The organism is Mycolicibacter senuensis, from assembly GCF_003284925.1.
Taxonomy (GTDB): domain Bacteria; phylum Actinomycetota; class Actinomycetes; order Mycobacteriales; family Mycobacteriaceae; genus Mycobacterium; species Mycobacterium algericum_A.
In genome coordinates this window covers 1-112139 of the sequence record NZ_QMEX01000002.1, presented here as the reverse complement: position 1 = coordinate 112139, position 112139 = coordinate 1, and the positions used below count along the sequence as shown (strand labels likewise).

Annotated in this window: 118 protein-coding genes and 3 pseudogenes (1 of these 121 running past the window's edge); 53 read left to right on the top strand and 68 right to left on the bottom strand. The window is 65.5% G+C overall.

What is annotated here, in order from left to right:
• The 4 genes in view from DQP56_RS01745 to DQP56_RS01730 are tightly spaced (at most 32 nt apart) and all read right to left on the bottom strand, a layout consistent with a single transcriptional unit that may run on beyond the window.
• Positions 1 to 401: the start of an aromatic ring-hydroxylating oxygenase subunit alpha gene (locus DQP56_RS01745; RefSeq protein ID WP_205868771.1), read on the bottom strand. The gene continues 898 nt to the left of window position 1, outside the view; the window shows 401 of its 1299 coding nt (coding positions 1-401); it begins with the start codon at positions 399 to 401; its stop codon lies beyond the left edge, outside the window.
• The gene (locus tag DQP56_RS01740) at positions 398 to 847 is read right to left on the bottom strand and encodes a Zn-ribbon domain-containing OB-fold protein (protein ID WP_112683267.1); all 450 of its coding nucleotides are present in this window, start codon (positions 845 to 847) and stop codon (positions 398 to 400) included. The genes DQP56_RS01745 and DQP56_RS01740 overlap by 4 nt, the downstream gene beginning before the upstream one ends.
• Positions 844 to 1962, bottom strand: coding sequence for a thiolase family protein (locus tag DQP56_RS01735; RefSeq protein ID WP_112683266.1), 1119 nt, complete (start codon positions 1960 to 1962; stop codon positions 844 to 846). Before DQP56_RS01735 ends, DQP56_RS01740 begins: the two co-directional genes overlap by 4 nt.
• A gap of 32 nt (positions 1963 to 1994) precedes the next feature.
• On the bottom strand, positions 1995 to 2249 hold the full coding sequence (locus DQP56_RS01730; RefSeq protein WP_112683265.1) for a hypothetical protein: 255 nt from the start codon (positions 2247 to 2249) through the stop codon (positions 1995 to 1997).
• Positions 2250 to 2459: 210 nt separating this feature from the next.
• Here DQP56_RS01730 and DQP56_RS01725 point away from each other — a divergent pair, with 210 nt between their 5' ends.
• The 7 genes from DQP56_RS01725 to DQP56_RS01695 all read left to right on the top strand — a co-directional run bounded on the left by DQP56_RS01725 (position 2460) and on the right by DQP56_RS01695 (position 9990).
• Positions 2460 to 3371: an alpha/beta fold hydrolase gene (locus DQP56_RS01725; protein ID WP_112683264.1), complete on the top strand. Its 912-nt coding sequence runs from the start codon at positions 2460 to 2462 to the stop codon at positions 3369 to 3371.
• Positions 3372 to 3381: 10 nt separating this feature from the next.
• The gene (gene hpaH, locus DQP56_RS01720; protein ID WP_112683263.1) at positions 3382 to 4206 is read left to right on the top strand and encodes a 2-oxo-hept-4-ene-1,7-dioate hydratase; all 825 of its coding nucleotides are present in this window, start codon (positions 3382 to 3384) and stop codon (positions 4204 to 4206) included.
• Complete coding sequence (locus DQP56_RS01715; protein ID WP_112683262.1) at positions 4203 to 4973, top strand: aldolase/citrate lyase family protein; 771 nt, start codon at positions 4203 to 4205, stop codon at positions 4971 to 4973. The genes hpaH and DQP56_RS01715 overlap by 4 nt, the downstream gene beginning before the upstream one ends.
• A 161-nt stretch (positions 4974 to 5134) precedes the next feature.
• Positions 5135 to 6307 (top strand): acyl-CoA dehydrogenase family protein, encoded by a 1173-nt coding sequence (locus DQP56_RS01710; RefSeq protein ID WP_112683261.1) that lies wholly within the window; start codon positions 5135 to 5137, stop codon positions 6305 to 6307.
• Positions 6308 to 6326: 19 nt separating this feature from the next.
• Positions 6327 to 7349: an acyl-CoA dehydrogenase family protein gene (locus tag DQP56_RS01705; protein WP_112683260.1), complete on the top strand. Its 1023-nt coding sequence runs from the start codon at positions 6327 to 6329 to the stop codon at positions 7347 to 7349.
• Complete coding sequence (locus DQP56_RS01700; RefSeq protein WP_112683259.1) at positions 7346 to 8497, top strand: acetyl-CoA acetyltransferase; 1152 nt, start codon at positions 7346 to 7348, stop codon at positions 8495 to 8497. The genes DQP56_RS01705 and DQP56_RS01700 overlap by 4 nt, the downstream gene beginning before the upstream one ends.
• Complete coding sequence (locus DQP56_RS01695; RefSeq protein WP_112683258.1) at positions 8497 to 9990, top strand: class I adenylate-forming enzyme family protein; 1494 nt, start codon at positions 8497 to 8499, stop codon at positions 9988 to 9990. Before DQP56_RS01700 ends, DQP56_RS01695 begins: the two co-directional genes overlap by 1 nt.
• A 244-nt stretch (positions 9991 to 10234) precedes the next feature.
• On the opposite strand, the gene DQP56_RS01690 is transcribed toward DQP56_RS01695, so the two are convergent.
• On the bottom strand, positions 10235 to 10579 hold the full coding sequence (locus DQP56_RS01690) for a nuclear transport factor 2 family protein (RefSeq protein ID WP_112683257.1): 345 nt from the start codon (positions 10577 to 10579) through the stop codon (positions 10235 to 10237).
• The gene (locus DQP56_RS01685; RefSeq protein WP_112683256.1) at positions 10569 to 11177 is read right to left on the bottom strand and encodes a TetR/AcrR family transcriptional regulator; all 609 of its coding nucleotides are present in this window, start codon (positions 11175 to 11177) and stop codon (positions 10569 to 10571) included. Before DQP56_RS01685 ends, DQP56_RS01690 begins: the two co-directional genes overlap by 11 nt.
• 73 nt (positions 11178 to 11250) lie before the next feature.
• On the opposite strand from DQP56_RS01685, the gene DQP56_RS01680 reads away from it, so the two are divergent.
• Positions 11251 to 12483 (top strand): FAD-dependent oxidoreductase, encoded by a 1233-nt coding sequence (locus DQP56_RS01680; RefSeq protein ID WP_112683255.1) that lies wholly within the window; start codon positions 11251 to 11253, stop codon positions 12481 to 12483.
• A 3-nt stretch (positions 12484 to 12486) separates the two neighbouring features.
• Here the strand turns inward: DQP56_RS01680 and DQP56_RS01675 are convergent, their stop codons facing one another.
• Positions 12487 to 13572, bottom strand: coding sequence for a phosphotransferase family protein (locus DQP56_RS01675; protein ID WP_112683254.1), 1086 nt, complete (start codon positions 13570 to 13572; stop codon positions 12487 to 12489).
• 61 nt (positions 13573 to 13633) lie between these two features.
• Between DQP56_RS01675 and DQP56_RS01670 the strand changes: the two genes are divergently transcribed.
• Entirely contained in the window at positions 13634 to 14662 is a 1029-nt protein-coding gene (locus DQP56_RS01670) for a TIGR03857 family LLM class F420-dependent oxidoreductase (RefSeq protein ID WP_234825449.1), read from the top strand.
• On the opposite strand, the gene DQP56_RS01665 is transcribed toward DQP56_RS01670, so the two are convergent.
• Genes DQP56_RS01665 through DQP56_RS01650 form a run of 4 tightly spaced genes read right to left on the bottom strand, consistent with a single transcriptional unit; the run spans position 14645 to position 18052 of the window.
• Positions 14645 to 15568: an SDR family NAD(P)-dependent oxidoreductase gene (locus DQP56_RS01665; RefSeq protein WP_112683252.1), complete on the bottom strand. Its 924-nt coding sequence runs from the start codon at positions 15566 to 15568 to the stop codon at positions 14645 to 14647. The two genes, DQP56_RS01670 and DQP56_RS01665, sit on opposite strands and share 18 nt — an antisense overlap.
• Positions 15565 to 15990, bottom strand: a complete 426-nt coding sequence (locus tag DQP56_RS01660; protein WP_205868769.1) for a Zn-ribbon domain-containing OB-fold protein — start codon at positions 15988 to 15990, stop codon at positions 15565 to 15567. Before DQP56_RS01660 ends, DQP56_RS01665 begins: the two co-directional genes overlap by 4 nt.
• 2 nt (positions 15991 to 15992) lie before the next feature.
• Complete coding sequence (locus tag DQP56_RS01655; RefSeq protein WP_112683250.1) at positions 15993 to 16796, bottom strand: enoyl-CoA hydratase/isomerase family protein; 804 nt, start codon at positions 16794 to 16796, stop codon at positions 15993 to 15995.
• Positions 16793 to 18052: a cytochrome P450 gene (locus DQP56_RS01650; RefSeq protein WP_112683249.1), complete on the bottom strand. Its 1260-nt coding sequence runs from the start codon at positions 18050 to 18052 to the stop codon at positions 16793 to 16795. The genes DQP56_RS01655 and DQP56_RS01650 overlap by 4 nt, the downstream gene beginning before the upstream one ends.
• Before the next feature lie 174 nt (positions 18053 to 18226).
• Between DQP56_RS01650 and DQP56_RS25715 the strand changes: the two are divergent.
• A pseudogene (locus DQP56_RS25715) lies at positions 18227 to 18705 on the top strand (Gfo/Idh/MocA family protein); the annotation flags it as partial.
• Positions 18706 to 18730: 25 nt separating this feature from the next.
• Here DQP56_RS25715 and DQP56_RS24585 read toward each other — a convergent pair.
• Positions 18731 to 18883 (bottom strand): DUF7156 family protein, encoded by a 153-nt coding sequence (locus DQP56_RS24585; protein WP_165824858.1) that lies wholly within the window; start codon positions 18881 to 18883, stop codon positions 18731 to 18733.
• Positions 18884 to 18900: 17 nt separating this feature from the next.
• The gene (locus tag DQP56_RS01640; protein ID WP_165824857.1) at positions 18901 to 19827 is read right to left on the bottom strand and encodes a spirocyclase AveC family protein; all 927 of its coding nucleotides are present in this window, start codon (positions 19825 to 19827) and stop codon (positions 18901 to 18903) included.
• Positions 19828 to 20093: 266 nt separating this feature from the next.
• On the opposite strand from DQP56_RS01640, the gene DQP56_RS01635 reads away from it, so the two are divergent.
• Positions 20094 to 20888, top strand: coding sequence for an SDR family NAD(P)-dependent oxidoreductase (locus DQP56_RS01635; protein ID WP_234825446.1), 795 nt, complete (start codon positions 20094 to 20096; stop codon positions 20886 to 20888).
• 37 nt (positions 20889 to 20925) lie between these two features.
• The gene (locus DQP56_RS01630; protein WP_205868768.1) at positions 20926 to 21357 is read left to right on the top strand and encodes a nuclear transport factor 2 family protein; all 432 of its coding nucleotides are present in this window, start codon (positions 20926 to 20928) and stop codon (positions 21355 to 21357) included.
• A 12-nt stretch (positions 21358 to 21369) separates the two neighbouring features.
• Here the strand turns inward: DQP56_RS01630 and DQP56_RS01625 are convergent, their stop codons facing one another.
• From DQP56_RS01625 to DQP56_RS01615, 3 genes are read right to left on the bottom strand one after another with little or no spacing between them, the layout of a single operon-like run.
• Positions 21370 to 22002, bottom strand: coding sequence for an NAD(P)-dependent oxidoreductase (locus tag DQP56_RS01625; RefSeq protein ID WP_165824856.1), 633 nt, complete (start codon positions 22000 to 22002; stop codon positions 21370 to 21372).
• 33 nt (positions 22003 to 22035) lie between these two features.
• Complete coding sequence (locus DQP56_RS01620; protein WP_165824855.1) at positions 22036 to 22872, bottom strand: SDR family NAD(P)-dependent oxidoreductase; 837 nt, start codon at positions 22870 to 22872, stop codon at positions 22036 to 22038.
• The gene (locus DQP56_RS01615; protein ID WP_133258876.1) at positions 22869 to 23324 is read right to left on the bottom strand and encodes a nuclear transport factor 2 family protein; all 456 of its coding nucleotides are present in this window, start codon (positions 23322 to 23324) and stop codon (positions 22869 to 22871) included. The genes DQP56_RS01620 and DQP56_RS01615 overlap by 4 nt, the downstream gene beginning before the upstream one ends.
• Positions 23325 to 23472: 148 nt before the next feature.
• Between DQP56_RS01615 and DQP56_RS01610 the strand changes: the two genes are divergently transcribed.
• The gene (locus DQP56_RS01610; RefSeq protein ID WP_165824854.1) at positions 23473 to 24468 is read left to right on the top strand and encodes an LLM class flavin-dependent oxidoreductase; all 996 of its coding nucleotides are present in this window, start codon (positions 23473 to 23475) and stop codon (positions 24466 to 24468) included.
• A gap of 13 nt (positions 24469 to 24481) precedes the next feature.
• On the opposite strand, the gene DQP56_RS25120 is transcribed toward DQP56_RS01610, so the two are convergent.
• Complete coding sequence (locus DQP56_RS25120; RefSeq protein ID WP_234825445.1) at positions 24482 to 25672, bottom strand: thiolase family protein; 1191 nt, start codon at positions 25670 to 25672, stop codon at positions 24482 to 24484.
• Entirely contained in the window at positions 25665 to 26135 is a 471-nt protein-coding gene (locus DQP56_RS25115) for a Zn-ribbon domain-containing OB-fold protein (RefSeq protein ID WP_234825444.1), read from the bottom strand. The genes DQP56_RS25120 and DQP56_RS25115 overlap by 8 nt, the downstream gene beginning before the upstream one ends.
• 120 nt (positions 26136 to 26255) lie before the next feature.
• Here DQP56_RS25115 and DQP56_RS01600 point away from each other — a divergent pair, with 120 nt between their 5' ends.
• A complete protein-coding gene (locus tag DQP56_RS01600; protein WP_234825443.1) occupies positions 26256 to 27548 on the top strand; it encodes a cytochrome P450 in 1293 nt (430 codons plus the stop codon).
• A gap of 6 nt (positions 27549 to 27554) precedes the next feature.
• Here the strand turns inward: DQP56_RS01600 and DQP56_RS01595 are convergent, their stop codons facing one another.
• From DQP56_RS01595 to DQP56_RS01570, 6 genes are all read right to left on the bottom strand, one after another.
• A complete protein-coding gene (locus DQP56_RS01595) occupies positions 27555 to 28772 on the bottom strand; it encodes a CaiB/BaiF CoA transferase family protein (protein WP_112683243.1) in 1218 nt (405 codons plus the stop codon).
• A complete protein-coding gene (locus DQP56_RS01590; RefSeq protein WP_112683242.1) occupies positions 28772 to 29542 on the bottom strand; it encodes a dienelactone hydrolase family protein in 771 nt (256 codons plus the stop codon). Before DQP56_RS01590 ends, DQP56_RS01595 begins: the two co-directional genes overlap by 1 nt.
• Positions 29539 to 30108 carry a carboxymuconolactone decarboxylase family protein gene (locus DQP56_RS01585; RefSeq protein WP_112683241.1) on the bottom strand — a complete coding sequence of 190 codons (570 nt, stop codon included), beginning with the start codon at positions 30106 to 30108 and terminating at the stop codon, positions 29539 to 29541. Before DQP56_RS01585 ends, DQP56_RS01590 begins: the two co-directional genes overlap by 4 nt.
• Positions 30105 to 30533, bottom strand: coding sequence for a VOC family protein (locus DQP56_RS01580; RefSeq protein WP_112683328.1), 429 nt, complete (start codon positions 30531 to 30533; stop codon positions 30105 to 30107). Before DQP56_RS01580 ends, DQP56_RS01585 begins: the two co-directional genes overlap by 4 nt.
• Positions 30534 to 30597: 64 nt before the next feature.
• Positions 30598 to 31062: a VOC family protein gene (locus tag DQP56_RS01575; RefSeq protein ID WP_165824853.1), complete on the bottom strand. Its 465-nt coding sequence runs from the start codon at positions 31060 to 31062 to the stop codon at positions 30598 to 30600.
• 44 nt (positions 31063 to 31106) lie between these two features.
• Positions 31107 to 32588, bottom strand: a complete 1482-nt coding sequence (locus DQP56_RS01570; RefSeq protein WP_112683327.1) for an aldehyde dehydrogenase family protein — start codon at positions 32586 to 32588, stop codon at positions 31107 to 31109.
• A 150-nt stretch (positions 32589 to 32738) separates the two neighbouring features.
• On the opposite strand from DQP56_RS01570, the gene DQP56_RS24980 reads away from it, so the two are divergent.
• Genes DQP56_RS24980 through DQP56_RS01550 form a run of 4 tightly spaced genes read left to right on the top strand, consistent with a single transcriptional unit; the run spans position 32739 to position 37200 of the window.
• Positions 32739 to 33881 carry a Rieske 2Fe-2S domain-containing protein gene (locus DQP56_RS24980; protein ID WP_234825463.1) on the top strand — a complete coding sequence of 381 codons (1143 nt, stop codon included), beginning with the start codon at positions 32739 to 32741 and terminating at the stop codon, positions 33879 to 33881.
• Positions 33878 to 34906 (top strand): oxygenase, encoded by a 1029-nt coding sequence (locus tag DQP56_RS01560; RefSeq protein ID WP_112683239.1) that lies wholly within the window; start codon positions 33878 to 33880, stop codon positions 34904 to 34906. The genes DQP56_RS24980 and DQP56_RS01560 overlap by 4 nt, the downstream gene beginning before the upstream one ends.
• 17 nt (positions 34907 to 34923) lie before the next feature.
• On the top strand, positions 34924 to 36156 hold the full coding sequence (locus tag DQP56_RS01555) for a cytochrome P450 (protein ID WP_112683238.1): 1233 nt from the start codon (positions 34924 to 34926) through the stop codon (positions 36154 to 36156).
• A 24-nt stretch (positions 36157 to 36180) separates the two neighbouring features.
• Positions 36181 to 37200 carry an oxygenase gene (locus DQP56_RS01550; protein WP_133258875.1) on the top strand — a complete coding sequence of 340 codons (1020 nt, stop codon included), beginning with the start codon at positions 36181 to 36183 and terminating at the stop codon, positions 37198 to 37200.
• A gap of 20 nt (positions 37201 to 37220) precedes the next feature.
• Here the strand turns inward: DQP56_RS01550 and DQP56_RS01545 are convergent, their stop codons facing one another.
• The gene (locus DQP56_RS01545; RefSeq protein ID WP_112683236.1) at positions 37221 to 37805 is read right to left on the bottom strand and encodes a TetR family transcriptional regulator; all 585 of its coding nucleotides are present in this window, start codon (positions 37803 to 37805) and stop codon (positions 37221 to 37223) included.
• Between the two features lie 92 nt (positions 37806 to 37897).
• Here DQP56_RS01545 and DQP56_RS01540 point away from each other — a divergent pair, with 92 nt between their 5' ends.
• The 3 genes from DQP56_RS01540 (at position 37898) to DQP56_RS01530 (ending at position 41408) form a co-directional block, all read left to right on the top strand.
• Positions 37898 to 38983 (top strand): DUF1214 domain-containing protein, encoded by a 1086-nt coding sequence (locus DQP56_RS01540; protein WP_112683235.1) that lies wholly within the window; start codon positions 37898 to 37900, stop codon positions 38981 to 38983.
• The gene (locus DQP56_RS01535) at positions 38980 to 40155 is read left to right on the top strand and encodes a sulfotransferase family protein (RefSeq protein WP_112683234.1); all 1176 of its coding nucleotides are present in this window, start codon (positions 38980 to 38982) and stop codon (positions 40153 to 40155) included. The genes DQP56_RS01540 and DQP56_RS01535 overlap by 4 nt, the downstream gene beginning before the upstream one ends.
• A 200-nt stretch (positions 40156 to 40355) precedes the next feature.
• Entirely contained in the window at positions 40356 to 41408 is a 1053-nt protein-coding gene (locus tag DQP56_RS01530) for a spirocyclase AveC family protein (protein ID WP_165824852.1), read from the top strand.
• A 12-nt stretch (positions 41409 to 41420) separates the two neighbouring features.
• Here the strand turns inward: DQP56_RS01530 and DQP56_RS01525 are convergent, their stop codons facing one another.
• Both DQP56_RS01525 and DQP56_RS01520 read right to left on the bottom strand, forming a co-directional pair.
• A complete protein-coding gene (locus DQP56_RS01525) occupies positions 41421 to 42011 on the bottom strand; it encodes a TetR family transcriptional regulator (RefSeq protein ID WP_112683233.1) in 591 nt (196 codons plus the stop codon).
• 99 nt (positions 42012 to 42110) lie between these two features.
• Positions 42111 to 43031 carry a TIGR03619 family F420-dependent LLM class oxidoreductase gene (locus tag DQP56_RS01520; RefSeq protein ID WP_112683232.1) on the bottom strand — a complete coding sequence of 307 codons (921 nt, stop codon included), beginning with the start codon at positions 43029 to 43031 and terminating at the stop codon, positions 42111 to 42113.
• A gap of 207 nt (positions 43032 to 43238) precedes the next feature.
• Between DQP56_RS01520 and DQP56_RS01515 the strand changes: the two genes are divergently transcribed.
• The 4 genes from DQP56_RS01515 to DQP56_RS01500 all read left to right on the top strand — a co-directional run bounded on the left by DQP56_RS01515 (position 43239) and on the right by DQP56_RS01500 (position 47390).
• Positions 43239 to 43604, top strand: a complete 366-nt coding sequence (locus DQP56_RS01515; protein ID WP_112683231.1) for a DUF4286 family protein — start codon at positions 43239 to 43241, stop codon at positions 43602 to 43604.
• Between the two features lie 71 nt (positions 43605 to 43675).
• The gene (locus DQP56_RS01510; RefSeq protein ID WP_112683230.1) at positions 43676 to 45832 is read left to right on the top strand and encodes an acyl-CoA dehydrogenase family protein; all 2157 of its coding nucleotides are present in this window, start codon (positions 43676 to 43678) and stop codon (positions 45830 to 45832) included.
• 11 nt (positions 45833 to 45843) lie between these two features.
• A complete protein-coding gene (locus tag DQP56_RS01505) occupies positions 45844 to 46980 on the top strand; it encodes a thiolase C-terminal domain-containing protein (RefSeq protein WP_112683229.1) in 1137 nt (378 codons plus the stop codon).
• The gene (locus tag DQP56_RS01500) at positions 46977 to 47390 is read left to right on the top strand and encodes a Zn-ribbon domain-containing OB-fold protein (RefSeq protein ID WP_112683228.1); all 414 of its coding nucleotides are present in this window, start codon (positions 46977 to 46979) and stop codon (positions 47388 to 47390) included. The genes DQP56_RS01505 and DQP56_RS01500 overlap by 4 nt, the downstream gene beginning before the upstream one ends.
• A gap of 121 nt (positions 47391 to 47511) precedes the next feature.
• Here DQP56_RS01500 and DQP56_RS01495 read toward each other — a convergent pair whose 3' ends face one another.
• Positions 47512 to 47985 (bottom strand): Zn-ribbon domain-containing OB-fold protein, encoded by a 474-nt coding sequence (locus DQP56_RS01495; RefSeq protein ID WP_112683227.1) that lies wholly within the window; start codon positions 47983 to 47985, stop codon positions 47512 to 47514.
• A gap of 205 nt (positions 47986 to 48190) precedes the next feature.
• Between DQP56_RS01495 and DQP56_RS01490 the strand changes: the two genes are divergently transcribed.
• The 4 genes from DQP56_RS01490 to DQP56_RS01475 all read left to right on the top strand — a co-directional run bounded on the left by DQP56_RS01490 (position 48191) and on the right by DQP56_RS01475 (position 51844).
• Positions 48191 to 48472 (top strand): fibronectin-binding protein, encoded by a 282-nt coding sequence (locus tag DQP56_RS01490; RefSeq protein WP_133258874.1) that lies wholly within the window; start codon positions 48191 to 48193, stop codon positions 48470 to 48472.
• A gap of 122 nt (positions 48473 to 48594) precedes the next feature.
• On the top strand, positions 48595 to 49899 hold the full coding sequence (locus DQP56_RS01485; protein WP_234825442.1) for a cytochrome P450: 1305 nt from the start codon (positions 48595 to 48597) through the stop codon (positions 49897 to 49899).
• Positions 49900 to 51129: a CaiB/BaiF CoA transferase family protein gene (locus DQP56_RS01480; protein WP_112683225.1), complete on the top strand. Its 1230-nt coding sequence runs from the start codon at positions 49900 to 49902 to the stop codon at positions 51127 to 51129.
• A gap of 16 nt (positions 51130 to 51145) precedes the next feature.
• Positions 51146 to 51844, top strand: coding sequence for a TetR/AcrR family transcriptional regulator (locus DQP56_RS01475; RefSeq protein ID WP_112683224.1), 699 nt, complete (start codon positions 51146 to 51148; stop codon positions 51842 to 51844).
• An 8-nt stretch (positions 51845 to 51852) separates the two neighbouring features.
• Here DQP56_RS01475 and DQP56_RS01470 read toward each other — a convergent pair whose 3' ends face one another.
• Positions 51853 to 52668, bottom strand: a complete 816-nt coding sequence (locus DQP56_RS01470) for an SDR family NAD(P)-dependent oxidoreductase (RefSeq protein ID WP_112683223.1) — start codon at positions 52666 to 52668, stop codon at positions 51853 to 51855.
• Between the two features lie 3 nt (positions 52669 to 52671).
• Positions 52672 to 53784, bottom strand: a complete 1113-nt coding sequence (locus tag DQP56_RS01465) for a cytochrome P450 (protein WP_234825441.1) — start codon at positions 53782 to 53784, stop codon at positions 52672 to 52674.
• A 283-nt stretch (positions 53785 to 54067) separates the two neighbouring features.
• On the opposite strand from DQP56_RS01465, the gene DQP56_RS01460 reads away from it, so the two are divergent.
• On the top strand, positions 54068 to 54457 hold the full coding sequence (locus tag DQP56_RS01460) for a PPOX class F420-dependent oxidoreductase (RefSeq protein WP_112683221.1): 390 nt from the start codon (positions 54068 to 54070) through the stop codon (positions 54455 to 54457).
• Positions 54458 to 54468: 11 nt separating this feature from the next.
• On the opposite strand, the gene DQP56_RS01455 is transcribed toward DQP56_RS01460, so the two are convergent.
• Positions 54469 to 54879 carry a nitroreductase family deazaflavin-dependent oxidoreductase gene (locus tag DQP56_RS01455; protein WP_353617085.1) on the bottom strand — a complete coding sequence of 137 codons (411 nt, stop codon included), beginning with the start codon at positions 54877 to 54879 and terminating at the stop codon, positions 54469 to 54471.
• A gap of 225 nt (positions 54880 to 55104) precedes the next feature.
• Between DQP56_RS01455 and DQP56_RS01450 the strand changes: the two genes are divergently transcribed.
• Positions 55105 to 56643 (top strand): carboxylesterase/lipase family protein, encoded by a 1539-nt coding sequence (locus tag DQP56_RS01450; protein WP_112683324.1) that lies wholly within the window; start codon positions 55105 to 55107, stop codon positions 56641 to 56643.
• Positions 56644 to 56736: 93 nt separating this feature from the next.
• Positions 56737 to 57747 (top strand): DUF2889 domain-containing protein, encoded by a 1011-nt coding sequence (locus tag DQP56_RS01445; RefSeq protein ID WP_205868776.1) that lies wholly within the window; start codon positions 56737 to 56739, stop codon positions 57745 to 57747.
• 41 nt (positions 57748 to 57788) lie between these two features.
• Here DQP56_RS01445 and DQP56_RS01440 read toward each other — a convergent pair whose 3' ends face one another.
• The 4 genes from DQP56_RS01440 to DQP56_RS01425 are packed head-to-tail and all read right to left on the bottom strand — an operon-like array spanning position 57789 to position 60825.
• Entirely contained in the window at positions 57789 to 58667 is an 879-nt protein-coding gene (locus DQP56_RS01440) for an SDR family NAD(P)-dependent oxidoreductase (RefSeq protein WP_112683219.1), read from the bottom strand.
• Complete coding sequence (locus DQP56_RS01435; RefSeq protein ID WP_112683218.1) at positions 58664 to 59545, bottom strand: LLM class F420-dependent oxidoreductase; 882 nt, start codon at positions 59543 to 59545, stop codon at positions 58664 to 58666. Before DQP56_RS01435 ends, DQP56_RS01440 begins: the two co-directional genes overlap by 4 nt.
• Before the next feature lie 24 nt (positions 59546 to 59569).
• The gene (locus DQP56_RS01430; RefSeq protein ID WP_112683217.1) at positions 59570 to 60322 is read right to left on the bottom strand and encodes an SDR family NAD(P)-dependent oxidoreductase; all 753 of its coding nucleotides are present in this window, start codon (positions 60320 to 60322) and stop codon (positions 59570 to 59572) included.
• Complete coding sequence (locus DQP56_RS01425) at positions 60319 to 60825, bottom strand: nuclear transport factor 2 family protein (RefSeq protein ID WP_112683216.1); 507 nt, start codon at positions 60823 to 60825, stop codon at positions 60319 to 60321. The genes DQP56_RS01430 and DQP56_RS01425 overlap by 4 nt, the downstream gene beginning before the upstream one ends.
• A 195-nt stretch (positions 60826 to 61020) precedes the next feature.
• Between DQP56_RS01425 and DQP56_RS01420 the strand changes: the two genes are divergently transcribed.
• From DQP56_RS01420 to DQP56_RS01410, 3 genes are read left to right on the top strand one after another with little or no spacing between them, the layout of a single operon-like run.
• Entirely contained in the window at positions 61021 to 61470 is a 450-nt protein-coding gene (locus DQP56_RS01420) for a pyridoxamine 5'-phosphate oxidase family protein (protein ID WP_234825440.1), read from the top strand.
• 22 nt (positions 61471 to 61492) lie between these two features.
• Entirely contained in the window at positions 61493 to 61870 is a 378-nt protein-coding gene (locus DQP56_RS01415; RefSeq protein ID WP_112683214.1) for a hypothetical protein, read from the top strand.
• A complete protein-coding gene (locus DQP56_RS01410; RefSeq protein WP_112683213.1) occupies positions 61867 to 62253 on the top strand; it encodes an acyl-CoA thioesterase in 387 nt (128 codons plus the stop codon). Before DQP56_RS01415 ends, DQP56_RS01410 begins: the two co-directional genes overlap by 4 nt.
• Before the next feature lie 80 nt (positions 62254 to 62333).
• Here the strand turns inward: DQP56_RS01410 and DQP56_RS01405 are convergent, their stop codons facing one another.
• Both DQP56_RS01405 and DQP56_RS01400 read right to left on the bottom strand, forming a co-directional pair.
• On the bottom strand, positions 62334 to 63248 hold the full coding sequence (locus DQP56_RS01405) for a class I SAM-dependent methyltransferase (RefSeq protein WP_162111633.1): 915 nt from the start codon (positions 63246 to 63248) through the stop codon (positions 62334 to 62336).
• Positions 63249 to 63437: 189 nt separating this feature from the next.
• Positions 63438 to 64211: a spirocyclase AveC family protein gene (locus tag DQP56_RS01400; RefSeq protein WP_133258873.1), complete on the bottom strand. Its 774-nt coding sequence runs from the start codon at positions 64209 to 64211 to the stop codon at positions 63438 to 63440.
• Positions 64212 to 64332: 121 nt separating this feature from the next.
• On the opposite strand from DQP56_RS01400, the gene DQP56_RS01395 reads away from it, so the two are divergent.
• The 4 genes from DQP56_RS01395 (at position 64333) to DQP56_RS01380 (ending at position 68095) form a co-directional block, all read left to right on the top strand.
• Positions 64333 to 64812, top strand: a complete 480-nt coding sequence (locus DQP56_RS01395) for a nuclear transport factor 2 family protein (protein ID WP_112683210.1) — start codon at positions 64333 to 64335, stop codon at positions 64810 to 64812.
• Between the two features lie 155 nt (positions 64813 to 64967).
• Complete coding sequence (locus DQP56_RS01390; protein WP_112683209.1) at positions 64968 to 66110, top strand: acyl-CoA dehydrogenase family protein; 1143 nt, start codon at positions 64968 to 64970, stop codon at positions 66108 to 66110.
• Positions 66111 to 66135: 25 nt separating this feature from the next.
• Entirely contained in the window at positions 66136 to 67305 is a 1170-nt protein-coding gene (locus DQP56_RS01385) for a thiolase family protein (protein WP_112683322.1), read from the top strand.
• A gap of 34 nt (positions 67306 to 67339) precedes the next feature.
• Entirely contained in the window at positions 67340 to 68095 is a 756-nt protein-coding gene (locus DQP56_RS01380) for an SDR family NAD(P)-dependent oxidoreductase (RefSeq protein WP_112683321.1), read from the top strand.
• Between the two features lie 117 nt (positions 68096 to 68212).
• On the opposite strand, the gene DQP56_RS01375 is transcribed toward DQP56_RS01380, so the two are convergent.
• On the bottom strand, positions 68213 to 68896 hold the full coding sequence (locus tag DQP56_RS01375) for a TetR/AcrR family transcriptional regulator (protein ID WP_112683208.1): 684 nt from the start codon (positions 68894 to 68896) through the stop codon (positions 68213 to 68215).
• Positions 68897 to 69016: 120 nt separating this feature from the next.
• Here DQP56_RS01375 and DQP56_RS01370 point away from each other — a divergent pair, with 120 nt between their 5' ends.
• The gene (locus DQP56_RS01370) at positions 69017 to 70189 is read left to right on the top strand and encodes an aromatic ring-hydroxylating oxygenase subunit alpha (protein ID WP_234825439.1); all 1173 of its coding nucleotides are present in this window, start codon (positions 69017 to 69019) and stop codon (positions 70187 to 70189) included.
• Positions 70190 to 70443: 254 nt separating this feature from the next.
• Here DQP56_RS01370 and DQP56_RS01365 read toward each other — a convergent pair.
• Positions 70444 to 71250, bottom strand: a pseudogene (locus DQP56_RS01365) (hypothetical protein); the annotation flags it as partial.
• Between the two features lie 127 nt (positions 71251 to 71377).
• On the opposite strand from DQP56_RS01365, the gene DQP56_RS01360 reads away from it, so the two are divergent.
• Positions 71378 to 72316 carry a metal-dependent hydrolase gene (locus DQP56_RS01360; protein ID WP_112683320.1) on the top strand — a complete coding sequence of 313 codons (939 nt, stop codon included), beginning with the start codon at positions 71378 to 71380 and terminating at the stop codon, positions 72314 to 72316.
• A gap of 31 nt (positions 72317 to 72347) precedes the next feature.
• Here DQP56_RS01360 and DQP56_RS01355 read toward each other — a convergent pair whose 3' ends face one another.
• Complete coding sequence (locus tag DQP56_RS01355; protein WP_112683206.1) at positions 72348 to 73484, bottom strand: hypothetical protein; 1137 nt, start codon at positions 73482 to 73484, stop codon at positions 72348 to 72350.
• A gap of 26 nt (positions 73485 to 73510) precedes the next feature.
• Entirely contained in the window at positions 73511 to 74452 is a 942-nt protein-coding gene (locus DQP56_RS01350) for an SRPBCC family protein (protein WP_112683205.1), read from the bottom strand.
• 238 nt (positions 74453 to 74690) lie between these two features.
• Here DQP56_RS01350 and DQP56_RS01345 point away from each other — a divergent pair, with 238 nt between their 5' ends.
• On the top strand, positions 74691 to 76661 hold the full coding sequence (locus DQP56_RS01345; protein ID WP_112683204.1) for a flavin-containing monooxygenase: 1971 nt from the start codon (positions 74691 to 74693) through the stop codon (positions 76659 to 76661).
• Between the two features lie 321 nt (positions 76662 to 76982).
• Here the strand turns inward: DQP56_RS01345 and DQP56_RS01340 are convergent, their stop codons facing one another.
• From DQP56_RS01340 to DQP56_RS01285, 12 genes are all read right to left on the bottom strand, one after another.
• On the bottom strand, positions 76983 to 77600 hold the full coding sequence (locus DQP56_RS01340; protein ID WP_234825438.1) for a TetR/AcrR family transcriptional regulator: 618 nt from the start codon (positions 77598 to 77600) through the stop codon (positions 76983 to 76985).
• 220 nt (positions 77601 to 77820) lie between these two features.
• Entirely contained in the window at positions 77821 to 78657 is an 837-nt protein-coding gene (locus tag DQP56_RS01335; protein ID WP_112683203.1) for a fumarylacetoacetate hydrolase family protein, read from the bottom strand.
• Between the two features lie 21 nt (positions 78658 to 78678).
• Positions 78679 to 79641 carry an amidohydrolase family protein gene (locus DQP56_RS01330; RefSeq protein WP_112683202.1) on the bottom strand — a complete coding sequence of 321 codons (963 nt, stop codon included), beginning with the start codon at positions 79639 to 79641 and terminating at the stop codon, positions 78679 to 78681.
• On the bottom strand, positions 79638 to 80159 hold the full coding sequence (locus DQP56_RS01325) for a carboxymuconolactone decarboxylase family protein (RefSeq protein WP_112683201.1): 522 nt from the start codon (positions 80157 to 80159) through the stop codon (positions 79638 to 79640). Before DQP56_RS01325 ends, DQP56_RS01330 begins: the two co-directional genes overlap by 4 nt.
• A gap of 2 nt (positions 80160 to 80161) precedes the next feature.
• Complete coding sequence (locus tag DQP56_RS01320; RefSeq protein WP_112683200.1) at positions 80162 to 81118, bottom strand: VOC family protein; 957 nt, start codon at positions 81116 to 81118, stop codon at positions 80162 to 80164.
• A 9-nt stretch (positions 81119 to 81127) separates the two neighbouring features.
• Positions 81128 to 82147 carry an amidohydrolase family protein gene (locus DQP56_RS01315; RefSeq protein ID WP_112683199.1) on the bottom strand — a complete coding sequence of 340 codons (1020 nt, stop codon included), beginning with the start codon at positions 82145 to 82147 and terminating at the stop codon, positions 81128 to 81130.
• Between the two features lie 45 nt (positions 82148 to 82192).
• Complete coding sequence (locus DQP56_RS01310; RefSeq protein ID WP_112683198.1) at positions 82193 to 83113, bottom strand: VOC family protein; 921 nt, start codon at positions 83111 to 83113, stop codon at positions 82193 to 82195.
• A 337-nt stretch (positions 83114 to 83450) separates the two neighbouring features.
• Positions 83451 to 84017 (bottom strand): aromatic-ring-hydroxylating dioxygenase subunit beta, encoded by a 567-nt coding sequence (locus DQP56_RS01305; RefSeq protein WP_112683197.1) that lies wholly within the window; start codon positions 84015 to 84017, stop codon positions 83451 to 83453.
• Entirely contained in the window at positions 84017 to 85414 is a 1398-nt protein-coding gene (locus DQP56_RS01300; protein ID WP_205868765.1) for an aromatic ring-hydroxylating oxygenase subunit alpha, read from the bottom strand. Before DQP56_RS01300 ends, DQP56_RS01305 begins: the two co-directional genes overlap by 1 nt.
• A gap of 88 nt (positions 85415 to 85502) precedes the next feature.
• A complete protein-coding gene (locus DQP56_RS01295; RefSeq protein WP_234825437.1) occupies positions 85503 to 86738 on the bottom strand; it encodes a CaiB/BaiF CoA transferase family protein in 1236 nt (411 codons plus the stop codon).
• Positions 86735 to 87514 (bottom strand): SDR family NAD(P)-dependent oxidoreductase, encoded by a 780-nt coding sequence (locus DQP56_RS01290; RefSeq protein ID WP_205868764.1) that lies wholly within the window; start codon positions 87512 to 87514, stop codon positions 86735 to 86737. The genes DQP56_RS01295 and DQP56_RS01290 overlap by 4 nt, the downstream gene beginning before the upstream one ends.
• 112 nt (positions 87515 to 87626) lie before the next feature.
• Positions 87627 to 87866, bottom strand: a complete 240-nt coding sequence (locus tag DQP56_RS01285) for a ferredoxin (RefSeq protein ID WP_112683195.1) — start codon at positions 87864 to 87866, stop codon at positions 87627 to 87629.
• Positions 87867 to 87956: 90 nt separating this feature from the next.
• On the opposite strand from DQP56_RS01285, the gene DQP56_RS01280 reads away from it, so the two are divergent.
• Both DQP56_RS01280 and DQP56_RS01275 read left to right on the top strand, forming a co-directional pair.
• Positions 87957 to 89207, top strand: coding sequence for an NAD(P)/FAD-dependent oxidoreductase (locus DQP56_RS01280; RefSeq protein WP_162111645.1), 1251 nt, complete (start codon positions 87957 to 87959; stop codon positions 89205 to 89207).
• A complete protein-coding gene (locus DQP56_RS01275; RefSeq protein WP_112683193.1) occupies positions 89204 to 90025 on the top strand; it encodes a fumarylacetoacetate hydrolase family protein in 822 nt (273 codons plus the stop codon). Before DQP56_RS01280 ends, DQP56_RS01275 begins: the two co-directional genes overlap by 4 nt.
• A 26-nt stretch (positions 90026 to 90051) precedes the next feature.
• On the opposite strand, the gene DQP56_RS01270 is transcribed toward DQP56_RS01275, so the two are convergent.
• From DQP56_RS01270 to DQP56_RS01250, 5 genes are read right to left on the bottom strand one after another with little or no spacing between them, the layout of a single operon-like run.
• On the bottom strand, positions 90052 to 91044 hold the full coding sequence (locus DQP56_RS01270) for an NADPH:quinone oxidoreductase family protein (protein ID WP_205868763.1): 993 nt from the start codon (positions 91042 to 91044) through the stop codon (positions 90052 to 90054).
• 10 nt (positions 91045 to 91054) lie between these two features.
• Positions 91055 to 91417, bottom strand: a complete 363-nt coding sequence (locus tag DQP56_RS01265) for a DoxX family protein (protein WP_112683191.1) — start codon at positions 91415 to 91417, stop codon at positions 91055 to 91057.
• 21 nt (positions 91418 to 91438) lie between these two features.
• Positions 91439 to 92224, bottom strand: coding sequence for an SDR family NAD(P)-dependent oxidoreductase (locus DQP56_RS01260; protein WP_112683190.1), 786 nt, complete (start codon positions 92222 to 92224; stop codon positions 91439 to 91441).
• Positions 92221 to 93240: a fumarylacetoacetate hydrolase family protein gene (locus tag DQP56_RS01255; protein WP_112683189.1), complete on the bottom strand. Its 1020-nt coding sequence runs from the start codon at positions 93238 to 93240 to the stop codon at positions 92221 to 92223. Before DQP56_RS01255 ends, DQP56_RS01260 begins: the two co-directional genes overlap by 4 nt.
• On the bottom strand, positions 93240 to 94472 hold the full coding sequence (locus DQP56_RS01250) for a cytochrome P450 (protein ID WP_112683188.1): 1233 nt from the start codon (positions 94470 to 94472) through the stop codon (positions 93240 to 93242). The genes DQP56_RS01255 and DQP56_RS01250 overlap by 1 nt, the downstream gene beginning before the upstream one ends.
• A gap of 258 nt (positions 94473 to 94730) precedes the next feature.
• Between DQP56_RS01250 and DQP56_RS01245 the strand changes: the two genes are divergently transcribed.
• Positions 94731 to 95303 carry a TetR/AcrR family transcriptional regulator gene (locus DQP56_RS01245; RefSeq protein WP_112683187.1) on the top strand — a complete coding sequence of 191 codons (573 nt, stop codon included), beginning with the start codon at positions 94731 to 94733 and terminating at the stop codon, positions 95301 to 95303.
• Here DQP56_RS01245 and DQP56_RS01240 read toward each other — a convergent pair.
• A complete protein-coding gene (locus DQP56_RS01240) occupies positions 95300 to 96763 on the bottom strand; it encodes an aldehyde dehydrogenase family protein (protein ID WP_112683186.1) in 1464 nt (487 codons plus the stop codon). The two genes, DQP56_RS01245 and DQP56_RS01240, sit on opposite strands and share 4 nt — an antisense overlap.
• Before the next feature lie 95 nt (positions 96764 to 96858).
• Here DQP56_RS01240 and DQP56_RS01235 point away from each other — a divergent pair, with 95 nt between their 5' ends.
• Together DQP56_RS01235 and DQP56_RS01230 are read left to right on the top strand one after the other, a co-directional pair.
• Positions 96859 to 97701: a mycofactocin-coupled SDR family oxidoreductase gene (locus DQP56_RS01235; RefSeq protein ID WP_112683316.1), complete on the top strand. Its 843-nt coding sequence runs from the start codon at positions 96859 to 96861 to the stop codon at positions 97699 to 97701.
• A 12-nt stretch (positions 97702 to 97713) separates the two neighbouring features.
• The gene (locus DQP56_RS01230; RefSeq protein ID WP_112683185.1) at positions 97714 to 98355 is read left to right on the top strand and encodes an NAD(P)-dependent oxidoreductase; all 642 of its coding nucleotides are present in this window, start codon (positions 97714 to 97716) and stop codon (positions 98353 to 98355) included.
• A gap of 13 nt (positions 98356 to 98368) precedes the next feature.
• Here the strand turns inward: DQP56_RS01230 and DQP56_RS01225 are convergent, their stop codons facing one another.
• The 6 genes from DQP56_RS01225 to DQP56_RS01200 all read right to left on the bottom strand — a co-directional run bounded on the left by DQP56_RS01225 (position 98369) and on the right by DQP56_RS01200 (position 103794).
• Positions 98369 to 99265, bottom strand: coding sequence for an esterase family protein (locus DQP56_RS01225; protein ID WP_435673808.1), 897 nt, complete (start codon positions 99263 to 99265; stop codon positions 98369 to 98371).
• A 92-nt stretch (positions 99266 to 99357) separates the two neighbouring features.
• The gene (locus DQP56_RS01220) at positions 99358 to 99585 is read right to left on the bottom strand and encodes a hypothetical protein (RefSeq protein ID WP_112683183.1); all 228 of its coding nucleotides are present in this window, start codon (positions 99583 to 99585) and stop codon (positions 99358 to 99360) included.
• A 2-nt stretch (positions 99586 to 99587) separates the two neighbouring features.
• The gene (locus DQP56_RS01215; RefSeq protein ID WP_112683182.1) at positions 99588 to 100721 is read right to left on the bottom strand and encodes an amidohydrolase family protein; all 1134 of its coding nucleotides are present in this window, start codon (positions 100719 to 100721) and stop codon (positions 99588 to 99590) included.
• Between the two features lie 141 nt (positions 100722 to 100862).
• On the bottom strand, positions 100863 to 101621 hold the full coding sequence (locus tag DQP56_RS01210) for an enoyl-CoA hydratase (RefSeq protein ID WP_162111738.1): 759 nt from the start codon (positions 101619 to 101621) through the stop codon (positions 100863 to 100865).
• Positions 101618 to 102571, bottom strand: a complete 954-nt coding sequence (locus DQP56_RS01205; RefSeq protein ID WP_133258871.1) for an oxygenase — start codon at positions 102569 to 102571, stop codon at positions 101618 to 101620. Before DQP56_RS01205 ends, DQP56_RS01210 begins: the two co-directional genes overlap by 4 nt.
• Before the next feature lie 62 nt (positions 102572 to 102633).
• Entirely contained in the window at positions 102634 to 103794 is a 1161-nt protein-coding gene (locus DQP56_RS01200) for a Rieske 2Fe-2S domain-containing protein (RefSeq protein WP_205868762.1), read from the bottom strand.
• Positions 103795 to 104049: 255 nt separating this feature from the next.
• Here DQP56_RS01200 and DQP56_RS01195 point away from each other — a divergent pair, with 255 nt between their 5' ends.
• Complete coding sequence (locus DQP56_RS01195; protein WP_112683179.1) at positions 104050 to 104916, top strand: hypothetical protein; 867 nt, start codon at positions 104050 to 104052, stop codon at positions 104914 to 104916.
• Positions 104917 to 105076: 160 nt separating this feature from the next.
• Here DQP56_RS01195 and DQP56_RS01190 read toward each other — a convergent pair whose 3' ends face one another.
• The 3 genes from DQP56_RS01190 to pdhA are packed head-to-tail and all read right to left on the bottom strand — an operon-like array spanning position 105077 to position 108428.
• Positions 105077 to 106333: a dihydrolipoamide acetyltransferase family protein gene (locus DQP56_RS01190; RefSeq protein ID WP_112683178.1), complete on the bottom strand. Its 1257-nt coding sequence runs from the start codon at positions 106331 to 106333 to the stop codon at positions 105077 to 105079.
• Positions 106330 to 107358, bottom strand: a complete 1029-nt coding sequence (locus DQP56_RS01185; RefSeq protein ID WP_205868761.1) for an alpha-ketoacid dehydrogenase subunit beta — start codon at positions 107356 to 107358, stop codon at positions 106330 to 106332. The genes DQP56_RS01190 and DQP56_RS01185 overlap by 4 nt, the downstream gene beginning before the upstream one ends.
• A complete protein-coding gene (gene pdhA, locus DQP56_RS01180; RefSeq protein ID WP_435673807.1) occupies positions 107355 to 108428 on the bottom strand; it encodes a pyruvate dehydrogenase (acetyl-transferring) E1 component subunit alpha in 1074 nt (357 codons plus the stop codon). The genes DQP56_RS01185 and pdhA overlap by 4 nt, the downstream gene beginning before the upstream one ends.
• A gap of 222 nt (positions 108429 to 108650) precedes the next feature.
• On the opposite strand from pdhA, the gene DQP56_RS01175 reads away from it, so the two are divergent.
• From DQP56_RS01175 to DQP56_RS01155, 5 genes and pseudogenes are all read left to right on the top strand, one after another.
• Positions 108651 to 109160 (top strand): Lrp/AsnC family transcriptional regulator, encoded by a 510-nt coding sequence (locus DQP56_RS01175; protein ID WP_112683176.1) that lies wholly within the window; start codon positions 108651 to 108653, stop codon positions 109158 to 109160.
• 142 nt (positions 109161 to 109302) lie between these two features.
• Positions 109303 to 109947 (top strand): Rv1363c family protein, encoded by a 645-nt coding sequence (locus DQP56_RS01170; RefSeq protein WP_112683175.1) that lies wholly within the window; start codon positions 109303 to 109305, stop codon positions 109945 to 109947.
• Positions 109944 to 110693, top strand: a complete 750-nt coding sequence (locus DQP56_RS01165; RefSeq protein ID WP_211662788.1) for an Rv1363c family protein — start codon at positions 109944 to 109946, stop codon at positions 110691 to 110693. Before DQP56_RS01170 ends, DQP56_RS01165 begins: the two co-directional genes overlap by 4 nt.
• 11 nt (positions 110694 to 110704) lie before the next feature.
• Complete coding sequence (locus tag DQP56_RS01160; protein WP_112683174.1) at positions 110705 to 111595, top strand: alpha/beta fold hydrolase; 891 nt, start codon at positions 110705 to 110707, stop codon at positions 111593 to 111595.
• A 39-nt stretch (positions 111596 to 111634) separates the two neighbouring features.
• Positions 111635 to 112139: pseudogene (locus tag DQP56_RS01155) on the top strand (DUF1298 domain-containing protein); the annotation flags it as partial.

The following is a 112139-nucleotide window of genomic DNA, read 5'->3' as shown; positions in this document are numbered from 1 at the left end:
TAGCCCTCGCGCATCGGAACACCCTGCAGCGCACCGTTGTTGCCAAATGTCCAGCCGTGGTACGGGCAACGAAACGAGTTGGCGTTACCTTTCTCGGCATTGCACAACTTGTTGGCACGGTGGGTACAGCGGTTCATCAGCACCCGCACGATGCCGTCCTTGCTGCGTACCACCACGACCGGGTTATGGCCGATCATCCGGGTCAGGTAATCGCCGCGCTCGCTGACTTCGCTCTCGTGCGCAACGTAGACCCAGCCCGTCGTGAAGATGGTGTCCATTTCGCGGCGGAAGATCTCGGGCGAGGTGTACACCGACCCGTGCACACGGGCGGTCTGCACCACCGTGGTGACATCGAAATCGTCAGGCGTATCGACCGTAGTCGGGTTTTCCGTAATCGTCACTCGGGGTCCTCCAGAATCTCGATGGCGGGAAGTGCAACGTCGGCGAGGCGGCGGAACCCGACGCGAACGCGCGCGCCAATGCCGGGTGCTGAACCGGGCGCGGTCAGGGCCATCACGATCCGGTGCCCACTGTCCAGTTCGACGTCGACGATCGGGTAAGGCTCTGTGGCACGCACCAGTCCTCGCTCGCGGCGGTGCATCAGGGTCGCGGCGTGCACCACGCCGTACGGTTCGACTGCACTCCACTGACGCTCCGTGCCGCCGCACCCGTCGCAGACCTGCTGCTCGAGCTCGAGCGCCAAGGCGCAGGAGGTGCAGAACGGCAGCGCCAGCTCACCGCGTGCGGCCGCATCGTAGAGCGGGCGAATCGCATCCAGGTTGACCGCGGGAGCCAGCGCCGGTTCCAACAGCCAGTCCTGTCCGGTGACATCGGGGACGGCCGTCATGCCGCTCGCTCCAGCACCAGTGCGGCGTGATGGTCCATCCGACCGCCGATCCCGCCAACCAGGGCGATGGTCGCGTCGGGAACCTGACGGTCACCGCCGGTTCCGCGTAATTGGATCACGGCCTCGGCAAGGGGCGTCATGCCTTGCAGGTAGAAGCCGGACAGCTGACCACCACCGGTGTTGGTCGGCAGCGTCCCGCCCGGGCCGGTCTGACCGTCTCGGACGAAGGCTCCTACGGGCACGTCCCCGGTAAGCCGGTACTCATCGAGCAACGCCAGGGTGACGATGGAGAACGGGTCGTAGAGCTCGGCGATGTCGAGGTCGGCCCGCGTGACGCCGGCTTCCTGCAGTGCATCGTCCACGGCGCGACAGCCGCCACCGAACCACGACTCCGCTCCGGCGCGGCGGCGGCGCACCGGATGATTGCGACCAGTGCCGCGGATCGCGAGCCGCGTGGAGCCGACCGATTCTTGACCGGTGAGCACGACGGCGACCGCGCCGTTGACCGGTCGCGCGCAATCCAGCCGGCGCAACGGCTCGGCGATCATCGGGCTGGCGGCGTAGCCCTCGTCATCGAGTGGTTCGCGGTTGACGGCGTCGGGATTTCCCGTCGCCCAGCGCCGCGCCGTGGTCGCCACTGCACAGAGCGCGTCGGCGTTGGTTCCGGTGACGTGCAGCCAGCGCTGGGCCAGCAGCGCGTAGGTCGGCACCGAACCCAACAGGCCGGAAGCGCGCTCCAGCCCGCGCAGCCCGGTATTGCCACCACTGTGCGCGTACGTCGAACCCGCCCCTTTGCCTTCGACCAGCGGCGCGTCCGCGAAGACGCAGACCACCGTCGATGCTTCGCTGGCCACGATGGCGTGCCGGGCACGCTGGATCATCGCGATCGTTGTCGCGCCTTTGATCTCGACGTGCTCGAGCAAGCGCAAGTCTGCAAAGCCGCCCTGTGCGGCGAAGCCGACGCCCAACCGATCCGGGCGCACCCCCTGGGATGAACCCACCAGCAGACCGTCGACCTCTGCGTGCTCGATGCCTGCGTCGGTGAGCGCAGCGGCGGTGGCCTGGCAGGCCAGCTCAAGCGGTGTCGCGCCGGGCTGCAGCGACATGGCCGTCATCCCGAGCCCGACGACTGCGACATGTGGCGGGGTCACGCCCGCTCACCGCCTCTGGGCTGACGGTCGGCCCGGTAATCGCCCACTCGCAGCCAGTCTTCCCGGTCCTCAGGGGTGGCCAGCGTGAAACTCGATAATTCCAGCGGGCACAAGAAGACTTGGCCACCGTTTTCGAGGTCCTCGATCAGCAGTCGGGGACCGTTGCCGCTGACGTCCAGCGACAACCGTACGGCCGCGAACTCGTTGACCAAGTCCGCGAGCACCCGGCGTCCGGCTGTGGAGCTGCTCACCCTCCCAGTATTACCGCATATAACTGTCAGAATCAATAATTCCTCCGCGATGGAGAGCTGTTGGCGTTGAGCGATGCGGTGGAGCCGTTGCGTTATCTACATGCGAACATGCAGACTGGATGAATCGGGCAACGACCGACGGTGGACGATGTCGATAGGCGACAGAAGTGTCAGAAGGATGGGTCGATGGGGCGCGGGAGAGAGGTCAAGATGAGCAAAACGGCAGCGTCGCAGGCGCCGGCGATCGACACGGAGGACTACCGCAGCATCTGGATGTATCTCAAGGAGATCGCGTTCCAGCAGGGCTTCGTCGATATCGAAGTCAACGGCGCTCGGGTGCGCACCCGGTACGCCGAGGCGGGATCGCCCGATAAACCGGCCGCGATACTCCTGCACGGAACCGGTGGACATTGGGAGACGTTCGCGCCCAATCTGGCCGCACTGTCCGAGCACTTCCACTGCGTGGCCATCGACATGATCGGGAACGGCTTCTCCGACAAGCCCGACTTCGATTACGAGATCCCCGTTTACGTCGAGCATGTGCTCGGGGTGATGGACCACTTCGGCATGGCGCAGGCGAACTTCGTCGTGATGTCACTCGGTGCTTGGGTCGCCGCGACAATCGCGGTGTCCCACCCCGACCGGGTGTCGAAGGTCATCCTGATGTCGCCGGCGGGTAAGGAGGCGGCCGCCGCGAACATGGCGCGGATTCGGGCCGAACGCACCAAGGCCGTCAACGAACCCACCTGGGAGTCGTTGCACGCGGTGTTTGCGCACTTGATCGCCGACGAGGCGAACCGGCTGCCCGACCTCATCGGGCTACGACAGGCGATCTACCAGCGTGACGACACCAGGGAAACCATCGATCATCTACTGATCTTGCAAGATGCCGCGGCCCGCGATCGCAACCTGATTCCCGAATCGGACTGGACGACGATCGCCGCGCCGGTCATGGTCGTCGCGTCGGGCCGCGATCACGGTGTCTATCAGGAGACCGCCACCTCGGTTGCCAAACTGATCCCGCGCGCGGAGGTCTTGGAGATGCCGAATGTGCGGCACTGGCCGCATTTCGAGGATCCCGAATTGTTCAATCCAGCCGCCGTAGCGTTCCTCACCAAGTGAGACTGTGCCGATGAGCCGGCCGAGCCCCGACGAGATAGACGACATCGCGCGACGCCTGTACGCGGCCGAGCGGACCCGCACGCCGATCCGGCAGCTGTCCCTCGACTATCCGGAGATGACCATCGACGACGCCTACGCGGTGCAGCGGGCGTTGGTGGACCTCAAGGTCACCGACGGACGGGTGCTCAAGGGGCGCAAGATCGGTCTGACTTCCAAGGTGATGCAACGCGCGGTGTCCATCGACGAGCCGGACTACGGTGCACTGTTCGACGACATGTTCGTCGAAGACGGCGGGCGGGTACCGGCAGGCCGCTTCATTCGCCCCCGTGTCGAAGTGGAGTTGGCCTTTGTGCTCGGCGAGAGCTTGCGCGGACCGGACGTGACGCTGTTCGACGTGCTGCGGGCCACCGAGTTCGTCACCCCCGCATTGGAGATCCTCGACGCCCGGGTGCAGATGTCCGACCCTGATACGGGTCATCTGCGCACCATCGTCGACACCATCGCCGATAACGCAGCCGACGCGGGGTTGGTGCTCGGCGGACGGGTATTCCGGCCGCTCGACGTCGACCTGCGCTGGGTGGCGGCCCTGCTGTCACGCAACGGAACCATCGAGGAGTCCGGAGTGGCAGCCGCGGTGCTCAACCACCCCGGCAACGGCGTGGCGTGGTTGGCGAACCGGCTTGCTCCGCACGGGGTTTCGCTCCAACGTGGTGAGGTGATTCTGTCCGGCTCGTTCACCAAACCGGTGTTCGCCGAACCGGGGGACACCTTCGTCGCCGACTATGGCCCGCTCGGCACTGTCTCGGTGGCATTCGACCGCGAGGCCGCGGCATGACCACCCGATGGGCGCAGCGTATCGCCGGCGAGCGTCCTCGCTTCGGTATGTGGATCGCCTCGGGTAGCGGCTACGTCGCCGAGATCTGCGCCGGATCGGGCATCGACTGGGTGCTGTTGGACCAGGAGCACGCGCCCAACGACACCCGCAGCATCCTGGAGCAACTGCAGGTGCTGTCGGGCTACCCCGACGTCGACGTGGTGGTGCGTCCGCCGGCGGCGGACCCCGTGGTGATCAAGCAACTCCTCGACATCGGGGCGCACAACATCATCGTCCCGATGATCGACAGCCCCGAAGAGGCGGTCGCGGCGGTGGCCGCCACCCGCTATCCGCCCACGGGTATCCGCGGGGTCGGCAGCGCATTGGCCCGTGCGTCCCGATGGAACCGCATATCGGACTACCTCGCCACCGCGGACGCGTCGGTGTCGCTGACGGTTCAGGTGGAGACGGTGGCGGGTCTGGATCGGCTGGGGGAAATCACCGACGCCGACGGAGTGGACGCGGTGTTCATCGGCCCGGCCGACCTAGCCGCTTCGATGGGCAAACTGGGCCAGCCCGAACATCCGGATGTGGTGAGCGCCATCGAGAATGCGCTGGCGACGATCGTCGCGCACGGCAAGAGTGCCGGCGTGAACGCGTTCAACGAGACGATCGCGCGGCGGTACGTTGCCGCAGGGGCGAGTTTCGTCCTTGTCGGCGCCGATGTGGCCCTGCTGGCCCGAGGTGCTGAGCAGTTGGCCTACCGATACCGGAACTCGTTCCAATAACAACGATTCTGACGGTAATGTCACCGTTGCGAGTCACGCTCGATTCGACCCCGTTTCATCCGGTTAAGCGGTCAGAATCGGCGCCCTATAGTTGAATCCCGGGCGCGCGGTACTCGGGTGGACTTTATTTCTGACTATCATGTCACCTATACTCGACGGCTATGGACCTGGACTTCACTCCTGACCAGATCGACTTTCGTGATCAGGTCCGAACGTGGCTGGACGAGAACAAGCCAACCGAACCGCGGCCGCGGGATGATGCCGGTATCCGCGAGTACGACCTGGCCTGGCAACGCACCCAGTGGGAGGGCGGCTGGGCCGGCATCGCCTGGCCGACCGAGTACGGCGGCAGGGGACTGACCCTGTTGCAGCAGTTGATCTGGTACGAGGAGTACGCCGCCCGCGGCTTTCCGGGCATCGATGCATGCTTCGTCGGTCTCTCCCATGCCGGACCCACCCTGATCACCCGCGCCACCGATGAACAGAAGTCGTTTCATCTGCCGAAAATCCTGCGTGGTGACGTGATCTGGTGCCAAGGCTTCTCCGAGCCGGACGCCGGGTCGGACCTGGCGGCGCTGCGTGCCAAGGCGGTCATCGATGGTGACGAACTCGTCGTCTCGGGGCAGAAGGTGTGGACGAGTTTCGCCACGCTCGCCGATTACCAGGAGTTGCTGGTGCGCACCGACAACACCGGCAGCAAACATGCCGGGATCACCTGGGTCATCTGCGACATGGCAACAGCCGGGATCGATATCCGCCCGATCGAGACCATCGAGGGCGGCTCCGAGTTCTGCGAGGTGTTCTACGACAACGTCCGTATCCCGCTGACGAATGTGGTCGGCGACATCGGCAGCGGTTGGTCGGTCGCGATGGCGACGCTGTCGTTCGAGCGGGGTACCGCCTTCACCGCCCACCAGGTGCGGCTGGCCAAGATCATCGAAGACCTGATCGACTATGCCCGGGATCACGTCGGACCGGACGGACGCCGCCCGGCCATCGCCGACGACGAGATCGCCCGGCGGTTGGCCCGAGCTCGGGCATCGGTCGCGTCGCTGCGGGCACTGACCTACACCAACATCTGTGAGGCAATGCAGACCGAAACCCCGGGCCCGCGGGGCTCGATCGTGAAACTGATGTACGCCGAGTTGGCCAAGGAGATCGGCAAACTGGCCATGGACATCCTCGGCCCCGGGGCGATCCGGGGCTCGTCGCGATGGGATCCCGACGGTTGGGTGGGCTACTACTACTACGCGTTCTCGCAGTCCGTTGGTGGTGGCACATCAGAAATCCAACGCAACATCATCGGCGAACGCGTGTTGGGACTACCTCGATGAACAGAGCCGGGAGTACTTCGTGAATCTGCTGCCTGACGCCGAACAACTTGAAATCATCGCGGCCGCAAGTGACTTTCTCAACGAGCGGATGCCGGTGGAACGCATCCGATCCAGCCGTGACGCAGAATCTTCGGTCCCGCAGAGTGTTTGGCTTGAAGGTGCGGAGCTCGGACTGCTGACGCTGGCAATGCCGGAAGAACTCGGCGGGTCGGGCCGCAACATCGATGACGAGGTGTTGCTGCACGTGGAACTGGGCAGGCGGCTCGCTCCGGGGCCATTCCTGGCCGGCACGCTCGCGACGCGAGTCGCGGCCCGATGCGGTGACCTAGAACTGGCGCAGCAGATCGGCGCCGGCAAAGCCATGGTCGCGCTGGCGGTACTGCGCGGCAACGGCGAGGTCCGTCCCGTCAAGGGCACATTCGATTTGTTGGAGCCCGCCGGGGCAAGCTATGGGCTGGTGCTTGCGCGCAGCGGTGCCGCGCTGGTTGACATCGCCGAGTTCGGTGAGCCCGCCGCCGTAGCATCCGCCGATCCCGGCACTCGGATAGCGTCGGCGACGGTGCAGTCCGCGCAGCCGCTGCATTGGTTGGCGTCCGACGACGACTGGGTCTGGGGCCGCGCCATGGTGCTGTCGGCGGCGTTCCTCACGGGTCTGGCCACCGCGGCCACCGCCCTGGCCACTGACCATGCCAAGACGAGGGTGCAGTTCGGCAAGCCGATCGGCGTCCACCAGGCCGTCAAACACAGCTGCGTCAACATGGAACTGGCCGCCGAGGCCGCCCACGCGCAAACCTTGTTCGCGGCGATAGCACTGGACAGCGGCCGCTCCGATGCCTTGCTTCAAGTGCTGTCGGCGGTCGCGGTGGCGGGGTCGGCGGCGGTGGACAATGCTGCCGCCGGCATCCAGGTCTTCGGCGGGATGGGATACACCTTCGAAAGCGACATGCATCTGTATCTCAAACGCGCGCACGTGTTCCGCCATCTGTTCGCGGAGCCCGCCGACGTGTTGGCTGAACTGCTGGCCCAGGAACGTGCGCAGTGAGCGGGCCGGTCGCGGTCGCCGGCGTCGCACTCTCGGACGTCGGACGTGTCGACGACAAGGGGCCGTACGAGCTGATCGCCCATGCCAGTCGGCGGGCACTGGCGGACGCTGGCCTGTCACCCGGCGACGTCGACGGCCTGGCGTCGACCGGGCAGGGCACGTTGCCGCCGGTCGATGTCGGCGAGTACCTGGGGCTACGGCCACGGTGGGTGGACTCGACAGCCGTGGGCGGCGCAGCCTGGGAGGTGATGGCCTCGCACGCCGTCGACGCCATCACCGCCGGCCACGCCGACGTCGTCCTGCTCACCTACGGTTCCACCGCTCGGTCGGATCTTCGGAAAGGACTGCGCGGGGCGAACATCAACTGGGGTGCGAGGGGGCCGCTGCAGTGGGAGGCGCCCTACGGGCACACCTTGATCTCCAAATACGCCATGGCGGCCCGGCGGCACATGCATCAGTACGGCACCACCATCGAGCAACTCGCCGAAGTCGCCGTCTCGGCCCGGTTCAACGCCGCCGACAACCCCGAGGCGTACTACCGCGACCCCATCACCGTCGACGATGTGCTGGCCGGTCCGATGATCGCTGACCCATTCACCAAGCTGCACTGCTGCATCCGCAGCGACGGCGGTGCCGCCGTCGTGCTGGTGAACGCCGATCGCGCCAGAGACCTGCGATCGTCCCCCGTGTGGGTACTCGGCACCGCCGAAACCACCTCGCACATGCTGACGTCGCAGTGGGACGACATGACCGTCGGCCCGGCAGCTGTCAGCGGACCGCTGGCGTTCGCGCGGGCCGGAGTGAAGCCCGGCGACGTCGATGTCGCGGAACTCTACGATGCGTTCACCTACATGCTGCTACTGACTTTGGAAGATCTCGGCTTCTGCCCGAAAGGGGAGGGCGGCCGCTTCGTCGAGAGCGGAGCGTTGCGTCTCGGCGGGGCACTGCCCACCAACACCGACGGCGGCGGCCTGTCGGCCTGCCACCCCGGCCAGCGCGGCCTCTTCCTACTGGTCGAGGCGGTCCGTCAGTTACGCGGCGAATGCGGACCGCGTCAGGTCCCCGATGCGAAGATTGCCTGTGTCAGCGGAACCGGCGGGTGGTTCTGTTCCAGCGGCACGATGATTCTCGGCAGCGAGGAACCGTAGTGGCGCATCCGCCGCTGCAGAAAGCGTTTCGCGACACCCGAGCGTTGTTGGAGGCCGCTGCCGCGACCTATGGCGACCGGGAAGCCTATGTCGAACCGGGTGGACGGATGACCTTCGCCGAATGGGTCGGCCGGGCACGTGGCGTCGCTGTTCAATTCGCCGAGCTGGGTGTTGGCAAAGGCGATGTGGTGGTGCTGTGGCTGCCATCGGGAATCGACTACGCCACGTGTTATGCCGCGGCGGCGATGATCGGTGCCATCACGACGGGGCTGAATCCTCGGCTGGGTTTCCGCGAGATCGACGCGATTATCGCCCGAGCTGATCCTTCGTTGATAGTGGCTGATCCGGCGCTCGGCGATCTTCCGGCCGGCGAATGCCCGGTCCTGCTGCGGGATTCGCTGAGCTGGGCTTCCCCAGCCGCCGATGCAGTGCCAGAAATGAGGCTAGATCAAGATGATCCGGTCGCCATTCTTTTCACCAGTGGCACGACCGGGACGCCGAAGGGGGCCGTGTTCGATGCGGCCGCAATGCAGGCCGGCGCGTTAGCTGCCGGCGTGATGAGCGCGCCCTACGACCGGCGGCTCACGTCCACGCCGTTCGCCCACGCGGGCTACATGTTCAAACTGTGGGACCAGTTGTTGTGGGGCACCACGCTGGTGATTCCACCGGTGCCGTGGTCGGCAACGGGAATGTTCGACATCCTCCGTACCGAGCGGGTCACGGTGGCCGGAGCGGTCCCGACCCAGTGGGCAAAACTGCTCGAGGTTGACGGTGTTTGCCCGGAGGCATTGGCACACTTACGAGTTGGAGTTGTGGCGACCGCGCCGGTCTCGCCTGAGTTGGTGCGCCGGGTCGCTGAGCGGATTGGGGTTCCGCTGGTCGTGCGGTACGCGATGACCGAATGCCCGACGATCTGCGGCACGGAACCCGACGATTCCCCCGAAGTTCAGTCCACAACGGTCGGGCGCCCGGCGCCGGGCATGGCGGTGCGCGTGGCTGGCGACGGTGTCATCGAGGTAGGTGGGCCATGCCTGATGCGCGGCTACTGGCGTAACCCTGACCTGACCGCGTCGGTGCTGCGGGATGGGTGGTTGCGGACCGGAGACATGGGGGTGCTCGGGGAGGACGGCAACCTGTCGATCGTCGGCCGCAGTGGCGACATGTACATCCGCGGCGGCTACAACGTGCATCCGGTGGAGGTCGAAAAGGTGCTCAGCGCTCACCCTCGTGTGAAGGACGCCGCGGTAGTGGGCCGCGCTGCGTCGGTGATCGGGGAGATCGGTGTGGCGTTTGTGGTGCCGGTCGATGCCGCCGATCCTCCGTCGTTACAGGAGTTGCGGGAGCATGTTGGCAGGGAACTGGCGGACTACAAGGCGCCGGACGAGATGATCGTGGTCGAAGGGCTACCGCTGACGCCCATGCTCAAGCCAGATCGCGCTGCGCTGCGGGCACTGGCCGGACCGCATGGTGCCGACCGTCATTCTCAAGACTGATGACACCTGACGGTACATAGAACGGACTGCCTCCTGTAAGGAATCTCGACACGACGGACCGTCCGAATGAGTCCTCGACGAACTCGATGAGACCGTGAAGCCGATCGAAAGTAAAGTCCGGGCGAATCATCTTTGATCAGAAAGACGTTCGCGAAGCCGACTCGGTGAGCCGGCGGCAGAACACCGACATCGCCACCTTGGTGTGGCTCGCCCCGTACATCGAAAAGGCTAAGAAGCTTTCGGCTCACTTCCTCTTTGGCGAGGCATCCCAGAAGTCCCGGTTGGTCGCCACCTTGCCGTTACGCACGGTTCCGATGGACGCGCCGTGCAGACCGGCCGGCTGCATAACCCACTCTACGGCGAACTGCTCGGCACTCACCAGTGCGGCAAGGACTTCATAGCTGGCTCCCGGTGCGAGTTTGAGTGCGCCGTCGACGAATCCGCGGGCCGCAACGCGACCGCGCGCAATATGTCCGGTCGGGACGTCTTCGAGGATGACGTCCTCGTCGAACCATGCGCTGATCGCCTCAGCGTCACCGGAATCCCACGCTGCGTAGTAGTCCTTCACCCAGGACGCGTCATCGGTCATTGCGATCTCCTTCTGCGGTTATGAGGATGCGGCGCATCGCTTCTTCGAGAGGTTGGATACCGTGACGGCCCAGGCCGGTCGCCCCGGCAGCAGCCAGCGCGGGGTGGATGGTATTTGCTTCGGCACGATTGCGGGTGGCCAACCATCCGACGAACATCAAGTAGGTGGTTGTGAAGATATGCACGGCAACGTCTTCGGCGAAGCCGGCGCGGCGCAGGATGGACAGTGCGGCGTTGGTCAGCCGGGTCGCCGCGGCTGAGGCGCCCGTCGAGGTCAGCGCGCGCACTCCGGTTCCCGGGTATGCCAGGAAAGCTTGGTCCATTGCGGCAACCAGGCCGAGGTACTGATCGACCCACGACGCGTCCGGATCCACTCGAACGTCGATTCGTGCGGCGACAGCCTCGACGACCCGGTCGGCGAGGTCAGCACCGCCGCGCAGGTGGTAGTGAATGGCGGGAGCGGTGACCCCGCACTCCTCGGCCACAGCGCGCACCGTCAGGGCGTCCAGTGACGAGCGCGCGACGACACGCAGCGCAGCGTCGAGTACGTCGACTTCCGAGATCGGAGACGGTTGCGTACCACCGCGGCGCCGCATCATCGCACCCCTTTCCCTCTGGTCTGCGGACGCCCCATTATGTCATAGTAAATGAGATTCGGGAAAGGGGGCGTTGATGGACGCGGAGGTCGTCGTCGTTGGCGGGGGTATTGCTGGATGTGCGTTGGCGATCCGTCTGGCACGGGCCGGCATCGCGGTGAAGGTCCTGGAGCGCGAGGCCGTCTACCGCGACATCGTGCGTGGGGAAGCTATGGTGCCGTGGGGATTTCGTGAGGCCGCGGACTTGGGGATAGCCGACACGATTCTGGAGACCGAGGGCGTTTCGGTGATGACGAAGATGGTCCCGTACGACGAGGGCCTCACCGTCGAGCAAGCGAAGGGACACTCGCGTGACCTGTCCACCGTCGTCTCGGGCGCGCCGGGTGTGGTCGGCGTCGGCCATCCTGAGCTTCGGGAGGCATTGGCCACCGCAGCCGCCAAGGCTGGAGCCGAGGTAGTCCGCGGCGTACGGAAGTCCTCGGTGCAGGCCGGCGCAACCCCTGCGGTCAGCTACCAGACCGACGGCGATACCCACACGCAGCGGTGCCGCCTGGTGATCGGCGCCGACGGCAAACAGTCGGCCACCCGGGCGGCCCTCGGCCTATCGCTGTCGACGACGCAGGCCAGGGTCCGGTTGTCGGGCATGCTCGTCGACGACGGCGGTGCCTGGGACCGGGCCGAGACCGCCATCTCCGTAGACGGTCGCAACCAGTACATTGTGATCCCGCGGGCCGACAACAGGCTGCGGCTCTACGTCGCCCGCCGCGTCGACGACCCGGAACCACTGAAAGGGTCCACCGCGGTTGTGGAGTTTCTGAAATCGTTTCGCACACCGATCTTCCCGTGTTCTGATGCGATGGCAACAGCCACGCCGATCGGCCCCTGTGCGACCTTCCCGATGGATGACGCCTGGGTCGACGAGCCGGTGGTGCCCGGCGCGGCCTTGATCGGCGACGCCGCGGGGTGGAGCAATCCGGTCACCGCGCAAGGCCTCAGCATCACCATGCGTGACGCGCGCGTACTGTCGGATGCTTTGCTGGGCACCGATGATTGGACACCACGGGGTCTCGCCGGCTACGCCGAGGAACGTCGGATTCGGATGGCGCGATTGCGATTCGCCAGTGCACTCACCGATTTGCTCACCGGGTTCGGTATGCCGGACCGGATGGGGCGGCGGTCACGCATGCTGCGACTGATTCGCCGGCGTCCCGAACTCGGAGCGGCCCTGGACGCCGTACATGCCGGGCCCTGGGCCGCGCCTGCGGAGGCGTACACACCAGACATCCTGACCACGCTGGCGCTGGCCTGAGGCTTACAGCTGCTGCAGATAACGCTCGACCAGGTCGACCGCGGCCTGCGGGTAGCGCCGGGCCGTGCCCGGGTCCAGACCGTCGCGAACCAGCAACAGCGCGAGCCGGTTGTTGATCAGCGACAGTACGAACGCCGCCAGCAGCTGGTAATAGACGATGTCGCCGCCCAGAGTTCCGCCGAATTCCTGGTAGCGGCGTACGAATTCGGCGTCGTCGGGGATGCCCGGCAGTCGGGTGAAGCCGAGGGATTCGCAGAGGAACCGCTCGAACATCAGCCACCAGCCCAGGTCGATGTCGGGCGGCCCGGTGGTGGCGGTCTCCCAGTCGAACAGTGACACCACCGACAGATCGTTGGCAAAGCACATATTCCCGACGCGCGCGTCGCCCCAGACGACGGTCTCGGCCTTGTTGTCGGGAGCGCAATCCTGGATAACCCGCAGCGCACGGCCGAGTGTGTCGACACCGATCTTCAGGTCGTCGCGGCACCAGTCGTACCAACCGGTCAGCGTGTGCAGGTAGCGCTGCAGCGCCGTGGTCTCGACGCTGCGATCAGCGCGAAGGAACGACAGGTCATCCTGCTTATCGATGCGATGGACGCCGACCAGCGCGCGCAGGGCATTATCGCACAGTAACTCTCGCTCGACACCCGACAACTCCGCCGTCCACCCGCGTTTATGCCAGCTCGGGACGTCGGACGGGGTTCGGCCATGGACGCGACGCATCAGGTAGAAAGGCGCACCCAACACCGACGCGTCGGTTTCGACGGCAACGATGTCCGGCACCGGAATCTGGTGCCTGCCAAGCCGTTGCATCACCTGAGCTTGCCGTGGGGCGTCGGGGGTGGTGAACAACTGATGATCGCTGGCCTGCATCCGCAACACGAGCTGTTCGCGGTGACACTGCCCGGCCGGATCGGTCCACGATGCAGTGAAGAAGACGGTCTTACCGGAGTAACCGGCGTCCGGAGCGCTGAACTCGGAGACGTCGAAAGACGTCACGGCATCCGGCGCGATCTGCGGTGGCAGCCAGACGCGCATGATCTCGCCGACATCCGCACCGACGTCACCGCGTGACGGCAGGTAAGCCATCGGCGCCCCTTCCCGTAACATAACTAGACACTCCTGTCAGAATAGGGTGATGGAGGACCGCATGGCCAGTCCGATCCCACTTGGCGCCTACACCCTGCCCGGACGCGTCTCGGATCCCCGCGCGGCAATTGGGCAGGCGGAGACGGCGGAGCAACTCGGGTTACAGACGCTGTGGCTGAGCGAACGCTGGGGCACCAAGGATCTGGGTGTGCTCGCCGGTGCGATCAGCCAGGTGACCTCGACGGTTCGGATCGCTTCCGGCATCACGCACTTGCAGGCGCGGCACCCGGCCATTCTGGCCTCACTGGCGATGACCGGTCAGGCACTGTCGGGCGGACGCATGATCATCGGGGTCGGACGCTCGGTCGATGCCATGTGGGGTGCCGTGGGACTGCCGAAGTCGACCAACGCGTCGATCGTCGACCATGCCGACATCTTCCGGAGGTTGTGCCGCGGCGAGAAGGTGCGCTACGACGGGCCCGCGGGTACTTTTCCGTCGCTGCGGCTCAACGATGTCCCCGATCAACCGGTACCGCCGTTGGTGCTTGCGGCGATCGGCCCGAAGGCCTTGGCGTTGGCCGGCCGCCACTTCGACGGCGTGTTGCTGCACCCTTTCCTGACACCGGAGGCGGTGCGATGCTCGGTGGCGGCCGTTCGCGAGGCCGAGAAACAGGCCGGCCGACCGGCCGGCTGTGTGCGGGTCTACGCCACGCTGGTGGTGGCCTGCGATCTGCCCGCCGAACAGGAGCTCGCCGTGGTGGGGGCGCGGGCGGTGACCTACTACCAGATTCCCGGCTTCGGTGAACGATTGGCAGCGGTCAACGGCTGGGATCCAGAACCATTGGCGCGGTTGCGCACTCATCCGCGGCTGGTGGGCATCCGAGGTTCGGCAGACTCGGTGCTCACCCGCGAAGAACTCAGCGAGGTGGCGTCGGTGCTGCCCACGAGGTGGACCGAGGAGGCGGCGGCCATCGGATCGGCAGGCTGCTGCCACGACACCTTCGACAGGTACCGCGAGGCGGGCGCCGACGAACTGGTACTGCACGGCAGCACCCCCGATCAGCTCGGGTGGCTAGCCTCCCAGCCGTAACCCGGTGTTGCGGGTGCCGAATACGTCGATGGCCATGATCGCGCCGAGTTTGTCTGCTTCCCAGCGCTGCTGGCCGTTGGACACGGTCGCGACCGGATGCCAGCCCTTGAGCAGCTGAAGGTTTTCGCCCAGGGCCCGAATCACCTGCCCGCTGATGTGGCCGGCCTCCGGGCTGGCCAGCCAGGCCACCACCGGCGAGCCCAGCGACGGGTCCTTGGGGTCGAATTCGCCGTCGTCGCGTTCGCCGGGTTCGATCGGTGCCGCCGCCCCGGGCATCGATGCTGACATCCGGGTTCGGCCACCGGGGCTGATGACGTTGGCAGTGGCGCCGATGGAGGCCAATTCCAGACTCAGTGTCTGTGTCAGCCCGACGATCGCGGACTTGGCCGCACTGTAATTCGTCTGCCCGAAATTGCCGTGCAGGCCCGCGCCGGAGGTGGTGTTGATGATGCGGCCATAGACTTTGCCGTCGCCGGCTTTTGCCGCGGCGCGCCACTTGCGGACCACCGCGCGGCTGGTCAGCCAACTGCCTCGCACGTGCACTCGCATCACCAGGTCGAAATCGTCGACCGTCATGTTCCAGATCGCTTTGTCACGGACGATGCCGGCGTTGTTGACGACGATGTCCAGCCGGCCCAACTGGGAATAGGCCCGCTCGACGGCGAGCTCGACCTGTTCCTCGTCGCCGACATCGGCGAAATCCGGGACCGCTGTGCCGCCGCGGGACTCGATGATCTGGACCACCTCGTCGGCGACTTTGCCGGTGCCTTCACCGGTCAACGTGGTGCCCAGATCGTTGACGATCACGGTTGCGCCGTGTTTGGCGAGCTCAAGCGCATGCCCGCGGCCGATGCCGTGCCCGGCACCGGTCACCAGTGCGACCTTGCCGTCGAGTAGTCCGGTCATGTTGTCTCCTCGCTCGGCGTGAACACCGTCAGGTAGGGGCTGTCGGGGTCGTGTTCATCGACGGGCCGAAACGAGGCCGTGACCGCCATGCCGATGCTGAGCTGATCGGGTGACACGCCCTCGATCATCGTCATCAGTCGTGGTCCTTCGGCCAATTCGACGATCGCCGCGATATAGGGCAGCCGATCAGTGAACGGCGCCAGGTCATTGGTGTAGACCGTCGAGTACGTGTACAGACTGCCGCGCCCGCTGGCCTGAACGGGATGGACGTCGTCGCTCCAGCAGTGCGGGCAGAACGGCCGCGGATAGTGGTGCACCCTGCCGCACGCCCCGCATTCGGCGATCAACATGCGGCCCTGCCCGGCGCCTTCCCAATAGGGCGCGCTGGACGGGTCGACGGTCGGTATGTCTGCGCGAGGCATGTTCACCATCCTGTGAACTCGGGCGGGCGCTTCTCGGTGAAGGCTTTTACGCCGTCCTTCGAGTCATGCGAATACGATTGGATCTCCTGCGCCATTGCCTCGGCTACGAATGCGCCGGCCCGGTCGGTGTCGGGGGAGTCGTTGAGCAGTCGCTTGGTGAACGCGATCGCGCTGGTGGGCGCCGCCGCGAGCCGGCCTGCGAAATCGGCCACCGCGGCGTCGAACTCGTCGGCCCCGACCACCCGGTTCACCAGCCCCAACGTCGCGGCCTCCGCGGCGGTGAGGCGGTCACCGAAGAACGTCATCTCCTTGGCCTTCTGCATCCCGATGCGCCGCGGCAGCAGATAGCAGCCGCCGCCGTCGACGACCAGTCCCCGCTTGACGAAAGACTCCGCGAAGTAGGCGTTTTCGGTTGCGATAACCAGATCGGCAGCGTAGGCGAGGTGTGCGCCGACACCGGTAGCGGCCCCTTGCACGGCCGCGACCACCGGCTTGTTGCAGTCCAGCACACTGGACACAAGTTTTTGCGCACCATTCATGATGCGGCGCATCGGGTCCATCACCCGTTTCTCGACAGTCGCGCGACGTTCGGCCAAGGCGCCCACGTCGGCGCCCGCGCAGAAGTGTTTACCGTTGGCGCGCACCACAACAACACGTACCTCCTCATCGGCGTCCGCGGCTGCCAACAGGGAAATCAGCTCGTCGCGGTCGTCGGGGCGCAACGCGTTGGCGGCGTCGGGCCGGTTCAGCGTGATCGTCAGGACGCCGCCGGTGATGTCGGACAGGATGGCGGGCTCGCTGCTCATGGCGTATAGGTGGCGCGTAGGTGCTTGATGCCGTTGATGAAGTTCGACCGCAACATCTCCGGTTCGCCGACGGCGGTGATGTCGGGGTAGCGGTTGTAGAGCATCTTGAACGCGACCTTGAGTTCCAGTCGGGCGAGGTGCGAACCGGGGCAGAAGTGCGTGCCGGGGCCACCGAACGCGACGTGAGTGTTCGGAGTACGGGCGATGTCGAACAACTCGGGATCATCGAATACCGCTGGGTCTCGGTTGGCTGCGGGATACCACATCACCACCTTGTCTCCCCGGTTGAACGTGTGACCGGAGTCCAGCTTCACGCCGTCGCGGGTAACGGTGCGCCGCATGTGGATAACAGGGCTGGCGTAGCGGAGGATTTCCTCGATTGCGGTGGGGGCCAGGTTGTCGTAGTCATCGAGCAGTCGGGCGCGCTGCTCGGGATGGTGGGTGAAGATATGTAGGCCGTGCGTCAACGCGTTACGCGTGGTCTCATTGCCTGCTCCGATGAGCAGGATGAAGAACTTCGCCAGTTCTTGCGGCGTCAAGTTCTCCTCGTCGGATGTGACCAGTTTGCTGATGACGTCATTACGGGGCCGGGCGATGCGGTCTTCGGCGATGCCCTTCAACAAGTCGATGAGCTTTTCGCTCATCTCGGTGACGGCTGCTTCGACACCTGCCGCGGTCTGGTCGGGTACGTACTCCGGATCCGAGGCTCCCAGCACCACATTGGTCGCCCTGAGGATGAACTGCTCGTGTTCGCTGGGCACGCCGAGCATATTGTCGATGATTCGCAGCGGTAGCAGAGTCGCGAATGCGTCCACGAAGTCGCACTCACCCGAGGCGGGCATTGCATCGAGGATCTCTGCCGTTGTCTCCTCGACCAGCCCGTGAATCTGCGAAAGCACGCGGGGGGCGAATCCGCGGGAGATGATCTTGCGGAGCCGCATGTGCTCGGGGTCGTCCATGTCGATGATGGAGCCGCGGTATTCGCGCATCTTCTGAGTCTGGTCGAAGATCTGGGTGCCCTGAGCCGAACTGAACTCGGCGTCGCGCCTGCTGATGTCGACGATGTCGGCGTGCGTGCCCACCGCCCAGAACCCCTTCGCCACCGGCGCGTCGACCCGATTGGTACGGACGAACGCCGGGCGACCGACCTCGCGCAGCCGCCGGTACAGCTCTGTTCGTTCTGTTGGTCGGTCCTGCCACCACTTCAGATCGATCAGTGGTGCGAATTGTCGCTCGTCGGTATCGATCGCGGTCACAAAGTCAGATTCTGGCATTGGTGTCACTATTTGGCAAGGTGGAGTGCCCTATAACGTAGTGGCATCACCGGCTGGGGATCCGATTGAGACCGCGAATACGATCGATATCTAACATGAGTGTCACCCTCGTCGGCGTCACCTCGGCCGTCGGTTCGTCAGTGTGAAGGAGGTCAGATGACTCTGTGGGTCGGCGTAGTGGGCGTGGGTTGGGGCGCGCACGTGTAGGTACCGGGGTCCCGGGCGGCCGGGGGTTTCGATCGCGTCGCCCTGTGCGCGCGCACGCCCGAGTGATTGGATCGCGTTGCGGCGAAACTGGGCATCGAGGACACCTGCACCGACTGGCGGTCTTTCGTGACCCGCGAGGATCTCGACGTCATATCCGTGGCCACCCCGACCATGTTGCATCGCGAGGTGACGCTGGCCGCACTGGACGCCGGTAAGGCGGTGCTGTGTGAGAAGCCGCTGGCGGGCGATCTTGAGGCTGCTCGCGACATGGTGCGCGCCGCCAAGGCCGAACCGCCCCACCCCCTGTTGTTTTGAAAACCGGTGGAACCCGGACTGGTTGGCCGTCGCCGACAAGGTCCGCTCCGGTTTGTTGGGTAGGGCAGTACCTGGCCAGGGTCAGTCGCCGCGCGTCGTACTGGCGTCCGAGCGTCGGTGCCCAGTCCGATCGCCGCATCACATGGTGACGACGATGCCCTGTGTCAGCGCGACGACGACGCCGAGGATCACGAGGAACGCGACGCATCCGGCAACGAGTCTGGTGGTCTCCCGTTTCAACGCTGCATTGGTCTGCGGTGGAAGGAAGAACTCAGCGGGCAAATCCTTCATGCGGGATCCTTTGTCTGTCAGGGAATGTAGAGGCTGTCGGCGCCGGTGATCATGCGTAACGCCACGAGGGGGACGACCAGAAGTAGAAAGAAACTGATCTGGAAAACGACGAACCACGCGCCCAGTCGGGCGAGTTCGAATCGCCACCTTGGAATGGTGACTTGATAGTTCAAGTAGTTGTCGAATTCCTGCTGTTTGGTCAAGCGCACCTGTTTGGTGGCTACGGTAGCAATAGCAATCCCACCCAGACCCCCGTTACCAGCGGAGGGTTGCAGCGAGGGCGCCTTTGGCACGGTGAAGCGTTCCAATCGGCAGAACCGTTCGAAGTGGTTGAGGCCCCGGATTGGTGGCTTGCCGGCCCAGTAGGCGATCAGGTTGGGCCACACGCACATAATGCCGATGGTCCAGAGCAACGTGATGCGGCCCCCGTTGCTCCACTGGAGTACCGGCCCGATACCCGGGTCGTAGGTCCACCAGCCCATCGCCGTCGCGGTGCCCTCGACGAGGAAGTCCCATGCGTAGTTGACCGGAATCGCCAGCACGATCATCGACTTGAGCATGCTCCAGCCGAACCGGGCAGAGACCCACTGGCTCAGCCACAACACCAACAGGGCGTGGACCCCCCAGTACACCGCGTAGGCGAACGGCATGAACAGCGGATCGTTGGGTGTTTTGAGCGGAAGCCATTCCAGCAGGTGGTGTTCGGTGAAAGCGGGGCTGTAGAAAAGCATCTGGCCCCAGTCGCCGATCGTCTCCATCCAGTACACCGCGAGGCTGTTGAACAGGAACAGGAAACCCCACGTCAGGCGGCGACGCCTGACTGCGTCGACAATAGCGAGAAGGATGAAGACGCTGCCGACGATCGGTATCACCCAGTTGAAGAACCACACACCGGATGGACTGGTGGTCGCTGGGGGCGCCAGACCTGCGGTGGCTAAGAGCATCGTTGCCTCTCAGTGTGCAAGCGATGGAGCGGACTCCACCGAGCCGGATCTGCCGTCTGCGCCCGGAAACGCCCGATCCGATCGCACACGAACGCCTGACCGTCGGGGAGCCGGGTAATGCAAGTCACCCTATACATATTTAACCTAGTGCACCATATGGAGAATCTCGGGTTGCGACGAAACCGCCGTCATGCGTTGGACGGATCGATGAACGGGCGTCGCCAAAGCCGCGACATATTGCACACTTAATGTCTATTGTGATGAGCGTGAGCGAGAAGGTGCCGTCGTCCCCAACCGCCCAGCGCCTGGCCGGCAAGGTGGCCCTGATTACCGGAATCGGCGGTGGTCAAGGACGAGAGGCGGCTGTCCGGTTCACCGCGGAAGGCGCAACGGTGGTCGGTTGCGACATCAACGGCGCGGCCGCCAAAGAGACGTTGTCGGCAGTTCGGGACACCGGCCGGGATGCTGACATCGCAAGTGACGACGTGGATCTCGGCGATCCAGAGCAGGCCCGGGGGTGGGTGCAGGGCGCCGAGCAACGACACGGCCGCATCGACATCGTCTACAACAATGGGTCGGCCGCCCGGGTCGGCTCGATCGCCGACCTCTCCGTCGAGGACTGGCACTTCACCATCAGAAATGAACTGGACCTGGTCTTCTTCGTCACGAAGTACGCCTGGCCGGTACTGACCCGTTCGGGCGGTGGCGTGGTCATCAACATCGCGTCGATCGCCGGATGGACCGGCAACCGGTCGGTGCCGTTCGTTGCACACATGGCGGCCAAAGGTGGGGTGATCGCGATGACCCGGCAACTAGCGGCCGAAGGGGCGCCGGTCGGGATTCGCGCGGTCAGCATCAGCCCCGGAACCATCGTCACGCCCGGCACCGCTGAGGTGCTGGCGGTACCGGAGGTGCGCGACGCATTGCTGGCGCAGAACCTCATTCCCCGGCTCGGGGTACCGGCTGACGTCGTCAGTCTCGCCGTCTTTCTCGCCTCCGAGGAAGCCGGATACATCACCGGCACCGATTTCGTGGTCGACGGCGGACTCACTGCGGTCTGAGCACGCCATGAGGTCCGGGTAGGGGAAGGGGTGCAGAGTGGCAAGCCCGGAGGAGAACAAGAAGATCGTGCTGGACTACTTCGAGATGTTCTTCAACCAGCATCGCATCGACGAAGCCGTGGACAACTACCAAGCGCCGTCGTACATCCAGCACAACCCTGCGCTGCCCAATGGCCCCGAGGCGCTGAAAACCGCGATGAAGTCGCTGGTCGCCCAGTTTCCGGACCTGCGCTTTGACGTCAAACGTGCGTTCGCGGACGGCGACTATGTGATCGTGCACTCCGAGATGACCGGCCTGAATTGGGTTCTGGACGGCGCGGACACGCCGAGCGCCGGCGCCGCCGGGGGCGAGACGCCCAGCTACGCAGTCGTGGACATCCTTCGCATGGAGGATGGACGCATCGCCGAGCACTGGGACGTGATCCAGCGTGTTCCCGAACAACCCGCCGGCGGCAACTCGATGTTCTAAGAGCCGCGGCCGCTACGTGTCGCTGATGAACGGCGCCTTGCGACGGTAAGTCGTCGCGGTCACCTGCTCCAGGATGAAGGCGGCGGCGTTGGCTCGGGACAATCGCAGGCTGCCCTTGGCGCCCACCTGCCGCGCGTTGATCCGAGTGGTGCGCGGTCGGTTCGACAAAAACGGCAGGCGAACGATCGTCCAATCCAGTCCGGACGCTCTGACGATACCGCCGATGTCGACGAGGGCGCGGTAGGCGGCCGGTTGCACGATGCTGATCAGCTTGACCATCGCCGCTACCTTCCAATCGCGGCCATCGGCGTCATCGGTGATGCTCGGCGTCCCGGTGACCACCAGTCGCCGCACCCCGTGTGTCTGCATGGCGGCGACAATGTTGCGGTATCCGGTGACCAGCGCTGCCGCGTCGGCGGAGTTGGTGCTCGGTCCGAGCAGGCTCACAACGGCATCGCTGCCCATGATTGCTGCTGAGATCTCCTCGGTGTCGTCGAGTTGGCCTTCGACGACCGAGAGTCTGTCATGCTGCGGCAGTTTCGACGGTGTGCGGGCGAATGCGACGACGTCGTGTCCGTCCGCGAGTGCACCTTCGACCACCAGGATGCCCGTTGGTCCGGTTCCACCGAAAATGCTGATACGCAATGGATCTCCTTCGCGAGTGGTTTCTGGTTCCAGTCATTGCGGCGACCGGTCTCGGCTTCCGACCGAACGGGCGCCGGCCAGGTCCGGCATCGGCATTCGGGCCGTCGCACCGCCGTCGACGGTCAGGGATGTGCCGGTGATAAAGCTCGCTTCGTCGGAGGCGAGGAAGGCCGCCGCCGCGGCGACGTCATCGGGCCGCCCGAAGCGGGTGAGCTGCATCGTGCGCAGGGCCGGTCCGACCACCGGATCGGCGACCATCGCTTCGTGACTGGGACGGCTCACGATGAACCCCAGCACGAGGTTGTTGGCGCGGACGCCGTGCTGCGCGTAGTCGACGGCGATCGATCGGGTCAGCGCTTCCAATCCAGCTTTGGCGACCGAATAGCCGGCCATCGCGGGTGTGCCGAGAGTGGAGGCGGCCGACGAGATGTTCACGATCGCCCCGCCCGCACCGTCGACCATGTGCCGTAACGCGGCCTGCGATGACCACAGCGCGGTTGTGGTGCAGCCGCGCAGGATCGCATCCCAGCGGGCCGTGTCGAGGTCGAGCAATGCGGCGTCGACGCCGCCCGGCCCGACCAGGTCGGTGGCCGCACCGTTGTTGACCAGCACGTCGAGGCCTCCGAACCGCTTCACGGCTCGGTCGGCGAGCTCCTGTACCTGCGACTGGTCCTCGAGATCGGCCGGCACGAAAAGTGCATCGCCGCCGGCACTTTCGATCTCAGCGACCACCTGCGTGCCGTGCGCCTCGGTTCGGCCCGTGACGACGACACGCGCGCCCTCGGCGGCGAAGCGGATCGCGATGGCGCGGCCGATCGCGCGGGTCGAACCCGTCACCACGGCGACCTTGTCGGCCAGGCGCCCGGTCACGGCGACCGGCTCACGTGCGTGTCGAGGGTGTCTTGGGCGAATGCCCCCATGACCTCGAAACCGTAACGGGTGTCCTGATACTCGCGTAGTTCGGTGATCCTGCCGTCGGCGATGGTGAAGGCCCAGACGTAAAACTGGTCGTAGGGGCCGCCGGTGGCGATGATCGTCGCCGCCAGGCGCCACTCGGCGATCACGGTCGTCGCGGAGGCGACGATGGGGCCGAGCGTCGCCTCCGGGGAGGCATAGTGCGCGCCCAATTCGGCCATCGATCCCGCGATGGCGTCTGCACCGCTGATCGCTGTGCCGGAGAACGTCGGCCGGGGCAGCAGCAGCACCGCGTCGTCGCTGAGCGTCGCACGCATCCTTGCGGCGTCCCCGCTTCCCAGCGCGTCGAGAAACTCGGTGGCCAGTCGGCTGTTGGATTCGGCGACAGACGACCCGACGTCGGCCATGTCCACTCCTCACCGTCTTCGGTGGTCCCGGCGTTGTTCGGACCATAGCACTGGCCTAAGACGGTTTGCACAGATTATGTTCAATAAGTGCCAAGCCGGGCCGGCGTTTTCACCCGGCATCAGCCGGTCGACGAGTCAGGAGTCCGCGATGAGACTGGGAACCATTCTGCTCTGGGGAGACGATCTGTCGCGTTTCCGCAGCCAGGTGCGGCTGGCCGAAGACCTGGGCTACGCGGTCGTCGGGGTGGGGGATTCGCCGGCGGCCTGGAACGAACTGTATGTCTCGCTGACCGTGGCCGCCGCCGAGAGTCGCCAGGCGGTGCTGACCCCGATGGTGACCACCCCGGGATTACGCCACCCCTCCGTGACCGCCGGGGCCATCTCGTCACTGCACCAGCTCACCGGCGGGCGGGTGGTGCTGACCATCGGCACCGGCGGCAGCGCGGTCGGCAGCGTCGGACGCAAGCCGGCCGGGCAGCGCGAGATGCGTGCCTACGTCGAGGCGGTGCGGTCGCTGCTGGGCGGCGGGCCGGCCGAGGTCGACGGCCGCACCGCGGTACCGCTGCAGCAGGCGCGCCCGGTCCCGGTCTACCTGTCCGGCGACGGGCCCAAGTCGCTGCGGCTGGCCGGGGAGATCGCCGACGGGGTGGTGATCGGGTTGGGCATGTCGCTCGACGTGGTGGCGAACAAGATCGCAACGGTTCGTGCTGCCGCGGCGGCGGCCGGCCGGGACCCCGCTTCCATCGACGTGTGGGGGCTTGCCTTCACCTCCGTGCGCGACGACGCGGCCCAAGCCGCATCGGACATCACCGCGTTCCTGGCATCGGTGGGAGGAATGGGCCTCAAGGCGCCGCACATGCGGGCGTTGATCCCGCCCGAGCTGCGGGGGGCAGTCGCCGAGCTCGAAGAGCGCTACGACCCCAGACAGCATGTCGTCGTCGGCGGTGCCGGCGCGCGACTGGTCGAAGAACTCGGGCTGGTCGACTTCCTGGTCGGTCTGCGCGGGGTGACCGGAACTCCCGCCCAGGTTCGCGATTATGCCGCGCAGATCGAAAAGCTGGGTGTCACACACCTTTTGGTCGCGCTTCCGGGCAGCGCCGACCCCGACGGCACCCTGCGAAGGCTCGCGGACGCGCTGGCGTGACGGCGCCGGTCGGTCACGGCCGCGTCAACAGCAGGCAGCCACCCAGCGGGCCGCCGCCGGCGCCCACGAAGGCGGTCTCGGCGTCGGGCACCTGACGCTGGCCGGTCTCGCCGCGCAGCTGCAGAACGGCCTCATGCAGGAATCCGAAGCCGTGCAGCCGGCCGCCCGATAGCTGGCCGCCGGCGGTGTTGAGCGGCAGTTGCCCGCCGGGCCCGATCCGCTGCCCACCCTCGACGAACGCGGCCGCCTCGTAGGGGCCGCAGAACCCGGCGGCCTCCAACCAGGCGAGGGTCAGGATGGAGAAGCCGTCGTAAAGCTGTGCCACGTCCACGTCGGCGGGCCGCAGCGAGGTCCGCGACCACAGGTGCCGGGCGGAATCCCGCTGCGGTAGGTCGAGCGGATCCGACCATTGATCCCAGAACGGCCGCGAGGTCAGCATGGCCCCCATCGCCTCGATCCGTATCGGGGCGCGCAGGTCGCTGCGGGTCTCGGCCGCCGAAACCAGCACGGCCACCGAGCCGTCGACCGGCACGTCGCAGTCGTAGAGACACAGCGGCTCACTGATCATCCGCGCAGCCAGGTACTCGTCGATGGTGATCGGCGTCCGGTAGACGGCTTCCGGGGTCATCGACGCCCAGTTGCGGGTGGACACGGCCAGGCCGCCGATCTGCCGTTTGGTCGCCCCGCTCTCGTGCAGGTACCGCTGGGCGACCATGCCCAGCCAATGGGCGGCGGTGACGGCGCCGAACGGGCGCAGCCACTCCTGCAGGCCGACCACGCCGACGACATCGGCGGGGCTGGTGGTGTCGCGCCCGCCACCGGCTTGGCCGGTGGCCTCCGAGGTGGTGCGGTAGACCAACACGTGGCGGACGTACCCGCTGGCCACCGCCAACACCGCCGACATCACCGAACCGAGTTGGCTTGGGCCGTCCTGCATGCCCGCGTGCCAGGAGGGATTGATGCCCAGGGCGTCTTTGACCCGGCCCACCGCCGGTCCGCAGAACCCGCGTGCCGCCGGCCATTCGCCGGGCCAGGCGATCAGCCCGTCCACGTCGGTGGCGGACACACCGGCGTCGGCCAGCGCCCGCCGGCACGCCTCGACGGTCAGATCCAGATCCGAGCGGCCCAGCCGCCGCCCCACCTGTGACTTGCCCACCCCCGCGATCAGGGTTCGGTGTTCGGTCTTGGCCGGCGATTCAGGCACCGCGATCACCCCGCTTCGCCGGGTGCGCCCGGCTCGGGCCGAACAGCGGCAGATACACGCCGGCGTGCTGCTCGAAAACGACTGACACCGGCAGGCCGATGCGGACGTCGTCGGCGGCGATGTCGACCAGCCGGGTGGTCAGGTGCACGTCGTCTTGTTCGGCGAGCGCGACGATGGCCAGCACATATGGCGGAGGCAGCCAGGGCACGAAAGCCTGCCGATTCACGGTGTAGCTGAACACCGTCGCGTCACCGGACACCACGGTCGGGTGCGGGCCGGGCGCGCCGCAGTGCCGGCAGCGCGGCGTCGGCGGGTGGGCGTACCGGTGGCAGCGGCTGCATTGCTGGATCCGCAGGTAGCCGTCGGCGCCGGACCGCCAGAAGAACTCGGTGTCCACCGACTGCTGGGGCACGGGAATGCGGGCGTCGTCGGCGATCCGGATCGGCGCGGCCTCGATCGTCACCAGTCCTCCGTATTCGTTGTCGGCGCCATCTGCCAAGCATTGTCGTCCGGCCACCGGGCCTTGAACTCTCCGGACACCCACCCTAGACAATATGCACAAACTTAGTTGAAAGTGTTTAACATGGTTGCGGGCGAGCCGGAAGGGGTCATGACCATGGCGGCGAGCGAGACGGCTAAGGCCGACCGGCCGGTGACGCTGGACCACGATTCGGCACGCACGCTGCAGGCCGACGAAGTCGCATACTTCGCGGACCACTTCGACCACCACCACCCGGCCTTCGGCCAGGATCCCTACCCGGTCTACGAGCTGATGCAGAGCCGGTGTCCGGTCACGCACAGCGACAACTACGGCGGCTTCTGGATCGTCACCGGATACGACGAGGCGCGCTACGTCTGGCAGCACCCCGAACTGTTCTCCACCCAGCCGTCGGTCAGCGTTCCGCACGGGCTGGGAAACAAAAGGCCGATGCTGCCGCTGGAAGTCGACCCGCCGCTGCATACCAAGCACCGCAAGCTGCTGGCACCGGTCTTCGCGCCCAACCGTATCGCCGAATTGGAGCCGAAGATTCGCGCGGTATGCGACGAACTGATCGATGGTTTCATCGACCGGGGTGAGTGCGAGCTGATCGCCGAGTTGGCGCAGCCGCTGCCGACCCGGATCTTTGTGGATATGCTCGGTATTCCCGCGGAGGAGGCAGTGGCGTTCCGCAACTGGAACCACGCGATATTGCACGGGCAGCACGACGATCCGACCGGTGACGCCCGTGCGCGAGCCGGCGTTGAGGCGCGGGCCCGGCTCAGTGAGATCCTGGCCGAACGCAAACGAAACCGGCGCGATGACCTGCTCAGTGTGCTGTTGGATTCGGAGATCGACGGTCAGCATCTCGACGACGAGGAGATCCTCGATCACGCGTTCCTGCTCTTCCTGGCGGGTCTGGACACCGTGCAGGGGGCGATCGGCTACCAGTACGCATTTTTGTCGCAGCACCCCGAACATCGCGACCGCCTGGTCGGCGACCCGGCGATCATCCCGCGTGCCGTGGAAGAACTGCTGCGGTGGGAGGGTCTGAACATCTCCGGGCGCAACGCCACCCAGGACACGGAACTGGCCGGCCGCAAGATCGCCAAGGGTGACCCGGTGGTGCTGGTGAACCGCAGTGCCGGGCGCGACCCCCGCGTCTGGGACGACCCGGACACCGTCGACTTCGACCGTTCACCCAAGGGCACCTTGGCATTCGGTGCGGGACCGCATCGCTGTGTCGGGTCACACCTGGCCCGGCTGGAGATGAGGGTGGTCCACGAGCACATGCATCAGCGCATCCCCGACTATCGACTCAAGCCAGACCACCGGATCAGTTTCCACGGCGGCAACGTCGCGGGTGTCGACGCGCTGCCGCTGGTATGGGGGCGTTGACCGCGCTTACAAAATGGCGCCGCTCTCCTTGTGGGCGATGATCTCATCCCAGCTCAGCCCGAGGTCCAGCAGCAGCTCTTCGGTGTGCTGACCGTGTTCGGGCGCGGCCGGTGTCTCCGGGACGGTTTCGTTGAACTGCACTGGGTTTGCCGCGACCGCCAAGGGGCGACCGCTTCCCGTCTGAAGATCACGGATCATGCCGTTGGCCACCACCGCAGGGTCGTTGTGAACCTCCAACGGTGTTTGCAGCGGCGCCCAGACCCCCTCGAAATCGGCCAGCGCCTCCCGCCACTCGGCCAGGGTTCTGCTCAGGAAGCACTCCTTGAGCGTCTGCGTGCATTCGCGTGAATTACGGCCCCGCGCAGCATGGTCAACGAACCGCGGATCATCAGCCAACTCGGGACAGCCCAGGTGCTCGACGAGTGAAAGCCAATACCGATCGGAGTCCAACAGGGTGAGGTTGAGGTGGCGGCCGTCCTTGGTGCGGTAAATACCGACGGTGGGGTTCACCAGATCTTCGGGGTCGTAACGGAACACGTCATCCTGCGGACGCAGTTTGGCCGATGCGACGTCGACCGACAGGTTCCACAGCGCCACGCCCAGCAGCGACACGTCCACGACGCTCGGCTCACCGGTCCGTTCCCGGTGGTACAGCGCCGCTGAAATGGCACCGGCCAGGGTGAGTCCGCCCATCACGTCGCCGAACGCCGAGCGCATCCGTACCGGATGTTCATACTCCGGGGGCGATACGGTGTAGCCGACGCCCCCGCGCGCCCAATAGGTTGATGAGTCGAATCCACCCTTCTCCGCGTCCGGGCCGCGTTGCCCGTTTCCGGAGCCGCGGGCGTAGATGATCTTCGGGTTGTGCTTGCGGATATCGGCGAGCTCGATGCCGAGCTTGCGACGGGCGGCCGGCAGAAAGTTCGTCAAGAACACATCGCAGTTGGCGGCCAGTCGGTAGACCAGCTCACGTCCGCCTTCGGTCTTGAGGTCGATGCCGATGCTCTTCTTGCCGCGGTTGGGCACCTCCATCATGTAGTTCAGCCCGCCGGACTCCGACGGTAGGAATCCCGAATTGATCAGTCCGCGTTGAGGATCCCCCGTCTCGGGATGTTCCACCTTGATGACGTCGGCACCCCACTCGGCGAGCACGGCGCCGCCGGACGGTACGAAGGTCCACATGGCGACTTCCAGAACACGTACCCCGTCGAGCATTGCCGACATCAGCGACCTTTCTCTTGATCAGCGTCCAACACCGTCGACGCGTACGACACCGCTTCGTCCCACGCCTGGCGATAAGCCGCCAGGTTCTGGCCGCCCGGAACGGGTGCGCCGAACGAATGTCCGCAATCGTCGAACAGTCGGATGACATGTTCGATGTCCCAGTGCTGCAACCGATCCCGCAACGTCGCGAGTAACGGCGGGGGCATCAGCGGGTCGAGCGTGCCGTAGACGAAGTACACCGGGCACGGGAGATTCCACACCAAGTCCAGAGGGCTGACCGGCCTGGTCGGTGAGAGCGTCTCGAACAGCGGCTGGCTGGGGTAGAAGAGCACCGCCAGAGCCGTGTCGTGGCGCAAGCTCGCGGTCAGCCACGCCAGCGTGGCGCCGGTGCAGTAACCCCACACCCCGACCCGCGCGGGGTCGACGGCGGGATGTTCCACCAGGTGCTGGAATGCGGCCATCAGGTCATGGGTGCCGCGAGCGAAGTCGAGCGCGTCGACGTGCCGCATGATCTCGGCCGTGTCGGCATAGCCCTCCGGATCCGCGGGGCCCCCACCCCGGTAGTAGTCGGGCACCATCGTGACGAAACCTCGCACCGCAAGGCTGCGCGCCACGTCGTGGATGAACGCGTTGATCCCGGTTGCCTCCGCCCCGATGGCCAGCGCGGGCCGCGGGCCGACGGCGTCGGCTGGCCGGTACAGCCACGCATCCACCCCGTTGTGCCTGCTGGTCTCGACCGCTACCCGGGCCGCTACGTCGTCGACCGTCATGACGATTCGTGGAGGCCGGGAACCCGGGCGTGGTGCTCATCGGGCGGGACCGCCAAGCCGGTCGCGACCCGCGCGACGCAGCAGTACCACGCGATCGTCATGACCAACTCCACCCGCTGGCGGTCGTCGAAGCGGTCCGCGACCGCCGACCAGATCCGGTCGGGCACGGTGATGTCGCTCGTCAGCGCGTCGGTCAGGGCCAGGACGGCGACTTCGGGCTCGGTAAAAGCCTGCTCGTCGGGCCACCGATGCAGGGCGCGCAGCTTCTCCTCGCCCACGCCGGCCTTGCGCGCCGCGCCCCAATGGCTGCGCCACACATAGTCGCTGCCGGTCAGCTGTGCCACCCGCAGGATCGCCAGCTCCAGTAATCCACGATCAGCGGTCGAGCTGGAGCGCAGACCCCAGCCCAGACCGATCCAGGCGTCCAGGATCTCCGGGGAGTTACCCAATGCCTGATACATGGCCGGCACGCCATCGACCGATTTCATCACGCGCTGGTAGATCGCGGAAAGCCGCTCATCGCCATCGGCCGTGACCCGCAGACCCACCCGAGGCGCCGCCGTCATGTGTCCGTCCGGGCGGTACGGTCGCAGCGGCAGGTGCCGATCTGGTGCAGTTCCACCATGTTTCCGCTGTCGTCGTAGAGGAAGAGCTGCTGGGACTCATCACGACCGGCCCGCCAGTAGGACACCTCGAGCCGGTCCAGCTCCGCGCGCGCCGCGACGATGTCGGGCACGCCGAACGCCACGTGTTCGACGAAGGGGTCATTCTCGGGTGATCGGGCGTACTGCGACACACCCTCCACCCCGAACAGGTGGATCTGGGTGCCGTTGGCGGTGTCCATCCAATACAGCGGGACACCGGGAATGTCGCGGGCCGCCGGATCCGGCTGCAACCCGAGCACGTCGCGGTAGAACCGCAATGATTTCTCGGCGGCGTCCGGGTTCATCCGGACGGCGTGGTGATGGAGCTCCAGGCCCTGCAACGCCATGGTGGCCACCTCTTACCGATAAACAGAAAGGTCACTCTATGTTCAAACTGTCATCCTAGCGCGCCTAGCCGCTCATCCGGCCGACGGCCAGACCCGCCTCCAGTCCATCTCGGAGCGCGGAGTTCACCAACTCCAGCCGCACCCCATGCAGATTCCGGGGATCGGTGAGCCACATCGTCGGGGCACCGGCGGCAAGGCAGAACCGCGGCCCGGCGGGCAGCTTCACGCCCGCGTCGGAGTCACGGTAGGTCTCGAAATCCGGTGCCCAGTAACCCAGGTGGTGCAATCCCTCGCCGTGGCGCAGCGACAGCACCCCGTCGCCCTGCGCCTCGACGAGCTCCAGGTACGGCGGTTCGCCCAGGGAATACGACGCACGCACTCGACACTCGATCGGATCGGGGTCGTGCAACGTGGTGATCTGCTCGGCTGGTTCGGTGAACCGTACCCCGAGGACATCGGAGAATCGATCGATCGCCACGGTGATGTCCGCTACCAGGATGCCGACGTGAAAGTGGTTGGCGTAATTCATGTTTTGGGTTTTCCTCTCGATGCGCTGTTGCGGTCTTTCGCTGGTCATCCGGGGGCGACGCCCCACAGCACCGCCTTGGTCTCCAGGTATTCGCTCAGTCCGGCTTCACCGAATTCGCGGCCGATGCCGCTGCGCTTGTAGCCGCCGTACGGCGCGAACGGGTTGGTGCCACCGCCGCCGCCGTTGACGGTGACCTGGCCGGTGCGCAGTCGTCGCGCCACCGCGAACGCGCGCAGCGGATCGCCGCTCCACACCGCACCGGAGAGCCCGAAGTCCGAATCGTTGGCCACCGTGACGGCCTCGTCGTCGTCGGCGACCGGGATGACCACCGCGACCGGCCCGAAGATCTCCTCGCGGGCGATCCGCATCCCCGGGGTCACCGCGGTGAACACCGCCGGTTCGAGGAAGAAACCCTTGTCCAGATGAGACGGGCGGCCCCCGCCGACGGCCAGCACCGCGCCCTCATCCACACCGATGCGCACGTACTGCTCGACCCGTTCTCGCTGCGCGGCACTGATCAGCGGCCCCAGGTCGGTCGCCGGGTCGCGCGGGTCGCCCACCACGTAGCGGGCCACCATAGCCACGAGCATCTCGACCGCCTCGTCGTGGCGGCTCGCATCGACGATCAACCGCGTCATGCACCCGCAGCCCTGGCCGGAATTGCGGGTGAACCCGTAGGCGAAGTGGGCGATCGCCTTGTCCAGGTCGGCGTCGGCCAGCACGATATCGGCGTTCTTGCCACCCAGCTCCAGAGCCACCTTCTTGATGGTCGGCGCGGCCTGGGCGCTGATCGCCGCACCGACCGGCACCGAGCCGGTGAAGCTGACAACGTCGACGTCGGGATGGCCGGTCAGGTGCCGGCTCGCCTCGGCGTCCCCGGAGGTGACGACGTTGAAAACGCCCGGCGGCAACCCGGCTTCCTCGGCGACCTCGGCCAGCAACAGGGCCGACAACGGGGTCGCCGGGGCAGGTTTGAGCACCACGGTGCAGCCCGCCGTGAGTGCGGGACCGACCTTGGACAGGCAGGTGAAGAACGGATAGTTGAACGGGGTGATCGCGGCCACCACGCCGGCGGGCTCGCGCATCACCACGCCCTGCCCGATGCCGTCGCCGAACGTCGGCGGCATCGGTGTCATGAAGGGGTAGGTGGGCAGCACCCGGTTGACCATGTCCGCGAGGTGATCCAGCGGGGTGGCGACCTGCAGGCCGCGCGCCAACGTGACCGGGGTGCCGACTTCGGTGACCACCCGGTCGACGGCCTCGTCGCGGCGGGCCTGTAGCAGCGTCAGGAACCGACCCAGCGCCGCGCCGCGATCGTGCGGCGACATGCCACTCCACCGTCCGTCGTCGAACGCCCGCCGGGCCGCGGTGACCGCCCTGTCGATGTCTGCGGGGGACGCTTCGGGCACCGCGCAGACGGTCTGTTCGGTGGCGGGGTTGACGACGGCCCTGGTGCGGTCACCGGTCGCCACCCAGCGGCCGTCAACGTACATCCGAGCTTCGGGCGCGATCACGCGCTCGGCCATCGCCACCTCAGTCCGTCGTGATCGAGTAACCGAAATAGGTATACAAAATGAGCATACAATGTCTAATCTGTCCTTAACGTAGTTCCGCGTCCGCAGGCAGGCACCGAGGAGCCGAGCATTGAACCCCGTCAGGGAGCCGCAGTGACCGACATGGTGGCGACCGCCGGGCCCGGATCCGCGTCGGCGGGCGGTCGGCTACCGGAGGCATGGTGGCCGATCGCGTTCGGCGACGAGGTCCGTCAGCACCCCGAGTCGTTCCGGCTGGGCGGGCAGCGGTTCGCCGTCTACCGCGATCTGAACGGGACGGTGCGCGCGGTCGACGACGCGTGTCCGCACCGGCGGCTGCCGTTGTCGATGGGACGGATCACCGAGGACGGCTACCTGCAGTGCGCCTACCACGGCTGGTGCTTCGACGGCGAAACCGGCCAATGCACCGCGATACCCAACCTCAGCCGCGAGGAACGCGTGCCGCGCGGGATGAAGGTCGGGGTGTTCGCGACGGTGGAAAATGTCGCCGACGCCCTGGGCTGGGGGGTGCGCACCCCGGCGCTGGCACCCCGGGTCGGCCCGCCGACCGGTGAAGAGCCTGACGAGGGCACGACGATGTCGCCGGCGGCGGTCGTCGGTCGGCTCGTCTTCGTCTGGTCCGGGCCTGGGAATCCCCCGGTCTCGCCTCCCGGGCCGTCGGTGTTGGTTCGCGGAGCAGACGGCGTTTCGGGTCGGTGCGTGTCGGGCCAGATCACGGTCCGGGCGCCGCACGACGAGGTGTGCGACGCGCTGGTGTGGAACCCCGGCAAGCTCACCGGCCTGGGCTGGCTGATCGGCGGTGGCGACGACGTGGTCGGCCCGACCGTCGAAGCGAGCGACCAGATCTTGACCGTGCGGCGGCAGCGCTATGCGCTCGACCCGCCACGGGCCTCGACCTACGGACCGGTATCGAAACGCATCGCGACCAGTGTCACCACGATGGACGCCGCCACCGGGCTGGCGTTGATCGACGTGCCGGTATCCGGGGTGTTGCCCGCGGCCCAGCTCGTGGTCGCGCTGACCCCGATCGGCCGGTACCGCACGGTGGTGCGCTGGTCTGTCACGCTCGACGCCGCGGCGGGGACGGCTCGCCGGTTCTGTGGCTCGGCGGCGGCGCAGGCGGCACGGATGCGCCCCGCCGCGCGCGCCGAGTCGGCGGTCGATGCCTCCGAGGACGCTATCGACGAGGCGGTGGACGTGCTGCGCGGCATCAGAAGCACGATCAACGACGCTGTCTGTTCCGAACAGTTGAGGGGATCGCCATGACCCAGACGATCAAGGCACCGAGCGCACCGAAAGTCTTCCAGCCCGGCAGTTTTGCGCTGCGCGATACCTGGTTCCCGCTTGTGCACACCAATCAGATCAGGCGTCGGCCGGTTCGGCGCACCGTGCACGGCGAACCGGTGGTGTTCTATCGCGGCCGGGACGGATCGGTGTTAGCCGCCGACGCGGAACCCGAGACCCCGTCGTCGCGGCGCCCGGATTCGGGGTTCCTTGACCGGACCGGCCACTATCCACTCATCGAGCGCTACGGCTACGCGTGGGTCTGGTACGGCGACCCCGATAATGCCTCGCCCGATCTGCTGCCCTGCATCCCGCACACGCCGCAGGAAGGACTACCGCGCCGATTCGAGGCGACGGTGGTCTACGACTGCACCTACGAGCTGGTGTGTGAGAACCTGCTCGACCTGACTCACGCGGATTTCCTGCACTCCAAGCTGACCGGCGACGCCCTGTCGGAGGACGACGTCATCGACGTGCAGTCCACGTCGGAAACGGTCACCATGATCCGTACCGCGCACGGCCGGCCGATTCCGCAGATACAGAAGGCACTGGCCAGGGGAGCCACCACCCAGAACGTCCGGGCGGTCACGATCACCTACGTACGCAGCGGCCTTTGTGTTCTACACGGGGATTTCAACCCCGGCATGGCGATGCCGATGATCCATCCCACCAATCCCGAGAGCCGCACCCGGTGCCGGGTGCCCGCGACGTTCAACCCGAAACACATGCCCGCACTGGGCCGTGCGCTGTTCCCGTTGTCCGCGCATCCTGTGGGGCGACAGGACAACTGGGCGCTGCGCAGGCAGAACGCCAACTACGTCAATCCCGGCCGGCGGCGGCCCGACCGGGCGGACCTGAGCTCCCGCTTCGACAAAGCCAGCCTGCGCTACCGCAAGCTCTACCAGCAGCTGGTCACACGCCAGCAGGCGGGAGATTTCTCCTACCTGCCCGACGCCGCCATCGCCCGCGACACGTCCGAGGAACTCGGCATCAACACCCGACCCTGACCCTTCCCAGGAGGATCATGACCAGCTCGCTGCCCGCGCTCGACGCCACGATGATCGAGTGCCCGTTCCCCGCCTACCGGGCGCTGCGCGAGAACGCACCGGCCGTCGAGATCGCACCCGGCGTGTTTCTCGTGACCCGGTACGACGACGTGGTGCGGATCCTCAAGGATCCGGAAACCTTCTCCTCGCGGGCACCGCTTAACCCGTTCGCCTGGTTCGGGCCGCCGCAGAACCAGGACGAATTGGACACCATCCTGGCAGCCTGCCCCGAGATACCGACCCTGCTCGACAACGACCCGCCGGAGCAGGCGCGGGTGCGCGCACTGGTGAGCAAGGTGTTCAACGCGGCCAAGGTCAAAGCCATGGAGCCGAGCATCACCGCGATCGTCGACGACCTCGCCGCGGGCTGGATCGATCGAGGCCACGTGGAGTTCGCGTCGGAATTTGCCCGGCCGCTGCCCGCGACGGTCACCGCACATGCGTTGGGCGCAGATCTTTCGATGCGCGACAAGCTGTTGTTCTGGGCCGACGAGATCATGAGCCGAACTGCGGGGCCCCAGACACCCGAGCGTCAAGCCGAGGTGGCGCGCCACATCGCGGAGAAGAGCGACTTTTTCCTGACGCTTATCGCCGATCGGCGTGAGAATCCGCGCGACGATCTGTTCTCGCTGCTCGCCACCGCCGAGTTGGACGGGCAGCGGTTGACCGACGTACAGATCGTCAATGTCGCGAAGAACTTCCTGGTGGGCGGCAACGAAACCACCATGTTCATGCTCACCAGCTCGTTGCACCGGCTGGCCACCGAACCGGCGCTGGCGCAGTCGCTGCGCGACGATCCGTCGACGATTCCGGCGTTCATCGAGGAGATGTTGCGGCTGGAGGCGCCGGCTCAGGGCTTGCCGCGGTTCCCGACTCGCGACGTCGAGTTCGCCGGTGTCGCCATTCCGCGGGGGGCAACCGTGTTCGTCATGTACGGGTCGGCCAATCACGACGAAGGCGCGTTCCCGGAGCCGGACGCGCTGGTCATGGATCGCCGCGCGCACGCCGGCACCAGACCACATCTCACGTTCGGACTCGGAACGCACTTCTGCCTGGGCGCCCAACTGGCCCGCGCCGAGGGCCGCATTGCGTTAGAGCGACTGCTGCCACGGATGACCGACCTGCGCCTGGATGCCGACAAGGCTCCGGAGCGCAACCCCAACCCGATGCTGCGGGGCTTCCTGCGGCTGCATCTGATGTTCGGCAGCTGACCACAGACGAGAAGGAGGATCGCCATGACCACAAGTGTTGTGCCGCAACACACCAAAGCCCCTTCGCGATTCCGTCCCGGCGAATTCGCTCTGCGCGACACCTGGATACCGCTGGTGCACGCATTGCGGGTGGGTCGGCGACCGGTGCGCCGCGCGATGCACGGGGCGCCGGTGATCCTATGGCGAGACGGAGACCGGATTCGGGCCACCGAAGACCTGCCGGGTACCCCGCCGGACCGTCGTCGGTGCGGAGAACTCACGCACGGAACCGGTGAATACCTCACCGCCCTGCGGTACGGATACTGCTGGGTGTGGTACGGCGATCCCGGTAATGCGTCGCCGGATCTCATCCCGCAGATCCCGCATCTACCCATGGACGGGATGCCCGTACGATTCCAGGGCAACGTGGTGTTCGACTGCACCTACGAACTGGTCGCCGAGAACCTGCTCGACTTGACGCACGCGGACTTCCTGCATTCCAAACTCACCGGCGACGCACTATCCGAAGATGATGTGGTGGAAGTGGAGTCAACCTCTGAGGTCGTGACCATGGTCCGGACCGCCCACGGCCGTCCTATCCCCGATGCGCAGCGCCCGTTCGTCAAAGGCGCCAAGACCCAGAACATCCGGGTCGTCACCGTCACTCACGTGCGCAGTGGGTTGTGCATCCTGCATGGGGACTTCAACCCCGGCATGTCGATGCGCATGCTGCACCCCTGCAATCCCGAGACAGCCACCCGGACAAGGACCCCCGTCAGCTACAACCCACAGCATCTGCCCTGGCTGGCCCGTCAGCTGTTCCCGCTGACCTCCCACGTGGTCGGTCGCCAGGACAACTGGGCGGTGCGCAAGCAGAACGCGAACTATGTGGACGTCGACGACAAGCGGGACCTCAGCTCGCGATTCGACAAGGCCGGTCTGCGATACCGCAAGGTCTACTCCGCGCTGGTGGCACGGCAGCAGGCCGGTGACTACTCCTATCTGGAGGACGGCGATCCGGCGCGCGACATCAGCGACATATTGGGTATCAACGGGCGCGCATGAGCGTGCCGTGCGAGCAATAGCTAACGAAACGACACGGACGTCAACGCCCGGTGCACGCGGTCGGGCAGGCTTCCGCCATGGCGCAGCCAGTCGTCGAGCGCGATACGGACGGATGTCATGGCCAGCGCGCCGATCAGCCTGGGCCGTGGATCATCGGGGGGAGGATCTGATAGCCGCGGAGCGATCAGTTCGGCGATCGCGTTTTCGTAACCGACGTAGATCTGCAGCGTCCATGCGTTAAGCGTTGGTGAGGACCGGGTCAGCGTGGCCAATTCCTTGATTTGGTCGCTGATCTCGGCGAACCCGGCGGCCAGGTCGGCGAAGGCGGCCAGCACGGCGTCCTGTGCGGACAGTCCGGGGGGTTGAGCGGCGATCGCTGCGGTGATCAGGTCCAGCCAGCGGCGGGTCATCCCCTCGGATACGGCGTCTTCTTTGGAGCTGAAGTACCGGAAGAAGGTGGCGCGGCCAATCCCGGCGGCGCTGGCGATTTGTTCGACGGTGGTCTTGGCGAGGCCGTTCTCGCTGACCTGATGTGCCGCGGCGTCGGCGATTCGTTCCCGGGTGGCCTTGCGTTTACGGACATTGACCGCAACCTGCTGAGACATGGTCTCACTGTAACCCTGCCGCCGAGACGGGAATCGGGATATAATGAGACATCGTCTCATTTTCCCGCCGGCAGTGCGAGAGGACACCTGATATGGAAACCAGCTGGGCGCCAGAGGCTTTGGAGGGATGGTCGTTTGTCCAAAAGGTTCTTGGCGATATCACCGAGGCTGTGAAGGCCGATGCCCAGAACGAGCGCGAGTTACTCGAAGGGTTGCGCGTCGTCGCGCGGGCCGCCGCGCTGTGTTCGGAACTGTCCGTCGACGCCGACCCCGACGCACCGTGGTTCTTCGATATGTGCACGCCCGCTCGGATGATCGGCGGGCCCAATCCCGACGGCAGGTACTACCTGGCGATGATTCGCGGGGACCGCGCCTACCGGGTCACGGGCCGGCGCGGTAGCACCGCGTATCTGGGCCTGCAGGTGCTGGCCGGCGTCGGGATGACACCACGACGAATGGGCGCCTACGTCAGCGATCACGACCTCCGGCTCGACGCGGGGGAGTTCGCGTTGGTGTTCTCGGCCACCGAGCCGCCGGCAGACCAGCTCGACGGCGCCCAGTGGATTCCGATACCCGAGGATTCGTCCTCGATCGTGGTGCGCGAGTACATCGGCGACGCCGCGACAGAGAAGCCCGCGACGCTGGATATCCAGCCGATCGGCGACGCGCAGGCACGGCCGATCTCGGATGCCGAACTGGCCGAACAGTTCACGTCGATGGCCTGGACCATCGTCAAGCTCTCGACACTGCACCGGACCATCAAACCCGAACTGCTGACCGAGTCGAACACCCTGCACACCGCGCAGGCCGCCGACCTGGGTGCCGCCGACACCACGCCGGACAACCTGTACATGATCGGCACGTTCGCGCTGGAACCGGACCAGTCGCTGGTCTTGGAGTTCGAACCGCCCGACACCCGGTACTGGAATGTCACCCTGGAAAACATCTGGCACGAGTGCCTGGAGCCGCGGCGTCGACACAGCTCGGTGACGGACAAAGGCGTTGAACCCGACGCCGACGGGCAAGTTCGTATCGCCGTCGGCGCCAAAGACTTTGGCCACGGACACTGGCTGGACACCGGCGGGCGCCACCGCGGCTTCGTGATTCTGCGGTGGCTGGACAACCCGCAGCCGCCAAAGGTGCGTGTCGGTCTGCGCAGTGAAGGGGCGAAGCCATGAGTGCGAGCGAACGCCTGGTTCCCGACCGCTTGATAGAACAGGCCTGCGGTCTGGCGGGCAGCGATGACTTCGGCGAGGACCAGACCTGGCGAGGCGGGCTGGAGCGCCTGGTGCACGACCTGATCAACGAGGCACGACTGTCCGATCTGGGAGTGGAGATCGCGGCCGCAGACGTGCTGATGGCGCTGGCCAACCGGCTGCACATCACCGGGTGGCGCAGTGCCCACCCCGAAGTCGCCGAACAGCAGATCCGCCAACCGATCGTCATCGTCGGCCAGCCGCGCACCGGCACCACCATCCTCTACGACCTGCTCGCCCAGGACCCGCAGCTGCGGCCACCGCTGACCTGGGAGGTCGATCGGCCGTTCCCGGTGCCCGACCCCGAGACCTACCAGACCGACCCGCGGATCGCCGAGACCCAGGCCAGCATCGATCTGGCCGAGCAGCTCATGCCCGGCTTCCAGACGTTCCACCCGATGGGGGCGCTCGTCGGGCAGGAATGCGTGCGGATGACCGCCGGACAGTTCTGCAGCATGATCTTCTCCGTCCAATACCGCCTGCCGAACTACTACAAATGGCTGCTGTACGACGCCGATCACCGCGAGGCATACCGCTATCACCGGCAATTCCTGCAGCACTTGCAGTCCGGTGTTGCGGGACAGTGGCTGCTCAAGTCGCCGGCCCATCTGTGGCAGCTCGACGTTCTGGTGCGGGAGTACCCTGACGCGCTGATCGTCCAGACCCACCGCGATCCCCTCAACGTGATCTCCTCGGTCAGTGCGCTCACCGCTCACCTGCGGCGGATGGCATCGGACGACCCTGGCATCCAGGAGGCCGCCGCCCAATCCCGGGAGGAGATCGTCGTCGGGCTGGAACGTGAAATGAAGTTCCGCGACAGCGGCGCGTTGCCGCCGGGCCGGGTGGTGGATGTCCGTTTCGCCGACTTCATGCGCGATCCGTTCGCCACCATCAGAGATATCTACGACAAACTGGACCGCGAATTGCCGGCGAGCACCGAGCAGCGGATGCGCGATTATCTCGCCTCACATCCCGGCGACGGCGGCGGCAGCCGCTACACCTGGGCCGACACCGGTCTGGACGCGGCGGCCGTGCGCGATCAGGTTGCGGCGTACCAGGACCGTTACGGCGTCCCAACCGAGACGCTCAAATGAATTGTTCGGGTCGGTCGATTCCCTGCGCTTCTCCACCTGTGGGCGCGCGAGCCTAACGATTGGCGTGGCCCGCCGGCACCGTGGTCTACGAGATCGACCAGGCCCAGGTGGTTATCCATGCGCCACTTCGACCATTGACAATATGACAGTGAACTGCCATCTTTGGGCAACCGTCAATGCGCCGAAGAGGAGTCGTAGCGGTGACAGATCTCAAGAGCAGTGGCGACTTCAGCGAAGTCGAGCCGGCCATCGCCGGGCAGACGCAGATCAAAACCATTAGGCCGGTGCTATTTTGGTCGACGGTCGGCGCGATTTGCGTCGTCCTGGCCGCAGGTATTTACATTTCGTGGATCGTGTCCGGAAACGCCACGCCGGTCGATCCGGGGCCTGACCCGATCCCTGGGGGCAGCCGGATCGCGATCCTGGCCTTCCAGATCGCGTGTCCCATCCTCGCGGTGGCCACCATCGTCTATGTCGTTGGCAAGAGCCTGCGTGAGCGTCAACTGTGCGTCGAGGCGGCCATCGTGATCGGGTCGGCGATCGCGTGGTGGCACGATCCCCTGATCAACTGGTTCCAGCCCGTGCTGTTCTACAACGCCGGCATGGTCAACTTCGGCAACTGGACCGAGAACATTCCGGGCTGGCTGAGCCCGGACGGGCGGCTGATGGCCGAACCCGTGCTGATGATCGGCATGGTCTACATCTGGATGCCGCTGGTCATGGGCAAGATCGCGTTTTGGGGCATGACCCGCGCCCGCAAACGCCGGCCGGCCCTGGCGCCGGTTCGCACCTTCTGCTGCGGGTGGTTGGCGGTCTTCATCCTCGAGTTTCCACTGGAGATCTTCGCCGTGCACCACCGCGTTGTCGGCTACCCCGCCACCATCCCCGCCGTCACGTTATGGGCCGGACAGACCGTTCAGCTGCCGTTCTACGGCCCGGTGCTGTGGTCCCTGGTGCTCAGCTCCAGTGGCGCTCTGATGTTCTTCCGGAACAAGCGCGGCCAGATCCGCGTCGAAAGCGGCATCGAAACTCTCCGGGCCGGCGCGCGAACCAAGTCCCTGCTCCGAGTGCTGGCGGTCACCGGGTTCCTGCACGTGATGGCGATCGGCGCCTATGACGTGCCGGTCAACTTCGCCGGGCTATACGCCGGGCCGACCGACACGTACCCGAGTTACCTGCGCACCCAATTCTGCGGACCGGACACGCCCCGGCCCTGCCCGGACGGCACCAGGTTCGATGACCCGCGGGGATGACAGTCAGCGCGATCACTTCAGCACAGCCGGCAGGGCGGCGAACTGTTGGCGGATAAGATCATCCAGCGCCTGGCCGGACGTCGCGAGCCATTGGTTGACCGCCCGCTCGACGAGGAGCATACCGACGGCCGCCAGCAGCCGGCACTCGTCGTCGGGTGCCGGTAAGCCTCGCCGCTGGGCCACCACGTTCGCGATGGTCTCGGCATTCGCCTCGTGGTTCTTCGTCTCCCGGCCCACCAGCACCAACGACGACGTCACCGCCTCGCGGTACTGCGCGATGCGTTTGCGGATCCGTTTGAGCCCGGGCGCCAGCAGGGCATAGGAGTTCAGCAGCGCCTCGTAGTCGGACACCGATTCGGGCTGGGCCAGGAAAACTCTGCTGGCGGCTTCGGTGAAGTCGTACTCACCGAAGAACAGCACCGATTCCTTGGTCGGGAAGTACCGGAAGAAGGTCCGAGGCGAGACGCCCGCGCTCTGGGCGATCTCGTCGGTGGTGGTGTGGTCATAGCCGTTGGCGCTGAACAGGTTCAGCGCGGCCTCCAGGAGTGCCGTCCGGGTCCGGTCCGCATGTTCGCTTCGTGGTGACCGGTCACCGCGTGCCATCGGCCATCCTCCTCGACCTCGTCGGTTGTGTTGACATTACAACGGCAGCGCATGCTCAGGCGCTCGTCGACTGGTGGCGATCCGGTCGCGCGATGGCATTCAATCCACCTTGGGGATGACCTCTTCGGCCACCCACTGCATGTGGTCGAGGTAGGCGTTGACATCGTTCAACGGCGGCGGATTGACCCAGGTGTCGGTCACTCCGGCTTCGGCGAGCCTGCCGCAACTGTCGATCACCTGTTGTGCGCTCTGGCCGAACTGCGCATGCGGATCGTTGACGACGGCGTGCTCCTGGCCGACCGACAGCATCGCCAGACTGTAGAACACCGAGAACGGCCGGTCGTCGAATCCCGGCTGGGACCGCAGATAGTCCATCTTGGCGGGCAATTCCGCCGGCTTGGTCAGCCACGGCGCCCATCCGTCGCCGAAGCGGGCCGCCCGGCGCAGCACGGCATCGGCGTCTCCGCCCATCCATAAGACCGGGTGCGGGTTGCTGATCGGCTTGGGCCCGAAGGCGATGTCGCTGAATTTCACGAATTCGCCGTCGAAGCTCGGCGTAGCGCTGTGCCACAGCTCAAACATCGCTGCGAGGCACTCGTCGGCCAGCCGGCCCCGTTTGGTGAACGGGACACCGACCGCGTCGTACTCCTCCTTGAGCCAGCCGACTCCCACCGTGACCTGCGCCCGGCCACCGCTGAACCAGTCCAGCGTTGCGATGGCTTTGGCGGCCACGACGGGATTGTGTAACGGCAGAATAGTCACCATCGAGCCGATGGTGATCCTCGACGTCGCGCCGGCGATGAAGGCCTGAGCGGTGGTGGCGTCGAAGTAGTGGTTGCCCGAGAGCTCCAGGTGTGTTGTCGGCGTCAGGAAGTGCTCGGGCAAGAACACCATCGAGTAGCCGAGTTGCTCCGCGGTCTGCGCGACGCGGGCGATGTCTTGGCCGGTGAGGCTGTGCTCCCAGGGCTGGGTGATCGCGGCGACGTTCATACAGTTCGGCAGGTACACAGTGAATCTCATTACGCGCCTTCCGGTTCGAAGACCCGGTGCCCGCGCGGCGAATCCGGAACCGACGGCAGCCGAGACCGTGGTCCGCAACACTATGACAGTTCACTGTCAGTCGTCAACCGATTCGACGTTGCGACGGCACCCGCGTTGACCGTGACAGTCAACTGTCATAATGTGACGTCGACGTGCTTGACGAACCCGCTCGGAAAGGCGTGTGGAGTGGCCGAGAATCTCTTCCTTGTGCTCACCAACCCTGTGCCGGGGCAGGACGAGGTTTTCAACCAGTGGTACGACACTGCGCATGTGCCGGAGGTTCTCGACGTGCCCGGCGTCGTCGCCGCGCAACGCTACGACCTCTGCGAGCTCACCGTGCCCGAGGACGAGGATCTGCCGGCGGTGTTGCCGCCGCCGAGCCACCGCTACCTGGTGGTTTACGAACTGGACCGCGATCCTGACACGGTGATGTCGGAGTTCCTCAAACGTGTGATGGCGGGCAAGATGTCGTTGCACGAAACGCTGGACCTCACCACCGTCTCGATGACGGGCTGGAAGCCCCGCGGCCCGCGCCGGGTGGCTGATCAGTAGTGGGCGACCTGCTGGCCTTCATGCGGTACGGCAACACCCGGTGACAACCTGACGAGAATGGAGTATTCCAAATGCCATTGGCAATAACTGAAGATCACCGTGCACTTGCCGACGTGGCCAAGGCGATGGTGGCCGGGCGTGCAGGGACAGCGGGTGCCCGCCGCATCCTGCTCGATACGCAGACCAGGGGTCGCTGGTGGCGCGATGACGGGCTGTGGAAAGAAATCGTCTCCACCGGGTGGCTGGGCCTGCACATCGAGGAGCGGTTCGGCGGGCAGGGCTACGGCCTGCCCGAGCTGGCCGTCGTCATGGAGCAACTCGGCCGCGCGGCCATCGGCGGACCATTCCTGCCGACGGTGGCGGTGTCGGCGGTCATCGCCGAGGCCGGCACCGACGAGCAGCGCGAGCGGTGGCTGCCGCGCCTGGTGTCCGGCGATGCGGTGGCCGGGATAGCAGCTGCCACGTCCAGCGGTGTGGAGCGGAGCGATTCGGGTGTCTCTGCCGACACCGTCGCCGCGCTGGGCGAACCGGACGCCGACGTGTTCCTTGTTCCGATCGGAGACGATCTGGTGTTGGTCGAGGCCGGCGACGCCGTCACCGCGTCCCGCACCGAGGCCCTCGACCTGCTGATGCTGCCGGTCACTGTTGTCGGGTTGAAGTCGGCGCCCATCGCCGACGTCCTGCCGGGCGCCGCAGGGGCGGCCGCCCGGATCGTGCGCCTGCTCGCGGCCGCCGAGGCGGTCGGGGGCCTGGCGGCGTGCACCGAGATGGCGACGACCTATGCGACCGCGCGCGAGCAGTTCGGCCGACCGATCGGCTCGTTCCAGGCCGTCAAGCATCACTGCGCGAACATGCTGGTCGACACCGAACTGGCGGCGGCGGTCACCTGGGATGCCGCCCGGGCACACGGGCCGGAGGCCGAGCTGGCTGTCACGATGGCGGCAGGCCATGTCCTGCCCGCCTACCAGCGGGTCGCGCTGCAGAACGTGCAGGTGCACGGCGGCATCAGCTACACCTGGGAGCACGACGCGCACCTCTACGTCCGGCGGGCGACGGTGTTGCTGACCTTCGTCGATGGACCGGAGGCGTTGCGCGACCAGGTCATCGAACTACAGGGCGGCGGGTTGCGGCGGCGCCACACCGTGGACCTGCCACCGGAGGCCGAGCAATACCGGCGGGCCGCACAGGAATTCCGCGACGAACTCGCGCGAACGGACAACGCCGGACGGCAACGGCTTTGGGCGCGTAGCGGTTATCTGGAGCCGCACTGGCCCCGACCGTACGGGCGGGGCGCCGACTCTATCGAGCAACTCGTCATCGAGGAGGTGCTGCAGGGCCTCGACAAGCCGAGCCTCGGACTCGGCGAATGGGTGGTGCCCACGCTGCTGCAGCACGGTAACGCCGAACAGCTCCAGCGCTTGGTCTGGCCCAGCCTGGAAGGCGAGCTGCGCTGGTGCCAGTTGTTCAGCGAGCCCGGTGCCGGTTCGGATGCCGCGGCGGTGGCGACCAAGGCCACCAGGGCCGACGACGGGTGGGTGGTGACCGGGCAGAAGGTGTGGACCAGTGACGCGATGAAATGCCAGCGCGGGCTGGCCACCGTGCGCACCGATCCGAACGTGCCCAAGCACAAGGGCATCACGATGCTGATCGTCGACCTCGCGGCGCCGGGAGTGGAAATCCGCCCCCTCACGGAGATCACCGGCGAGACCCTGTTCAACGAGGTGTTCTTCGACGGAGTCTTCGTGCCCGACCGCGACGTGCTCGGCGCCGTCAACGCCGGGTGGGGTGTGGCGATGGCGACCTTCGGCAATGAACGGGTCTCCATCGGCGGTGGTTCGGTGACGATAGTCGCCGAGGAACTGATCGAGCTGTTGGCACGCTACCGCGCCGGCGACCAGGGCTTGGCGCGCGACGCCGGAGCCTTGCTCATCGAGGCGTATGCGCTTGCGGCGCTGAATCTTCGGCAGGCAGCACGGGCCGTCTTCGATACCGGCCCCGGGATCGAGGGAAACATCGCGAAGCTCTTCGGCGCCGAACACGCCCAACGTGTCGCGGAACTGGCGCTGCGCATCGCCGGTCCGGCCGTACTGACCGGCGCTGAGGCCAAAATCCCACACGACTACCTGTTCAGTCGCTGCCTGACCATCGCGGGCGGCACGTCGGAGATCCTGCGAAACCTGGTCGCTGAGCGCATTCTCGGCCTACCGCGCGAACCGGCGCCGAAATAGAGGAGGGCCAGATGACCTGTGCCATCGTCGGAATCGGGCGCACCACCTATACCCGCAGTTCTGGTCGCACCACCCGGGGCATGGCGGTGGCCGCGTGCCGGGACGCGATCGCCGACGCCGGGCTGACACCGGGCGATATCGACGGGATCTGCACCTACATGGTCAACGACTCCGAGCAGCCGATCTTCGTCGGATGGGCACTGGGCATCGACGAGTTGGCTTGGGCCAATGCCATGTACGGCGGTGGCAACCTGGTCGCCGACCAGATCGCCACCGCCGCAGCAGTGATCGAGGCCGGGATGTGCAAGGCGGTACTCGTTTACCGAGCGCTCAACGGCCGGTCGGGCTACCGCTTCGGGCACGTCGACGGGCCGACGCAGGTACCGCATCACGACCAATTCGACACTGCGTCGGGGTTCATGGTGCCGCCACAATGGTTCGCGATGTGGGCCCGCAGGCATCAGCATGAGTACGGCTCGACGTGCGAGGACCTCGGGCAGATCGCGATCACGCAGCGCCGCCACGCCGGTCCCAATGAGCATGCGCTACGCCGCGAGCCGCTCACCATGGACGACTACCTGGCGGCCCGCTGGATCAACGAGCCGTTTCGGGTGCTGGATTGCACGTCGGAGGTGGACGGTGCGGTGGCGATCCTGATCGTCGGTGAGGACATCGCCCGCAATACGAAGGCACCGCCGATATGGCTGGTCGGATCGTCGAATTCTCAAGGCGGCGCCGGCTGGACAGAATGGGACGATCCCACCGAAATGTATTCGCGCACGGCGGGTCCGAAGATCTGGAATAGGACGGGACTCACACCGGCCGACATGGACGTCGCGTGTATGTACGACTGCTTCACCTACACCGTGATGGCCACTCTGGAGGGCTTTGGATTCTGTGAAAAGGGGGAGGTCGGCAAGTTCTTCTCCACCGGCCGCGCCAGCTACGGCGGCGACGTGGTGGTCAATCCGCATGGCGGCCTGCTTTCCGAGGGCTACATCCACGGCTTGAATCACCATTACGAGGCGGTGCTGCAACTGCGCCATGCCGCGGGTGTACGTCAGGTGGACGACGCACAGCTCGCGCTGGTGACCGCGGGTGGCGGACCCTTCGGCGGCGCGAACGTCTACAGCAGGGAGAAGCTATGACCAATCCCGCGCTACTACTGCCTCCCATTCCGGTTGCGGACCCTGACACCGCGCCGTACTGGGAGGGCCTCAAGAACGGCAAGCTGATGTTGTGCCGCTGCGACGACACCGGCAAGTGGATCCACCCGCCGCTGGAACGCAGCCGGTTCACCGGCGGTCCCGTTCACTTCGAGCAAGTCAGCGGCGAGGGCACCATCTTCAGCTACATCGTGGTCCGCCAGGCGCTCGTTCCAGGCCGGGTGCCCCCGTACGTCGTCGGCCTCGTCGAACTGGCCGAGCAACCGGGCTTGCGGATCAACGCCGTCATCGACGCCGATCCCGCCGATGTCCGGATCGGACAGCGGGTAGCGCTGCGCATCGTCGACCTTGGGGAAAGCGGTTACCGCATCCCCGAATTCGTCATCACATAACGGCACGGTGAGCAGTCAGCTCGTCCTCTTGCGCGAGCGTGCATGTCTGTACACCGACCCGCCGCAAAAGGTGGCATTTTGCGCACCCTCACGGTCAGGGTGAGCGGTTGTCGGGAGTTGATTACGCGGCCGTGACGGGGCGGAACAGCGGCAGCCACACCCGGCTGTCATCCTCGCCCGACATCGCGGTCCAATCTTCGAAGAACACCTCAACCGGCATGCCGATGTTGATCTGTTCCGGGGAGACATCGACAACATTGGAAATCAGCCGGACATCGTTCTCTTCGGCAAGAGTGACCATTGCGACGATGTAGGGCGGCTCGTAGCCGGGAATCCACGCTTGCCGATTGACGGTGTAGGCGGCGACGGTGGCCCGCCCGGACACCGGCTCCGGAGCCACATCGGTGCTCCGGCACCGCCAGCACGCCGGGGCCGGCGGATGAAAGAAATGTTCGCAGCTCTGGCAGCGGAAGATCAGCAACTCATCACGTTCGCCGCCGGTCCAGAACGGTTTCGATTCGGCCGTCGGACTCGGCGCCAATCGCAGCTGCGGCCGTTGGTACGCCGACTGGTCGAGCTGGGCCTCAGCGGGCATGTGACCGTTCCGATCCGAGGAGAGCGATAAGACCGGTAATGCTCATGTAGGTGAACCTCCTTGTGTCCGAGGGAGTGCAGGCCGACGGGTGGGTGCGTGACGGGCGCTTCTCGCCTGCCACAATACGGCTCGCTCGGGGGGCGTCCAAGTCTTCTCGACCCCGCGTTCTCCGCCGGTGCTCGGTGTCTTGGTTTACGCTACCGACATGGTCCCGCTGAAGAAGGCAGTGATTGCCGGCATCGGCACGATCGTGGTGGGGCTTGGAGTCGCCGCCCCCGCCGCTGCCGATCCAGTGGACGACCCATGCCAATTCGCTGCCACCTTCTTGTGCAGATTGATGCCCACCGCACCAGATCTCGACCATGACATCGACCTCACCCAGGGCTCGGCGGTGGTCAACGGCCAGCCACTTCCCGAGATGCCGGCAGACGGCCAGCATCGGGAAGACGCGCCACCGGTCGACATATGCGCCAACGGCTGTGTGTAGCTGACGGGTTCCACGTCGCCACCGAGAGGCCGTTCAGGGCCTCTGCCGGGACGCGGTCGCCTTCTCCGTTCGCGTCTGCATCGGCGGACTCGTTGTTCAGACACAGGACAAGAGCCGGAAATGTGACCCGAGTCTCGACTTGCCCACCCCCTGCTGATACTGTCTCCGGCAGCAGTCGCAATACTGAGTCTATTCGCCCGACAAATCGCATGATGGGAGGGGCTGGCGTGACCACTGTGGAAAACCGTGCCGACAGCTGTCCGGTGCTGAACTTCGACTACACGGCGGTCAAGCCGGCGGGCACCTGGATGCAGACGTACGACGAGTTGCGGGCGAAATTTCCCTGGTTCCGCAACGAGTTCGGCCCCGGCTTCTGGACGGTGGTGAACTACGAGGGAATTCTGCAGATCATGCAGAACCCCGAGGTGTTCTCCAACAGCGTCGTCACCGCTCTCGATCCTGAGCCGCAATACAAGTGGATCCCGGAGATGCTTGACGGTGACGAGCACAAGCAGTGGCGCAATCAACTCGGACCGCTGTTCGCGCCGAAGGCGGTGGAGCGTCTCGAAGGCACCATCCGTCAGCGAGCGGCCGATCTGATCGACGCGTTCGTCGACCGGGGATCGTGTGACTTCATGGCCGAATTCGCCCAGCGTTTCCCGACCACAATCTTTCTTGAACTGATGGGGCTGCCCGTCGACGAGCTTGATCAGTTCATGGAATGGGAACATGCCATCCTGCACGGCGATCTCGGCAGCGAAAGTGGTCAGCAGAAGCAGATCGAGGCGATGATGGCGGTGATGGGCCGGTTCTGGGAGATCATCGTCGAGCGGCGCGCGGAGCCTCGCGACGACATCGTCAGTAAGGCACTGGAATACGAGATCGACGGTGAGCCCGTCTCGGACGCTGACCTGCTGTCGTTCTGTCTGCTGATGTTCATGGCCGGACTGGACACCGTTTCGGTCACCTTGGGCTGGATCTTTTTGCATCTGGCCCGCAATGACAGCGACCGAGAACGGATTCTCGCCGATCCGGGCGTCGTCAACTCCGCAGTAGAGGAATTCCTGCGAGCTTACGCGATCGTGATACCTGCCCGAAAAGTTGTCAAAGACATCGAGATTCAGGGATGCCCGATGAAGGCCGGCGACATGGTCAACATTCCGTTGATCGCCGCTACCCGCGATGAGGCAGCATTTCCTGATGCCAAGACAGTGGACATCACCCGAAAACCCAATCGTCATATCGCTTTTGGGGCCGGACCGCACCGCTGCCTCGGATCACACCTGGCACGGCTCGAGCTGCAGATCGCGATGCAGGAGTGGCACAAGCGAATTCCCAACTACCGGGTGGCCGATGGCGCCGAACTGCAGGAAAGCGGCGGCCAGCTCGGATTGAACTCGCTGCCACTGGAATGGGGCGTGGGTTAAATGCGCAAACCCATGACCGGCGTCCGGGTCCTCGAGGTCGCCCAGTTCACCTTCGTGCCGTCGGCCGGTGCCGTGCTCGCCGACTGGGGAGCCGACGTCATCAAGATCGAGAACCCGGTCACCGGGGACGCCCAACGCGGCTTGGTCAAGGTGCTGGGCCAGCTCGCCAGCAAGCCGGGATCCTCCTTCGCGCCGATCATGGAGGCACCCAACCGCGGGAAACGTAGCGTCGGGTTGTCGCTGACGCAAAGCGAAGCGCGTCCGGTGTTCGAAGAGCTCGTTCGGCGCAGCGATGTCTTCCTGACCAACTACCTGCCCAGCGCGCGCGCGAAACTGCGCATCGACGTCGACGAAATCCGACGGATCAACCCCGACATCATCTATGTCGCGGGTAGCGGATTCGGCTCCCAGGGCGCCGATCGCGACACCGGCGCCTACGATTCCACCGCCTTCTGGGCGCGCGGTGGCAGCGCCGACGGCGTCACCCCGCCGGATGCCGAGGTGCCCGCTTTCATGCCCGCCGGCGCGTACGGGGACAACATCGGGGGCATCACCATCGCCGGTGCGGTGGCTGCCGCCCTGTACGGGAGGCAGACGACCGGCGAATCCTCGGTCATCGACGTATCGCTGCTCGCGGTGGGCGCCTGGACCACCCAGTTCAGTGTCAATCTGGCAATGCTCTACGAGGGCCCGCTACCCAAGATCGAGCGGCGCACGCAGGCCCCGGGCAACCCGCTGACGGGTGCCTACCGCTGCTCCGACGGCCATTTCGTTCAGCTGTCGATGCTGCAGCCGACCCGGTACTGGTCGGGTTTCTGCCGGCTCTTCGGCCTCGACGATGCAGCTGACGATGAACGGTTCGCGTCGCTGGAGTCACTGGCGGCCCACGCCGACGAAGCGTATGCCCTGGTCGCCGGTGCTATCGGCAGCCGCACATTCGAGGAATGCAAGCGACTGCTGAATCAGTCCAGCGGTCAGTGGGCGCCGGTACAGGACGCTTGGGAGATCGCCAACGACGAGGCGCTGCTCGCCAACGGGCGCATCGTGGATGTGGTTGACGCGGAAGGTAATACGCAAAAGCTGGTGGCAAATCCGGTCAAATTCGACGAGGCGGCGCTGACGCTGACCCGGGCGCCGCAGTTCGCCGAGCACACCGACGACGTGCTGCGCGAGCTGGGTCTGGGCGACGAGGAGCTGATCGACCTGAAGATCGCCGGGGCGATCACCTAATGGCCAGATCGAAGCGATGACGGTTGCAGCCGAGATCTCCCCGGAAGACGGTACGGTCCGCGGTCGGCTGATCCTGGCTGCGGATGCCGAAATTGCCGAACACGGAATCACCGCGGTGCAGATGGAGGCGATTGCCCGCCGGGCGGGCGTTTCCCGGGCCACCGCGTTTCGTCAACTCGGCAGCATCTCCGAGGTGTTGGTCCAGGTCGCGTTGCTGCGTGCCCGGCGCCATGTGGCTGCGGTGGACGCGCTGATGGCCAAGCGTACCGGGACGTTCGCCAAGCTGGAGGCGGCGTTGATCTACACCGCCAGGGAACTGCCCACCGATCCGAGCATTTCGGCGTTGATCGCGCAGCATTCGACCTCGGTGCAAGACCCGAGGGTCCACGAGGTTGCCATGGGCGTGATCAGTCCGGTACTCGAGGAAGGTCGGCGCAACGGTGAAGTGCGCACCGACCTGCCGATCAGCGAACTTGTCGACTTCCTCGTTGAGCAAACCTATCTGGCCGCCGAAGATCTGGACCGGTCGGCAGACGTGGTGCGGCGCCGGTTCCGCCATTTCGTGGTCCCGGGACTGGAGGCACGGGGCAGTACTGGTGGTGAATTCCTTTCGCGCACCATAGAAGTAGAGCATGCTGTGGGCGTCGCGATCGAGGCGCTCGGTGATCTTGCCCGGCATTTTCATCGTGACGGTCCCGCCGGCACAGCCCCGTAGTGGCGCGGTCAGGCCGCGGGCCAGTCGCAGCCGGTCAACTCCGTGGAGAGCGCCCAGAGCCGTTGGGCACTGTCCGGATCTGTTGCCTTGGCGCGCAGCTTGGCCGGCTTGGGCTTACCCCATTGGTGCGCCAGCCCCCGCGGCGCGATGTAGGTGCCGTTGGGAAGGTCGGTATGGATCGCTTGAAGGGTCGAGCGTGCCCCGTCGGCAGGGCTTTGACCGATGTGTGGTGACACCGTTCGGCCCAGCCACTGCAGTAACGGTGAACCGTCGCGGGTGATCTCGGTGGCGACCATGCCGGGGTCCGCCGCGTACGCGGTGTGGCCACGCCGCACCAGTTCACGAACGAACAGCAGGCCGGCCAGCTTCGATTCTCCGTATGCCGCCCACGGCTGGTATCGCCGGCGGTTCCAGTTCAGGTCGTCGAGATGTAGTCGCGCAGCCGCGTAGTTACTGCTGGTGACCACTACCACACGATCCCGAATGCGATCACCCAACAGACAGGTGAGCGCGAAGTGGCCGAGGTGGTTGGTACCCATGTGCGCTTCGAATCCGTCTTTGGTACGGGTGAGGGGCAGACCGAGGACACCGGCGTTATTCACCAGGATATCCACGGAATCAACGGAATCCGCGAACGATCGAACGCTCGAGAGGTCGGCGAGGTCGAGATGGCGCACCTCGACGTCGCCGCCCATCGCGGCGGCGGCCTCCTGTCCTTTGCGCAGGGTACGGCACGCGATCAGCACCTGGTGGCCTTCGGCTGCGAGCGCAGTCGCCGTGGCCCGGCCCACCCCGCTGTTCGCGCCGGTGACGATGATCCGCACCGATCAGGTCCAGCTGAGCTGCAGAGTGTCGAGACCCCACACCTGCCCGCCATGCTCGGTGGGCTGCCCGACCACTTCGTACTCGGGGATGCGGCGGTGCCACTCCTGCAGAAGGACTGTCAGCTCCTGCCGTGCCAGATGCGAGCCGAGGCAACGATGCGGACCTGCGCCAAAGGACAGGTGCCGGACCACTTTGCGGTCGAAGTCGACCTTCCGCGCGTCGGGATACGCGTCGGGGTCGCGGCCGGCTGCGGCCAGGGGGAATAAGGCCATGTCACCGGTCTTGACAGGACAGCCGTGGAAATCCATGTCGCGAGTGGCTTTTCGCGCAGTCTGCACGATCGGGTAGGCGCGCAACAGCTCCTCGATGGCGTGTGCCGTAAGAGCCGGCTCGGCCACCAGCCGAGCCCGGTCCGCTGGATGAGTCGCCAGATGCAGCATCGCGTACGACACCTGGCTGGTGACCGTGTCCAATCCGGCCATGAACAACAAGAGTAGGCAGTTGAGGATTTCCAGGTCGGTTGCCGGAGCGCCGTCGATCGTCCACTCGACAGCGTTGCTCACGATGTCCTGCGCATCGGGGTCCGGATTTGCGCGCCGTTCCGCGATGAGACCCGAGAAGTACTCCTGCACCTTGAGCATCCCGGCGAAGCGTGTCGCGTTGGCGGCCTCGCCGACCTCGTCGGTGTGCAGGATCATGTCTTCCCAGCCGAGGAACTCATCCAGCTTGGTCAGCGGCATTCCCATGATGTTCAAGAAGACGGTCGCCGGGAACACCTGCGCGATATCGGTGACAAAGTCACAACCACCCTTCGGCACAAGGGCGTCGATCAACTCGCCCGCCAGCCGGCGCTGGTCATCCAGCATGGCGGTGACCCGGCCGGGCGAGAAATACGAACCGAGTACATGGCGCCACTTGGTGTGCTCCGGTGGATCCAGCATGATCGGGATCCACTTGTAGGGCGGGTCGGGTTCTGTCGGGACGACGACCGAGCTTGACCACTTTTCGGGTTGTTGCAGGCCGTCCAGGATGACCGCGTAGTCGGTGAACATCCAGTAATCGGTGCCCTCCTGGATGCGACACACCGGCCGCGAGCTGTCCTGCTGGGCGTCCATTTTCGTGAATTCCGAAAGCGCGGGACTCGGTTCTCTTCGCTGCGCCCCGCTGGGGGTGGTCGAAGTCGCTGGCTCGGTGCCGGTCATACACACACTCCTAAGCTTGTGATCCAGAACATAGCTTACTGAGTTACCGTTTAAAAGAGCGGCGGGTTGGTTGACGGTCCCTACTCTCGCCGGGCTGTTGAAGCGCCTAGTCGTGTCGCACTTAGGCGGCTTGCGCGTTGAGCAATGCCTCCGTTAGATCGACAACACAGGCGATGACAGACGAACAGGAAGTGACATGCCCACGATCCCGCAGTCCCACCGCGACCTGATCGAAACACCCGGTATCGGCGCACTGAGCACCATCGGCCCCGACGGCATGCCCCAGGTCACCGCGCTGTGGTACCTCGCCGACGGCGACACGGTAAAGACGTCGCTGATGACCAGCCGGCAGAAGTACAAGAACATCGTCGCGCACCCCAAGGCGACACTGTTCATCATCGACCCCGCCGATCCGTTCCGCACCCTGGAGGTGCGTGGCGATGCCACGGTCGACGACGACCCCGGCCTGGCGCTGTTCGAACGCATCGTCCGCCATTACGGTCAGGACCCCGACACCTTCCCGGCCCCCCGGGACAATCGCGTGGTCCTTACCCTCACGCCGACTCACGTTGTTGCCCAGGGCTGACCGGCCGTGCATCACAAAGGCTGCAGCTTGCCGGCCAGAGTGTGCTTGAACGGCCTGCCGAGGCGCCGCGCCGTTGGCGGGAGTTCCGGCGAATCGGTGGCCACCACCCGCAGATCGGTCACCGTGTATTTGCGGCCTCTGCGCTGCAGGGTGCACTGGCCGGCAGCCAGTACGTTGCGGATCCAATCGGTGTTGTCGCCGTACGGCAGGAGAATCCCGACGTTGTCGTCCTTGGCGAACGCTGACACCGGCGTCCGGTATACCGTGCCGCTCTTGCGGCCGGTGTGTTCCACCACCGCGAACGGTGGCAACCACGGCGCCCACGCCATTTGAATGGGATTGCTGACGCGCTTGTTGAAACGCGCTAATGCGCGGGGAGCCTGCATCGCGTTTCCTTTTTTGTTCGATGGCGGGGGATGCACGGTCCAGCATCACCGAATCCTCGGCGAACGTCCAACACCTTCCCGCGCGGATCAGCTCACTGCCGGGACCCAAGCCGCGAATCGGCGGTGGCTCTCTTGGCGTTTCTGCGGCCAACTGCGAGATTCCGTCTTTAATGGAGCGTCATGGCGATGCGCCGACTCGACGGGCGCTGGTTCTTCGACAACGTGGACTGCCGCAAGGTTGGGAACAACGTAGGAGACGAGATGACGCGAATACGCAATGAGAAGGTCACCACACATTCGGGAGTCGTCGTCGGATTCACCCGCGAAGGCGTGATCCGGTGGCGTTCCATCCCCTACGCCCAGCCGCCGATAGGCCCGCTGCGGCTGCGGGCGCCCCGGCCACCGGTGCCGTGGAGCGGAGCGCGCTACTGCGACGAATTCGGCTTCGCGGCTCCGCAACGGCGGATCTATACGGTCATGGGACTCGGCCGGTTCCAGCCGATCAGCGAGGACTGTCTCACGCTGAACGTGTTTACCCCCGCCACGATCAGCGACGAGCCACTGCCGGTCATATTCTTCATTCACGGCGGAGCCTATATGCTCGGTAGCTCGGCCCCCTACGACGGCGCGGCCCTGGCGCGACGTGGCTGTGTTTTCGTATCGGTGAACTATCGGCTTGGCGCGCTCGGCTGTATGGACCTGTCGTCGCTGTCCACCCCGGATGTGACCATCGACGGCAACCTGTACCTGCGGGATCTGGTGCTGGCGCTGCAATGGGTGCGTGACAATATCGCCGACTTCGGCGGCGACCCCACCAAGGTGACCATTATCGGGGAAAGCGCCGGTGCGCATGCGGTGTCGACCTTGCTGGCCGTTCCTGCCGCCGCGGGTCTGTTCGCCCGCGCCGTCGTGGAGAGCACGACCCTTGGCTTGGTCCGTACGGCCGACGAGGCGGCCGGTTTCGCCGAGAAGCTGGTCGCGCTGCTGGGTGCTCACCCGCAGGACGGCGCTGCGGCCCTGATGCAGGCCGACTCGACGCGGCTCATCGCCGCCGTCGACCAGCTACTCAAGTCAACGGCGCGCGAAACGATGGGAGCGGCTCCGTTCGGGCCGTCGATCGACGGCGATTATCTGCCGCAGGATCCGCTCCAGGCCATGGCAGACGGCCAGGCTCACCCGGTCCCGCTGATCGTCGGCAGCAACCTCGACGAGGGCCGGCTGTTCACCCGGATGCTTGCCTACATGCCGCTGACCGAGCCGTTGATCGAAGAAATGCTGGCAGAGGCCGATCCGGCCGTCCGTGCCCGGATTGATGCCGCCTACCCGGGCTACCCGCGCGCCGATGTGTGCATCCGGCTCGGCGGTGACCGCTTTTTCGGGCTGGCGGCGTGGCAGATCGCCGAGGCGCACGGCAAACACCGGCCCACCTACCTGTACCGCTACGACTACGCACCGCGGATCCTGCACTGGCTGAAAATGGGCCCCACCCACGGCACCGAATTGCTGGCAGTTTTCGACATCTACCGCACCAGGCTCGGCCGGCTGTTGACACTCGCCGGCGACCGGCGGGCGGCGCTGCGGGTCACCGACGACATGCTGGGCCGCTGGCGAGCCTTCGCCGCGACCGGGATACCGGGTGCCGGTTGGCCCGCCTACTCCGACGACGACGACCGGGCCGTCATGATCTTCGACCGAACCGCACGGGTGGAATCTGACCCGGCAGCATCGCAGCGGCAGGCCTGGAACGCCTTCGTCCCGATGGAGACGCGGCTGGAAGCCGGAGCCTCGGATGACACCTGATCCACGACCCCAGTGGCAGACTTGGGTCAACACAGCACCCGGTTCAATACCGTTGGCGACTCGCAACATACCTATCGGAGGTTCGCGATGGCAGTGACCGATTTGGGTTCGCCCAGCTTTGAACTGCATCCGCTGCATGGGATGCACGAACCCACCAGAGCCACTCCGCCGCGGCACCCGGGCTCGGTGCGGCGGACCAGTTCGATCGACATGACCCGCGACAAGGATTCCCTCGATCCGGTCTATCTGACGGGCCGGGCCCGCGACTTGGTGACGGGCCTCGACGGAACCACAACCGAGCTGGGTACCGCGGAGCTGAACGCAACCGTCGAATTGGTGCCCCGCGTCGTTCGGCACATTGACGTCGACCCGCCGATTGCCGGCATGTCACGGCTCGCCGGCGCGCCCGCCATGAGCGGATTCCGTGCCGCCGCGGACACAGTGGCTCCGGATTTGCGCGAAAACCGTGATCTGCGGTACACGCTGCTCGACGATGTTCCGGTGACCGCCCTGATTTCCGGGCATGCGTTGTCGGCGTCGGGACTGCTCGGTGACACCACGAAGTCGGGCTATCTGCCGGTGGCCGACCAATGCGCGGGGTTCGTGACCGGGGGCCTACTGATGAATTCGTTCGAGGGTGGTGATCCGGCGACCGTGACCGGGCCGATCGCCCCGGACATCGACCACGGCGATCCGCTGGCATGGCATCCGGTGGCGGAGCTGCCGGTGCACGGCATGCGCCGGCGTCGGCGCCTCGATGTCCACGCCGCCGCGCAGCACGCACACGTCGAAATCGACGCGATGTTCCGTGACACCTATGTGCGCGCCGACGGCCGGGAAACGATCATCCACGAGTACACCCTGGCAGCCACCGTCGATATGGACAGCGGTGTCATCGTGGCGGCGCGCGCCACACCGCGGGTGCTGCCCTGGCAAGAGTGTCCCGGCGCGGTCAACAGCGCCGCGCGGATCACCGGAATGACGTTGCTACAACTGCACTTCCGGGTGCGTCACGAGCTGGTCGGCACCAGCACCTGCACCCACCTCAACGACTTGCTGCGCAGCATCGCCGACGCCGAGGCGCTGGTCGCGCACCTGCCTTGAGTCTCGGCGCAGCGCGGTATTCCGTGCCGGTGCTGCGCAGGTCAGCCCGGTGAGTCATCGTCGCGCTGGTTCAGCCAGCGGGTCAGGGGCCGGTCGGCGGCGCCAACCGGAGGAATGGTCACCGCGCCGGCCGTCCACGCTGCCGGGTCGGTGTCGACCGCTACCGCGTCCCCGACACCGACCGCCACCCGGCTGACCGCTCCGACGCCGGCCTCGAAGGCCTGCCCGGTGATGGTGGTGGTCTCATGCGCCAGCCAGAGCACCACGGGAGAGACCTCCGACGGTGGCGCATACCGCTCGATCGCGTCCTGCATCTCGGGCGCCCCCGCGGTCCGGGCGCGCGCCAGCCGCGATGCCGCAAAGGGTGCCACCGCGTTGGCGGTGATCCCGTGCCGGGCGCCCTCAAGGGCCAGCGACTGTGTCAGTCCGTGTAGCGCGCCCTTCGCCGTGGTGTAGGGCAGCGCGCGGGCCAGGCCGAAGTATCCGGCGGCCGACGTGGTGGTCACGATCCGGCCATAGCGCTGCTCGACGAAGTGCGGCCAGGCCGCCGAGCACACCGTCCAGGTGCCCAGCACGTGCACCCGGAAGAAATCCGTCAGCAGCTGCGGGGTGACCTCGCGCAGCGGGGTAATCCGGTCGATGCCCGCATTGGCGACCACGACGTCGATCCGCCCGAATTCGGACATCGCCTGGGCTACCGCTGATTCAGCAACATCGGCCGCGGCTATGTCGCCGCGGTGCGCGATCGCCGAGCCGCCGCCGGCGACGATCTCGCCGGCGACCACGTCGGCGCTGTCGTCGAGGTCGTTGACGATGACATCGGCGCCGCGTTCAGCGAACGCCAGCGCGTGTGCCCGCCCGACCCCGCGTCCCGCGCCGGTGATCAGCACGCTACGGCCGGTGAACGCCAGCGCGCTCACAGTGCCGCCGTCGGGCCCACGAGCTCGTCGCCGAGCCGGGCGACCTCGTCGCGCATCTCGCTGATGGTGCGGGCGCGGATCGCCACGGTCAGCCGATGCACCCCGAACTCGGCGTACACCTTCGCCTCGTCGACGGTGCGCGCCCCGCCCGCGGTGAACTCCATCGCGTCGGGATCCCGCCCGGCCGCCGCCGTCTCGGCGCGCACCCGCCCCAGCAGTCGAGGCAGCTCGACAAGCGGGTCCTGGCCGGGGAACACGAACGGGAAATAGCCGTCCCCGCGGGTGGCGGCACGCCGGATCGCCGCATCCGAGGCACCCCCGATCAGCAGCGGTATCGACCGGCGCACCGGCCACGGCCGGGACTCCACCTGATCGAAGCGGACGTAGGCGCCGTCAAAGGAGGCCGTGTCCGTACCCCACAGCAACCGCAGCACATCGATGTACTCGTCCATCCGGCGGCCGCGGTCACCGAAGTTCATCCCGACCGCCTGGTACTCCTCGGGCAACTCGCCGACTCCCACCCCGAGCAGCAGCCGGCCGCCGCAGAGATGGTCCAGCGTCGCGGCCGATTTCGCAAGCACCACGGGTTGATGCTCCGGCAGGATCAGCACTCCGGTGCCGAACCGGATGCGGGTGGTGTGCCCCGCGACATAGGCGAACCAGATCAGCGGGTCGGGGATGCCGCCGCGGCGACCCAGCCTGGCCATGCTGCCGTCGGTCGAGCCGCGGTAGGGTGTTGCGTCCGGGCTCTTCGGCATGATCACGTGCTCGGGCGCCCACAGCGATTCGAAGCCGGCCCGCTCGGCGGCCTGCGCCAGGGCCACCGCACTGTCCGGATCCGGAAAGCCGGTGCTGGCGAAGACAATTCCCCACTTCACTCAATACGCTCCTCGCTCAGGCAGTCATCTCAGATAGTCGAACCCGCCGTCGACCATCAGCGTGGTTCCGGTGATGTAGCGCGAGTCCGGACCGGCCAGGAAAACCACGGCGCGGCCGATATCGTGCTCGGCGTCGCCGAGGCGGCCGAGCGGAACCTGGCTCACGAGTTCCTCGCCCGCTCCGGGTAGGTCGGTCATCCAGCTGTCCATCCCGGGCGACGCCGCCAGGGGGCAGATGACGTTGACCCGGATCCCGTAGCGGCCCCACTCCGCGGCGGCGACCCGGCTCATCGTGCGCAGTGCCTCCTTGACCGCCGCGTAGGCGCCCATCGCCGGCCGCGCGGTCAACCCGCTGCCCGAACCCACGTTGATCACGGCGCCCCGGGTGGCCCGCAGGTCGTCGAAACAGGCCTGCATCATCCGCAGTGATCCGACCGCGCCGGACTGCCACACCGCGTCCAGGTCGTCCTCGGTGAGCTTGCGCAGCGACGAATAGTGTGTCTGCTGAGCGGCATTGACCAGGCAGCTGATCGGGCCCAGCTGCGCGCGGGCCGCTGCAACGCAGCTGTCGACCTCGCCGCGGCGGGTGACGTCGGCGGCCACCGCGATAGCCTGCCCGCCGCGCTCGACGATTTCGGCAGCCACCGCTTGGCATTTCGCCGCGGTGCGGCCGACCACGGCGACCCGTGCGCCTTCGGCGGCCAGTGCGAGCGCGATGCCGCGACCGACGCCTTGTCCGGCGCCGGTGACCAACGCGGTGGTGTCGTCCAGGGTCACGCCGGCCGCCGATAGGCCAGATCGGTGCGGTCACGGCGTGGCAGGTACTCACCGAACGCGCCGATCCGTTCGCGGTCGGCCTCCCAGGCGCGGGTCCACTCGATCACGGTGACCCGCGCGGCGATGCGCCACCGGCCGCCACGGCGCGCGAACGTGTCGACATAGCGGAATCCGGCGACGTAGTTCCAGCGCACGTCGCCGGGCGGTTCACCGGAGTGCCAGGCCACCGCGTACGTTTCGGCGTGCGCGGCATCACCGTCGAGGTCGATCAAGATGTTGCCGAGTTGGTGCATGGTCATCGTGTGCCGCCGCAGCAGTGGCCCCACCCACGCCACGAACTCGTCGCGGGTTCCGGTGAACGGGCCGTGCCGGTCGCTGGCCTCTGGCCAGTAGCAATCGCGCAGCAGTTCCATGTCGAGCCGGTCGATGGCGCGGCAGTAGGTGAGCAGGACACGGCGGATGGCGCGCTCGTCGAGCAACGCTGTGAGCTCATCGTTGACCACACCTTAACCAAGCCACTGTTGACAGCGAAATGTCAAGGGCGTCGCCGCGGCGGATTCCCATGATCGTTCGGCTGCCGTGATTGTCCGTCAGCCACACTTGGTGTATGACAGTTGACTGTCATGAGTCATAAGGAACCGTCGAACGGCGCCAGAACAGCGAGATGCGCGGAACTGCCCGCTCCGGACGCACCGGCGGTGGTCGAGTTCACGCGTAAGCACCGGCGCGCCGTCCTGTTCTGCCGCGACGATTCGGGGCAGCCGATCGGTTATGCGATGCACAGCATCAGGGCTGAGCCCGGAAACCTCTACTTCTCGACCTATGCCAAGAGCGCGAAAGTAGGGCATCTGCGTGCTGATCCCGCGGTGGCGTGCATCCTGCTCAGCGATCAGGATGCAAACGACACGGTCTGGGTGTCGGTCCGCGGAGTTGCGGAGGTCTACCAGCCGTCGAAGGAAGAGGTCGATGAGATGACCGGTGCCGGTTCGTCGGACCACCGTGTTCCCGACTCGGTGGTGGCCAAGGTGCGCGACCGGCTGATCGACGGGAAGCGGTCCATGATCCGTGTGACGCTCGATGAAGTGTGCGCGGCCCGACTTACGGGCGATACGGACAACGAGTCAGGGGGGCGCCATCGTGGCACGTGAGCGAAGAGGCGGGCCCGCGTCGATGTCGGCGGACGAACTGGCGACGTTTCTTGGCGAGCAACCGACGGGGGCGATCTGCGTGACCGACACCGATGACAGGCTGCTGGCACTGCCCGCGCGTGTCGTGCGGCAGGAAGACGACCGCGTGCAGGTCGAGGTTGACGCCCTAGCCGGGCCGTTCAAAGGGGGAACACCCGCATGTGTTGTCGCCGAACGATTCCCGTTGTACCAGGCTATCCGTGGCGTCATCATGCAGGGTTCGATCTCGCCTGCGGGACAGGCCGCCGCACCCGCGCATGTGATAGGAGTTGAGGTTGCCCGCACCATTACGTTTTCCTTCGCCAATACGGTGTCCGACGAGGAGTACATGGGCGGGCCTACGAGGATGATGCCCCGATGACCGCTGTGCTCCGTATCGAACCGCGCTGGACCGACCTCGACCCCATCGGTCATGTCACCAACAGTGTCTTTTTGGTCTACGCGGAAGAGGCGCGCAGCCGTCTTTTCCGAGATGTCCTCCGCGAGGCGTGGGAATCGGTTGTGGTCGTCCATAATTCGATCGACTACCACCGGCCGGTGGAACTCTCCGACCAAGCGGTGGAGATCACCGCGGTTGTCGACGCGATCGGCACGTCGTCACTCACGACGATGAATGTCATCACAACGGTCGCGGGACACAGATGCGCGACAGTCCGCACGGTGCAGGTGGTTCTCCGCGACGACCGGTCCGGCACCCGACCGTGGGACGCCGCCGAGCGCGCCGCACTGGAGTCCATCCGATAGCACTTGTGACGCAGGCTGCATGGCCGTAGCGCCGCCGGGCGCGACATGCCGTTTGCTCAAGGTGGATTCGTAGAAATCGGCTAACGGACGGCGCTCAAGTACGATGCCTTCGAGGCGACCCGGTCGAGCTCTGCGGAGATACCGGAGAGGGGCTTTCCGTACTGCTGACTCAGCTCGCTCGCGGTCGCAGTGCTCACCCGCCAGCGCCGATCCGTCAGCCATTCCGGGGGATCGAGACGGTCGTCCTCGTAGACCAGGCCGGCGATGTCGATGTCGGCGAATGGGTTCAGTTCTTGGCCCAATGGCAGGATGCCGACGGGGGAGTCGTCGCCGGTGCTCTCGAACACATGGGTGCCGAGTCTGCTGCCGGGTGCGGAATGGCTGTCGATCAGCTCGAACAAGGTGTCGTGAGCCTCGCCCGGCAGATACATCAGCAAGCCTTCGACCAGCCAGGCGGTGGGAGCGCCCGGGTTGAACCCGGCGCTCGTAAGTGCGCCGATCCAGTCGTCCCGCATGTCGATCGCCACTTCGTACCGCTCAGCGCGGGGCTGTGCCCCCCGCCGGTTCAGTACCTGCGACTTGAAGGCCAACACCTCGGGCTGGTCTACCTCGTAGACCGTGGTGCCCGTAGGCCACTGCAGTCGGTACGCTCGTGCGTCCAGGCCCGCCGCGAGAATCACCGCCTGACGCACCCCGTCGGCGCAGGCAGCGCTGAAGAAGGAGTCGAAAAACCGCATCTGGACGCCGAAGAACTCCGGCCAGTTCGAGGTCGAGCCGTCTGGATGGCCCGCGGATTCCCCGAGCAGCCCGACCAAGTACGGTTCACCCGAGGCACGCACGAATGCCTCGGCGTAGTCGTCACGGGCCAGCGGCTGCGGAAGCGCGGTTGCCAGCGCGCGCATGGCCGCGACCCCCAGCGCCGTATATCCCACGCTGGTGACGATGTCCCACTGGTCCCCGTCGCTGCGGGTCCACTCTCTTCTAGCCGATGTCATCCGTCGTCCAATCCGTCGGCGATCTCAAGTGACTTCGAAGAAACGGGTGTCGATCATCCCGGTATGTCCTCGCGTGGTCGGCATAGGAGGCAACACGCCTCAAGGCATGGGACAAAGCATACGTTCTGGCCGCGTGGCCGGTTGCCTTGAACCGGTCGTCCATCCGCGCCGCGCAAACAGCGCAACCGGTCATGGCACCAGCTGGCTGGGTTCGAGTAACAGCAGCCGAATCGCCACCAACGGCACGATGCAGAAGACGATGTGTGCGGCGTTGATGAGGACAATCCAGCCGCCGATGCGGCTCGTTTCTCGGCGCCAGCCTGCAGCGACGCGGTCCAGCCGAAACCACCGTTCGAAACCCGCGTGCCCATCCACGGTCTGCCAGCTGAGCAGCCACACGAACCCCGCCCCACACGCCGCGATGAACAAAATCGGGAAAACCAGCGGCATGTTCCCCGATTCCATCACGATCGCGGGCCCCCAATAGTCGACGTAGCTGTAGAAGCCGCCGCGGACGGCCATGCCTTCGAACAGCAGATCCCAGACATAGAAGAGGGGAACTCCGGTGACGATGATCGAGACCGTGCGGTTGACGGCGGGAGCGTGTCGCCGCAAGGCTGCCGCGGCGCCCAAGGCGGCTGGAATCGATACCAACCAAAATATCCCATAGGCGAAAATCGTCCACCACACCTTTCGTGGGGCTGTGAAAAGTGTTGAACCCCAGGGTATTAACGTCTGATTTGGGTTGTATAGCAGGTACATTCCCCAGTTGATATAGGCGTCCTGCCAGAACAGCGTCGAGAAGCTGAGCAGAATCAACAACCCGAATGTGGCTCGTCGCAGCCGAATTGAGCGCCAGGCCAGCCACAGCAACACGGCCAGCCAGACGGCCGGCAGCACGACCTCGATGAACGAGTACAACGGGGGAGCACCTGACCATGGCTCGACATGGGTGTGCGTCATGGCCACCGCCTTCCTTCGGGCGCTTTCCGATCCAAAACTGAACATAATAGACAGTTATTGACTTTTATGTTATTACGGCAGATTGTGAGAAGAGTCGATCCAGTCAGAGAAGGGAGCCGAGATGGCCACCAACAAGGAACTGGCGCTCGCCTGGTTTCAGGCACTCGTCAGCGGTGACGCCGATGCCGTGGCATCGGGGGTCGCAGACGAGTTCCGTTATTTTCTGACCGGAACCATGCCGGCGTCGGGGTGGTGGGACAAGCAGGGGTTCTTCGACAGCGCGAAGATGTTCGCAGGAGTTTTGGCAGGACCCATCACCATGCGCGTGGGTGACGTGACGGCTGAAGGTGACCGAGTGTGGATCGAGGCCGAAAGCGAAGCGCCGCTGAGCTCGGGCGGCACCTATCTCAATACCTACGTCATTGCGCTGAAGCTCCGCGACGGCAAGATCGCCGAGATGAAGGAGTTCTCCGACACCCTGCACGTGTTCGAGGCTATCGATGCGCCCGAAACGCGCGGGCCCCGCAAACCCCGGGAAAGTCCGCTGACCACGGTGACCGCGTCGATACAGGGGCCGACAGCGGGCCCGGGCATGAGCTGAGACCGCTCCCGCGGCGCGTTGTGCCGACCTGCGCACACCCGAGAACGGGCCGAAGTCGTTTTAGACAATAGTTGTTGATAGTGTCTAATACCGGTGAAGCTCCGGCCAGGAAGTGACGTCTGCCCGGTCCGGTCGCCCTACCCAGGAAGGCTGCCGTGAAGCGCTGTTTGTTCGATGCCGATCACGAGGCGTTCCGCGCCACGGTACGCGCCTTCTACACCGAACAGGTGGTACCGGAATATCCGGAATGGGAGCGCGCCGGAGCCCCGCCGCGGCACTTCTGGACCGCGGCAGGGGAACTCGGCCTACTCGGTGTCCAGGTACCCGAACAGTTCGGCGGCGGGGGCCAGAGCAGCTTCCTGTTCAACGTCATCCTGACCGAGGAGTCCCAGCACGCCGGCATCGCGCTGGGCGGGCTGCGGGTGCACACCGACATCGCCATGCCCTACTTCCTGAGGCTGGCCAACGCCGAACAGCAGAGCCGTTGGTTGCCCCGGTTGGTCAGCGGCGACGCCGTCGCCGCACTGGCGATGTCGGAGGCCGGTGCGGGTTCCGACATCAAGGCGCTGGCGACCAGGGCGGTACGCGACGGCGACCACTACGTCGTCAGTGGGTCCAAGACGTTCATCTCCAACGGCGCCAACGCCGACCTCATCATCACCGCGGTCAAGACCGACCCGGCCGCAGGCCGGGACGGATTGAGCCTGTTGGTGATCGACGGGGACAGCCCCGGGCTGTCGCGGGGGCGCAAGCTCGAGAAGCTGGGCTTGAAAGCCCAGGACCTCTCCGAGCTGACCTTCGACGACGTCGCCGTACCGGTGGCAAACCTGCTCGGCCAGGAAGGCAACGGATTTGGGTACCTGACCGAGAACCTCGCCCAGGAAAGGCTGTCCATCGCGGTCAACAGTCAGGCCGCCGCGGTCAAGGCATTACGCGACACCGTCGAATACACCACCTCGCGTAAAGCGTTCGGCACCACCGTCGCGTCGTTTCAGAACACCAAGTTCGAGTTGGCGGCCTGCGCCACCGACATCGAGGCCGGCCAGGCGTTGCTCGACCGGGCACTGCTCGCCCATGAGAGTGGCGAGCTGTCGGCCGCCGACGCGGCGATGGTGAAGTTGTTCTGTACCGAGCTGCAGGGCACGGTGATCGACCGGTGCCTGCAGTTGCACGGCGGCTACGGCTACATGCTCGAGTACCCGATCGCCCGCGCCTACGCCGATGCCCGGGTGTCGCGGATCTACGCCGGTTCCAGCGAGGTCATGAAGGTCATCATCGCCCGCTCACTGGGGCTGTGAAGACGACGGTGAAAAGGAAGTCATGATGGAATCTGCCGTCATCGTTGATGCTGTCCGCTCGCCGGTGGGTCGCGGAAAGGCGGGCGGCGGCCTGTCGGAAGTCAACCCCGTCGAGCTGCTGGCGCAGGTTCTGCGGGCACTGTTCGACCGCAACGACGTCGACCCCGCCGAGGTCGACGACGTCGTCACCGGATGCGTGTCGCAAGCCAAGGAGCAGGCGGGTACGCCCGGCCGGTTCGCCTGGCTGACCGCGGGTCTGCCGGAGCACGTGCCGGGGGTAACGATCGACCGCCGCTGCGGTTCCGGGCAGCAAGCCGTCGACTATGCGGCGTTCGCCATCATGGCCGGAGCCCAGCAGATCGTGGTGGCCAGTGGTGTCGAGTCGATGAGCCGCGTTCCCATGGGGGTGGCCCGGATGGGCGTCGATCCGTTCGCACCCGCGGCCGCACGCTACGCGCCCGGACTGGTCCCGCAAGGGATCTCAGCTGAACTCGTGGCGGCCAGGTGGAAGCTGGACCGCGAATCGCTGGATCGCTACGCCGCCGAATCGCATCGGCGCGCTGCCGCAGCGGCATCGGCGGGTCAGTTCGGTGACGAGATCGTCCCGATCGACGCCGGCGGCGAGATCATCAGCACCGACGAGACCATCCGCGTCGACACCACGCCCGAGAAATTGGCCGGACTCAAACCGTCGTTCTACGATGCCGGCTACGCACAACGGTTCCCCGAAATCACCTGGAGCATCACCGCCGGGAACTCGTCGCAGTTAGCCGATGGAGCCGCCGCCCTGCTGATCATGAGCGAAAAGCGGGCCGCGCAGCTCAACCTGCAGCCGCTGGCCCGGCTGATCGCATTCGCCACCGCCGCCCAGGATCCGGTCACCATGCTGACCGCGCCGATTCCGGCCACCGGCAAGGTACTGGGGCGCGCCGGGCTGACCCTCGACGACGTGGCCCACTACGAGGTGAACGAGGCATTCGCCTCGGTTCCGTTGGCGTGGCAGCAGGAACTGGGTGCTGATCCCGCCCGGTTGAATCCCCGGGGGGGCGCCATCGCGCTTGGCCACCCGTTGGGCGCATCCGGCGCCCGGCTGATGACCACCCTGGTGCACGGGCTGCGTCCGGGCGAATACGGCCTGCAAACGATGTGCGAGAACGGCGGCATGGCCAATGCCACCGTTTTACAACGTCTTTGACGGCCGTTAGGGCACGACACACTTAAGGAGCATGATGCTGATTTCGGATTCTGTTGCGGTGGTGACGGGTGGCGCCTCGGGACTCGGGCAGGCCACGGCTCGCCGGCTGGCCGATGCGGGCGCCGGGGTGGTCATCGTGGATCTGCCCGGTTCGGCGGGGCAGCAGGTCGCCGACGCGATGGGCGAGCGAGTGCGCTTCTGCGGCGCGGATGTCACCGATACCGAGGAGGTGAGCCGAGCCCTCGACGCCGCCGAGCAACTGGGCCAGCTGCGCATCCTGGTGCACTGCGCCGGAAAGGGCGGTCCGATCCGGGTCGTTGACCGTGATGGAAATCCCGGGTCGCTGGAGGTCTACGAGAAGGTGGTCCGGATCAACTTGATCGGCACCTTCAACATGCTGCGCCTGTGTGCGGCACGGATGGCGCGCAACGAGGAACGCGGCGGTGAGCGAGGTGTCTGCGTCCTGACCGCGTCGGTCGCGGCGTGGGAGGGCCAGATCGGCCAAATCCCCTACGCGAGTGCGAAGGGCGGCATCGTCAGCATGACGTTGGTGGCGGCCCGGGATCTGGCGACGAAGAAGATCCGGGTGGCATCGATCGCGCCCGGCCTGTTCGACACGCCGATCCTGCCGGAGCCGGCACGCGAGAGCCTCGCGGCCACTATTCCGCATCCGGCGCGGCTGGGTCTGCCCGATGAATTCGCCATGCTCGCTGAGCAGATCATCGCCAATCCGATGCTCAACGGGGAGACGATCCGATTGGACGGAGCGCTGCGAATGGCGCCTCGCTAGGCTGCACGGTCCTAAGCTGCGTACCCATTCTCATTTCAAATGTCCACGAAATGCGCCACGTGCGGAGCAACAAGCACACCGGGGTGCGCCCAATACCCGGCACCATTCATCCGCGGCTCAGGTAGCGACTCTGGATTTTTGGCCGGTCTTCGGCTGGGTCGCGCGCTTCAACGGCTTCGCCCTCTTCCTGGCGGGTGGTGCGGACTCTGGGCTGGAGATTGCCGGCGCGACCCATCTGCGCAGGAAGGCACGCAACTCCTTGCCCTGGTGCGGTGGACGTCCCGGGTCGATCACCAACGACTGGAAGATGCGCAGCATGAATTCGACCAACTGGTCCAGGTCGCCGTCTGCGATACCAGCGCTGTTCCAGTCGACGTCGAACCTCTCGAGCAGTGATCGCCCGAACGACATGGCCATGTCGGAGGTGACGCCGGCGGAGAATGCGCTGGCCTTTCCCGGGGTCAACAGCAGGCCCAGATACCGCTCGTGGGGGAGTCGTTCCAGCGTGTGCGCGATGCCCTCGACCACCGCCTCGGCCGGGTCGTGGATCTTCCGCACGTGTCTGGTCAGACTGTCCAGGAAAGGGCCGACCTCCGAGACGGACGTGGCGAACAGCAGTGCGTTGGTGCTGGGAAAGTACCGATAGACGGTCTGGCGGGTGACACCGACGTCCTTGGCTACGTCGGAGATGCCGAAGTCCTTGCCGAATCGGTCGATCCTGCGCTTCGCCGCGTCCAGGATCCGGGCGATCGCCTCGTCATCGTCGGCCGGCGTCGCACCGGACCATCCATGTGTTCGCATCAGTCATCACGATCCCATACGTCCATACCAGCGACGGTACTGTGATCAGCCCTGCCCTCACAGACCATGCAGTTTCGTCAAGGTGTATGGTCAAGCTGTGACGGCGACGGAGGAGGCTCTGTGACCATCGACGGGCACGTCCGCACGGGAGTGTTGGACACCGAATTGACCCGTCGGGCACTGCGGGTGGTGCTCGACAAGACCACAGAGATGGCCGAGGACGTGCTGCGGGTGCCGCTGCACTACTACCGCGACCCCAAGATCACCGAGATCGAGGAAGCACAGATCCTTCGGCGCACCCCGCTGGCCATTGTCCCCAGCGCCCAGGTGGCCGCGCCCAACGACTACGTCGTGCGCTCGGTACTCGGCGACTCGCTGCTGGTCACGCGCGACAAGGATGGCCACAGTCACGTCTTCTTGAACTACTGCCGGCACCGCGGTGCGATGCCGGCCTGTGGCTCGGGCAGCGCCGCGCGGTTCACCTGCCCCTATCACGCCTGGACATACAAGAACGACGGGACGTTGTTCAGCGTTCCCGGTAGCGGCGGCTTCGCGGGCATGGATAAGAACAACTACGGCTTGGTCGAGTTGCCCAACCAGGAACGCCACGGCTTCATCTGGGCCGTCCTGAGCGCCGACGCGGACATCGACGTTGACGAACATCTCGGCGATCTTGGGCCCGATCTGGAAGTGCTCGACTACGCGTCGTTTGGCTATCACGACTATCGCGAGTTCGAGTCCGAGGTGTCCTGGAAGGGTGCGCTGGAGGCGTTCGCCGAGAGCTACCACTTCCCGTTCGTGCACGGTGAGAGCCTCATTGGACAGAACGCCCTGGCGAACACATCCATCCACGACTCCTACGGCAAACACCACCGGATGGGCTTTCCGTTCAACTGGATCACAAATTTGGACGATGACGCGACCGGTTCCTGGGATGTCCGCGACAACATGGGCGTCATCTACTGGATCTACCCGAACCTGATCTTGGCCAACAGCTCGGTGGGTGTGGAGGTCATCGACATCCTGCCCGCCGGGTCACCCACCCGGTGTACGGTCCGCCACAGCTGGCTGGCCCGGGTGCCGGCCGCCGACGATGAAACGCGGGCCGGGTACGACATGATCTTCGCTGCGGTCCACGCGGCGGTGCGTGATGAGGACTTCACGATGCTGCCGCAATGCGGCGAAGGCGTCCGACACGGCCAGCACGACCACATGATCATCGGCCGCAACGAAATCGGCGTCCAGCACATAATCCGCGTGTTCGCCCAGGAGCTCGGCGTGGCCTTGGGCTGACCGGATGTGGTCAGCGATGATCGACCAGCGTCGGGCGGTGTAGGCGCAGCCCGACGTCGGTTGTCACCGAGACGACATCCGCATCGCGGCGGCGGCCACGTTACCGAGGAGTCGCATGGCGGCGCGCGACATCGCTAATCCACGCTCCAGCCCGTACCCTCGCGGCAGGGTCCGGGCAATGGCTCGAAGCTCGGGATGAACGTCCTTTACCCGCAAGACTCGTATCCCCACACCGTCGTCGACGCTGGAGCTGTTCAGCCGCCGGTCTTGCTGGTGCTCGACAGCGCCGCTCGAGACGGCGCATGGATGGTGACCGCTGGCGATCGCCGGCCCGCGCGAACGACGCTGCCGGTGCGAACCCTGCCCAGGATGTCGGTCGGCTTGCCGTTCAACACGACGGGTTGGCCGCTGATGAACACCGCGGTGACGGTGTCGTCGTTGCGGTTGACCATGCGGAACAAGCCGCCGTACTGCGCGACCCGATCTTCGGCGTAGTCGTCCAGCGAGGCGTCGAGGTGCTCGGGAACGATGATCGACAAGTCCGCCCGGTCGCCGATGCGGAGGTGGCCGGCGTCGACTCCGTACCAGTCGGCGATTTCGCCGCTGAGCCGGTGCACGGCCCGTTCCACGCTCATGAACGGCTTGCCGGCCTGTTCGGCGTCGCGCACGTGCTTGAGCAGGCGCAGCCCCATGTTGTAGAAGGCCATGTTGCGCAGGTGGGCGCCGGCGTCGGAAAATTCCAACTGGATGTAGGACGCTTGGGCGAGCTTCTTGAGCACGTCCGGGCGGTGGTTGGAGATGGTGGTGTACCAGCGGAGCGCGGTGCCGTGTTCGAGGACGAGATCGAGGAACGCGTCGACCGGGTGGATGCCACCGCGTTCGATGCCGATCTGGCCGAACGACTTCCCGATCACCGACGGATCCAGGCAGTCGGTGATCTCCGCGTCGAAGAAGTCCCGGTGCCACACCCGGATGCCGAACTTCTGGTCGTAGGCCTTGCGGAAGCGCCGCCGGTAGGCCGCGTCGTCCATCAACTTGTCGCGTTCGAGGCAGTCGGCCAACCATACGCCTGACATCGAATGGATGGTGAAGACTTACGCGTTCTCATTCGCCGCCGACCAGGGTTACACCATACACGGAGATAAAGTGTATGCTCGTATCGGCCGGCGCGACCTAGGGGATGTGCACATGACTGACCTGGTAGTTCGGCGGATGCCGTGGATGTTCGACACCTCGGTGCCGTTTCAGTGGCAGCCCGCCAATCCGCTGGCGGGGATCTTCGGCAACGTGTTCACCTTCTTCGCCGTGCCGTTCGAGCAGTACATCATCGGCGCGCTGCGGGATGCCAAGGGCCAGGTCACCGACGCTGTAGTCGCAGATGAGATGGAGGCCTTCGTGCGCCAGGAGGGGCAGCATTCGTGGGCGCACCGCAAGCACATGAACACCCTGATCAAGCAGTATCCGGGATTGAAGGAGACTGCGCGTGAGGCTGCGGAGCTGTTCGACGGACTGCTCGCGACGCGTAGCACCGAGTTCCACGTCTCCTACATCGCGAACATCGAGGCAACGTTCACTCCGCTGTTCAAGATCTTTCTCGACCACCGCGACTCGATCTTCGGCGGGGGTGATCCGCGCATAGCGTCGCTCATCTTGTGGCACTTCGTCGAGGAGATCGAGCACCGCAGTTCCGGGCTGATCATTTGTCAGCACTTGACTCCCAATCGCTGGACTCGCACCAAGTACGTCCCGGCGACCGCCAAGCACGTGCGCTCGGTCGTCGAGGCGATTGCGCGGGGTTTCGATCGACACGTGCCCGCTGCCGATCGAGGCGGACTTTCCGCGCATAAGGCGATGACCTCCGACGTGGCGTTCGGCGAAGTGAAGGCTCGGCTGCGGCCCTGCTTCCTTGGTCCATCGCGAAAGGTCGGTCCGCCGCGCATATTTCACGGCGTGCCGTCGCGGGAACTGGTCTTGATGGTGGGGCGGCTCATCACCTCGCAGGCCCCGTATCACAATCCGGCCGAACAGCCGCTGCCGGAGTGGGCCGCGGTGTGGATGGACGAATACGAGCGCGGCGTGGACATGACCACGTTCTTCGACCGGCCGGCGAAGGCCTCGCTCGCCTGACGACGCTCGTCGTCGACAGTGTCGCCGTCATTCAGGTTCGGGCCGGGGCCGGCCCCTGCGCGTGCTTCACATCACCGACGGGGCCCGTGGGCCGCAGATACGCACCTGCTGTCAGCGCGATGACTACCGCGGCCGTCGTGATGGCGAATGGCAAAGATCCCGTGCGGCTGCCGGTGACGGTGAATCCATCCTTCGCACTGAGGTAGTCGGGCAGTGCCGCGACCCAGCACACCGCGGCCACGGTGAGATAGATACCAACGAATAACGGCCCGAAGTAGTCGCGATCCACGCCCGCGGGGTTGCCGCGGCGGGCCCGGCAGGATCCGATGAACGCGATCGCGGTAACCATTCCGGCGGCGCTGATCAGCAGCCACGTCGCCACGATGCGCGCGTTCTGGACGGGAACCCCGGCCACAGCCATCAGCAGTGATGGTAGAGAGCTCAGGAACAGGATCGGCCACACCAGGAGGCACACCAGCACGACGTTGCGGGTGACGATCCACCCACGGATCTGGCCCTGCTTGCTGACCCACAGTGTCACCAGCGCCATGGCGAACGGCAGCGCGATGGAGAACGCCTGAAGGTTCACGTAAGGGACGTGACCCAGGGTCGGTACCGAGGTCGACAGGTTCTCATTCCATACCCACCAGCGGAATTGTGGCCCGACCATGTCGACCACTTCGTAGAGCGAGAAGAAGACGACAGTCACGCACGACGCGCCGACCACGGCGTGGTGGCGCTTGAAGATGCCGGTGCGCTGTACGAGCACCCAGGCGGTGTAGCTGAAAAACGGGTACATGGCCACGATGTACAGCGGGAGTCGATCGTAGAGAAATTGCACGGTGAACTGGTTGTGTACGAAAGTGAGCCCCATGGCCTTCTCCAGGCCGAACCACTGCGGAAAATAGGCGATGGGCTCGATCAGCAGGAGGCAGAATACTCCGGCGAGCCAGATCACCAGGTTCGAGGCGTCGCCGTGCAAGCGGCGCCACAGTAATGCATGCGCCAGGGCGGCGATGGCACCAGCGACCAAGGTCAGCTCGATTACCGGCATCGTCCAGTGCTGCAGCGACAACGGGTTCGTCAGCGTGATGAAGGGGTTGGCGTCGCAGTCAAGTCCGCCCATCTTGGCGCTCAGGCGCGCGAACTCCGCGGTGCAGGTTTCCATTGCGCCACCTCCTGCTTGGCCGGCACCTAATCGGCATGGACACGCTGAGTATTGACCATGCACATCGAGTTGTGTGGTTTGTCTGGGCAGTCGCCGAGGTGGGATTCGGAATCGGCGGCGCCGTCGGCCCATACCTGGTGCAGGTGCTGCAGGAGCGGTTCGTTGCGGCCGACGACGACACGGTCACGTCCGGCAGCCAAGCCGCGCTGGCATTGCTCGGCCATCGGGAAGTCCTCTGTGCACAGCAGGTCCTTGACGAACTGGAAGGACAGCAGGTGGTTGGCGCGATCCTCCTCTGTGGGGACCGAAGTCACCGAGTAGGCGATGTCGACGATCGACTCGCCGCGGTGGTTGCCCGGGTATATCCGCAGGAGTTGCTTGGTGTCAGCGGCTTCGACCAGGACGCAACTGGGGTAGAAGAAGTACACGACGGTGCCGACGAAGTAGTCGGGCCAGGATTCCTCGGGCTGGTCCTTGAGTTCCTCGAGGTGACGCATCGGGAAGGCCCAGCGGCAGTGCCGGCCGTACAGGTCGTATGAGGCGTTGCCGGTGGCGACCGGGTGCAGGGTAGTGGTGTGGACGGCGGGGAAATGGTAGCCCTCGAAGTTGACGTCGACGCTGAGCTTCCAATTCGCCGCCACCGCGACGGTGCTGTCAGCGATGGGTATCACCGCGTCGAAGCGGCAGTCGGCCAGCGCGGGCTGGACGGAATCGAGCCAGCCGGACACCTCGACATGTGGACGCAGGCCGACGACGATCAGCCCGGGCGCGTCGCTCACCGGCAGCGGCTGCAGTCCGAGCTCGGCCTTGCCGAGGCCGTCGAACATGTTCTTGGCCGGAAGGCTCGCCAGCGCACCCTGCGTGTCGTACGACCAGGAGTGATACCCGCAGGTGAAGCGCTTCGTGCAACCCGCGCCGGACGCCACGCTGGCTCCGCGGTGGGAGCACGCATTGAGAAACGCGCGCACCCGCGACGTCGCCGGCGTGCCGGTTCTGATCGTGCGGGGATCTGACCATGGGCCAACCTCTGCATCGGTCCACGAGCTCTTTCAGCCGTCGCCCGCCGGTCACGCGTGCCCGCTCGGGCGGGGATCGGCGAACTCTTCCGACCATACACATACAGTGTCATGTTTGGTCGCCAAACGGTCGAACTTTAGATCGCTCCGATATCGGCCATACACTACGAGCAATATGTATGGTGTCCCTATGCGTCCTTCGACGGCGAGCCGCAACCCCACCGACACTCCGACGGATCTCGCCCGCTTGGTCGGTCTGGCGTTCGACGACTCCGACGACGTCATCCGCGTGGCGATCGCGCAGGCGAGTGTTCCGGCGTTGTTGATGTCGATGGTCCACATGACCGGTGATCTGGCGCTGCTCGAGGAGCTTCCCGGTCCATTCATGCTGATCGCCATGGACCTGCAGGGCGGCATGAGCGAAGCCGACAAGCAGGCGGTGCGTGACCGGGCGTTCGATGTGGTGTGTGACTATCGGGACCGCGGCTGCCCGCCGCCGTTCGTCCCGGACGGCCAACAGATGCGCGTGATGCTCGACGTGATGTCGGCGGGGCAGGTCACCGACGAGTACCTCGACTATGTCGCGGCGGACTTGCGACTCAGCGACGCCGACCAGTGCGGTCCGACGCTGCAGTCGACTCCGGGGCAGCGCAGCGGATTCCCGGTTGTCGTGATCGGTTGCGGCGAGGCCGGGCTGCTGGCGGGAATCAAGCTCAAGCAGGGCGGCGTGCCGTTCACGATCGTGGAGAAGCAGTCCGGTGTCGGGGGTACCTGGCTGGCCAACCGCTATCCCGGTTGTCGCGTCGACATCGCCAACCAGTACTACTCGTACTCGTTCGAACCGACAGACCACTGGACCCACTACTACTCCGAGCAGCCCGAGATCTTGCAATACCTCACCGACGTCATGAACCGTCACGACATCGCCCCACACGTGCGCTTCAACACCGAGGTGACCAGCGCGATCTGGGACGACGACTCGGCTACCTGGCAGGTGTCGATCCGCGCGGCCGACGGGCGTGCCGAGGCGGTGACTGCCCGTGCCCTGATCTGTGCGGTTGGCCAGTTCAGCAACGCGGTAATTCCGAACATCGAGGGCGGCAACGATTTCAACGGCCCGTCGTTTCACACCGCGTGCTGGCGGGATGACGTCGAGCTGGCGGGCAAGCGCGTGGCGGTGATCGGTGCGGGCGCCAGTGGATTCCAGCTCGTTCCCGCCATCGCAGATGTCACCGAGCAGGTCGACGTCTATCAGCGCACCCCGCAGTGGATGGCTCCCAACGTCGCCTACCACGAACCAATTCCCGACGGCGCCCGGTGGGCGATACGCCATCTGCCGTACTACGGACGGTGGCTTCGATTCGTGTCGTGGTGGCCACTGACCGACGCCGTCCAGGACGCGGTGAGAATCGATCCGGACTGGGACAGCGGCGGCAAGTCCTGTAGCGAGGCCAACCAGGCAATACGGGAGTTGTTCATCGCGTGGATGCGCGCCTTCACCGACGACGAGGAGCTGTTGACCAAGGTCACCCCGGACTACCCCCCGATGGGCAAACGCACGTTGCAAGACAACGGAACTTGGCTCCAGACGCTGCAACGTGACGACGTCGACCTGATCTCCGACAGCATCGCGCGGATCACCCGCGACGGTGTCACCACGGTCGACGGTGTGCACCGGCCCGCCGAGGTGCTGATCTGGGCGACCGGATTCGACGTCAACCACCAGCTCGGGCCCATCAACGTCTGCGGGCTCGACGGGCTCGAACTGAACGCCGCGTGGGGCGAGGCCGCCTATGCCTACCTGGGCATCACCGTTCCCGGCTTCCCGAACTTCTACTGCATGTTCGGTCCGGGCACCAACGCCGTGAACGGCGCCAGCATCATCTACAACTCCGAATGCCAGATGCGCTACATCCTGGGCTGCATCGACATGGTGCTCGCCGGCGGTGCCCGCTCGGCAACGGTCCGCGCCGAGGCCTGCGACCAGTACAACCGCCGCAACCAGGAACGACTCAAAACGATGGTGTACACCCATCCGGCGGTGATCAGTTACTACAAGAACTCGGCGGGAAGTGTTCCGACACTGTATGGCTCGCGCATCGTCGACTATTGGAAGTGGACCAACCGTCCAAATCCCGACGACTACGAACTGCGGTCATAAGTTGTGACGGCGGCAAGGCGTGGGGGCATTCGGGGGTGGGGCCAACTGCCTGCGATACCCGGCGAAGGTGGGCCAGCTTTTTTTCGTCGCGGCCGGCCATCGAGAAACAGCCCGCGTGTGCTGCCGATCTTGCGGTCGACTTTGATTTTGAAACCGGCCAGGTCGCCTGTCTCAGCGCAATCCTCGATCCTGCAGAGACACGAATCTGAGGCAGAACCCCGATGACATCACGGGAGACGACCGGCATCACCACAGGTCACAGCTACGCGATATGACACCGAATTTGAGAACCTACTCCCCGCTGGCCAACAGCGCGGTTGCTCAGCTGGCCTTCGGACGCGGCCGCCGCTTGCGCCGCTGCGAGCCCGCACCCGGTAGCGCGACCCGAAACAATGAGCTCACCATCGCGGGCACCTCGTCGGAGCGGCCCTCCGGCAGAAACAGCATGGACATGACGCTGCGCAAGAACAGCTCACCGAGCTGACGCGTCGTCAACGCCCCGCTGACCACCAGCGGCGATTCCTGCACCGCTGGACCCAACGCCGCGGTGACCGTCTCGGCAAGCGTGGGGAAGGTTTCCCGAATGAACCACAACGTGAAATCGGGGGCGACGTCCAGCATCCGGACGAAATCACCGCCGGCGGCGCGGTAAGCGATGATGGTGTCCAACACCACCTGGACACGGTCCGCAGGGTCGGGGTTGACCTCGATCGCAGCCGCGAACGCGCCGGCGATCCCGCCTTCGAAGTGCCGACCCAACGCGGCCAACACATCGTCCTTGCTGGTGAAGTAGCGATAGAAGGTGCCGCGGGCGACACCGGAGGATTCGCAGATGTCACTGACCGAAAGCTTCTGCGTTCCTTGCCGGGTGATCGCCTTCATCGTGCCAGCCACGATCTTCTCCACGGTCTTGTCCGAGCGCTGATCCATTCCGGCCATCTACCAGTTCACCTCATTAGCAAGCCACTCAGCCGCGGAATGGCGCCGCTATTGGACTTCGTCTCTTTCTGACCGACTGGGGCAGCCTGGTCAATTGGCGTCGTACGTGTTCAAGTATGGCTTACACCGCATCAATATCGGGCACCGCGACGCCCCGGATATGATCAAGCCCACGTCGACCGGGTGATCTGTGCCATTCGTGCGGGCAGGAACGGCCAGCTCAGCTTGCGCGCGGTCCCGCGGTATCGCGCGGTCCCACGGTGTTACAGAGTATCCCGATACCCTCGATTTGCGTCTCGACGACATCTCCCGGTTGCAGAAATCGGCCGTCCTCAAGCCCGACACCCGCGGTGGTCCCGGTAAACAACAGGTCACCACAGCGCAATTCGACACGTTCGTTAACGTAGGCGATCAACTCGGGCACCGGCCACACCATCGCCCGGGTGTTGTCGTGTTGGCGCTGTTCACCGTTGACCCGCAAGATGATGTCGAGTTCTGGCTGCTGGGAGGCGGACAGCTCCGCGGGTGTCACGATCCACGGCCCGATCGGGGTGGTGCGGTCCAGCGATTTCATACTGAACAGGTCAAGTCCGACGATCCCTTTGGCGTCTCGGGCGCTGATGTCGTTACCGACGGTGAAACCCAGCAACGGTGCTGCGGCACCCCCGCCCATGACGATCACGAGTTCAACCTCGTAGTCCAATTGTGCGGTGGTCGCAGGGTATCGGATTTCGTCGTTCGGCCCGATGATCGCCGAATTCGGCTTCATGAACGCGGTCGGGTGCGGCGGTGGTTCGCTGACGCCTAAACGTTGCAGGTGCGCGAGGTAGTTCGCGCCGACACCGAACACCCGACCTCCTGGATCGAGGGGGGCGAGCAGCCGAAGATCAGCGAGCAACTCCGCGTCTGTGCTCAGCGGCATCCGTTTGAGATCCTCGGCTGCGGCAATTGCGGCCCAGCTGCCGATGTCACCGGCAATCCGCCGCACGGTGTCGGCATCGGGGTCGATGAGCCCCCAGAACCACTCGTTGCCAGCGCTGAATCTGCCGATCCGCATGTGTGCCTTCCCGTCGGAGTGTCAGCCGAATATCTGCGCGGCGTTGCGGTCGATGATCTCGGACAGCACCGTTGCCGCAACGTCGTGTGTCCGTGGGTAGTTCGCGGTGTCGCGATAGCTTTCAAACGCCAATAACACCGGGTAGTCACTGCCGAGCAAGATCCGGTCGGCGCCGAATGCATCGACGGCGCAACGCAATGCGGCCGCTGAGCCGTGCCCCACGGTGTCGTAGAAGAATCGTCGGGCCGTGCGGCTCGGCCGCTCGGGCAGGTCCGGGCAGGACAGCGGCAGCTGATTGTCCAGCCGGTTGAGCATCATCGGCAGTGCGCCGCCGAGATGCGGAATGATGATGGTGATGTCCGGGAACCGCTGTGGGATCCGTCGCAGAATCAAGTGCAGCGCAACGGTGGTGTCCTCGAACACCGCCCCGGCGGTGGGCGCCAGTCCCCAGTCGGTGAGCAGCCCGGAACACAAGCCGTTGACGCAGGGGTGGTAAAACAGCACCGCCCGCCGCCGGTTCAGTTCCTCGTAGAGCGGGTCGAACCGTTCCGCCACCACCGACTCGCCGAGGCACGCACAGTGCAGGGCGACCCCGACCATGCCGAGCTCGTCGAGGCAGCGTTCCAGCTCGGCGATCGACGCATCCAGGTGCGGCAACGGCAACGCCGCGTAAGCGCCCAGACGCCGCGGGTGCCGGCGCACCGCAGCCGCGTGCGCGTCGTTGACGCAACGGGCGGCGGCCACGGCATCCGCCTCGTTGCCGGCGTAGGGGGCGAACACCGCCGACAAGAGCTGGCGTTCGACGCCGGCATCATCCATCAGGGCGATCCGTCGCTGCAGCGCTTCTGCACCGTCGGTGACCGCGTCGTCGCCGGGCGCTGAGGCGCCGCCGTCGGCGGTATAGCCGGGGATGACGATTCCCATACCCGCAAGCAGTTGGTGGTAGTGCGGGATGAAAACGTGGGCGTGGACGTCGATGCTCACGGGCGGCTCTCAAACGCCCGCAGCGCGTAGGCCAAGCGGCCACTGCCCACCATCTGGGCCGCGAACATGGCGATTTCCACGATCTCGTCGGTGTTGAAGTGATCGCCCAAGCGGTCGAAGTCCGCGGGTCCGAGAGAAAGATGGTCGGTCGCGAACGCCTCGGCGAACGCAAGCGCGGCCCGTTCGGCCGGGCTGAATCGGGGGTCGTCACCCGCCAGGCAGGCGATGTCCTCCTCGCTGACATCCGCCGATTTACGCGATGTCTGGCAGACCTCGCACTGGTTGATCGCCGCGATCCGCAGTCGCACCAACTCCAGCAGCCGTCCGGGCAGGACGGAGCTGTCGTAGAACCGCCGATGTAATGCGATTTGGGCCTGTGCGAGTTCGGGGCGCCGTGCCCAGATCCGTGGCAGGACGGTAGATGATAATGCGCCGTCGCGCACGGCCCCGGTGATGGCCGCCGCGAGATCGGGCGACAGCTCGGCATCGGGGACCGGCGCGATCAGCGGATCGGACATACTCAGGCTTCGACGAACTCGATCAGCGTCCCATCGAGCTCCCCCGGATCGACCTGCAGATAGGAACCGCCGACGGCTTCGCTGTCGTCTACGCGGGTGTAGCGGGTCTGTCGGGCCTGCAGGTCGGCGGCCTTGGCGTCCAGCCCGTTGACCGCGATCCGAATGTAGTAGGGACCCGGCCCCCACGTCGCCAGGTAGCGGCCGGTTTCGCAGTTCCACCGCACCGGCTCGATGAGGTCCAGCGTCGCACTGTGGCCGACGGTGAACCTGATCCTGGCCCGCCGATACCCCTCGCGCTCAAAGAGCTCGACCGGACCGGACGCGACGATGTCCAGGTTGGTGTCCAACAACCGCAGCGTCTCGTCGAGGTCGCGAACCAGAAAACTCCGGTTGACGATCCGAACCATCTGGCCCGGTTGCGGATCACGTGGCTGCGGCGTGGTCGCACCGAATGTCTCCGGCGGCATCTGCAACGGCGCGATGGGATGCCACTCCAAACACAGCCCACCATCGACCACCGGCCGGTACCTCGGCTGCTCGGGTGTGGTCCCCACCCACAGTCGTTCCCAGGCCAGCCGATCGTCGATCGGCGCGATTCGGAAGGGCAACCGGCGCCGGTGCAGCTTCTCGATCAGTTCCTCGATACCGTCGGTGGCGATCACGCAGGAATGCGTCTTGATCGGACGGAACCGGCCTTGAAACTCGTGCAGGCTGTCCAGGTAATCCGAGAAGATCGGATCGACTGGCTTCTCTACCTCCCAATGATGTTGCGGTTCAAGCCGAGTAGGCGCCACCGCCAGTGACTTGTGTACCCGAAGAAAGTGTGCAATGTAGCCGTGGGTGGCGAAGCCCTGACGCCAGTTGGGATGTTCCAGAATGCCGAGCCGCTCGACGAGCAGCTTGGTATGGCCGTCGGGGTCGGGGACCATCAGGTCGGCCGACAGCAGAAAGTCCGTCATCTCGGCTCCTTAGACCGTGATGTCCAGCAGCGAGGACGCGTTCTGGTAACAGATCTTGGCCGTATCGGCGTCGGAGACCTTCATGCCCTCGAGCAGGTACCCGCGGATCTGATCGCTGCCGTTGAAGTTGGTTCCGTACAGCAGACGATCCGCGCCGACCGAGTCGATGACGGCCTGACGCATGATCGGGTCATGGACCAGCGGATCGAAGTAGAAGTTCTCCAGATAGCTCAGGAACGGCTTCTTGTTCAGCCCGTCGGACAGGTTGCCGGCGGTCGCGTCGAAGCGGCCGATCTGGTACGGCGCGAATCCACCGCCGTGGGTGATGCACACGGTCAGGTCGGGCACCTTGTCCAGGACGCCGCCGCAGATCAGGTTCCAGAACGCCACCGTCTCGTCGTAGCAGAAGCCGACGATCGATGTGGTCTCGAACTGGTCCTTGGACGGGTCCTCCCAACCGACCGATTGGTTGTAACCGTGGACGTAGACCGGCACATTGAGTTCGGCACACCGCTTCCACACCGGCAGCAGCGCCTCGTCGTGGAATTCATGCCCGCCGAGGTTGACGCCACCGGTGTTGACACCGCGGGCGCCGAGTTTGACTGCCCGGTCAAGTTCTTTGACCGCCTCGTCAGGATTCTGCAGGGGTAGCGGAGCCCACCAGTACAACCGGTCCGGCGCCTCTGCGCAGTACTGCGCGAACTCGTCGTTGACCATCCGGCACCACTTGGTACCGAAATCACCGGTGTGGTACATGAACGCGTGTGCGGGGACTGAGACCACCGCCTTGTCGATGCCGCGTTCGTCCATCTGCTTGAGCCGGTTCGGCGCCTTCATCCATTCCATCGGCGACGAGTCCTCGCCGGACTTGTGGGCCTCGCTGGCCTCTTTCGTGCCCAATGTCAGCTGCCATTTGCCGATCGTCATGCGCTGCTGTCCCTGGGCGTCGGGGGCGAACCGCGGACCCCAGAACGGGTCGAAGTCCAGCATTTTCGGTTGGATGTGGTGAGCGTGCAAATCAATGATCATAAGTAGCGTTACCTTTCTAGGGGATTTCAAGCCTTCTAAGGATTCCTAGCCTGGCGCGGTGACCGGTCTGACGGTCGGAGCCCAGCCCTCAGCGACGAACTTGTGGCCCCACACCTCGGCTGTCGACGGCTTCTCCTGGACGAACGTCTCGTCGTCGAGAACCACGCCGCCGGCGCCGAATTCGATGTCGAACCCGGTGGGGGAGCGCATGTAGAACGACACCAGTGTGTCCATCATGTGGCGACCAAGGGTCATGGTGATCTGCATGTCGCGTTCCTGTACCAGGTCATATGCCTTGCCCACGTCGTCGAGGCTCTTGCCCTCGATCGCGATGTGCTGCACACCGCGCAGGCCGGGGATCGTGACGTAGCCGAGTACGTGGCTGCGGGAGTTGCACCGGAAGAACTGCGGACCGAACACGCCCCCGTCCGGGGTCGGCGTGAGATAGCCGGCGAACAGTTCCATTCCCAAGATGTCGTTGATGAAGTTGTCCATGTCGTCGCCCCACTCGGGGACCACCATCACGACGTGGCCGACCCCCTCGGCCCCGGCGACGAATCCGTGGTGCGGCTTGCCCGGCAGGAACGACCCCGCGGTGAAGGTCGCGGCGTAGAACAGTTCGTGGACGAATTCGTGCGGGTCGCGCAGCCTAATGATGCCCGTCACGGTCCGCTCGGCGCATTCTTCGGCGGTGGCCAGCTCGTAGGGGTAGCCTTTAGCGTCCAGCTCAGCGGCAGCGTCACGGAATGCCTTGCGGTCGCGTAACTCCCAGCCGATGTAGGCGAGCCGGTTCTCCGGCCCAGGGTGTATGGCGATGCGGTGGTGGCGATCATCCATCCGCAGGTAGACAGTGCCGTCCGGGCCCGGATCGTTCAGTCCGAGTCCGAAAATCTCTGGCCCGAACGATTCCCACTCCTTGGCATCAGGGGACTCGAATCCGAGGTATCCCAGCGTGCTGATTTTCACGATCCTGCCTCCTGTGATTAGTCAGATGACGGCAATGTGGCTGCGTGATTGACCCTGAGTTGTCGACCGTCTACGGCCAGCGGCCCGGCCCCGGCTTGGATGCACAGCACCTCCAGGCCGGATTCTGGGTCACAGTAACGCTTTCCGGTCTCCACGCCCTCCGAACCGGATGAGGTGACATTCAAATTCCGTGGCTCGGTGTCACCAAGGATCTTCATCGGTACCTGGCCGCAATTCATTTGCACCGGCGTACGAGGTGCCCGCACCACGATCACTTGGGTGGAACAATGTGTGCTCATCAATCGGGTTCCAGGTGTGAGCGTCGGAGTGGTTGGCGTCATAGAAATATGGCGAGATTTTGCGTGCCGAGCGTGGCCTGGTCGGAATAGATGGTGCGCTTGGCGATCTTCAACACGCCATCCTGACGTCGGATACGGTCGACGCGACGCGCCGAGACGATCTCGAAGTTGTGTTCCTGGTACCTGTTACGCAGCAACAGCAGTGAACTGGTCACCTCGTACTCGTCATCTCCGGCTCGGAATACCCGAATGTTGGTGACGTGCCGGCGGGTGCGCGACGGTGGTTTCTCAGCCCACGCGCTCATAGTTGCGGCCAGCCGGGTGGCCTTGATTCCCAGCGTCAGAATCGTCTCGTCGAACATGAACATGCCATCGGAGAATTCCGAGCCGTCCACCAGATCGCGAGTCGACCGTACCGGCATCCGGTAGCGCAGGTCGGGGGTCATCAAACCGACCCACTCGAGCAGTTTTCCCGAATCCAGCAGGTATGCCTCGTCTTCGAGAAACTCGACGATCTCGAAATGTTCCGGTTCACCGAAATGCACCCGTTGCTGGGGCACTTCGGCGATGGGAGCGTCTGGCGTCGTGGGTTCAGTAGTTGTCATCAGGTGTCCTTCAGCATCTTGTCGAAGTAGGTGAGCCACCAGTTCCACTGGTTGTCGTCCTTGCCGAAACCGTCGTAGACATGTCCGCCACCGGGCCAGCCCTCGGGGACGCGCTCACCGGAGAAAGCGTGATAGCGAATTTTTTGTTGAGAACCCATGTAGCCCTCGGACATCCGAGTCATCTGCGGCCAGGTGTCGGCGTCGTCCGTCTCCACGAATCCGCTCACCCCGAAGGACAGATTCGAAGTGTTGCTCATCCGTTCGCGGAGTTCCGGCGCCGCACCCTTCTCCACCAGGAACCAGTTGTAGAACTCGAATTCGCCCGGGGCCAGTGGCACGAACGCGTGCCAGGAGATCAGCGACGACATCCCGTCCGGCATCGGCATGTTCAACGAGAAGCAGCCGACGTTCGGAAACAGACCACCGACACAGGGTGGACAATCGGCCAGCAGGCGTAGCTCGGCTTCGCCGAACCGCTGCTGCAGGAACGGAATGTGGTCGGCGGTCATGCCCGGTGGCGGCTGCATGGTGAGTCTTTCCACCACGGACATGTTTTCCAACCCTTTGTCTTTCATCAGGTTGATAAAAGGCTCGGTCTGATCGACGCAGCGCAAGCCGTGACCGTTGGCACTGACGTTGACACCGGCCATAGCGGTCGGTTTGTCCTCACCGCCGGCCATCATCTCCAGTTCCTGCAGGGAGTAGTGCAGGGTGAGGTTGTGGTAGCCATCCCCGGAGTGCTGCTCACCGGCGCATTTCCAGTTCGCCCGGATCACGAAACGCTGTGGGGGGCCCAGGACTTCGAGTCCGCCCTCGCTGCGGTCGAACATCAGATCGGTGTAGAACTTGATATCGCCGAGGAACTCCTCGAGGGATTCGGCGTTCTCATCCCAGTTGGCGAAGATCATGCCGGCGTAGGTATCGACGCGGGCCTTGCGCAGGCCGAGCTCTTCCTTGGGCAGGATTCGGCCGTGCATCTCCTCCTTGGCGATCGGCGAGCCGAGGAACCGGCCTTCGTTGCTGAACGTCCAGCCGTGGTAGGGACACTTGAAGGTGGCGCCCTTGCCTCCCTCGGAACGACAGATCTGCATCCCGCGGTGGCTGCAGATGTTCAGCAGTACGTTGATGCCCATCTTGCGGTCGCGGGTCACGATCACCGGGTCCAACCCGATCTGCCGCATGATGTAGTCGCCGGGTTGCGGTATCTCGGATTCGTGCCCCAGCAGGGTCCAGGTCCTGCCGAACAGGTTCTTCATCTCCAGGCGGAAGACCTCCGGGTCGCTGAGCAACCGCATCGACACTTCGCGTTTCTCGTAGTCGATCAGGTCACGCAGCGGTGTGCCGTCGGCGAGCACGGGGCCCGTTGCGGTGGGCAGTTCACGGTCAAGGATGGTCATCGCTCCTCCGGAAGGCAATGGCGAATGGGCTGTGAGCTAGGTCTCCAGATGAATGTACACGTGCGACTAAAACTGTTCAATATGTCGCCTAGGTGATCGCTCCGCCTTCCTTCAGGCGGGCCAAGTCGTCCCAGTCGAATCCGACGCCGAGGAGAACTTCCTCGGTGTGCTGACCATGCGCGGGCGCGGCGCCGCGGGGGTTTGCCGCGGTCTCGTCGAACCGAACCGGATTGGCGACGACGGCCAACTCGACACCCTCGGCCGTGACGATCGTCGGCAGATAACCATTGGCCAGCACCTGCGGATCGGCGTGCGTTTCCAGTGCGGTGCGCACCGGTGACCACACCCCCTTGAGGGTGCGCAACCGCTGACTCCAGTCGTCGAGGGTGCGCCCGGCGAAGACCTCGCGCAGCACAGCGATGCATTCGCGATTGTTGGTCCGGCGTGCCTGCGCGTCGTGAAACCGCGGGTCGACGATCAGGTCGGGCCGCTCCAAGTGCTCACAGAGATCGGGCCAGAATCGGTCGGATTCCAGCATGATCAGTGTCAGATGCCGATTGTCGGCGGTTCGGTAGTAGGCGCGCGCAATGGGATTGGGCAAGTTGTCCGGATCGTGCGCGGGTATCGCTTTACCTTCATACAGTTTGGCGGCGACCACCGGGAAGCCGAGGTTCCACAACCCGAGGCCGAGCAGGGAAACGTCCACGACGGGCGGTTGCCGGCCGCGCTCGCGCGCCAGCAGTGCGGCGGAGATGCCACCGGCGAGGGTGAGTCCGCCCATCAGGTCACCGAAGCCCGACGGCTGATCGACCAGGTGGGGGGAGTCGTGCGGAGTGAGTGCGTCGGCGATTCCGGACCGGGCGAAGTAGGATGAGCCGTCGTAACCTCCTTTGCTCGCCTCATCACCCCGGGTGCCCTGACCGCTGCCCAGGGCGTACACCAGGTGGGGATGGCGGGCCCGGATCGTCTGCGGGTCCACGCCGAGTTTCTCCCGCACTCGGGGCAGGAAACTCGTGACGAAGACATCCGCGCTCTCCAGCAGACGGTCCAGCGCGGCGCGACCTTCGGTGCTGGCCAGGTCGATACCGACGCTGCGCTTGCCGCGGTTGGGCTGCTCGATCAGATAATTCGCGCCGCCGACATCCCCGGTCACCAGGCCGGAGCTGATCAGCCCGCGTTGCGGGTCGCCGGTTTCCGGGTGTTCGATCTTGATCACGTCGGCGCCCCAGTCGGCCAGCACGGCGCCGGCGGAGGGCACGAACGTCCAGGCGGCGGCCTCCACCACGGTGATGCCGGCCAACGGAAGCGGTGCGCCGTCGGTCACTGCTCCGCCTGGGCGAACAGCGCGTTGATCGCCGCCATGGTGGGAAGGTGCGCCAGCACGCCGCCGTCGACCTGCAGCACCTGGCCGGTGATGTAACTCGACCGCGGGGAGGCCAGGAACGCCACCGCCTCGGCGATGTCAGCGGGGTTACCGAGCCGGGGGATCAGGCAGTTGTCGATGAAAATCTGCTGGATCTGTTCGGGCATGGTGGCCAGCATGGTCTCGCTGGTGATCAAACCCGGGGAGACGACGTTGCAGCGGATCGAGTGCTTGCCGTATGCGGCGGCGACAAACCGAGACAGCCCGTTGACACCGGCCTTGGAAGTGCCGTAGGCAACCGTCATGCTGTCCCCGGACAGTGCCTGGTCGCTGGAGATGTTGATGATCGACCCGCCGCCGGACTCGATCAACAAAGGGACGGCGTGTTTGCACATCAGCATGGTGCCGCGCACGTTGACCGACTGCATCTCGTCCCACATGGCGACGTCCATGTTGACCACATCGAAATCGAATGCCGCCTTGTTGGTCAGACCCGCGTTGTTGTCCAACACGTCGAGGCGTCCGTGGTTTGACTTCACCGATCCCAGCAGGGCGACCACACTGTCTTCGGAGCTGATGTCGACTTCTTGGGTATCCAACCGGCCGCGATCGGATCCCACCGACTCGCGCAACCGGGCGAAGTCGGTGCCCGGCAGATCCGCGGCCACCACGGTGGAGCCCAGTTCCAGCAACGTCTTCACGGTGGCCGACCCGATACCGCCGGCGGCGCCGGTCACTATCGAGACTGTCCCGGCAAGTTCATCCGTTCTGCTCAACTACCTAGCCCTTCGCTTCGTGAGATGGGGTGACGACGCATGGGCCGAACAGCCCGTGCGGATGGCTTGGTGTTTACTCCGCGGGCTCGCCGGACCGATGGACCGTGATGACCTCTTCCGGGCAGGAGTAGGCGGCGTCTTCCGCCGTCGCCAGCAGTTCGTCGGGAATCTCGGTCATGTTGAGTACGACGAAGCCGTTCTCGTCCAGTGCGAACACCTCCGGACACAACTCGACGCATATCCCGTAGCCGCAGCACTTGTTGCGATCGATCTCGACCAAGTGGGCGGTGGTGATGTCGCTGGTATCGCTCATTGGGTCCTCTTAATGCCCCTTCTCCGGCGTGATATGAGACACTATAGTCATATTTTGTCCTATTTGCACACATGGATCCGAGGTGCAGTTTTGACACGCACAGTGGTGGTCGTCGGGGCCGGTTTGGCCGGCGGCACGGCGGCACTGACCCTTCGCTCGAAGGGTTTTGACGGCCGGGTGATTCTCGTCGGAGACGAGAAGCACCCCCCGTATTCGCGCCCGCCGCTGTCGAAGCAGCTGATACGCGGGGAATTCGACATCCCCAGGACCCATCTGCGCCCGGCGGCGCTGTGGGAGAAGCGCGAGGTGGAGTTCGTGCTGGGCAGGGCGGTCACCGAAGTCGACGTGGCCGCGCACCGCGTCGTGCTCAGCGACGGCGAACCGATCGGATATGACGCGTTGTTGTTGGCCACCGGGGGGCGGGCGCGCGTCCTACCCGAACAGAGACCGGTGGACGGGGTCCATGTGCTGCGGACCATCGACGACGCGCTGGCCATCCGCGAACATGTGGGTCCGGGTAAGCGGCTGTTGCTGGTCGGCGCGGGGTTCGTCGGGGCGGAATTGGCCGCCAGCGCAGCGACGTTGGGGACGCAGGTGACAGCGCTCGAAGCAACCGGCGTGCCATTGGGTCGCGGGCTGCCCGCCGCGTTGGGCGAGATCTATGGCCGGATGCACGCCGCGCACGGCGTCGACATCCGTGTCAACTCCACGGTAAGCGAGGTGGTGCCCGGCTCCGGAGGAGTCGTCACTCGACTGTCCGACGGAGCGGTGTTCGAGTCCGACGCCGTCGTGGTCGCAATCGGCCTGCTGCCGGATTTGACGTTGGCGACGGCGGCGGGTCTGGCCGTCGACAACGGTATCCTCGTGGACGAGTACTGCCGCACCAGTGGCCCGGACGTGTTCGCTGCCGGTGATATCGCCAACCATCCCAATCCGATTCTGGCCCAACGGGTTCGCGTCGAGCACTGGCAGAACGCCCAGCATCAGAGCGCGATCGCCGCCCACAACATCGCGGCCACCGACAGCGCAGATCACGAGATGTTCGCCGAGGTGCCGTGGGTGTGGTCGGATCAGTACGACATCAACCTTCAGGTCACGGGTCGTCCGTTGCCCACCGACGAGGTGGTGTTTCGTGGCGATCCGGAGTCGGCCGAGTTTTCGGCGATGCTGTTGCGTGACGGTGTGCTGATGGCCGCGGTCGGCGTCAACTGCGCCGACGACGTGCGGGTTGCGCGCGCCGCCATCGGACTCGGCCTGCGGCCTGATCGCTGCGCCTTGGCCGATACCTCTACCGATCTACGAGAGCTGCTTCACCCTGACCGAAAGGCGAGTCACGTATGAGGATTGCACGAGTCGACGTCGACGGGCAGCCGTCCTGGGCTGTGCTCAGGGACGGTGCCGTCGACCTCATCGAGGGGCCGCTGCGGGATTGGGGGCCGGACCTGGTGGCCGACTTCACGGCGACGCCACCGTTGACGGGCCGCAGCGTCGATCTGGATTCGGTGTCTCTGCTGATGCCGGCGGATCCGGGAGCCAAGGTGGTGGCGGCCGGGGCCACCTACGCCAAACACGTTGCGGGCCTCGGCTTGAAAATGCCGGACAAGCCGGCGGCCTTCCTGAAGCCCTACGAGTCGCTGATCGGCCCGTTCGACGAGATCGTCTACCCGCCGCTCACCTCGCAACTCGACTACGAGGTCGAATTGGTCGTCATCGTCGGGAAGCAGCTGCGGGCCGGAGATTCCGGTGTGGCGGGCATTCTCGGCTACTGCGTGGGCAACGACGTCTCGGCGCGGGATCTGCAGTTCGGCGGGTCGGTGACCGGTATGGACATCTTCTCCGGCAAGGGGCTCGACGACACCAGTGCGCTCGGTCCCTGGATCGTCACCCGCGACGAGTTCGGTGACGACGATCCGGATTTGGAGCTCACCCTGACCGTCGATGGTGAGGTGCGGCAACAGGATCGAACCTCGTCGCTGGTGTGGGGCCCGGGAGAGCTGATCGAGTACGTGGCGCAACGCAGTCGGTTGGCCCCCGGTGATGTGCTGTTCACCGGGACACCGGCCGGCGTCGCGCACGAAGACGGCCGCTACCTGCAACGCGGCCAGGTGGTCGAGGCGACGGTCGAGAAGCTCGGCTCGGTGCGCAACACCGTGCGCTGATCGCCAATCGGTATCGCCGGGGTGGACTAGGAGTCGCCGTCGCCCACGCTGACAAGAACTTTCCCGACCGCTCGTCGCTTCGCGAGTTGGTTCAACGCCGAGACGATGTCGTCGAGCGGATAGACGCTTCCGATGTGCGGACGCACGCGACCGTCGAGGAGCAGCTGAAGCACTTCGGCCCGATGTGCCGCGGCGAGATCGGGCAGGTGATCGAGAATCGTGCGATTCTCGAATCCCATCACCGAAATACCTTTGAGCAGAACAAGGTTCAGCGGAATGCGGGGGATTTCACCCGCGGCGAATCCCAGCACAACGTAACGACCGCCCCATCGCATCGCCCGCAGCGCCTGCTCGGCGTAGGGTCCTCCGACGGGATCGATCACTACCGAAGCGCCGCCGTCGGTGAGCGCGTTGAGCCGGGATTTCACATCGTCGCTGGTGTAGTCCACCGCGGCGACCGCGCCGCGTTCGAGCGCGATGGCGAGCTTGGCCGGCGAGCCGCCAACCGCGATCGGGCGGGCCCCCAGCGCCAGCGCGATGTCCACGGCAGCCAAACCCAACCCGCCGCTGGCGCCCAGTACGGTGACGTGCTCGCCGGGCCGCACCTCGGCGAAGGTATGCAGGGCGTGGTAGGCGGTCGTGTAGGTGACGCCGAACGCGGCGAGTTGTCGCATGTCGACGTCGACTGCCGTCGGGATGGGCGTCAGGCGACCGGCGTCGATCACGACTCGTTCGGCGAACGCGCCGTGGGTGGCCAGACCGAAGACCACGTCGCCCGGCCGTACCGAAGCCACGTCATCCGCGATTTCGAGGACCCGGCCCGAAAACTCGCACCCCGGTGTGTAGGGCGGCAGCACGCTCGCCTGGTATTTACCGGCCAGCACCAGCAGGTCGGGAAAGTTGACCGCTGCCGAATGGACCGCGACGCGGGCGGTGCCCGGACGCAGTTCCGGCTCATCGACGTCTTCGACGGTGACCACCTCGGGGCCGCCCGAAGACCGCGCCATTGCTGCTCGCACGGATAGGACGCTATCGCCCGTGCGGCCTGGTGGCCGCCATCGCCGCGAATAGGGCGAGCAGCGTGCTGGCGGAGGCCGCACCGCTACCCAGGTCGCGGGCGCGGGCATGCGACCCGACGGCCAACGCGAAGTAGATGGTGAGCATCACCGTCGTCAGGCGCGCCAACGCCGGGAACCGCGCCACCGAGCACAGTCCGATCGCGGCCGCCGCTTTGATCGGCGGGAAGATCCACCGATAGCGGTGCGGAAAGTTGACGGCGTCCAGCCCCTCGGTGACCAGCCGCAACGGAATCGCGTAGATCACGGCGTCGAACGCCATGAACGCGGCCATCGCGTAATAGGTCTTCGGCGACGACACGAAATTCCTTGCCATGAAGGTCCTTTCAATCATCGGTCATAGCCCGGGCGGGCGGCTGTGGTAGCGCGGCAGGTGTTGCCCGCCGTCGACGTGGATCACTTCACCGGTGATGTAGCGGCTGTCCTCCCCGGCCAGGAAAACCGCGACCGGAGCGATGTCGTCTTCGGGGTCGCCGACCCGGCCCAGCGGGTTTTGCGCCGCGGACATCTCGGCGAATCCGGGAACCGCCTCGGCCAGTTGGTGAAACACGCTTCCCTTGGCGGCCGGTGCGATCGCGTTGACCAGCACGTTGTAGCGGCCCCATTCGGCGGCCGCCGATCGGGTCAGGCCGCGGATGGCTTCCTTGGTGGCGTTGTAGTCGACGTGTAGCCACGCCGCGGCCTCGGCGTCGATGGAGTACAGGTTGATCACCCGGCCGCCGCCGTGCCGACGGAAGTGCGGCAGCGCGGCCCGCATGGACCACCACGTCGCCCACAGTCCGGTGTGCAGCAAGGCGTCGAGGTCGGCGTCACTCTTGTCTTCCAGCGGCACGTTGGGCGACAGCGCGATCGCGTTGTTCACCACGACATCGAGCCGCCCGAACACATCGACCGCGCCGTCGATGACGGCTTGCACGTCCGCCTTGACGCCGACGTCGGTGCGGACGAACACCGCCCGGCCGCCGGATTGCTCGATGTCGGCGGCGGTTTGTTTGCCCGCCGCGTCGTCCAGCTCGGCGATCAGCACCGCTGCGCCCTCGCGGGCGAACCGACGGGCGATCCCCCGGCCGATACCCTTGCCCGCGCCGGTGATTACCGCGACTTTGCCGTCGAGTCGCCTCACGTTGCGTCCTTTTCCGATCGATCAGGCGGTGCGGTGTCAGAAGTGTCGATGAAGCGGTTACGCAGGGTGCCGAGCCCGGCGACCTCGAGCGCCACCTCCTGGCCCATCTGCGGAAATCTTCCCAGCTCCAACCCACAACCGCCGCCGACGGTTCCGACCCCGATCACATCACCGGGATACAGCGTCTCGTCGCGGCTCAGGTAGCTGATGATCTCCGGTACCGAGTAGTGCAGGCTGTCGGTGCGCCCGCGGCTCCACTCCTCGTCGTCTACCCGGGCCACCATCGCATTGCCCCGGGTGGGGTCGAATTCGTCGGGTGTCACCAGAAACGGGCCGAGCACGTTGCCGCCGTCGAAGTCTTTCCCCTTGGCCGGGCCCAAAAACGCGCGCATTTCGGCCAGCTGGATGTCACGACACGAGACGTCGTTGAAGACGGTGTAGCCGGCCACGTGCTCGAGCGCTCGCCCGAGTGGTATGTCGCGGCCGGCCTTGCCGATGACGGCGGCGAACTCCAGTTCGTAATCCATGCGTGTCTCGCCGGCCGGACGCCGTATCGGCATGCCGGTGCCCACGACCGACGCCGGATTGCCCTTGTAGTAGACCGGATGCCGGTACCACTGCTCGGGGACCCCGCGCCCCCCGGACGTGTTTTTCACGTGCTCCTCGAAGGCCGAGCAGTCCCGGATCGATGTCGGACGCGGCAGCGGCGCCAGCAACTCCACGTCGGCGAGGCGGTGGCGCAGCTGTTGGCCGGCCTCGTTGCGGTCGGCACCGAACTCGCCGGAGCGCACTTCGTCGAGCGCGTCGCGACTCACCGGGCCGTTGAGAAGCACTCCCAGCAGGTCGGGCGGCAGGATGGCATCGGCGACGGGCCCGACCCGGTCGGCGGCCAGCCGCGCAGTGAGCAGTTGGGTGTAGGCGGCGTTGACATCCAGCAGGGTGTCGGGCTCGTCGAGCAGCCCAAGACGGCGTGCCGGCCCGACCGGGGTGTTGACGGTGAAGGTTGCCAGCCGCATCAGCGATCCCAGACCAGCGGCAGGGCCGCCACGCCGGCCACCGAGCTGGCGTACCGAACAATTCGGGCGCCCTCTTTGAGCCGATACGTCGGTATGCGGCGATGCCAGTGCTCGTAGGCCACCGCGAGCTCGATCCGCGCCAGGTGCGAGCCGGGGCAGCGGTGCGGTCCGACCCCGAATGCGACATGACGGGTGCGTCCGCGGTCGAACCGAATCTCGTCAGGGTCGTCGAACATCGCCGGATCACGGTCGGCGGCAACGGTGTTGATCAGCACCCGGTCGCCTTTGCTGATGAGCTGGCCACCGATTTCAACGTCTTGGGTGGCGGTTCGGCCGGCTAGGATCAACGACTCCACCCGCAACATCTCCTCGACCGCCAGCGGAATGATGGCCGGGTCGGCGACGATCTGGTCTCGCAGGTCGGGTCGTTGTGCCAGCCGCAGAAACTGCAGGCCCAGCGAACTGGTCACGGTGTCCAGCCCCGCCAGGAACAGCAGATAGGTCATGTCGAGGATTTCTTCGTCGGTGAGCTTGTCACCATCCACCTCGGCGGCGTGCAGGGTGCTGATGATGTCCTCGCCCGGGTGCTGTTTGCGGTCGGCGAGCAGTTCGGCCAGGTACTCGTTGAGCTCCTCGCCGGCGCGTCGACGGATGGTGCCGTCGGTGTCGTCGTGGTGGCCGTGCAGCAGCGTGTTCTTCCAATCGTGGAACCGGGCGGCCTGGTCCAGCGGCAGCCCCATCATCCCGGTGAAGATCACCGTCGGGAGCTTCTCGGCGAAGTCGCCGACGAACTCGCACTCGCCGTCGTCGATGAAGGAATCGATCAGCGAGTCGGTGACCTCGCGGATGTGGCCCTCGATGCTCTTCATTCGGCCGGGGGAGAACACCGGGAGCAGCAGCGCGCGGTACCTGGACTGCACCGGCGGATCGACTTCCATCGGCAGCAGCGGGCGGCTCTGCCCCAGCCCCGCGGGGATGTTCACCGACGGCGCGGTGGCGAACAGCTCATAGTGCTGCATCGCGTAGTGCACGGTCTCATAGCTGGACAGCGTCCAGAAGCCGCCGTGCTTGTCGCTGTGTGCCACCGGGCATTCGCTGCGCATACGCGCGTACACCGCATCGACGCAGCTGCCCAGACGGGGGTCGTGATGATCGAAATGACGAACCAACTCGTCGACCACCTCTGGACCCGCCGTAGTGGCGCTGAGAGTCTGGGGCTGCAGTTCGGTCATGCCGTGCTTTCCTTCCGAGGCGCGATCCGGCGCCGACGAACGCTCGGCCCGCGATGACGCCCACGCATGCAATGAGACACTTTAAACAAACTCTGTCTATAGTGGTATGCATCATGGTGATCCGTCAACAGGTGGGCTCCGACTCGCCAGGGAAGGTGTTCACGCAACGGCCGGCATGACCACTATGCTGATGAGACAAATGGCCATATATTGTTCAAAGTGACACATCGTGGGTAGGTTGAGACGGCCGGAGGCGTGATGGCGGCAAACAGCGACACGCTCGCTCGTATTCTCGACGGGACGCTGTCCGCGCTGGCACGCCGCGGTGTGCACAAACTGTCGATGAGCGATGTCGGTACCGCAGCCGGGATCTCGCGCGGTACGTTGTATCGCTACTTCAAGAGCAAGGACCAGTTACTCGACGCGATCGGCGAGCACGTTCAACGCTCGATGCAAGAGGAACTCAGGTCGGCCGTCGAGCAGCGACCTGAGTTGAGTGAGCGGGTGCAGGTGGTCGTGGAGGCGATTCTCTACTTTCGCCAGACCCACCCCGAAGCAGTGCAGGTGATCACGGTAGAGCCCGGCTTCGGTGTCGACTTTGTTCGGCAGGTGTTTCCCCGATTCGTCACCGTCACCGAGGAACTGCTGACCCCAGCACTCGAGCAGTCGCCGGCGGTGCGCTCCGGGGAACTGACCAGCGCGGAGCTATCCGAACTGATTCTGCGCGCCGCGGCGTCGACCTTCTTCATCCCGACCGACGACCTCGACGAAGTCTCCCGGATGATTACCGCGCTGGCTTTCTTGAACACCGCGGAGTTGGCAGCCCGCTAATTCTGCTCGCGCACGGCCCAGTTGACGCTCTTGGTTTCGAAGTACTCGTCGTAGCCGGCTTCGCCCCATTCGCGGCCCAAGCCACTGTGCTTATAACCCCCGAACGGACTGTGCGGATTGACGCCGCCACCGCCACCGTTGAGGTGGACCATCCCGGTACGCAACCGGGCCGCCAGGGCGTATCCGTGTGCCGGATCGGGATCCCAGATGGATCCGGACAACCCGTACGGCGAGTCGTTGGCAATGGCCACCGCGTCGTCGTCGGTGGCGAACGGAATCACCACACCGACGGGACCGAAAATCTCCTCGCGGGCCACCCGCATCCGATTGTCGGCCTGCACGAACAACGTCGGGTCGACGTAATAGCCGCGGTCCAGACCGGCCGTTCGGCGGCCGCCGAAAACAAGCTTCGCGCCCTCGGTCTGACCCAAATCGATGTAGGAGAGCACCCGCGCCCGCTGGCCGGCACTGACCAGGGGCCCCATGTCAGTCGACTCGTCGGCCGGGTCGCCCACCACTACCGCATCCAGCCGAGCCAGGATGCGCTCGACCAGCTCGTCGTGGATCGAGCGGTGCGCCAGGATGCGAGTGAAGGCGGCGCAGCCCTGGCCCGAATGCCGGGTGAAGTTCAGGACCGCATGCGCGGCGGCGGCGTCAAGGTCGGCGCCCGCGGTGATCACGTTCACCGACTTGCCGCCCAGTTCGAGCACCACCTTTTTCACCGTCGGCGCGGCCTGCGCCAGGATCAGTCTGCCGACCACGTCGGACCCGGTGAATGACACCATGTCAACCGCGGGGTCAGACGTCAGCACGGTGGCCACGTCGACGTCGCCGGTGACGATGTTCAGCACCCCCGGCGGTAGTCCGGCCTCCTGCGCGGCTTCACCCAGCACCAGCGCCGATAGCGGTGTCAGCGGCGAAGGCCGCAATACGACGGTGCAGCCGGCGGCCAGCGCCGGGCCGATTTTGAACAGGTTCAGCAGGACCGGATAGTTGAACGCGGTGATCGCCGACACCACGCCGATCGGCTCGCGGCGCACCACCCCTTGCCCGATACCGACACCGAATGTCGGTGGCTGCGGTCGCTCGATCGGAAACGACGGCATGACGCGGTCTATCAGATCGCGCAGATGTGTCAGCGGCACACCTACCTGCCCGGTTCGTGCCAGCGCGATCGTGGAACCCGCTTCGGCCACCACCAGGTCGACCAGATCGTCGGATCGGGCCGCCACCGCATCGGCGAAGGCTCGCATCACCGCTTGTCTTTCGGCGACCGGCAGGCGCGGCCATTCGCCGATGTCAAAGGCCCGACGCGCCGCCGAAATCGCCTGCTGCGCATCAGCTACCGATGCCTGGGCGACCTCGGTAATGCGTTCCTCGGTGGCCGGATTCTCCACAGCAAGCGTGTGCCCGTGACCGCCGTCGCGCCATGAACCGTCGATATAGAGCTCGGTTCGCATCGTCTACCCCGTTCCTGGACCGGTCACGATAAATAGTGCATTTGAGACACATAGTGTATATGGTGTTCACCGGGGTCGGACCTTTTGAGGAGCTGATGATGCCGGGACGGTTGGTAGGCAAGGTGGCGTTGGTGACCGGCGCGGGGCGCGGTCAAGGCCGCAGCCACGCCGTCCAGTTGGCCCGCGAGGGCGCCGACGTCGTCGTCGTGGATCTGTGTGCCGACATCGACACCAACAAGTATCCGTTGGCGACCATCGCCGATCTGGACGAAACCGCCCGCCAGATAGAGAAATTCGAACGACGCGCTGTGGCGGTGCGCGCCGATGTGCGAGACCGCTCGGCCATGGAATCAGCGGTCGGCCAGTGCGTCGGCGAGTTGGGCGGGTTGGACGTCGTGGTGGCCAACGCGGGGATTGCGCCGCTGGGCGCAGACGGGACCGAGCAGACATTCGTCGACGGGTTCGACGTGGACTTCGTCGGGGTGGTGAATACCTTCGGCGCCGCAATTCCGCGGCTGCCCGATGGCGCGTCGTTGATAGCGACCGGATCGGTTGCGGCGATCCGCGGCGCTGTCCAGAGTCCGGCATCCGGGCCGGGCGGGGCAGCCTATGCGCTGGCCAAGTCGTTCATCGTGCAGTATGTGCAGGTTCTGGCCAAGCAGCTGGCCCCCCGGCGCATCCGGGTCAACGCCGTGCATCCCACCAACTGCAACACCGCGATGCTGCACAACGAGGGCATGTATCGGCTCTTCCGCCCGGATCTGGACCATCCCGCCACTGAGGACGTGCTCGACGCGTTCGCGACCATCCAGGCCATGCCGGTGCCTTACATCGAACCGGCCGACGTCTCGGCGGCTGTGGTGTTCCTGGCATCCGACGAATCCCGATACGTCACCGGCCTTCAGCTGACCATCGACGCCGGCGCGGCATTGACCTGAGGGGATATTCGCTTGCACGTCACCGTTTTCGGCGCGACTGGCGCCATAGGTAAATTGGTGGTCCCAAACCTTCTCATCGCGGGTCACGCGGTCACGGTGTACGTCCGTACCCCTGGAAAGATCCCCGAGTCGTGGCGGTGCGGGGTCGATACCGTCGTCGGTGAGATGTCCGACGCCGAAGCCATCGACACCGCGGTCTCGGGAGCCGACGCCGTGGTCAGCGCGCTGGGCCCGAGCATGAGCCGCAAGGCGACCGGGCTGCCGCTGGTCGAGGGGGTGACCAACATTCTCGCGGCGATGAAGCGCCACGACGTGCGCCGCTATGTGGGCAATGGCACGCCCAGCGTGTTGGATCGCCGCGACGCGAAGACGTTGCAGACCCGCATGATTGGCCTCACGGCGCGAACCCTCCTCCCGCGCGCCCACCAGGAACTGCTGGGCATGTCGGCGCTGATCATGAATTCCGGTCTGGACTGGACGATCGTGCGATTCATCGCGCCCCGTGACGGGGCTGCCAAAGGAATCAAGCACCAGGGCTTCTTCGGGACAGACAAGATCGGCTTCACGGTGCGACGCGCCGATATCGCCGCGTTTACCGCAGCGCAGGTCGACACCGACAAGTACCTCAACGCGGCGCCGGCCATCAGCAACTAGCGCTGCCCGGTTGTCAGCGGATGGTACCGGCGATATCGCCCGCCATCGCGCCCAGCTGTGGTCCCCACGTACCCCAACCGTGGTCTCCGGCGGCCGGGAAGTCGAAGTGGCCGTTGTTTCCGCCTACGTCGCGGTACTGGGCGTAGAACATCCGGTTGCTGCCCTGGGCTTGGCCGGCGACGTCGAGCATGGCGGCCGGATCGCTGGCGGTCGAGGTCTGCGGGCTGAAAACCCATATCCGCGTGTTGTTATCGGCAAGCAACGCGGCGTGCGGGTACGGGTCGTGCCACTTCCACCGGCCCAGTTGGGCCGCGCCCCACATCGCCTGGGTGTTCACGCCACCGAAATTCTGCATTCCGGCGGTGATCGCACCGTTCAGTGCGGTCTCCGAGGGGTACAGAAAGCCCGACAGCGAGCCGGCGTAGCGGAAGCGGTCGGGGTGGAAGGTGGCCAACGCCATCGCGGCATAGCCTCCCTGCGAGGCGCCCACGGCGGCGTGGCCACCGGGGGCCAGACCCTTGTTGGCTGCCAGCCAATCGGGCAGCTCACTGGACAGGAAAGTATCCCACTGCTTGCTGCCGTCCTGCTCCCAGTCGGTGTACATGCTGTAGGCGCCGCCGGCGGGCGCAGCCACCGAGATTCCCTTGCCAGCAAGGGTGTTCATCGCGTTGCCCGCGGTGACCCAATTGCTGACGTCCGGGGCGGCGTCGAAGGCGTCCAACAGATACACCGCGTGCGGACCGCCGCTCAGGAAGGCCACCGGGATGTCACGTCCCATCGCTGCCGACGGAACCATCAGGGTCTCGTAACCTGCTGCCGTGGCGTTGCCGGGGATACCCGCTACACCACCCAACCCGACTGATAATGCGGCAACGCAGAACACCCGAAAAAGTGTTGACAGACCGCTTATACCCCTCATGTCCACCCTCCATCGTCTGGCTGCTGAAAGAACATTAACCAAGGCCGGTCCGCCAGCGTGGTGAAATGGACCACTCCCGAGCGTCAACGGTAGCGCTGCAGCGCTACCTCGAGTTGGGTGATCTTTTCTCGCAGCACGGTCAGTTCCAGATCGGTGGCTTCATTGCTTTCAGCTTGCGCGAGTTCCCTTCTGGTGTCGCGCAGTACTTCCCGCACACGGGCGCTGGCCTCCAGCGTGGTCAGCAGATCCGCCTCCTCGGAGAGCCGATCGTGCTGGATGACCTCATCGACCTCGTCGTTGCCGGCCGACATGATCAGGCCGGCTTGAGGTGGAACAGTTCGCGTGCGTTGAGTTCGACGATCGCGTGGACTTCCTCATCGGGCACCTCGCGGACCGCCTCGGCGAGCACCTTGCGACTGTTCGGCCACATCGAATCCGAGTGCGGGAAGTCGCACTCCCACAGGATACGGTCAATGCCGATGTCGTGGCGCAGGCCGATTCCGGTCTTGTCGGTGATGAAGCAGCCCCAGATGTTGCGGCGGAACAACTCCGACGGCCGGACCTCTTGATTGATGTCCTGCCAGAACCGCTGCCGCTCCCAAGTGGTGTCGGCGCGCTCCAACATCCACGGCATCCAACCGATGCCACCCTCGGCCAGCACGATCTTGAGGTTGGGGTGGCGGTGGAACACCGGGGAGAAGCACAGATTGATCATCGCCTGCATCGAGTTGAGCCCCATCAGCGCGATGAAGGTGGCCTCTGGAGCATCGGGCGCGGTGAACGGCCGCGTGCCGGAGGTGCCGAAGTGCATCATGAGCGGGATGTCGGCCTCCTCGGCCGCACTGAACAGCGGATCCCAGTAGTTCGTGTGGAACGACGGCAGATCCAGCGGAGTGGGGCTTTCGATGAAGCTGACGCCCTTGGCGCCCTTGGCCACCGTGCGACGCAGTTCGTCGACGCACAGGTGCACGTCCCACACCGGCAGGATCACCACCGGCGGCAACCGGTCGGGGTCGGCGGCTGACCATTCGTCGATGTGGAAGTCGTTGTAGGCCTGCACGCATCGCAGCGCGAGGTCGCGGTCGTCGCCCTCGAGGAAGAGTGTGCCGGCGAAGCGCGGGAAGGAGGGGAACGCCATCCCGGTATGCACCCCGTCGAGGTCCATGTCTTTGAGGCGCTCGGCCGAATTGAAGCAGCCCGGCATCATCTGGTCGAAGCGCACCGGGTCCCAGCCCCACTCCCGTGGGTCCTTGCCGGCCACGGCGTTGAGGCCGATGCTGGGATAAATCGTGCCCTGATAGGTCCACACCTGCGCGCCCTCGTCGGTTTCGATGATGCGTGGCGCCTGGTCATGGTCGGCCTTGGGTAGTCGGTCCAGCCAGACCCGCGGGTGCTCGATGAGATGGTCGTCGACGGATACCAGCTTCATGTAGTCCTGCAAAGGCATGACGACTCCTGTCGATGTGAGCTGCTAGCGCTCCGGGCGGTCGAGCTGCGATTACCGATTATACAAATTGAACACTATTTGTACTATATTGTCACGGCTGGCGGGGGGTCAAATGCCGCAGGTGCCCGGCGACCGCGCATGTCAGCGACGTCGGGTGGCGGCGAGTCGCTCGCGGAAACCCGGCGAGCGAATCGACTGCGCCTGCGGTTCGAGTTCAATTCTGACCGCCACCGCATGCTGTTCGTTGTCCAGTGCACCCGGGTTGATGGTCGCTCGCATGGTGGCCTTGGTGGTGATGACCACGTCGCGCGGGGCGGATGCGGGGCCCCGTGCCAATTCGAGTGCGGCCGCCACCGGGTCGTCTGCCGCACTGAGCGCCAACCCGTGGCCGACCGCCGCCTCGGCATCGAAGCGCATACCGAACAACAGTGCGGCCCGCGCAGTCTCAGGACCCACGGCCCGCTGCAGCATCCACGTCATGCCGCCGCCGGGATGCAGTCCCAATTTCTGAAAGCGCGGGTCGAATACCGCTGTGCGCCCGGCTATTCGCACGTCGCAGGCCAGAGCGAGATTCAGGCCTGCCCCGACAGCGGGTCCATTTACCGCGGCGATGGTTGGCAGGTTGCAATCGGCAATGGCAAGAAATCCGTCATAGAGGCGACGCAGTCCGTCTTCGGCGGCTGCGCCCAACGCGCTCAAGTCGGCGCCGGCGCAGAATGCGCTGCCTGCTCCGGTAACCACGACGGCATGGACGTCGGGGTCCGCCTCCACGCGTTGGACAGCCTCCCGCAAGGCTGCGGAAATCGTATCGGTGACGGCATTTCGGTGATCGGGATCGTTGACGGTCAGGAGCGCGACCCGATCGCGTATGGCCACCAGTACACAGTCCGACACGCTCATGCTCGCCGGTTGATGCCGAGGATGTCGCTGACGTCGCGGCCAGGGTCGCCGTCGGCCAGATAGGAGTAGTCGCCGGCCTGCTGGCGCGCCACCAGCGCGGAATAGACCTTCCGGTAACGCAGATCGGCCTTGTCGAACCGTGAACTCAGGTCGCGCCTGTCCGAGGTCTCCGCGTAGTTGGCATTCTGCTTGCGCACGGCCCAGTTGTCTTGTCGGCCCACGATGTGGGACGACAGCGGAAACAGTGCTCGCGCGTACGCCGGTAGAAACATCGGGTTGTAGCTAACCGGCGTTCGTGTTCGGGTGGCCGATTCCGGATTGCAGGGATGCAACATCCGTATCGACATGCCCGGATTGAAGTCACCGTGCAGCAGGCATATCCCGCTGCGCACATGGGTAACGGTGACCACCCGAATGTTCTGGGTTGTGGCACCCTTCACCAGGGGTTTCTGTACGTCAGGGATGGGGCGGCCACGGGCTGTTCGGACCATGCAGACGACTTCGGACGTGGATTCAACCTCGACGACGTCGTCTTCAGACAGCGAGTCGCCGGTCAGCTTCGAGTGCAAGAAGTCGGCGTGTGTCAGATCCAACAGGTTCTCGACGATCAGTTCGTAGGTGCAGTCGAACAGCACGTTTCCCTGAAATCGCTTGGGCATTCCGTCCAGGGGGAGGTGGGGCACGTTCGGGATGAGGTCGGTCGAGGCGTTGCGCGGATCGCCGTACCACACCCACGTGTAGCCGTACCGCTGCGCCGTGATGTACTCCCCGGTCCCGTGCGTCAATTCCCCGTTGCGGCGGTGCTGCGGGGGTGTGCCCGGCGCATCCTCGGTAGCGCGGATCCGCTGGCCGTCGCGCCAGAAGATCACCGGCGCGCCGTGCACAGCACGGCGGGTGGGTCGGCGACCCACCCGGGCCGAGTGCACCAGCGGGAACCACGTGTCACGCAAGGCAAAATTCCCGGGCTGGAAATGTGACGGTGCATGGGTTCTTTGGTCGGCGACAACGGTCATCAGTTTCTCCCCGACGTCTCGCCGGCGCCCAGATCGGCGCTTCCAGAACATCGGGCGGACCGCAGCGCCCGCACGCCCGGATCATGGCCCCGGGACGCAGCGTCGGACAGTGCCTCGGTCGCGTCTGCTGCCCGGCCGGACCAGTGCCGGACGGTCACCAGTCCGCTGGTACGCCAGGACCATAGCCGGTGCGTCGACCCGACTAGGACGGCCCGCCAACGGAGCACGGTGCGGTAGTCGTCCACCGGTGTCAGGCCGATGGTCACCTCGCAGGAGGGGTTTCGCCGGTCGCCGACCGTGCTGACACGGGTGAACCCGGTCGTGACGTCGGTGGTGATGGTGGACTTCACCACGCGTCGGATCACTGAATCGAAGGTCGAGGGCCGCGGCAACTTGTAGGCGTAGCGCTCGCGCTGCACCGATACGGTGTGGTGCTCGGTGTGGACCGCCGGTGCACACAATTCCTCGCCTGCACCGATCGCAGCACCCAACCCGAGGGCCGCGCCCGGGTTGAGCAGGATCGCCTCTGCGACCGCGGCGTGTGGAGCCCGGATCTCGACGGTGTCGCTGACGGCCGAGGCGCCCGGCGGGGTGGTCGAGGCTTCGCCCGGAGTCGCCGTCGCCGCGGTGCTACCCGTCCACACGAACACCAGTCCGCCGATCAGGCGCGCGTCGTACATTGTGGTGCCCTCGTCGGGCTCCTCCCCGGTTGGCGGTCCCACTGGGGGCGCCAGTTTGCTGGTGCGCAGGCCATAACCCATCATCTCGGCGACGTTCTCCGCTGCGGAGAATGCCGCGACCTTGATGCCGTTGGGAATGCGCTCGTCGGGCCGCAGATTCGGAATCGCAGTGCACCTGCCGGTGGCCCCGTCGAAGCTCCAGCCGTGGTAGGGGCATTGGATCGAGCCATCCTCGGTGAGTCGGCCCATCGACAGCGGGAGCCGTCGGTGCGGGCACCGATCTTCCACCGCCCGCACCGTGTCGGAGAGATCGCGATACAGCGCGAGGTTCTGTTTTCCCAGCCGGAACGCGTTGGGATGGTTGTGCACCTCGTCGCTGTGCGCCACCGGCCACCAGCCTTCCGGCAGGCCGAATGGCGACATGGCGCACTTGGCGTCATCCCCTGGGCAGTTCGACACGGACTCTTCGGTTGCGGTCACTGACCGATCTTTCCTTCCCGTAGTAGCGATCGTTGACAGCCGTCTCGGTAGCTGGCGATCACTTCAAAGGGGCCGCGCCGCACGGCCTTGCAACTGTGCTGAACCTAACACCTGGCGGATATCTTGACAAGACAGATCCGACAAAATCTGTTTAATTTGCACTGTTATCGTCGTCGCTGGGATAGGGCGGCTTAGGCTCGACGGATTGAACAGATTGCGTTCTATTTCGGCAGTTTTCACCTGGGAGGAAGAGCCATGTTCGATGGTCAGAACGTACTTGAACTCGACGGCGGGCATCTTGACCTCAGCTACCACGACGAACACCTTTGGCCGTCGATGACACCGGCGGGATCCATCAGGAACTACACCTTCGGAATCGGCGATCCGCAGGTCGGGCCGCTGGTGCAACTGGGCCTGGTCAGCAGCCTTGCCGAGGAGCCACTGGACTGGCGCCACGTGATCGACCCGCCGCACTTTCACGGCAGTGACCAGTTCCGCGTGCTGGCCGGCGGTGACTGGAATGTGGGCGGCAAGTCGTTGCGCACCGGCGACTACGTGTTCCAGGAAGCGGGCAAGGTCTACCGCGAACATCCCGATTCGTCGGAACCGGCGTGGATCGTGTTGGTGATCGGCGATCGTCGCGGAGCGCTGCCGACCATCATCAGCGACGCGGATCGCGAAACCCTCATCGACGGCGGCGAGAATTTCCGCGCCGCCGACGCCGACAACTACGCCCATCCCGCCGGGCCGAAAGGCGCGTCGGCCATCGACACCAGCCTGGGCGGTTGCTCACGCGGGTACCTGTTCGGGGCGCTGCACGACATCGACAACGCAAACCCGGTCACCGCGACGTTCGGTGACCGCGAAGCGGGCCCGTCGGTGCAGATGTATTGCGTGGCGGCTGGGCAGGTCATCAGAGAAGCCAGCGTCTGCGGGACCGAGCAGTTCCTGGTGATCACCAAGGGCAGCGTCGCGATCGGGCCCGCCCGCTACCTCGCCGGTGACATGCGCCTGCAGCGCGCCGATGAGCCGATGGCCGCGGTCGTCGCCGGCGCCGAGGGCGCGGAGCTGACCGTGGTCGTCGCTGATCGTCGCCACACTCCGGTCGGGGCTACCCGGTAGGTCCGTGTCACCGGCCCGGCTCACCGCTGCAGCGCCGAGGTATCCACTCAAAGTCCGGTCGCACCCGACGAGTATGGACGCGCAGGTAGCTCATCGCGCCGATCACCGCACCGACCAGGCTGATCAGCACCGTTGACTTCGCTCAGCCCCGGCAGGTCTTCTAGAGGTCCAGAAGCGCTAGATCGGGCGATTCGACCAGGTCGCGTACCCGACACAGGAATTGAGCGACATCAGCGCCGTCGGCTATCCGGTGGTCGAACGCGCAAGTCAGGGTCATGGTGGATCGCACCGCAATGTCACCGTCAACGGCGACCGGGCGCGGTTTGAGCGATCCCATGCCGAGGATGGCCGCCTCGGGATAATTGATCACCGGCACACCGTCGTCCAAACCGAGGGCGCCGAAGTTGGACACCGTGAACGTCGACCCTTGCATCTCAGCCGGTTTGAGATGGCCCTCGCGGCCACGATGGATCAGGTCGGCCACCCGGTTCGCCAGCTGGCGGGTAGTCAGTTCCTGCGCATCAGCCACCACGGGAACCAGCAGGCCACGCTCGGTGGCCACTCCGAAGCCGATGCTGATGCCGCGGTGGCTCTGCACATATGCGCCGTCGGGGGTGTCGACCCAAGTCGAATTCAACGACCGGTTGTGCATCAGGGCGATGACCACCATTCGCAGCGTGAGCGCGAACGGTGTGATGTTCTGGCGGCTCTCATCGGCGGCTGCCCTCAATCGGTCCCGCAGTGCCAGTAGTTTGGTGCAGTCAGCCTGGAGGCTGGCATGGGCGTCGGGGATCTCTGTGCGGGACAGTTTCATCCGGTCGGCCATCCGTGCCTGTACACCACGTACGGGTATCAGGTCAGCGCCGTCCAGCTGCGGTTCAGAGGTATCCGCGGCGGCCAGCACGTCTTCGCGGGTGATCACTCCACCGGCACCCGACCCTGGCCGCAGCGCAGCTAGATCCACCGAAAGCTCAGCGGCCAGCTTGCGCACCGGCGGCGCCGCACGTGCTCGCGAGGCGCCCGCAGGAAGCTCCACCGGCGGCGCAGCACTCGGTGGCTGCGACGATCTTCTGCTGATGTCGACGTCGTCGTCTGCGCCGTAGCCGACCAGTACCGGGGTGCGCTTTTGCGCGGCACCAGTTGGCGAATCAGACGGTGACGAGTCGGGCTCGGTGTCGATGCGAACGAGTATCGACCCGACTTGGAGTGTCTCCCCTTCAGAACCGCGCAATTCAACGATTCGACCCGCATACGGGCTGGGGATCTCGACTTCGGCTTTCGCGGTCTCCAACGAACACAGAGTTTGGTTGAGCTCAACGTCGTCGCCCACGGCGACGTTCCAGCACACCACGGTGGCTTCCTCGAGACCCTCGCCCAGGTCCGGAACCAGAAATTCCTTGATGTTGTTGGTGTTCATGGCCGGCTAAGCGCTTTCTCTATGCAGTCGAGCAGTCGGTCGACACCGGGAAGCCAGAGTTTTTCGAGTCTGGCCGGCGGGTATGGAGTGTCAAACCCAGTGGCGCGCAGCACCGGTGACTCCAGATCGTAGAACAATTCTTCTTGGATTCGGGCCGCTAATTCGGCGCCGAATCCCAGGCTGCGTGGGCCCTCATGCAAGATCACCGCCCGACCTGTCTTGGCGACCGAGGTGGCGACGGTGTCGAAGTCCAACGGACTCAGGCTGCGGAGGTCGACAACCTCCAACCCCCAGCCGCGCTGTTCGGCAGCGGCCTCGGCGGCGCGCAGCGCGGTACCGACGGATCCGCCGTAGGTCAGCACCGTGACGTCAGCGCCGATCCGTCGGATCGCGGCCTGCCCGATCGGCAACCCGGGCGTGCTGGTGTCGACCGCTTCGCGGCCCCAATAGCGGCGTTTAGGCTCGAGGTATATCACCGGATCGGGGCTGGCGATGGCTTGCCGCAACAACCAGTAGGAATCCGATGGCGTCGACGGCACCACCACCTTCAACCCCGCGGTGTGCACCCAGTAGGTTTCGGTGGACTCCGAGTGGTGCTCGGGTGAGCCGATACCGCCGAACGACGGAATCCTGATCGTCACCGGCATGTCAGCTTCGCCGCGTGTGCGCATCCGGTACTTCGCCAAGTGGCTGACGATCTGATCGAACGCGGGATAGGAAAACCCGTCGAACTGTAGCTCGGGTACCGGCACGAATCCGCGTAACGCCAACCCCACCGCGACCCCGATCAGCGCGGACTCGGCCAACGGGGTGTCGAAACACCGTTCTTCGCCGAATATCTCGGTCAATCCTTCGGTCACCCGGAACACGCCACCCAGCGCCGAGACATCCTCGCCGAAGACCAGTACCCGCTCGTCGGCGACCATCGCATCGTGCAACGCTCGGTTGATCGCCTGGACCATCGTCAACACCGGCGTGGCCGGCACATCGGATATGCCCGCGGGTCTTTCGGCAAGCTGGGTCACCGCCTGGCCTCCTTCGCCAACTCAGCCAACAGTTCCTGTCGTTGGGCCACCAGCTCCGGGGTGATCTCGGCATAAACGGTGTCGAAAACCTCGGTGATTTCGATATCCGCGGCCCCGAACACCGCCTCACGCAGCTCGTTGCGCAGCCGTTTCGACCGGGCTGCAGTCCGAACCTCCAGCCGATCACTCCACAATCCGATGTTCTGCAGATAAGTGCGGTAGCGCGGGATCGGGTCCAACGCCAACCAGCGGTCCAGTTCCTCCTGGGGCCGATAGCGAGTCGGGTCATCTGAGGTGGTGTGCGCGCCCAACCGATACGTCACCGCCTCGATCAATGTCGGTCCGCCACCGTCACGCGCCCGCTGGGCGGCTTCGGCCATCACCGCGTAACACGCCAGCACATCATTGCCGTCGACCCGCACACCCGGCATCCCATACCCGATGGCCTTATGTGCGATTGACGGCGCTGCTAACTGACGACTCAACGGCACTGAGATCGCCCACTGATTGTTCTGGACGTAGAAGATGCACGGCGCCTCGAAGACCGCCGCGAAATTCAGCGCCTCGTGGACGTCGCCTTCGCTGGTGGCGCCATCGCCTATGAATGCAACCGTCACCGAATCCTCGCCGAGTCGCTGCGCGGCCATCGCCGCCCCGACCGCATGCAACGCTTGAGTGCCGATTGGAATCGACATGGGTGCACAGCATTTCCTCGTGAAGTCCAGTCCGCCATGCCACGTTCCGCGCCATGCCGCGCCGATGTGTCCGGGAGCGATACCGCGCAGGATGAAGGCGCCGAGCTCCCGGTACTGCGGAAACAGCCAGTCGGTCTTGCGCAGGCATCCCGTGGCGCCGATCTGAGCGGCCTCCTGACCGCGGCACGACGCGAACAGCGCCAATTCGCCTTGGCGCTGCAGGTTGATGAATTCACTGTCGAGTTCGCGGGTGGCGACCATCATTTCGTACAACCAGCACAGGGTCTCCGCGGGCAGGTCGCGACTGTATCGATCCTCTGCCGTCGGACGCCCATCTGCGCCGATCAAGCCGATGGGCTCCAACTCAACGGTCATCGGTATGAATGATTCTGCGCCGGCTCCGGCGTCGATGACCGCAGCCTCTTGGGTCACTGTCGTCATGGCGGTTCACTGTCCAATCGAGGTGTCGTCCCGGCGCCGAGATGATTCAAACGTTCCCCTAACTGTGGTACTAATGCATAATCCGGTCAACTAGTGATCCAACAACTAGTCAGTTCGGTCAGCTAGTGGTTCCCAACGCTTTTTGGGGTGAGTGAAATGGTCAGCATCGATCGACTCGACGCCGAGCTGCTCGAGTTGCTTGCCGGCGATGCACGTGCGGGCGTCGTGGAATTGGCATCGACGCTCGGGGTCTCCCGCAACACCGTGCAGTCGCGACTGAAGCGAATGGAGGAAGGCGGGTTGCTCACCGGGTACCGGCCCGAAGTCGATCTGGCTCAGGCGGGAATCTCGACTCAGGCGTTCATCGGCCTCGAAATTCAGCAGGGCCGGCTAGGGGCGATCGTGGCCGCTCTCGCGGCGATGCCGCCCGTGCTGGAAATCCACGCCACCACGGGTCGCGAGGATTTCCTCGTCCGGGTCGCCACGCCGACCCAGGCCGAGCTCCAGGAGCTCATCGAGAAGATTCTGTCGATACCGGGGGTGGTGCACTCGACCACGACACTTGCTTTGACCACGCCGTTGCCCTATCGGGCCGTACCACTGCTCAAAGATGTCACACGGAACTCGGGTTGGGGGCGTTCGACCCCTGCGCAGCGGGACGAGTAGCGGGGCATCGACCTGTCGAACGGGGGCGGCCACCGCCCAGCGACGGCGTCGATGGGGCACACTTCAGCCAGTCGCGTACGTTAGACCGGATGGGCGTGTCTGACCCGCCCGAAGCTGGCCTGAGCGCCGAAGGGGAGAGGAAATGGCCGACGATACCGCTGCCCTGGACGGGGGACTGGGCGTGTCGCCGTCGGATGGTGAGGCCGACCGGCCGCAGACCGATCCGGAGTCAACAACAGCCGACTACGACCGTGAAGCCGAAAGCGAGACCGGAGACGCGGCGGCCGCCGTCGCGACGAGGCTCTCGCCCGTGCGGTTGGCCTTCGCGTGGGGACTTGCGGTGGTTGTCGCGCTGACCGGACTGGCCGGTTGGGTCGGATACCGGGCCTATCAGTCGCAGCGGGCGGCCGAGCAGCGTGCGCTGTTTGTCGAGGTGGGACGGCAAGGAGCGATCAACCTGACGACTATCGACTACGAGCATGCCGACACCGACGTGCAGCGGATTCTCGACTCGGCGACCGGCCAGTTCTACGATGACTTCTCCCGTCGCTCCCAGTCGTTTGTCGACCTGGTGAAGCAGACGAAGTCGAAATCGGAGGGGAAGGTGACCGAGGCCGGTGTGGAGTCCGAGAGTGGGGACGAGGCCCAGGTACTGGTGGCGGTGACCGTCCAAACGTCCAACGCCGGTGCACCCGACCAGTCGCCCCGGCTGTGGCGCATGCGCCTGGGGGTGCACAAGGTCGGTGCCGGTGAGGCCAAAGTCTCGAATGTCGAGTTCGTGCCGTGACCAAGCGAAAAGTGGGCAAGACCCAGGAAACCGTCGGTGAAAAACGCGAGGACACCGGCGCTGTGGCCGATATCGGGGTGACCGAAGTCCAGCCGACCGAGTCCGGCGTGCGAGCGGAACCCATCGAACCGGCCGGCTCCGGTGAGGACGAAGGGCAAGCGCCCGACGTGGGAGATGCCGATGCAGACCCTGGTGACGGGGCTGCCCAGGCGGTCGAGGAGACGGTGCCCGAGGTGGCGGATAGGCCGCCGGCCAAGCGGCGGATCGCCTGGTTGCGCGCGATGGCATTCGGTGTGCTGCCCGCGTTGGCGCTGTTGCTTGCTATCGGGATCGGCTTCGCCAAATGGCAGGATTCGTCAGCCCGGGCTGCCGACGTCGCCGCAATCGAATCTGTGGCAGCCGCAAGGGATGCCACCGTCGCGATATTGTCGTATCGCCCCGACTCGGTGGAGGAGGAGCTCGGGGCCGCGCGGGATCGGCTCACCGGCCAGTTCCGCGACTCCTATATCCAGCTCACCCAAGACGTGGTGATTCCTGGTGCGAAGCAGAAGCAGATCTCTGCGGTAGCCACCGTTCCGGCGGCGGCCTCGGTGTCGGCGAGCGGGAAGCACGCCGTGGTGCTGGTGTTCGTGAACCAGACCACGATCGTTGGTCAGGACGCGCCAACTGCAACCGCATCCAGCGTCCGGGTTGTCCTGGACAAGATCGGCGGACGTTGGCTGATCTCGGGCTTCGACCCGATCTAGAATTCACGGTGATGAGCCAACCGCGCTGGATCGACGTGACGGCGCCCGAGGTGACGCTCAAGGCGCTGAGTTGGGGAACGCCGGGAAACCCGGTGGCGTTGTGCCTGCACGGTTTTCCCGACACCGCCTACGGGTGGCGCCGGGTGGCGCCCCGGCTGGTCGCTGCCGGCTGGCATGTGGTGGCACCGTTCATGCGGGGTTACGCCCCATCGTCGATCCCGGCCGACGGCAGCTACCACATCGGCGCGCTGATGGATGACGCCTTGCGGGCGTACGAAACCGTGGGTGGCACCGGACGCGATGTGGTGATCGGTCACGACTGGGGCGCGATGGCGGCCACCGGGTTGGCTGCGTTGCCGGACAGTCCGTTCGCCAAGGCGGTGATCATGTCGGTGCCGCCTCCGGCAGCGCTGCGCACGGCCGGGACAGCAGACCGGGTGACCATGACCAGCTACCTGCCGGGACAGTTGTTGCGTAGCTGGTACATCGGCTATTTCCAATTGCCATGGCTGCCGGAGCGGTCCGCGTCCTGGGTGCTGCCGCGGCTATGGCGGCGATGGTCGCCGGGGTACGCCGCCGAGGAGGACCTGCGACACGTCGACGCCGCGATCGGGACGCCGGAGGGCTGGCGTGCGGCGCTCGGGCCGTACCGGGCCCTGCGCAGTGTCCGGGTGCCGGACCGCTACGCCGACCTGCACCGGCACTGGCTGCAGCTGCCGCGCCTGCCGAGCCTGTACCTGCACGGGCGCACCGACGGCTGCATGTCGGCTGCGTTCACGCGGTGGGTGGCTCCGGCCCTGCCGGACGGCAGCGAGGTGGCTGTCGTCGAGAATGCCGGGCACTTCCTGCAACTCGAGCAGCCCGACGAGGTCGCTGATCGGGTGCTGCCCTTCTTGACGTGAGCCGGGCCTGACGTGAGCCGGACGATGCGTGGACATCCGATGACGGCGATCGACGCGCAGTTCTACTGGATGTCGACGAAGATCCCCAGCGACCAGTTCCTGCTGTACGCCTTCGCCGGGGTGCCGGCCGATTTCGACGCCGCGGTCGCCGATGTGCTCGATCGTGCCCGCGCGAGTACGGACCTGACCCTGCGCGTCGAGGACACCTGCAGGCTGCGCTACCCCCAGTGGGTGCCGGGGCTCGATCACGTCGGAGCCACCACACACCGGGCCCCCGGCGACAGCTGGGCCGGCTGTCTGGACGCGGTCGTGCGGCTGGCCGATGACCAACTCGATGTCCGGGTCGCGCCGTGGCGGTTGCACCTGTTCGCCCCGGTGGACGGCATTCCCGGCCACGGCGGTGCCGGCACGGTGGCGGTGTTGCAAGTCGCACATGCCCTCGCGGACGGCGGCCGGTCGTCGGCGCTGGCCGCGTGGCTGTTCGGTCGCGACGCGCCGGTCGCCGCGGTGGGTGCGCCGGTGCGCGGGTTTCTGCCCTGGCGGG

Coding starts and splice junctions, on each gene's coding strand:
- DQP56_RS01535 (WP_112683234.1), top strand. CDS start 38,980: ATGAGTGCGAGCGAACGCCTGGTTCCCGACCGCTTGATAGAACAGGCC.
- DQP56_RS01690 (WP_112683257.1), bottom strand. CDS start 10,579: ATGACCGATGACGCGTCCTGGGTGAAGGACTACTACGCAGCGTGGGAT.
- DQP56_RS01460 (WP_112683221.1), top strand. CDS start 54,068: ATGCCCACGATCCCGCAGTCCCACCGCGACCTGATCGAAACACCCGGT.
- DQP56_RS01510 (WP_112683230.1), top strand. CDS start 43,676: ATGCCATTGGCAATAACTGAAGATCACCGTGCACTTGCCGACGTGGCC.
- DQP56_RS01235 (WP_112683316.1), top strand. CDS start 96,859: ATGATGCCGGGACGGTTGGTAGGCAAGGTGGCGTTGGTGACCGGCGCG.
- DQP56_RS01685 (WP_112683256.1), bottom strand. CDS start 11,177: ATGATGCGGCGCCGCGGTGGTACGCAACCGTCTCCGATCTCGGAAGTC.
- DQP56_RS01570 (WP_112683327.1), bottom strand. CDS start 32,588: ATGGCCGAGCGCGTGATCGCGCCCGAAGCTCGGATGTACGTTGACGGC.
- DQP56_RS01170 (WP_112683175.1), top strand. CDS start 109,303: ATGGCCGACGATACCGCTGCCCTGGACGGGGGACTGGGCGTGTCGCCG.
- DQP56_RS01380 (WP_112683321.1), top strand. CDS start 67,340: ATGCTGATTTCGGATTCTGTTGCGGTGGTGACGGGTGGCGCCTCGGGA.
- DQP56_RS01400 (WP_133258873.1), bottom strand. CDS start 64,211: ATGACGCACACCCATGTCGAGCCATGGTCAGGTGCTCCCCCGTTGTAC.
- DQP56_RS01600 (WP_234825443.1), top strand. CDS start 26,256: ATGGTTGCGGGCGAGCCGGAAGGGGTCATGACCATGGCGGCGAGCGAG.
- DQP56_RS01640 (WP_165824857.1), bottom strand. CDS start 19,827: ATGCTCTTAGCCACCGCAGGTCTGGCGCCCCCAGCGACCACCAGTCCA.
- DQP56_RS01715 (WP_112683262.1), top strand. CDS start 4,203: ATGACCACCCGATGGGCGCAGCGTATCGCCGGCGAGCGTCCTCGCTTC.
- DQP56_RS01665 (WP_112683252.1), bottom strand. CDS start 15,568: ATGACCGGACTACTCGACGGCAAGGTCGCACTGGTGACCGGTGCCGGG.
- DQP56_RS01255 (WP_112683189.1), bottom strand. CDS start 93,240: ATGCGGCTGGCAACCTTCACCGTCAACACCCCGGTCGGGCCGGCACGC.
- DQP56_RS01580 (WP_112683328.1), bottom strand. CDS start 30,533: ATGGCGTTGCAGGGCCTGGAGCTCCATCACCACGCCGTCCGGATGAAC.
- DQP56_RS01305 (WP_112683197.1), bottom strand. CDS start 84,017: ATGACAACTACTGAACCCACGACGCCAGACGCTCCCATCGCCGAAGTG.
- DQP56_RS01590 (WP_112683242.1), bottom strand. CDS start 29,542: ATGACGGTCGACGACGTAGCGGCCCGGGTAGCGGTCGAGACCAGCAGG.
- DQP56_RS01740 (WP_112683267.1), bottom strand. CDS start 847: ATGACGGCCGTCCCCGATGTCACCGGACAGGACTGGCTGTTGGAACCG.
- DQP56_RS01500 (WP_112683228.1), top strand. CDS start 46,977: ATGACCAATCCCGCGCTACTACTGCCTCCCATTCCGGTTGCGGACCCT.
- DQP56_RS01545 (WP_112683236.1), bottom strand. CDS start 37,805: ATGTCTCAGCAGGTTGCGGTCAATGTCCGTAAACGCAAGGCCACCCGG.
- DQP56_RS01415 (WP_112683214.1), top strand. CDS start 61,493: ATGTCGGCGGACGAACTGGCGACGTTTCTTGGCGAGCAACCGACGGGG.
- DQP56_RS01660 (WP_205868769.1), bottom strand. CDS start 15,990: ATGCCTCGCGCAGACATACCGACCGTCGACCCGTCCAGCGCGCCCTAT.
- DQP56_RS01585 (WP_112683241.1), bottom strand. CDS start 30,108: ATGACGGCGGCGCCTCGGGTGGGTCTGCGGGTCACGGCCGATGGCGAT.
- DQP56_RS01725 (WP_112683264.1), top strand. CDS start 2,460: ATGAGCAAAACGGCAGCGTCGCAGGCGCCGGCGATCGACACGGAGGAC.
- DQP56_RS01215 (WP_112683182.1), bottom strand. CDS start 100,721: ATGCCTTTGCAGGACTACATGAAGCTGGTATCCGTCGACGACCATCTC.
- DQP56_RS01385 (WP_112683322.1), top strand. CDS start 66,136: ATGGAATCTGCCGTCATCGTTGATGCTGTCCGCTCGCCGGTGGGTCGC.
- DQP56_RS01595 (WP_112683243.1), bottom strand. CDS start 28,772: ATGTCGGCAATGCTCGACGGGGTACGTGTTCTGGAAGTCGCCATGTGG.
- DQP56_RS01405 (WP_162111633.1), bottom strand. CDS start 63,248: ATGACATCGGCTAGAAGAGAGTGGACCCGCAGCGACGGGGACCAGTGG.
- DQP56_RS01560 (WP_112683239.1), top strand. CDS start 33,878: ATGACCCAGACGATCAAGGCACCGAGCGCACCGAAAGTCTTCCAGCCC.
- DQP56_RS24585 (WP_165824858.1), bottom strand. CDS start 18,883: ATGAAGGATTTGCCCGCTGAGTTCTTCCTTCCACCGCAGACCAATGCA.
- DQP56_RS01175 (WP_112683176.1), top strand. CDS start 108,651: ATGGTCAGCATCGATCGACTCGACGCCGAGCTGCTCGAGTTGCTTGCC.
- DQP56_RS01395 (WP_112683210.1), top strand. CDS start 64,333: ATGGCCACCAACAAGGAACTGGCGCTCGCCTGGTTTCAGGCACTCGTC.
- DQP56_RS01675 (WP_112683254.1), bottom strand. CDS start 13,572: ATGGCTTACCTGCCGTCACGCGGTGACGTCGGTGCGGATGTCGGCGAG.
- DQP56_RS01495 (WP_112683227.1), bottom strand. CDS start 47,985: ATGCCCGCTGAGGCCCAGCTCGACCAGTCGGCGTACCAACGGCCGCAG.
- DQP56_RS01220 (WP_112683183.1), bottom strand. CDS start 99,585: ATGTCGGCCGGCAACGACGAGGTCGATGAGGTCATCCAGCACGATCGG.
- DQP56_RS01210 (WP_162111738.1), bottom strand. CDS start 101,621: ATGAGCGTGTCGGACTGTGTACTGGTGGCCATACGCGATCGGGTCGCG.
- DQP56_RS01490 (WP_133258874.1), top strand. CDS start 48,191: ATGGTCCCGCTGAAGAAGGCAGTGATTGCCGGCATCGGCACGATCGTG.
- DQP56_RS24980 (WP_234825463.1), top strand. CDS start 32,739: ATGGTGGCGACCGCCGGGCCCGGATCCGCGTCGGCGGGCGGTCGGCTA.
- DQP56_RS01250 (WP_112683188.1), bottom strand. CDS start 94,472: ATGACCGAACTGCAGCCCCAGACTCTCAGCGCCACTACGGCGGGTCCA.
- DQP56_RS01345 (WP_112683204.1), top strand. CDS start 74,691: ATGCGTCCTTCGACGGCGAGCCGCAACCCCACCGACACTCCGACGGAT.
- DQP56_RS01410 (WP_112683213.1), top strand. CDS start 61,867: ATGACCGCTGTGCTCCGTATCGAACCGCGCTGGACCGACCTCGACCCC.
- DQP56_RS01450 (WP_112683324.1), top strand. CDS start 55,105: ATGACGCGAATACGCAATGAGAAGGTCACCACACATTCGGGAGTCGTC.
- DQP56_RS01540 (WP_112683235.1), top strand. CDS start 37,898: ATGGAAACCAGCTGGGCGCCAGAGGCTTTGGAGGGATGGTCGTTTGTC.
- DQP56_RS01245 (WP_112683187.1), top strand. CDS start 94,731: ATGGCGGCAAACAGCGACACGCTCGCTCGTATTCTCGACGGGACGCTG.
- DQP56_RS01465 (WP_234825441.1), bottom strand. CDS start 53,784: ATGGACGCCCAGCAGGACAGCTCGCGGCCGGTGTGTCGCATCCAGGAG.
- DQP56_RS01275 (WP_112683193.1), top strand. CDS start 89,204: ATGAGGATTGCACGAGTCGACGTCGACGGGCAGCCGTCCTGGGCTGTG.
- DQP56_RS01710 (WP_112683261.1), top strand. CDS start 5,135: ATGGACCTGGACTTCACTCCTGACCAGATCGACTTTCGTGATCAGGTC.
- DQP56_RS01670 (WP_234825449.1), top strand. CDS start 13,634: ATGGCCAGTCCGATCCCACTTGGCGCCTACACCCTGCCCGGACGCGTC.
- DQP56_RS01195 (WP_112683179.1), top strand. CDS start 104,050: ATGTTCGATGGTCAGAACGTACTTGAACTCGACGGCGGGCATCTTGAC.
- DQP56_RS01655 (WP_112683250.1), bottom strand. CDS start 16,796: ATGAGCAGCGAGCCCGCCATCCTGTCCGACATCACCGGCGGCGTCCTG.
- DQP56_RS01340 (WP_234825438.1), bottom strand. CDS start 77,600: ATGGCCGGAATGGATCAGCGCTCGGACAAGACCGTGGAGAAGATCGTG.
- DQP56_RS01355 (WP_112683206.1), bottom strand. CDS start 73,484: ATGGAAACCTGCACCGCGGAGTTCGCGCGCCTGAGCGCCAAGATGGGC.
- DQP56_RS01375 (WP_112683208.1), bottom strand. CDS start 68,896: ATGCGAACACATGGATGGTCCGGTGCGACGCCGGCCGACGATGACGAG.
- DQP56_RS01315 (WP_112683199.1), bottom strand. CDS start 82,147: ATGATCATTGATTTGCACGCTCACCACATCCAACCGAAAATGCTGGAC.
- DQP56_RS01615 (WP_133258876.1), bottom strand. CDS start 23,324: ATGGCCGACGTCGGGTCGTCTGTCGCCGAATCCAACAGCCGACTGGCC.
- DQP56_RS01520 (WP_112683232.1), bottom strand. CDS start 43,031: ATGAGATTCACTGTGTACCTGCCGAACTGTATGAACGTCGCCGCGATC.
- DQP56_RS01475 (WP_112683224.1), top strand. CDS start 51,146: ATGACGGTTGCAGCCGAGATCTCCCCGGAAGACGGTACGGTCCGCGGT.
- DQP56_RS01325 (WP_112683201.1), bottom strand. CDS start 80,159: ATGTCCGATCCGCTGATCGCGCCGGTCCCCGATGCCGAGCTGTCGCCC.
- pdhA (WP_435673807.1), bottom strand. CDS start 108,428: ATGACCGTTGAGTTGGAGCCCATCGGCTTGATCGGCGCAGATGGGCGT.
- DQP56_RS01300 (WP_205868765.1), bottom strand. CDS start 85,414: ATGACCATCCTTGACCGTGAACTGCCCACCGCAACGGGCCCCGTGCTC.
- hpaH (WP_112683263.1), top strand. CDS start 3,382: ATGAGCCGGCCGAGCCCCGACGAGATAGACGACATCGCGCGACGCCTG.
- DQP56_RS01555 (WP_112683238.1), top strand. CDS start 34,924: ATGACCAGCTCGCTGCCCGCGCTCGACGCCACGATGATCGAGTGCCCG.
- DQP56_RS01550 (WP_133258875.1), top strand. CDS start 36,181: ATGACCACAAGTGTTGTGCCGCAACACACCAAAGCCCCTTCGCGATTC.
- DQP56_RS01610 (WP_165824854.1), top strand. CDS start 23,473: ATGAGACTGGGAACCATTCTGCTCTGGGGAGACGATCTGTCGCGTTTC.
- DQP56_RS01735 (WP_112683266.1), bottom strand. CDS start 1,962: ATGACGGCCATGTCGCTGCAGCCCGGCGCGACACCGCTTGAGCTGGCC.
- DQP56_RS01335 (WP_112683203.1), bottom strand. CDS start 78,657: ATGCGGATCGGCAGATTCAGCGCTGGCAACGAGTGGTTCTGGGGGCTC.
- DQP56_RS01190 (WP_112683178.1), bottom strand. CDS start 106,333: ATGAACACCAACAACATCAAGGAATTTCTGGTTCCGGACCTGGGCGAG.
- DQP56_RS01360 (WP_112683320.1), top strand. CDS start 71,378: ATGACTGACCTGGTAGTTCGGCGGATGCCGTGGATGTTCGACACCTCG.
- DQP56_RS01480 (WP_112683225.1), top strand. CDS start 49,900: ATGCGCAAACCCATGACCGGCGTCCGGGTCCTCGAGGTCGCCCAGTTC.
- DQP56_RS01575 (WP_165824853.1), bottom strand. CDS start 31,062: ATGAATTACGCCAACCACTTTCACGTCGGCATCCTGGTAGCGGACATC.
- DQP56_RS01505 (WP_112683229.1), top strand. CDS start 45,844: ATGACCTGTGCCATCGTCGGAATCGGGCGCACCACCTATACCCGCAGT.
- DQP56_RS01680 (WP_112683255.1), top strand. CDS start 11,251: ATGGACGCGGAGGTCGTCGTCGTTGGCGGGGGTATTGCTGGATGTGCG.
- DQP56_RS01160 (WP_112683174.1), top strand. CDS start 110,705: ATGAGCCAACCGCGCTGGATCGACGTGACGGCGCCCGAGGTGACGCTC.
- DQP56_RS01265 (WP_112683191.1), bottom strand. CDS start 91,417: ATGGCAAGGAATTTCGTGTCGTCGCCGAAGACCTATTACGCGATGGCC.
- DQP56_RS01525 (WP_112683233.1), bottom strand. CDS start 42,011: ATGGCACGCGGTGACCGGTCACCACGAAGCGAACATGCGGACCGGACC.
- DQP56_RS01240 (WP_112683186.1), bottom strand. CDS start 96,763: ATGCGAACCGAGCTCTATATCGACGGTTCATGGCGCGACGGCGGTCAC.
- DQP56_RS01285 (WP_112683195.1), bottom strand. CDS start 87,866: ATGAGCGATACCAGCGACATCACCACCGCCCACTTGGTCGAGATCGAT.
- DQP56_RS01320 (WP_112683200.1), bottom strand. CDS start 81,118: ATGACGGACTTTCTGCTGTCGGCCGACCTGATGGTCCCCGACCCCGAC.